Here is a 115343-nt window from a genome sequence, read left to right as displayed (position 1 = left end):
ACTGCGCCTCTCTGGCGGCCTGCGCCAGGCTGTCCACCTGTCTGAACACCGGACGCTGATGTGGAGGTAATGACTCACTCCATTTCAGCGTACGAATCACATGGCCGGTCGGCGTTTGATAGAGCATCGCATCGTCCACATACAGCAGACCGTGAATATGATGTTCATCCAGCATCTCGATCACACGTACCGCAACGTCGGTATCGAGCGGATCGGCAGCCAGGACTTTTTTCGCCGGATAATCGTACAGGTAGGTCCCGTTACAGCAGATGGCGGGCGTATCCAGATTGAGCGTCTGGTAGAAAGGATGAATGGCACAGTGATGGCGTCCGGTCACGATAATCACCTTGATGCCCGCTTTGCGCGCCTGGGTAATCGCTTCTGTGGATTGGGGCAGAATGGTTTTCGTCGGGGTCAACAGCGTGCCGTCAAGGTCGAGGGCGATTACACGATAGCTCATTAATCCTCTCATCTGGATAGGTTAGCGAAACAGCAAGTCTACACCTGACTGTGGCCCGGAAACAAAAATCAGGGCACAAATCATTCCAGCGAGACAGAAAAAAACGCGCTACAGTGACCTGCAGAACAACATGAGTCAGCGAAAAAGGAGAATACATGAAGCAGGTTGTCTACACCGCCAGTCCCGAGAGTCAACAAATCCATGTCTGGCAGTTGAACGATGAGGCCACCTTGACGCTACTGCAGGTAACGGATATCGCCGGTCAGGTTCAGCCTATGGTGGTCAGTCCGAAAAAAGATTTCTTGTATGTGGGCGTGCGTCCGGATTTCCGCGTGCTGGCCTTTCGTATTGCGCAGGATGGCACCTTAACGGAAGCGGGGCAGGCGCCGTTGCCGGGCAGCCCCACCCACATCTCCACCGATCACGCTGGCCGTTTCCTGTTTTGTGGCTCCTACAATGATGCCTGCGTCAGCATCAGCCCCATCGGCGCTGACGGTGTGCCCCAGGCTCCGAGCCAGGTGATCGACGGTCTGGCAGGTTGTCACTCGGCGAACATCGATAATGCCGACAGCACGTTATATGTGCCCGCGCTCAAACAGGATCGCATCTGCCTGTTTAACCTCGGGGCGGACGGTCAGTTAACGCCGCATTCCCAGCAACAGGTCACTACGGCAGAGGGCGCGGGCCCGCGTCATATGGCGTTTCATGCCAACGGCCAGTACGCCTACAGCGTTAATGAACTTAACAGCACGGTCGAAGTCTGGTCACTGAAGAATGCACACGGCAAAATGGAATCGGTGCAAACGCTCGATATGATGCCGCCTGATTTTACCGGCACGCGCTGGGCCGCCGATATTCACCTGACGCCGGACGGACGTTTCCTGTACGCCTGCGATCGCACCAGCAGCACCATTACGGTGTTCAGCGTGAGTGAAGATGGCGCGCTACTGACGGTGGAGGGCTTCCAGCCGACCGAAACGCAGCCGCGGGGCTTCAATATCGACCACACGGGCCAGTATCTGGTGGCGGCAGGACAGAAGTCGCATCACATTGAGGTATACCGCATTACTCAGCCGCAAGGGCAACTTGAACCTGTCGGCCGTTATGCCGTTGGACAGGGTCCAATGTGGGTTGTGGTACATCAGCTGGCTTAACGTTCAGCGTTGCCGCTCCCGGGCGGGAGCGGCAGAAGAGCACGCGCAATCAGACGTAATGAACGGTCAATGACGCGCTGGCTAACACGTGAAAATGCACGTTGAAGCCCACCATCGCGCCGCTGGCACCTGCATCGACCTCAATGCTCTCCACATCCAGCGCATGGACGCTAAAAATGTAGCGGTGCGTTTCACCCGCCGGTGGCGCGGCCCCGCCGTACCCGGCCTGGCCGAAATCTGTGCGGGTTTGCACGGCACCTGCAGGTAAGGCGGCTTTACCGGAACCCGCACCCTGCGGCAGCGATGTGGTATCGGCCGGAAGATTGGCGACCACCCAGTGCCACCAGCCTGAGCCGGTCGGGGCATCAGGATCGAAACAGGTCACGACAAAACTTTTTGTGCCTTCCGGCGCGTCTTCCCAGGCAAGATGCGGTGACACATTTTCGCCCTGATAGCCCATCCCGTTGAAAACATGCTTTTCCGGCATTTTGTCGCCGTCGTGTAAATCCTGACTATAAACTCGCATCACATCTCCTTGGGTTTATGGTGACTGCGTCTTCATCTTAACCAAAACCGCCTGGACGTCCAGCCTTCAGGGCTCAACGCAGAAAATGGCCGGGGTTCGCCAGGGCTGAGGCCATGGCCTGGATCAGCGTATCCAGTGCTTCAGGCGCGATGATATAGGGCGGCATCAGGTAGATCAGACGACCAAAGGGCCGAATCCAGACGCCCTGACTGACGAAAAACTGCTGCAGGGCGGCCATATTCACTGGACGGTGAGTTTCTACCACGCCAATCGCGCCCAGCACACGAACATCGGCTACCGCTGGCGACTGGCGCAGTGGCGTCAGTCCCGCCTGAAGCTGACGCTCGATAGCGCTGACCTGCCCGCGCCAGTGGCCTTCCTGGACCATTTTCAGGCTCTCCGCCGCCACGGCGCACGCCAGCGGATTGCCCATAAAGGTTGGGCCATGCATAAAGCAGCCCGCCGGACTGCGGCTGATGGTATCGGCGACATCACGTGTGGTCAGCGTGGCGGCCAGGCTCATCGTGCCGCCGGTCAGGGCTTTGCCGACGCACAGGATGTCCGGTGTGATCGCCGCATGTTCGCAGGCAAACAGCGTGCCGGTGCGGCCAAAGCCCGTGGCGATTTCATCAGCGATCAGCAGGATGCCGTAACGATCGCACCACTCGCGCACCTTCTGCAGGTAGCGCGGATGGTAAAAACGCATGCCGCCCGCGCCCTGTACGATGGGCTCCAGAATCACCGCGGCCAACTGATGCTGATGCTGTTCGATCAGCCGGGCGAAATCCTGAAAATCTTCTTCATTCCAGGCCGCGTCAAAACCACATTGCGGCGCCTCGGCAAAGTGGTGCTCGGGCAGGTAGCCGCGCCACAGGCTATGCATGGAATTATCCGGATCGCACACCGACATCGCCGCAAATGTATCACCGTGATAGCCACGCTTGAGGGTTAAGAACTGCTGACGCGTTTCTCCCCGACCCAGCCAGTACTGCAACGCCATCTTCATTGCCACTTCGACGGCAACGGAGCCGGAGTCTGCAAGGAATACGCACGCCAGCGCGTCAGGTGTCATCGCCACTAACTGACGACACAACGCCACCGCGGCGGGATGCGTAATCCCGCCGAACATCACGTGGGACATCTGGGCCATCTGCTGCTGCAGGGCCTGGTTCAGGCGTGGATGGTTGTAACCATGAATCGCCGCCCACCAGGAGGACATCCCGTCTACCAGTGTGCGCCCATCCGCTAGCTGCAGCGTGTAACCCTGTGCCGCCACGACCGGGTAACAGGGCAACGGTTGCTGCATGGAGGTGTAAGGATGCCAGATATGCTGGCGATCGAATTCGGCGTCCTGAAGCGTAAACATCGTAGTTGTAAACCAAAATAAAAAGATTTAGTTTACAAGTATAACCACGTTAACTGTCGGGATGACACCTTTTTTGGAGTACGTAATGTCACAACGTTGGACGCTAGCCCAGGCACAGGCCCTGTTTGAACGCCCGTTTCTTGAACTGATGTTTGAAGCACAGCAGGTACATCGCCAGCATTTCGATCCGCGCCAGGTTCAGGTCAGCACGCTGCTGTCGATTAAAACGGGTGCCTGCCCGGAAGACTGCAAATACTGTCCGCAAAGTGCCCGCTACAAGACCGGGCTGGAATCAGAGCGCCTGATGGAGGTGGATGAGGTCCTGCGTTCGGCGCAAAAAGCGAAAGCGGCCGGATCCAGCCGCTTCTGCATGGGCGCGGCGTGGAAAAACCCCAGCGATCGCGATATGCCTTATCTGGAAAAAATGGTCGAAGGCGTGAAAGCAATGGGCATGGAAACCTGCATGACGCTGGGAACGCTGAGCGACAGCCAGGCCCAGCGTTTAGGTCGCGCCGGGCTGGACTTTTATAACCACAATCTGGATACCTCGCCCGAGTTTTACGGCAACATCATTACCACGCGCAGCTATCAGGAACGACTGGATACGCTGGGCAAGGTGCGCGAGGCTGGTATCAAGGTCTGCTCGGGCGGGATTGTTGGCCTGGGCGAAACGGTTAATGATCGCGCCGGGTTGCTGGTGCAGCTGGCCAACTTACCGACGCCGCCGGAAAGCGTGCCGATCAACATGCTGGTCAAGGTGAAAGGCACCCCGCTGGCAGACAATGACGATGTCGAACCTTTCGATTTTATCCGCACGATCGCCGTCGCCCGCATCATGATGCCTGCCTCGCACGTACGTCTGTCGGCGGGCCGCGAACAGATGAATGAACAAACCCAGGCGATGTGCTTTATGGCCGGGGCTAACTCGATTTTTTACGGTTGCAAGCTGCTGACCACGCCAAACCCGGAAGAAGACAAAGATATGCTGCTGTTCCGCAAGCTCGGACTGAATCCGGAACATACCCAGACCGCCCATGGCGATAATGCGCAACAGCAGCAGCTCAGTGAGCAACTGCTCAATGCCGACACAGAAAAATTCTATAACGCGGCGCTGTAATGGGCTGGCCGCAACGCATACAGCAGGCGCTCGCGCAGCGCCGTGCTGAAGAGGGCTGGCGCGAACGGCGCGTAGTTGACGCCAGTCAGACGCGCCTGATCCGCTATGCAGGCCGGGATTATCGTCACTTTTCCAGTAATGATTATCTTGGGTTAAGCCAGCATCCGGCGGTGATTGCCGGATGGCAACAGGGCGCGGCACTGGCCGGGGCGGGGGCAGGCGCATCCAGCCATGTCACCGGTTTCCAGGCTCTTCATGCCACCCTGGAAGCGCAACTGGCCGGGTGGCTGGGTTATCCCCGGGCATTACTGTTTATTTCCGGCTTTGCCGCCAACCAGGCGGTCATTCACCTGCTCGCCGGGAAAAACGATCGCATTCTTGCTGACAAGCTGAGCCATGCCTCGTTGCTGGATGCTGCAAGTCACAGCCCTGCGCAACTGCGTCGTTTCGCCCATAACGATCCGGACAGTCTGGCTGTGCGGCTGAGTGCGCCCTGTGAAGGGCAAACGCTGGTGGTCACGGAAGGGATCTTCAGCATGGATGGTGACAGCGCGCCGTTACAGACGCTGGCGGCGCAGTCGCGTGAGGCCGGGGCCTGGTTACTGGTTGACGATGCGCACGGCATTGGCGTCACAGGTGAGCAGGGGCGCGGCAGCTGTTGGCAACAGGGCATTAAGCCCGAACTGCTGGTGGTCACCTTCGGTAAAGCCTTTGGCGTCAGCGGCGCGGCATTGCTGTGTGATGACGCGACGGCCGACTATTTTGTGCAGTTTTCGCGTCACCTCATCTACTCAACCGCCATGCCGCCAGCACAGGCCAGCGCGTTACTGGCCGCCCTGAAACAGGTGCAGGCAGGCGATGGACTGCGCCAGCGCCTGAGCCGCAACATTGCTCATTTCCGCCGGGGCGCCTCCTCCTTGCCCTGGTCGCTTATGCCGTCATCCAGCGCCATCCAACCGTTACTTGTTGGCGATAACGCCCAGGCGATGGCCTTGTCGGCCCGTTTAGCCGAAGCCGGTTGCTGGGTCAGCGCGATTCGTCCGCCTACCGTACCGCCGGGCACGGCACGTTTGCGCATCACGCTGACCGCCGCACATCAGCCAGACGATATTGATGTCCTGCTGGAGGCACTTCATGACGCTGCACATTGATAAACGTGCCGTAGCCAGAGCCTTTGGGCGCGCGGCGTCGTGTTACGACAGGCATGCCGAACTGCAACGGATCAGCGGGGATGCGCTGCTGGCATGGGTGCCTGCTCAAACCGGTCCACAGGTGCTGGATGCGGGCTGTGGCACCGGCTGGTACAGCCGGCTATGGCGCGACCGGGGGAAACAGGTCATGGCGCTGGATCTGTCGCCGCAGATGTTGCATCAGGCCCGGCAAAACGCGGTGGCGCATCATTATCTGGCGGGCGACATCGACGCACTGCCGTTAGCCGATCAGAGCATTGACCTGTTATGGAGCAATCTGGTGGTGCAATGGAGCGACGATTTGCCGGCCGCGCTCAGACAGTTTACGCGGGTACTAAAACCCGGCGGCTGTATGCTGTTTTCAACGCTGAGCGCGGGATCGCTGCATGAGGTTCACGAGGCCTGGTCGCATCTTGACGCGCATGTGCACGCTAACCGCTTTCTGCCGGCGCAGGCGATCGCCGCGGCCTGTGCTACACAACGGCTGCGCTGTCACGCGCAAACCGTCACCCTGCATTTTCCCGATGCGCTCAGCGCCATGCGCTCTCTGAAGGGCATTGGCGCAACGCATCTGCATGTCGGACGGGCCGATTATGTGCTGACGCGTCGCCGTCTGGCACAGCTTGAAGCTCACTGGCCACGGGACGAACAGGGTTTCCGCCTCAGTTATCATTTGATGTATGGAGTAAGTGAATCATGACACGCTGGTTTATCACCGGTACCGATACTGAAGTCGGTAAAACCGTTGCCAGTAGCGCCCTGCTGCAGGCGGCGAGCGCAGCAGGCTACCGCTGTGCGGGCTACAAACCGGTGGCCTCGGGCTGTACGTTAACCGCAGAAGGCATCCGTAACAGCGATGCGCTGGCGCTGCAACGTTACAGCAGTGTGCCGCTCTGCTATGAGCAGGTGAATCCGCTGGCCTTTATGGAGCCGACATCGCCGCATATCGTCAGCGCAGAGGAAGGCAGGCCAATTACCTTTTCAACGCTATCGGCAGGGCTTCGCGAGCTGGAGCCGCTGGCTGACTGGATTCTGATTGAAGGCGCGGGCGGCTGGTATACGCCGCTGTCTGAGACGCAAACCTATGCCGACTGGGTTGAGGCTGAACGGCTACCGGTGATTTTGGTGGTGGGTGTAAAACTGGGCTGTATTAATCATGCCATGCTGACCGCCGAGGCGGTAAGGGCGCGTGGACTGCGACTGGCTGGCTGGATTGCCAACACGGTTCAGCCGCCCGGCCAGCGCTATCAGGCATACCTCACGGCCCTGAAGGAGCGCCTGCCCGCGCCTTGTCTGGGTGTCATTCCCTGGTTAGCGGATGACAGCCAGCAGGCGGACTGTGGTCACTATCTGACGCTACCGGATTAATCACGCCATCGTCAGCCATTTATCGAGCGTACCGTCATCCAGCAGGGTGACGTTACCCTGCGCCACATTACGCCCGCGATGCAACAGCAAAAAGCTGTCAGCGACGCGCCGAATCAGGGAAACCCGCTGCTCCAGCAGCAGAATCGTCAGGCCGTAATCCCGGTTAAGACGCCGAATCAGGTTACCCATCTCTTCTTCCAGCCAGGGCGCCATGCCATCGGCGGGCTCATCCAGAATCAGCAGGCGTGGCTGTAATACCAGCGCGCGGGCAAGGGCCAGTTGCTGCTGCTGGTAAACCGGCAAATCCCCGCTGCGCTGTTGACGCAGTGAATAGAGAGCCGGCAGAAGATCAAAAATCATTTCCGGGATAGGCCGGTGATTTTCGCGCGATTCAGCGCCTGCCAGCAGGGCAATCAGTAAGTTATCTTCTACGCTCATCTGCGTGAAAATATGTCGTCCCTGTGGCACGTAACCAATGCCCTGACGTGCACGTTGATCGGCAGGCTGCGACAGCAGGTCCTCTGGCGGCGAGCCATCCTGCTGCCAGCTAATCGTGCCGCTGTTGATGGGAAGCTTACCCATGATGCAGTTCACCAGCGTGGTTTTTCCCATGCCGGGACGTCCCAGTATGCCGGTACAGGTGCCGGGGGGCAGGTCAAGGTCCACATTCCAGAGAATATGATTTTTTCCGTAAAACTGATTCACCGACCGTAAACTTAGCATCTGACGCGCTCCTTCCAGATAATTAACCTGAATGTTTTGCTGCTCATAACGGGTAAATCGCACTAACAGAATAGCAGGGCTATGACTGCTGCTGTGGCGCATGACATCCTGATCACAGAGCATGCAATTACCGGGCCAGAGTCGGAGTGAACGAAGTTTGCGCGCTTAACATGCGGAATTTTGACGGTTTAAATATAAGTAAAAGTGAACAATTGACGGGCGGGACGACTGCGTAGCGCGATGAGGGTGCAGGAAAAATGAGCGTCAGGTGCAGTTGCCCATAAATGGCGCAGGCAGTCTGCTGTAAAAAACAGCAACCTGAAAAGCCAGACGATCAACGTTGAATGCGCGCCATGCATCGCGCTAAAACAACGCTATTGGCGTTAAAAATTTCGCTAAAAAAAATTTTTTTTCATCAAAACGCGGCGGCAGAAAAAATTATGCACAGCCGATATTCCAAGGCCTCTCATCAGTTATCCACTATTCCTGTGGATAACCTTGTGCATTAGATAATGAAAACAGGTTAGAAGCGAGGAAATACGCGGCCTGGTCACGTAATGATGACAATCTGGGCTTTTTTTGCTTCCTATTAAAAATCAGTGTGTTAGTAAAAAACAAGCCTGCCGGATTGGACGCGATTCATCAAACTGCAATTTTATGACACAGGCTTGACAAATGTTAAATCAATACGTGGCTTGGGGATAACCTTGCGCAACAAAAACGGGTGTTTGCCTGGGCAAAAGTGCCAGAGTCAAGTAAAACCTGACGACAATACTGTGCATCATCACTGGTATTATATCCAGTATTTTTTTCTGGCAAAATTGCCATAGCAGAGTAAAATAATGGGCTGCCCGCCGTCTTTCTTCTGCAGGAACCGCATTCATGAGTAAAGATTTTAAACTGAACTCCGCTTTCAAGCCTTCTGGCGATCAGCCGGAAGCGATCCGCCGTCTGGAAGCCGGACTGGAAGACGGCCTGGCGCATCAGACGCTGTTAGGCGTAACCGGATCGGGTAAAACCTTTACCGTTGCTAACGTTATTGCCGACCTGAATCGTCCTACCATGGTGCTGGCTCCTAATAAGACGCTGGCGGCGCAACTGTATGGCGAGATGAAGGAGTTCTTTCCCGAAAACGCCGTAGAGTTTTTTGTCTCGTACTATGACTACTACCAGCCCGAAGCTTACGTGCCCAGTTCGGATACCTTTATCGAAAAGGATGCGTCGGTGAACGAACATATCGAGCAAATGCGCCTCTCCGCGACGAAAGCGTTGCTGGAACGGCGCGACGTGATTGTCGTGGCCTCCGTGTCTGCCATCTACGGCCTGGGCGATCCCGATCTGTATCTGAAAATGATGCTGCACTTAACGCGCGGCATGATTATCGATCAGCGCAGCATCCTGCGTCGCCTGTCGGAGTTGCAGTACACGCGTAACGATCAGGCGTTTCAGCGCGGGACGTTCCGGGTCCGGGGCGAAGTCATTGATATCTTCCCGGCCGAATCTGACGATATGGCCCTGCGGGTTGAATTATTCGATGAAGAGGTGGAGCGGCTGTCCCTGTTTGACCCGCTTACCGGTCAGGTCGAATCGGTGGTGCCGCGCTTTACCATTTACCCTAAAACGCACTACGTCACGCCGCGTGAGCGTATCCTGCAGGCCATGGAAGACATCAAGGTTGAACTGGCCGAACGGCGCAAGATCCTGCTGGAAAACAACAAACTGCTGGAAGAGCAGCGTATTACCCAACGGACGCAGTTTGACCTCGAAATGATGGGGGAGCTGGGATACTGCTCTGGTATCGAAAACTACTCCCGCTATCTGTCTGGCCGCGGACCGGGGGAAGCGCCGCCGACCTTATTTGACTATCTGCCGGCGGATGGCCTGCTGGTCGTCGATGAGTCGCACGTAACCATTCCGCAGATTGGCGGCATGTACCGCGGGGACAGGGCGCGTAAAGAGACGTTAGTCGAATATGGCTTCCGCCTGCCTTCGGCGCTGGACAACCGCCCCATGAAGTTTGAAGAGTTCGAGGCGCTGGCCCCTCAGACCATTTATGTCTCCGCCACGCCAGGCAAATACGAGCTGGAAAAATCGGGCGATGAGGTGATCGATCAGGTGGTGCGTCCGACGGGGCTGCTGGATCCGATCCTTGAGGTGCGGCCCGTGGCGACTCAGGTGGACGATTTGCTGTCAGAGATCCGCCAGCGCGTTAACGTCAATGAACGCGTACTGGTCACGGTGCTCACCAAACGTATGGCCGAAGACCTGACGGAGTACCTGGAAGAACACGGTGAAAAGGTGCGCTATCTGCACTCTGACATCGATACCGTCGAGCGCATGGAAATTATTCGCGACCTGCGCCTGGGCAAATTTGATGTGCTGGTGGGCATCAACCTGCTGCGAGAAGGGCTGGATATGCCGGAAGTCTCGCTGGTGGCCATTCTGGATGCCGATAAAGAGGGCTTCCTGCGTTCCGAGCGCTCCCTGATCCAGACCATCGGGCGCGCTGCACGTAACATCAATGGTAAAGCGATCCTCTACGGCGATAAGATCACGCCTTCCATGGCGCGCGCCATTGAAGAAACCGAGCGCCGTCGTGAGAAGCAGCAGCGCTACAACGAAGAGAATGGCATCGTACCGCAGGGCCTGAATAAGAAAATCACCGATATTCTGGAACTGGGCAATAACGTGGTGAAAACGCGGGGTAAAGCCAAACCCGGCAAGCGCAACGCCGCCGAGACAGAGACGGATTACCTGGCGTTGTCACCGCAGGCGTTGCAGAAAAAGATTCACGAACTGGAAGGGCAGATGCAGCAGCATGCGCAAAACCTGGAGTTCGAACAGGCTGCTGGCCTGCGCGATCAGCTCCAGGAACTGCGCACCTTGTTTATCGCGGTGTCCTGAGTCAGTTAAACCGCTGGATGGCGTGCTCCAGCGCGCCGCGCAGCAGCTGGCGGTCGTGACGATATTTAATATCTGCGGCCTCCAGCGGCTCCTGGATGATCAGGCGGTTGTCGATCAGACTGACGTCCGTGGCCGGTCCGACAACCACGGCGTCGATGACCCGTTTACCAATCGCCTCTTCCATTATTCGCAGCTTATCCGCCACGGTCAGCGCCGCCGCCGCCGGACTGAGTTCACGGCCCAGGTTGCCGATAAACACCATGTTCGCGGGCGTGCGGCGCAGCGCCTGCGCCATCTCTTTCATTAACAGAATGGGCATCAGGCTGGTGTAGAAACTGCCTGGCCCAATCAGAATCAAATCGGCTTCTGCAACGGCATCGAGCGCTTCGCGCGTCGGTTGCACCACAGGATGCAGCATTAACGCCTGTGGTGGTGCGCGCATCTCATCAATGGCGGTTTCACCATAAACGGCATTGCCTTCGTCATCCGTTGCCATCAAATCCACCGGATGTTCGGACATCGGGATTAAAAACGCGTCAACTTTTAGCAGATTTCGGATGATATTGACCACTTCCAGCGGACGCACGCTCAGATGATCCAGCGCTTTCAGTATTAAATTGCCCAGATTGTGCCCGGCCAGTTCGCCATTGCCGGTAAAGCGGTATTCGAACATCGCGGACGCGACGCTGGGCTCGGTAATCAACTGGTTAATGCAGTTGCGCAAATCGCCCCAGGCGATACCGCCTTCAGCCCGACGGATGCGGCCGGTGGAGCCACCGTTATCAGTGGTGGTAACGATGCCGGTCAGGCGCGAACCCAGTGGTGACAAGGCCGACATCACGCGACCTAATCCATGTCCGCCGCCCAGTGCCACGACGCGATCCAGGTCCGCCAGTGTTCGATTCATATTTCTCCTTTTTCGCGTCTGCAGAGGCGTGAAACGCGCAGGGTGCAGACGAGGATGATGTGTGTCAGTTTATGACCGGCAGTTTACCGTATCCCGGGCGCGAAATACGGTGAAAGTTAACGTTACTGCGCACACAGAGTAAAAGCCGTGGATGGCGCATTTACCCTAATCGCGCTACCATCTGTATACCGCGTTAATCAGCCGGTTAACGTACACTCAAGCCTGAATGCCTACGTCTGCGGATAGGGGATTCAGGCCGTAGCCTCCGCGCTGCCAGGGTGCAGGAAGAAATGACTGCATCTCCCGAACTGGAAAGGTGTTCTCTGGTGTCACAATTTACTGATGCATTTGCGCGTAAGTTTTATTACTTGCGCCTCTCGGTCACGGATGTCTGTAATTTCCGTTGTACCTATTGCCTGCCGGAGGGTTATCAGCCAAACGGTATCCGCAATAAAAGCTTTCTCTCACTGGATGAAATTCGCCGTGTCACGCGCGCCTTTGCGGCGGCGGGCACTGAAAAAGTGCGTCTGACCGGCGGTGAGCCCTCTTTACGTCGTGATTTCACCGACATTATCGCCGCGGTTAACGAAAATGCTGCGATTCGCCAGATTGCGGTCACCACCAACGGCTACCGACTGGCGCGCGATGTTAAGCAGTGGCGCGACGCGGGACTGACCGCGTTGAACGTCAGCGTGGACAGCCTTGATGCACGTCAGTTTCATGCGATTACCGGTCAGGACAAGTTCCACCAGGTGATGGCCGGGATTGACGCGGCTTTTGAGGCGGGTTTTAGCCAGGTCAAAGTCAACAGCGTGCTGATGCGCGATGTCAACAGCCACCATCTGGCGACCTTTCTTGACTGGATCCGTACGCGTCCCATCCAGCTGCGTTTTATCGAACTGATGGAAACCGGCGAGGGCGGTGCGCTGTTTCGCCAGCAGCATGTCTCGGGCGAAGTTATCCGCGATCAGCTGATTGCTCAGGGCTGGCAGCGTCGTATCAGCGGCCGCAGTGATGGCCCGGCCCAGGTGTTTTATCATCCGGATTACGTGGGTGAAATCGGGCTGATCATGCCTTATTCCAAAGATTTCTGCGCCAGCTGCAACCGTCTGCGGGTTTCCGCACAGGGAAATTTGCATCTCTGCCTGTTTGGCGATGGCGGGATTCCTTTACGCGATCTGCTGGCCTCTGATGACCAGCAAGATGAACTTCAGGCACGCATTGCCAGCAGCCTGGGCCAGAAGAAGCAGACGCATTTCCTGTTACAGGGAAATACCGGTATTACACAAAATCTTTCTTATATTGGCGGTTAACTGCAGGAGCAGACATGGGCAAATCAGCCAGCACGTTTCAACCGTTACAGCTCGCTATGCTGACGGTCTCTGACAGCCGTGATGCCAGCAGCGATACCTCCGGCGATTATCTGCGTGAAGCGGCAGCCGAGGCGGGCCACAGCGTGATCGATCACGCCATTGTTCCCGACAATGTTTACCGTATTCGCGCGATTGTGTCGCGCTGGATCGCCAGTGAAGATGTCCAGGTGGTCATTATTAATGGCGGCACCGGCTTCAATGCGAAAAACAGCACGCCTGAGGCGCTGCTGCCGTTGTTCGATCGGGAGATTGACGGCTTTGGCGAGCTGTTCCGCATGGTGTCTTACGAAGACATTGGCGGCTCGACATTGCAGTCCCGTGCGGTGGCCGGTCTGGCTAACCAGACGTTGATCTTTGCGGTCCCGGGCTCAACGTCAGCCTGTACCACCGCGTGGGAACGCATCATCGCTGACCAACTGGATGCGCGTACGCGTCCCTGCAATTTTGTCACTCATTTAAAGAAGCTTTAAGCATGTCACAACTTACCCACATCAACGCCGCGGGCGAAGCCCACATGGTGGATGTTTCCACCAAAGACGATACGGTACGCGAAGCGCAGGCCGACGTGCTGGTACTGATGAAGCCAGAAACGTTACAGATGATCATGGAAGGCCGTCACCACAAGGGTGATGTGTTCGCCACAGCGCGCATTGCCGGTATTCAGGCGGCAAAACGCACCTGGGAACTGATCCCACTCTGTCATCCGCTTATGCTGAGCAAAGTGGAGATCAACCTGGTCGCGGAACCCGAATTGAACCGGGTTCGCATCACCTCGCTGTGTCGGCTGACGGGGAAAACCGGGGTAGAAATGGAAGCCCTGACGGCGGCTTCCGTGGCGGCGCTGACCATCTATGACATGTGCAAAGCCGTCCAGAAAGATATCGTGATTGATCGGCTGCGCCTGCTGCATAAAAGCGGCGGCAAAAGCGGCGATTTTCAGGCGGCAGCCCATGATTAAGGTACTGTTTTTTGCGCAGGTGCGGGAGCTGGTGGGCACGGACTCGCTGACGCTGGCCGCCGACTATCCCGACGTCGCGGCGCTGCGGACAGCGTTGTCTCAGCAGGGCGAACGCTGGGCGCTGGCGCTCGACAGCGAACGATTACTGGCGGCGGTTAACCAGACGCTACGCCCCATGACGCACCCTTTACAGGACGGCGATGAAGTCGCCTTTTTCCCACCCGTTACCGGAGGATAAATGGACACGCAAATTCGGGTCGGTCCCGCGCCCTTTGCGATGGCGCAGGAATACCAGTGGCTGGCAGGGTGCGACGCAGACGGCGCGGTTGTCACGTTCACGGGCAAAGTGCGCAATCACAACCTGGGCGATGATGTTGCGGCCCTGACGCTGGAACATTATCCCGGTATGACCGAGAAGGCACTGCAGGAAATTACTGACGAGGCGCGCCAGCGCTGGCCGCTTCAGCGCGTCTCTGTCATCCACCGCATTGGTGAACTGTTTCCCGGCGATGAGATTGTCTTTGTCGGCGTCACCAGTGCGCACCGCAGCAGCGCCTTTGCCGCTGCGGAATTCATCATGGATTACCTGAAAACCCGCGCCCCGTTCTGGAAACGGGAAACCACCGGGCAGGGCGATCGCTGGGTCGATGCACGCAGCAGCGATCACGAGGCTGCGCAGCGCTGGGATTAAGGCGTACCACGCTGTTCGGCGGGAGCAAACTGCGTGTTGCCGTGCGCGTGTTCACCGCCGCCTTGTCCTCGCCGAAGCTGAATAACGTCACCGTCCTGCCAGGCATTGGCGCCGGGCACCACGGGATGTGCGACGATATCCGCCCGTTCAGCACGAATTTTTTGACTGTCGATGTCAAAACGGCGGTCGCGATCGGCCAGCAAGCGCGCATCCATTTGCCCGTCGGCGGTAAAGCCCATCATCAGCGCCGGAATGCCAATGGGCAGTTGCTTGTCGCGGTCGGTGTGCCAGGTATGCCAGGTTTTCCCGTACGTGTTGACGATGCGCGTCATCAGCGCTTTTTCTGCGACGGCCGGCAGGCCGGGCGCGACCAGTGAACCGGATTTCACCTCGTACTGATGACTGTGCCACAGTTTTTTCTCTTCGGCGGGCAGGGTGCGGTACAGGCGCTCACTGATAATATATTCCACGCCCATCAGGCGCGCATCGCGCGTATTACCGTCATAAATCACCGCCTGCATCACATCATCATTCAGGACCGTCACATAGTGATGGGCTTCCATCTGGCCGTTCTTGTCGCCGTTATAGAAATGAAAACCATCCAGATAGGCATTGATCGCATCAATGGGCGGGCGGGACTGCAGCACGGCCGCGCCGCTGTCCAGCGCTTTTAGCGTCGGTGAAGTGGGGGCGCCCGGCGAACTGACCTGAGCCGGTGTGTTATTGCCGCCGCAGCCGGCCAGCAGCAGGCTCAGTGCGATAAGTGTCCAGCGTTTTGACATAAAACATCCCTTTTTCGTGAAAAGAGATAACCTTAGTTCATATCATCGCATCTGCCCTGCGAAGCGGCGCAGTGTTAAGCTACTCTTTTTGCCTCAGAGGACAGGTATGTCATTCATTTCATTCCCCAAACGCCTGACGTTGCTCGCTATCCTGATACTGGCGGGCTGTAGCAGCAAAAAAACACCAGAAGCGCCCGCCAGGCAACCTGAGGATGTCAAAGCGCAGATTCAGCGCCTGCTGCCCGCCGGTGTCAGCGATAAATCAGGCTGGGCTGACGATATCTATACGTCGTTCCGTACCCAGGGGCTGGCCGCCAGCGACAGTAATTTGTGCGCGGTTATTGCGGTGGCGGGTCAGGAGTCAGGATTTGACGCCAACGGCACCGTACCCGGTATGGCAAAAATCGCCTGGGAGGAGATCGACCGCCGGGCGGCGAAGGTGCATGTTCCGGCGTTTTTAGTGCGCACCGCGCTGTTAATCAAGTCCAGTAATGGCGAAAGCTACGCTGCGCGGCTGGATAAGGCGAAAAGTGAAAAAGATCTGAGCGCCATTTTCGACGACTTTATTGAGATGGTGCCCATGGGGCAGAAGCTGTTTGGCAACCTCAACCCTGTTCATACCGGCGGACCGATGCAGGTGAGTATTGCGTTTGCAGAAGCCCATGCCAAAGGCTATCCATGGCCGGTTGACGGTTCCATTCGCCGTGAAGTTTTCACGCGTCATGGCGGCGTCTATTTCGGCACAATGCACCTGCTGGGCTATCCGGCTGACTACAGCAAGCCGCTTTACCGGTTCGCGGACTACAATGCGGGCTGGTACGCCAGCCGCAATGCGGCGTTCCAGGCGGCGGTAGCCCGCGCGACAGGGATGAAGCTGGCGCTGGATGGCGATCTGATTCAGTATGGTTCGGACACGCCAGGATCGACGGAGCTGGCGGTGCGGACGCTGGCGAAACGCATTGATATGAGCAACCGCGAAATCCGCCACGATCTGGAGCGGGGCGAAAAGGCGGACTTCAGCGACAGCGATCTGTGGAAGCAGGTTTTTACGCTGGCAGACAAGATGGCCGGAAAGCCTTTGCCACGGGAAATGTTGCCGGGCATCAGACTTGAAAGTCCTAAAATTACCCGCAATTTAACCACGGCGTGGTTTGCTCAACGCGTCGACAGTCGTTATCAGCAGTGCCTGTCACGTCGATAAGTACGGCGTTGTGGCACAGTTGAACAGAGCTGTGCCACACTTACTCAGACAGCCCGTTTTGGGGCACAACACATTTGTTTAACAAGAGGTGCATCATGGACCGATATCCACAGAATGATTCAATAGTTCAGCCTGCATCTCGTGGGTTGCAGGCTTATATGGCACAGGTTTATGGCTGGATGACCTGTGGTTTGTTACTCACTGCCTTCGTCTCCTGGTTTGCCGCGCGCACACCGGCGGTGATGGAGCTGGTGTTTGCAAATCGCATCACCTTCTTCGGCCTGATCATTGTGCAACTGGCGCTGGTGTTCTTCCTCTCAGGTATGGTGCATCGCCTGAGCGGGGCCGTGGCGACGGGGTTATTCATGCTCTATTCGGCCCTGACCGGGCTGACCATGGCCAGTATCTTTCTGGTGTACACTTATTCGTCCATTGCCAGCACGTTCTTCGTCACGGCCGGGATGTTTGGTGCCATGACGTTCTACGGCTACACCACAAAACGTGATTTAAGCCGCCTGGGCAGTCTGCTGTTTATGGCGCTGATTGGTATTCTGCTGGCCTCGCTGGTGAACTTCTGGCTGAAAAGCCCGGCATTGATGTGGGCCATTACCTACATCGGTGTGGTGGTGTTTGTCGGTCTGACCGCGTATGACACGCAGAAACTGAAAAATATCGGTGAGCAGATTGATGCGCGTGACACGGAAAACCTGCGCCGCTACTCAATTATGGGCGCGCTGACGCTCTATCTTGATTTCATCAACCTGTTCCTGATGCTGCTGCGTATTTTTGGCAACCGCCGTTAAAAAACAGGCTGCTCTGGTGAACCAGAGCAGCCGTTTACTACGATTTTTGTAGCTTCTGCTCATTCTTATGGCGCATATGTTTCGCGCGGCTCTCCAGCCCCAGATACAGCACCAGTGCCAGGAGCAACGGCAAAATGAAGTACAGCACGCGGTAAGCCAGCAGCGCGGCGATGATGGTCCCGTGTGAAAGGTTCTCGCCGCTCAGCAGCGCCACGAATACCGCTTCTAGCACCCCAATCCCCGCCGGAATATGAATAATTACGCCTGCGATACTACTGATTAACAGTACGCCCAGCACCATGGGATAACCGGCATCCCGGCCCAGCAACAGCCAGATAATCGTGCCCATAACCAGCCAGTTGGCGCAGGAGACGGCAAACTGAAACAGCGCCATGCGCAGGGAAGGCAACTGCAGGGTTTGCCCTTTCACTTTCCAGCGACGACGTTTAGAAAACGCGCAGGCCCAGAGATAAAACACAACGAGCACCAGCAGCGCGGCACCAATAAGCCGTAGTGTGGTTTCGCCGATAAACCAGCCGCCGGGAATCGGAACCAGGCCTGCACTGAAGATCACGCCCGCCAGCAGGATGTAGCCCAGCCAGTTAGTGGCGATGCTGAGGGAGAAAATGCGCGTAATCGTCGCACTGTCCAGGCCGAGCCGCGAATAGAGCCGGTAGCGCATAGCGACACCGCCAACCCAGGTACTCAGCGTCAGATTAAAGGCGTAGCAGATAAATGACACCAGCATCACCTGACGTTTGGCCAGCTTATGACCACAGTAGGCCCGACCAATCAGGTCGTAGCAGCCGTAAACCAGATAACTGACGATAACCAGTGCCGCCGCGGTCAGCACCACAAAGCGGTTGTAGTTAACAATGACCTTATAGACGTCATCCCAGTTCACTTTGCGTGCATAGATCACCAGCAGCACAATGACGGCGACGAAGAAGAGCCCGGTCAGGATTTTTTTTGCCAGTTTCCAGCGTGGGTGCGTGTTTGCCATCAGGAATTGGCTCCTTCATTGTTGGCTTCGACGCGATCTTGCGTCTCCATTTCGGGCTGAACCGGCGGATCCACCTGAGCCAGCTTTGGCGTATGCGCCGGTAACCAGCCGGCGATAGCCGGGAAGTGACGCAGAAAGTGGAACACGACAACGCCTTTCGTCAGCTGCCACCAGGTGCGTGGTGGCAATTTATCCTCTTCCACGCGCTGACAGTCTTCAGCCAGTAAATGCTCAAGATTATCGCGTAATGTCTGGTTAAAGTTGCGATCGTGAATGATCAGGTTGGCTTCAAGATTGAGGGACAAACTCAAGGGGTCGAGATTGCTTGAGCCAACGGTAGCCCACTGCTGATCTTTCACCGCCACTTTGCCATGCAGCGGTCGGCGGCAATATTCATAGACTTCCACGCCCGCATCCACCAGATAGTTATAAAGCAGCTCAGCGCCCACTTTCACAATCGGCATATCCGGCTCACCCTGCACAATCAGTCGCACACGTACGCCGCGCTGTGCCGCATTGCGCATCTCCTTAAGCAAACGGTAGCCAGGGAAAAAGTAGGCATTGGCGATAATGACGTCCTGTTTGGCGTTGCGCAGCATGTCCAGATAATGCTGCTCAATATCATCCCGGTGCTGATCGTTGTCGCGATAGACAAACAGGACCTGCGCATCGCCGGGCAGAGTGTTTTTGGCCGGACGATGTGAACGCTGTCCCCACCAGCGGCGAGTGGTGGCCTGACTGCCAATCGCCTCTTGCAGGTAGCGGGTAATGTCGGCGACCACCGGACCTTTGACCTCCACGGTATAATCCTGTTTGGCTTCCGGGCCAAAATCCGTGTAGTGCTCGGCGGAAAAGTTGATGCCGCCGACAAAGGCAATAACGCCGTCCACGACCACAGTTTTACGGTGCAGACGGCGAAAGACGTTAGTTCGCATGCCCATGATCAGCGGACGCGGATCGTAATAGATAAAGCGCACGCCCGCCTGCGTCAGACTATTGACATAACTCTGGGACAGCTCGGAGGAGCCGTAGCCATCGACCATCATTTCGACCTTGACGCCGCGCTGCGCCGCCGCCAGCAACACCTTGTGCAGGGCGTTGCCCACATCGTCTTCGAACAGGATAAAGGTTTCCAGCAGTACGCTGTGTTCGGCACGTGCAATCGCGCCAAATACCCGGGGGAAAAATGCGTCCCCGTTTTCCAGCAGGCGCAGTTTGTTGCCGTCTTGCCACTCAAAATTCATAGATGGATCTCCACCGCCAGCGGCGCGTGATCGGAAAGGTGTGACCAGGGTTTACGCGGCAATGCCCAGGGTTGACTGATCGTCGCATTGCGCACGTAAATACGATCCAGTCGCAGAAGGGGAAAGCGTGCCGGAAACGTCCGCGCAGGTCGTCCGCTTTTCAGGCTAAAGACCTCTTTTAGTCCCGCCCCTTTTTGCAGTATGTTGTTGGCTCGCCCCTGCCAGTCGTTAAAGTCACCGGCGACGACGACAGGTGCGTCAGCGGGTAACGCCATCACCATGTCGTTTAACATCGCCAACTGGGCACGACGGTGCGCCTCTTTCAGCCCCAGGTGCACACAGATGACATGCAGCGTGCCCCGGCCATCGGGCAGGGTAAGCTGGCAATGCAACATGCCGCGATTTTCGCTCCCGGCAATTGAAACATCGCGATTGTCGTACTCAGCAATGGGAAAACGCGACAGCACGGCATTGCCATGATGTCCCTCCGGGTAAACCGCATTGCGCCCATAGGCAAAATCGTTCCACATCGTGTCGGCCAGAAACTCGTAGTGGGAGGTATCAGGCCAGTTTTCATGTTGCAGAGGGTGAATGTCATGGGTTCCCATCACCTCCTGCAAAAAGACGATATCTGCTGACGTTGCGCGCACCGCTTCACGCAATTCGGGCAAGATGAAGCGTCGGTTAAACGGGGCAAAACCTTTATGGGTATTAATCGTCAGGACTTTAAATGAAAATCCTTGCTTGATTTGTGGCATACTCGCGACGCGCTCCTTTTCATCTTCATCAACAACAAAGTGTAGTCTTTGTCACAAATGGAGGGTGAAGAAGAGGAATAATTAGGGCGTTATCTGAAATTTGCTTTACATTGAGAAACCGTCCCTGGCCGGTTACGGTTGCATTTGTGCAACGTGCCAGGTCTGCAGGAGAGAGAAATGAAATTGTCGAATCGCTTTCAAATTATTACCGGTCAAACCTGGGCCCACATCGCGATGCACCTGCTGGTGATTGCCGCACTGGTCTGGGGCTGGAAACATAAAGCACTGGTCGAAGTGTGCAGTACCCTGGTGGTGGCCTATGCAGCGGTGTTTATCGCCATGCTGATCACGCAGCGTAGTGCCCGTTTACGTACCCTGGGTGATTACCTGGAAGAAGCGACCACCACGTACTATTTCGGTGCCGCGATGATGACGCTGTTCCTGGTGTCGCGCATTTTCCACAACAACTTACTGTTAGCCAGCCTTGGCGTGGTGATGTTGTTGGGGCCCGCGCTGGTGTCGTTGCTGGCGAAAGAGCCGGCAGGACGCATTGAGAAAAAACGCAGCTGAATCAGGCTGTCGCGCTAAAAAAGCCACCGCAAGGTGGCTTTTGTCGTTGGGAGATATGTAATCAATTGTGAGCTATCTCGCACAGGGGCGGTAAAGCTGTTACACTCCGCCGCTTATGCATCGTAGTTTGCACCCTTTTCACGCGTCAGCCTCAGCTGGCGTCACTATCCCTCTGAAAACTACACCGCCAAACGCGGTCAGAGTGGACCGGAGTAATACTCGTCATGTCTTTTGACTCTCTCGGCCTGAGTGCCGATATTCTGCGTGCGGTAGCTGAGCAGGGCTACAGCGAACCGACGCCTGTTCAGCGCCAGGCGATTCCTGTTGTGCTGTCCGGCCGCGATCTGCTGGCAAGCGCCCAGACCGGCACCGGCAAAACCGCCGGGTTTACCTTACCTTTATTACAGAAACTGTCCGAGAATACCGGAACAGTGCGCGGCCGTCGTCCGGTGCGCGCGCTAATTCTGACACCGACCCGTGAACTGGCCGCTCAGGTCGGTGAAAACGTCAGCGACTACAGCAAATATCTTCCGCTGCGTTCGCTGGTGGTGTTTGGCGGCGTCAGCATCAACCCGCAGATGATGAAGCTGCGCGGCGGCGTCGATATTCTGGTGGCCACGCCGGGCCGTTTACTGGATCTGGCTCATCAAAACGCCGTTGACCTGTCTCAGGTTGAAGTGCTGGTACTGGATGAAGCGGATCGCATGCTTGATATGGGCTTTATCCACGATATCCGCCGCGTACTGGCCAAACTGCCAGCTAAACGTCAGAACCTGCTGTTCTCGGCGACGTTCTCAGATGAGATCAAAACCCTGGCAGAAAAACTGCTGCACAACCCGGAGCAGGTTGAAGTCGCGCGCCGCAATACCGCGTCTGAGCAGGTTTCTCAGCAGGTGCATTTTGTTGACAAAAAGCGCAAGCGGGAACTGCTGTCTCAGCTGATTGGCGAAGGTAACTGGCAGCAGGTGCTGGTCTTTACCCGCACCAAGCACGGTGCCAATCACCTTGCCGAACAGCTGGGTAAAGACGGCATTACGGCCGCCGCCATCCACGGTAACAAGAGTCAGGGCGCACGTACCCGTGCACTGGCCGACTTCAAATCCGGCGCGATTCGTGTGCTGGTTGCGACGGATATCGCGGCCCGCGGTCTGGATATTGAAGAACTGCCGCACGTCGTGAACTATGAATTGCCAAACGTGCCTGAAGACTACGTACACCGCATTGGGCGTACCGGTCGTGCCGCCGCAACGGGTGCAGCGCTGTCGCTGGTTTGCGTCGACGAACACAAACTGTTGCGTGATATTGAGCGCTTGCTGAAGCGTGAAATTCCACGACTGGCTGTGCCGGGCTATGAGCCGGATCCCAGCATCAAAGCGGAACCGATTGTGAACGGCCGCCAGTCACCGTCTTCACGCGGCCGTGGTCGGGGGCAGGGCGGACAAGGTGCCGGCGCGGCGCGTCCTCAAGGGGACAAGCGTGCGCAGCCGCGTCGTCAGGGACCCGCAGCGGGCCAGTCTGACAAGCCTGCGTCTCGTCCACGTCGGCCCGCGCCGAAACGCAGCGGAAACGTCTGATCATGCGGGTTTTACTGGCACCCATGGAGGGCGTACTGGATTCTCTGGTGCGCCAGCTGTTGACGGACGTCAACGACTACGATTTGTGCATCACGGAATTTTTGCGCGTCGTCGACCAACTGCTGCCGGTAAAATCCTTCTATCGCCTTTGTCCCGAACTGCATCATGCCAGCCGGACGCCGTCGGGTACGCTGGTTCGTCTGCAACTGCTGGGGCAGCATCCCGAGTGGCTGGCGGAAAACGCGGCCCGCGCGGTTGAGCTGGGCTCGTGGGGCGTGGATCTGAACTGCGGTTGCCCGTCGAAGCTGGTCAACGGCAGCGGCGGCGGGGCGACGCTGTTAAAAGATCCCGACTTAATCTACCGCGCGGCCAAAGCCATGCGGGCAGCTGTACCTGACTCCTTGCCCGTTACGGTTAAGGTGCGCCTGGGCTGGGATTCCAGCGCCCGCAGCATGGAAATTGCGGATGCGGTAGCGCAGGCAGGTGCCAGCGAACTGGTCGTCCACGGCCGTACCAAAGAAGACGGCTACCGTGCTGAGGCTATTAACTGGCAGGCGATTGGCGAGATTCGTCGGCGACTGTCTATTCCGGTTATCGCGAATGGCGAAATCTGGGACTGGCAAAGCGCCCAGGATTGTCTGCGAATCACAGGCTGTGATGCGGTGATGATTGGGCGTGGTGCGCTTAACGTGCCTAACCTGAGCCGGGTCGTCAAATACAATGATGCGCCCATGGCCTGGCCGGAGGTGGTGGTGCTCCTGCAACAATATACCCGGCTTGAAAAACAGGGTGATACGGGCATGTACCATGTCGCACGTATCAAACAGTGGCTGGGCTATTTGCGTAAAGCCTACGTCGAAGCGGGTGAGCTGTTCGCTGAGATTCGCGCCTTAAAAACCTCAGCCGATATTGCTACGGCGATTGACCGCTATGCGGCATTACAGCGGCAGACCTGTCAGTTCTCTTCAGCCTCACCGGAAGTGAGAGCGGGACAGCGCGGCGCTTAGCCGCGCACGCGATCAATACTTTTCTGGCACGATCATATTTTCCGGCACCTCGTTGCGGTGGTAGTCCTGTGAGCGTTCACGCGGCGGCAGAATGATTTCGTCGTGTGGGGCGGCTTCATAAGGCACCTGCTGCAAAAGGTGGCTGATGCAGTTAAGGCGCGCCCGTTTCTTGTCTACGCCCTGAACAACCCACCAGGGGGCTTCCTGAATATGGGTGCGGCTCAGCATCTCTTCTTTTGCTTCCGTGTAATCTTCCCAACGGCGGCGGCTTTCCAGATCCATTGGGCTGAGCTTCCACTGCTTGAGGGGATCGTGGATACGGCTCATGAAGCGCAGCTCCTGCTCCTCGTCCGTGATCGAAAACCAGTACTTAATGATTTGAATCCCGCTGCGGGTCAGCATTTTTTCAAACTCGGGCACGCTGCGATAAAACTCCGCCACGTCGGCATCACTGCAAAATCCCATGACGCGCTCCACGCCTGCCCGGTTGTACCAGCTGCGGTCGAACAGCACCATCTCGCCCGCGGCGGGCAGATGCGCGATATAACGCTGAAAGTACCACTGGGTTTTTTCACGATCGTTGGGCGCGGGCAGCGCAGCCACCCGGCAGGTGCGCGGATTAAGGCGTTGCGTAATGCGCTTAATCACGCCTCCTTTACCGGCCGCATCGCGGCCCTCAAACAGAATGACCAGCCGATGGCCGGTGCGCATTACCCAGTCCTGTAGCTTCACCAGCTCGCCCTGCAACTGCAGCAGCTCGCGAAAATAACGACGGCGCCAGGCTTTTTCATCGCTGCCCGTGGGCGCGGCCTCGCTAAAGCGCAGATCGTCGAGCTCCAGCTCCAGCTCTTCGTCGTAGCTGTCATAGAACTCCTGCATTAAACGCTGATTAAAAGCGTCGCGATTGAAACTGTTGTCGTGTGTTGCCATGACAATTCACCTGGTCAGATATGAATGAACAGCCCGTAGAGCAGGGCAGAAAGTAAAATCGAGACCGGCAGCGTCAATATCCAGGCGACGGCAAGATTGCGCAGGGTGGACATCTGCAGGCCAGAGCGGTTCGCCGCCATGGTGCCCGCCACGCCTGATGAGAGCACATGCGTCGTGGAGACCGGCAGACCAAAGGCATCGGCCGCGCCGATGGTCGCCATCGCCACCAGTTCGGCGCTGGCCCCTTGCGCATAGGTCAGATGGGTTTTGCCGATGCGCTCACCCACGGTGACCACAATACGTCGCCAGCCCACCATGGTGCCCAGCCCCAACGCGATTGCCACCACCACCTTCACCCACATCGGAATAAAGCGTGTGGCGCTGTCCAGCTCTGTTTTCACCGCCTTCAGGTTACGTGCCGTCTCATCGGGGAGCGAGACATGGGCGGTTTGCAGGTGCTTGATCGATTCTGCGGCCAGGTACATTTGATTGCGGGTATTGGTCACGGACTGGGCCGGAATATTGTCCATCGAGCCGTAGCGGCGAATCTGGTCGCTGATATCCCGTAACGTCATGCCAAGCGCGGGCAAGACGTTCGGATTGACCGTGTCAGTGCTGACAAAGGCCGTCAACACATTGCGTGAATCCGGGGCGGGCGTGGCGGCCGGTTGAATATGCAGTAACTGGCGCGCCGTCACGTCACTCAGTGCGGCAACGCGCGGGATTTGCTCGGGCGGAAGTGAACGGTTCAGTGCATAGGCGATGGGCATGGTGCCGACCAGGATCAGCATGATGAGTCCCATCCCTTTCTGCCCGTCATTCGACCCGTGAGCAAAGGAGACGCCGGTGCAGGTCAGAATCAGCAGGCCACGAATCCAGACCGGCGGCGGCTCGTTGCTGTGCGGGGCTTCGTACAACTGGCGGTTACGAATCAACAGCTTCATGGCCCACAGCAGCAGGGCGGCGCAGACGAAGCCCACGACGGGCGAGAGCAGTAAGGCATAGCCGACCTTCAGCGCCTGATCCCAGTCAACGCCACTCAGGCCACTGCGACCATGCAACATCGCATTCGCCACACCCACGCCAATAATCGAGCCAATTAAAGTATGTGACGACGACGAGGGCAGGCCAAAGTACCAGGTGCCCAGATTCCAGATAATCGCCGAGAACAGCAGGGCGTAAATCATGGCAAAGCCGTTGCCGCTGCTGGCCTGCAGGATGAGTTCGACGGGCAGAAGCGAAATAATGCCAAACGCGACCACGCCGCTGGAAAGCATCACGCCAAGAAAGTTGCACAGCCCTGACCAGACGACGGCCGCACCGGGCGTCAGCGAATGCGTGTAGATCACCGTAGCGACCGCGTTGGCGGTATCGTGAAACCCGTTAACGAATTCAAAGCCCAGCGCAATCAGCAGCGCCAGGCCGAGCAGAAAGAAAGGCACATAACTGGTGACGGGCGTGTTAGTTTTTTCCACATCGTGAAACAGATTAAATCCGGCAAAGGCCAGACCGGCTATTAACAGTACATAAAAAGCCGTTTTGGTTGCGCGGCTGCCTTTGCCGTTGAAATCGGGACGTCCCTGCGTCGTGCCTGAAGAGGATAAACTGTTTTCGCTCATGCCGTACCTCTTAGCGGATGCAGATGCGGAGTTACATCTGGTTAACGCTGTGTGATACCCGCTTTTTATGACAAAAAAATGATCCAGGCGGCACAGGTCATTTTGCTGTAACAAAACTTCAGCAGGCTGTGGATCTTAATTGATGATGCTGACAGGATTGCCATGGCGACAGACGTTGTTCTCACCCCACAAAAACGTGATTTTGATGATGATGTGGCCGGACTCATCCATGGTTATCGCTTTTCTCCTGATGCCCTCCCTCAACGCCTGAATGCCCGTGAAGCGGTAAAACTCGGTGAACACCCTCCTGAAGAAGGCTTTCTCTGGTTACATATCAATCTGAATCACGCGCGGGCACAGCACTGGGTGCAGGGCCACTTTCAGGTTGATGATGATTTTTTTGACGAGATTCATTCCGCCTCGCCGCGCACCCGGTTAGCGGAACAAAGCAATGCCCTGCTGGCGGTACTGAACGACGTCACGCTGAGCCAGGAAAATCGCAGTACGCAAAATGCGACCCTGTGGATCTGGTGCCGTCATAATCTGGTCGTGAGCGCACGTTATCGCTCGTCAGTGATGATCGAAAAGATGCAGCAGGGGCTGGCGAAGCATAATTTTCCCAGTGCGGAGGCCCTGTTACTTTACCTGCTCGGTGAACAGGAGTTGCAGCTGGAAATGGTGGTGCGTCGCATCAGCCAGGTAGTCGATAACATTGAAGAGCGTTTATTAAGTCCGGCAATCAAGGCCAATCGCAGTGAGCTGGGGCATTACCGGCGCATGCTGCTGCGCATTCAGCGCCTGCTGGCACCCGAACCGGCGGCGCTGTTCCGGTTGCTTAACCGCCCACCCGCCTGGCTCAACCGCGACACGCTCCGCGAGCTGCGGGCGTTCACGGAAGAATTTAGCGTGGTGCTGAACGACCTGGCCAGCCTGATGGAGCGCATCCGTCTGCTGCAGGAGGAAATTGCAGCACGGTTGATGGAGCAGAGTAACCGGACACTTTATCTGCTGACCGTGATTACGGTGCTTGCACTGCCGATTAACATTGTGGCGGGATTTTTTGGTATGAACGTGGGCGGCATTCCGCTGGCGTCGAACCCGCACGGGTTTTTACTGCTGGTTCTGATCGTCCTGGCCTTCACGCTGCTGGCCGGCTGGCTGAGTTTTCGCCGTCCGTCCAGATAGTGGTGTTGACAGTGGAGCCCGTGACCAATAAAAAAGCCAGCGTGGCTATCGCCAACGCTGGCTTTTCACTGACCTGACGACCGGGCCTGAATGGCTGGCCCGTAACAGGCGAATGTTACTGCGCCGGCTGTGGCTGGGCAGGTTGCGACTGCTGTGGTTGCTCTGGCTGCGGCTGCGAAGGCTGCACAGGTTGAGCCTGTTGCGGCGCGGGCTCTGACTGGACCGCGACCGGGTTAGCAGGCTGCGACATCACTGGCGTCATGGGCTCTTCTTTCGGCTCAGCATCTTCACCTTCGTTGAAGGGAACAGGCGCAGGGGCCACGCTGTTTTCTGGCGCATTAACCTGTACAGGCATACCAGAGCGGTTCTGGATGGCCTTATCAACCTGAGACTGATTCACGCTACCGTCTACCAGTACTTTGCCAACCGCCTGAGTCAGCGTAATCGGCACCAGTTCACGAGAGTTAAACTGCTCTTCCGTGGTCGACAGCGGATTATGCACTTCCATCCAGCGTGAACCGTCTGGCTCAACAGACGCTTTCACCGGCTGGTTGATAAACTGCACGCGCGTGCCAACTGGCACGTGATCGAACAGCCATTTGATATCATCGGCACGCAGGCGGACACAGCCGTGGCTGACGCGCAGGCCGATACCAAAGTTGGCGTTGGTGCCGTGAATGGCGTACAGACGCCCGATGTAGAGTGCATACAGCCCCATTGGGTTATCCGGGCCTGCCGGGAACACGGCCGGCAGATTTTCGCCACGTGAGGCATATTCAGCGTGCATCGCTTTGGTAGGCGTCCAGGTCGGGCCATCTTTTTTACGTTGAACGGTTGTGGTCCAGTTCAGCGGCGTATCTTTACCCAGCTCACCAATACCGATAGGCAGAACGACCACGGTTTTCGAGCCTTTCGGGTAGTAATAAAGACGCATTTCAGCACTGTTAATCACGATGCCTTCACGCGGGGCGTCAGGCAGGAGTAACTGCTGAGGAATAATCAGTTTGCTGCCAGGCTTAGGCAGATAAACGTCAACACCCGGATTGGCTTCCAGCATATTGCTGAGGCCCATCTGGAACTGTGCTGCAAAAGCTTCCAGAGGCAGTTTACTGTCCTGAGGAATCGTAATCTCAATGTTTTGCCCGGTCAGACGGCTGTTCGCCGGCGGTAAGGGATAAACAACCGCAAGGGCTGACTGACTGAATGCCGCCAAAGCCAATGCAAGTGAAGCGAACGCGCGAATGCTTTTTTTCATATTTTACAAGTCTTTATCGCCATGTTTCAGGCTTGTCAATGTATCGAACCCATGCTGGTCACTATGACCTGCTGCGCATTATATGTTCATTAAACTGATGTTGTGAATCAGGATTTTTACCGCATCGAAATACTTTACCTGACTTACCTGCGTTATCCGCCTTTGTTCATTAACATTTTGGGCGAAAAACGCCCTTTACGGCTGCCATAACGTGACATCTCCGTTTAGCTTGCGGTTCAGGAAAAAGGCGGCGCTAATCAGGGCGAGATGCGTCAGCGCCTGCGGCATATTGCCTAGTGCCTGGCCGTGGCTGTCGAACTCTTCGGCATATAACCCCAATGGATTAGCGTAGCTCAGTAATTTCTCGAACTCAAAATGGGCTTCGCGTACGCGTCCGGCACGTGCCAGACATTCGACGTACCAGAACGAGCAGGCACCAAATGAACCTTCTCCGCCGGTGAGCCCGTCCGCCGGGGTTTCATGGATGTTATAGCGGCGCACCATCCCATCGCTGACCAGATTCGCCTTGATGGCATCCAGCGTGGCAATCCAGTCAGGATCAGTTGCGCCGACAAAACGCACCAGCGGCATCAGCAGCATGGAGGCATCCAGGTAATCGCCATGGCGGGTCGAAACAAAATGGCCGCGTTCGCTGTTCCAGAAGTTTTTCCAGATATCGTCGCGAATCTCGCGCCGGGTACGGTCCCACCGCTCATAAGGCATCGGCAGGGAACGTTTCATGCCAAGACGCAGCCCGCGATCCATGGCCACCCAGCACATCAAACGGGAATGCAGGAAGTGCTCCGGTTCACCGCGCATTTCCCAGATGCCCGCATCCGGCTGATGCCAGTTATCACAGAGCCAGTCCAGCATCTCTGAGACATGGTTCCAGCCCCGTTGAGAGATGGCTTCACCATATTTATTGGCAAGGTAAATGGCGTCCATCAGTTCGCCATAGATATCCAGTTGTTTCTGTTGCCAGGCATCGTTGCCTATCCTGACCGGGCAGGAATCGGCATAGCCGGACAGGTTGAGCAGCGACATTTCCTGCAGTTCCGTGCTGCTGTCCAGGCGATACATCACCTGTAAACGCATCTCGTCATGATGGCTGTTTTCCACACAGCGACCAACCCATTCGGTGAAGTGCTTGGCCTCATCCACGTAGCCCAGGCGCATCAGCGCGTACATGCTGAAGGACGCATCGCGTATCCAGGAGGCACGGTAATCCCAGTTACGTTCGCCCCCCAGCTCCTCCGGCAGGCCAAAGGTTGCGGCGGCGGCAATGGAGCCGTGCTGCCAGGAAGTCAGCAGCTTCAGCACCAACGCTGAGCGCTGGACCATTTCCTGCCAGCGGCCACGATAGGTGCTGTGGCAACTCCACTCACGCCAGTAGCTCAGCGTCTCTTCGAAACAGTTCGCGGTCGCCAGTTTTTCAACGTGTGCGTCATTTACGCTGCCGAATTCAAATTCGGCGTGTTCGCCCGCTTTTAACTCGAAACTGGCGGTGGCGCTATTACCTTCCAGGGTCATCACGACCGTGGCGGCCAGCCGAAGCGAGGGCTGATCCGTCGCATGAAAATCGATACAACCGCGCTGAATCTCGGCGCGGGTTTCCGCGCGGGCGTAATCATGGCGAGGCGAACAGACCATGTTAAACCGGGCCTGACCCCGCACCATTTTCACCCGGCGGATAATGCGTGGCAGTTTGTCCTGACGATCGCAGATGGGCATGTAGTCAGTAATTTCGGCCACGCCTTCTTCGGCCAGCCAGCGCGTTTGCAGAATATTGGTATCCGGCAGGTAAATTTGTTGCCGACGGGCGTTTTGCCAGTCGGGTGCGATTGAAAACAGGCCCGCTTCGTCACTGTCCAGTAAGGCCGAAAACACCGACGGGCTGTCCAGCTCCGGCCAGCAGAGATAGTCGATCGTGCCATCGTTTGCGACCAGTGCACAGGTGCGGAGATCACCTATGACACCATGATCGTCAATCTTGCGTTTAACCTTACTCATCGCGTTCTCCCTGTCAGTGTCTGACTTAACTATAGCCAGGTACCTGCATACCGCTTCGTTCGGGCACAGATCGTTAACCTGGCGAGCCCGTTGTCCGCGTCCGGCACAATTTTCAGCCCGGTATATACTTTTCATACACTTCCAGAGGAGACCGTTATGACAGCACCCCAACGAAAAGTGGCCATTGTGACCGCATCGGATTCGGGCATCGGCAGCCGTTGTGCTGAGATGTTAGCCGAACAGGGCTTTGATATTGGCATCACCTGGCGTTCTGACGAGGAAGGCGCACAGCGGACCGCCCGTCGGGTAGAAGAGACCGGACAACGGGCAGAGACGATTCAGCTTGATCTGGCCGATCCGCCAGAAGGCGGCAAGGTGTTGCAGCAGTTGATCGACAAACTGGGCCGTATCGATGTGCTGGTCAACAATGCCGGGGCAAATTTTAAAGCCGACTTTATGGACGTGACCTGGGAAGACTGGCGTAAAACCTTCAGCGTGGATGTCGATGGCGTCTTTATCTGTGGGCAGGTGGCGGCACGTAACATGATCAAACAAGGGCAGGGCGGACGCATCATCAACATCACCTCTGTGCACGAGCATACGCCCCTGCCGGGCTCAGTGGCCTATACCGCGGCAAAACATGCGGCAGGCGGCCTGACCAAATCGATGGCGCTGAGTCTGCTGCCCCACAATATTCTGGTCAATGCGGTCGCCCCGGGGGCGATTGCGACGCCGATGAACAAGATGTCCGACGCGGATGCGCACAACGTAAAGATGCCGGAAATTCCTGCCGGCCGCCCTGGCGATACGCACGAAATTGCCAGTATGGTAGCCTGGCTGAGTTCCGAGTGGGCGACCTATACCACCGGTCAGTCGTTTATTATCGATGGCGGCTTTATGCTGGCCAACCCACAGTTTAAAGGCTACTGATCGGCCCGGTGATGATTCCAGCGGCGAATCGCCCAGCGCAGCACAAACGCAAAGACCACCGCCGCGCCCAGCCATAGCAGGTGTTTAAAGTGTTGGTCGAGTTTGTGCAGCCAGGGGGCGATAATGCCGCCTGCAAAATAGCCGAGCGTAACAAACAGCAGTGCCCAGACAGCCGCCCCGGTGACGTTGAGGAGAAAAAACTTCAGCGGCTTCAGGCGGCTTGCGCCAATAATGATCGGCCCAATAATACGAAAGCCATACATAAAACGTGCGCCAATCACGAACAGGCTGGGACGACGCTTAATCAGGCGGTTCGCCTTCACCACTTTATCCTGATGTTTTTTAAAGCGTCGCAAAATGCGGGTACCAAAACGCCGGCCAATCCAGTAGAGCATCTGATCGCCCACCACGCCGCCCGCCATCGCCGCCAGTACGACGCCACTGTAGTGCAGTAGCCCTTCGTGAGCGGCAACCCCGCCCAGCAGCAAAAACGTTTCGCCCTCGGCAATACAGCCAATAAACAGCGCAAGATAGCCGTACTGCGTAATTAACCCATTGATATCCAAATGCAAGGCTGAACTCCCTGTGTGAAGATTTTTCTTTCAGTCTATACCCGATTTGCCAGGACAGCGGATTAAGACCCCGTAAGCGATCTTTTTCGCCGTTTTTTTGCGCAGAGGCCCCAGAAATTATCCTGCCGATTATACTCAAATGACTGCTGCCCCCTTGTGGAAATGTTAACAGATCGGGTGGCCCAATCGGTCAGAGGAGTAAGCGTATGAACCATGTCTGGGGTTTGTTAGCGCATCCGAACCAGGAAATGCGCACTATCAAGCAAGAGAACGAAACGGTTTCGCACCATTACACTCACCACGTGCTGCTGATGGCCGCTGTGCCGGTGATCTGCGCCATGATTGGCACCACTCAGTCAGGCTGGAACCTGGGAGAAGGGCAATATGTGCAGCTTAATTTGCTGACGGCGTTGGGCCTGGGGATTCTGTTCTATCTGGTGATCCTGGGCGGCGTCGCCGTTATGGGGCGGGTGATTCACTGGATGGCGCGTGACTATCCCCATCGTCCCAGCATGGGGCGCTGCACCGTATTTGCGGGCTATGTCGCTACGCCCCTGTTTTTGAGCGGCCTTGTCGCGCTTTATCCGCTGGTCTGGCTATGTGTGCTGGCGGCAGCGCTGGCGCTCCTGTATACCGGGTATCTGCTGTATGTCGGCATTCCGCTGTTTCTGAATATCGACCGTGACGAAAGTCTGCGTTTTTCCAGTTCAACACTGGCTATTGGTGTGCTGGTCTTCGAAGTGCTACTGGCTCTGACCGTGGTGTTATGGGGCTATGGCCCGCGTCTGTTTTAACCTGCCGTTGCCGCCTACAGGGCGGCAACCTTTTTTTAACGCTCAGAAACAATCTCACCAGGAAAATTCCCTGACTTCAGCGTATGATGCTGCGGCCAGCCCGCGCTCTGCCTGTTCAGGCGTTGGCGGCCTGTGTTTACACAGCGCACAATCTTAACCGGGTCTTTTTTCCACGATGCCTGCAAAAATTCGCTTTTCACTGTTGTCGCTGGCGCTGCTCGTTTCCGGGCAGGTTTTTACCCTTCCAGCACAGGCGACCACCACGTTGTCGCAGATGGCCCCGATTGCTCAGCCGCAAATCGCCTCAGGGAGCGCCCTGATTGTCGATCTGACCAATGGTAAAGTCCTGTTCTCCAGTCACCCGGATCGGGTGCGCCCCATCGCGTCCATCACGAAGTTAATGACGGCCATGGTGGTACTGGATGCGCACCAGCCGATGAACGAGATGGTGAAGGTCGATATCAGCCAGACCCCCGAGATGCGTGGTGTGTTTTCGCGCGTCAAACTGAACAGCGAAATTAGTCGCCGCAGTATGCTGATGCTGGCGCTGATGTCCTCGGAAAACCGCGCGGCAGCCAGTCTGGCTCACGCTTATCCGGGCGGGTACGATGCTTTTATCCGGGCAATGAATGCCAAGGCGCGCGCGCTCGGCATGATGCACACGCATTACGTTGAACCCACGGGCCTCTCTATCAAAAACGTGTCCAGCGCCCAGGATCTGGTGAAGCTGCTGAAAGCGACGCGTGAATATCCGCTTCTGGGTGAGCTCAGCACGACCAAAGAAGAAACCGCCGTGTTTGCCCATCCGAGTTATGCGCTGCCGTTCCGCAATACCAATCACCTGGTGTATAAAAATGGCTGGCATATCCAGTTAACGAAAACGGGTTACACCGATCAGGCGGGGCACTGTCTGGTCATGCGGACGATGATTAAGAACCGCCCGGTCGCGCTGGTGGTACTCGATGCGTTTGGCAAATATACCCATTTCGCCGATGCGAATCGTCTGCGCGACTGGCTGGAAACCGGCAAGGCTGCGCCGGTTCCGGCGGCTGCGCTGGCCTATAAAAAACAAAAAGCGGATGAGGTTGCCAGCAACGCAGCCAGTGGGGCCGCTGTAGAGTAATCCTCTGCCGGGGCGCTACGTTTCCCCGGCTGAGATTGACCTGTATTCCTATAGTTTCATGGCAGACGAAAATCTAAACTACCCGCAAATGGCGAGGGTGATTCGCCTGATTACTGTGCCGGAATCTCATTGATATGCTCAAGTTACGTTCATTTAGTGTTCTGATTTTTTTCGCGTTGATGACGCTCGCACCCGCGCTGAGTTTTGCCGACGATGCGACGCAAGCCACGCAGCAAACCGACGACAAACCCAAGGTGGATGCCTCTGTCGAGCTGCCGAAAATGCAGAAGATCCTCGATAAAATTAAAAGCCAGGTCTCCGTTGAAAGCGACGAAAATAAGCTCAGTCGTCTGAATGAGATGGCGCTGGAGCTATCAGGCAATACGGATACGCTTGCGCAGGCGTTACAGCCCGATCGTCAACAACTGGAAGCGCAGCTGGCCGTGCTCGGTCCGGCACCTAAACCGGAAAGCGGCGTCAAAGAGACACCAGACGTGACGCGCAAACGCAGCGCGCTGGAAAGTCAGAAGAGCAAGCTTGACGATCAAATCAAGCAGGCGGAAGGCATTAAAAACAGTGCACTGATGCTCTCCTCACAAATCGTCAATCTGCGCCGCGACCAGCTAAAAAATAAACTCGCCCTGAATTCAGGCAGTATTCTGGGGCCGCGCTTCTGGGCGCCCGTGTTAAGTAGTCAGGATCTGGATGCGGAAAAAATTGGCGATTTTCTCAATGAGCTGAAAGACACGGCCGCACTCTCCTGGGAGCCGGGCTGGCGCATTGGCACGGTTGGCTGGTTGCTGGCCGCGGTGCTGGTGATGACGCTCGGCCGTCGCTATGGTGAAGAGTTCCTGGCCTGGGTCAGTATCAATAAATTGCCTGAAGGGCGTTTGCGCCGTAGTTTTCTGGCGACTGCCGTGGCGCTGACCAGCCTGGCGGCCGTTGTCCTGACCTTCGTCTTTATTTCGCAGGCCTTTACGCGCCGCGATGAAGTCTCCAGCGATGTGCAGGACTTTATTTACCGTCTGGTCGAACTCAGCGTCTACTGTGGCCTGATTGCCGGGCTGGGCCGTGCCTTTTTATCTACGCGTCGCCCCAGCTGGCGTCTGCCGACGATTTCGAACGAAGTCGCCATCGCGCTTAAACCGTTCCCGCCGATTACGGCCCTGCTGGTGTTTATCTTTCAGATGGTCGAGTCCTTTAACTACACCGTCGGCACCAGCCTGAATACCAGTATTTTTGCCAACGGCCTGACGGCATTACTTATCGGCACTACGGCACTGGCGATCAGCATGCGCACCAAGCGCGTTCGTCGTCGCCTGGCGCAGTCGGGTACGCCGCCGGAAGCGCGTTCTACCCTGGTTGGATTGATTCAGATGGCGCTGACGATCACCGCGCTGACCATCCTGGCCTCGCTGGTGATCGGCTACGTCACGCTGGCGCGTTTTCTCAGCTATGAGCTGGTGTGGTGCGGCATTTTGTTTGGCTCATTTTATATTCTCAGTCATCTGGTCAACGACGGCTGTGAGAGTCTGTTCTCAATCAGTAACACGACAGGTAAACGCATCCAGAGTTCACTGAACATTGATGAACGTCATCTGCAGCAGGTGGCGACCATTCTGGCGGCGATAGGTAAAACGTTCCTGGTGCTGTTTGTGGCGCTGGCGCTGCTCAACGGCACCTTTGCCTCGTCCACGCCGATTGAGTTGTTGCAGAAGGCCATCGAATTCTGGGGCGGTAAAGGCCTGGAGTCGCTGAATATCGTTCCGGCGCACCTGGTAAATGCATTGCTGTGCCTGATTGTCGGGATTTACGTCTTGCGTTCAGTGCGGCGCTGGCTGGACAACGACTTCCTGCCCAAAACCACCATGGACAGCGGGATGCGGGTGTCCCTGGTGACGCTGTTCAGTAACGTGGGCTATGTGCTGATTATCCTGCTGACCCTGTCGATTATGGGGCTGCAATGGAACAAGCTGGCCTGGATCGTCAGTGCATTATCTGTCGGTATCGGTTTCGGCTTACAGGAGATCGTTAAGAACTTTATTTCGGGTCTGATTCTGCTGACTGAGCGCCCGGTGAAAGTGGGCGATCTGGTAACGATCAGCGGCGTGGAAGGGGATATTCGTCGCATCAACGTGCGTGCGACGGAAATTCAGCTGGGCGATAAATCTACGGTGATCGTGCCTAACTCGCAGTTTATTTCTCAGAACGTCCGTAACGCGACCATGGGTAACGCGCAGGGCGTGGTGACGATTACCCTGACGTTCCCGCTCAATATTGACCCCGTGCAGGTACGTGAAATTCTGCTTAAGGTGTATGAAGAGAATGAGCGCATTCTGGAGACGCCGGAACCGTCAGTGTCGTTTAAAGATCTTACCGCGCAGGGCATTGTACTCAGCGTAACCGGTAACGTGGCCAGCCAGCGCCAGATTGCAGGCGCAAAAAGCGATCTGCTGTTTGATATTCTGACGCGATTACGTAAAGAAGGGATCGTCCTGTCGACGCCGCAGACCATGATTATCGAACGTCGCCAGCTGCTGGCCTCGGATGTCAGCGATGACGTAACGGTCACAGAGCAACCGCGTTAATGAAACAGGCAGCCCTATGGCTGCCTGTTTTTTCATGGCCTTTTGAGGCGTCAGGGCTGCCTGACCGCCCAGCCTTTCAGCTTACTGGTTTTGCCAATACCGGGGTTAAAGCTGTTGGTCGGATCGAGCTGACGATAGAACGCGGCCAGCTGCGGCTGGGCCTGATAGAGATGGCCGACGTTATGCTCTGCCGGATACTCCGCGCCGCGCGTCTTCAGAATCGCCAGCATTTGCGCTTTCAGGGCATGGACATCCACCCCTTTTTTAACGATGTAGTCCTGATGGAAGACATGGCAGAAAAAATGGCCGTAATACAGCTGATGACTGAGTGACTGCGTTATCCCGGCAGGCAGGGTTTCGAACCAGTCTCTGTCATTGCGGCGCAGCGCAATATCCAGCGCCAGAATATCTTCCACCTCTGTGGCGTGAACGGCGTGATAACGCACTGCCGCACCGGCAGCGGCAAAGCGGTGCAGGAAAGCGTGCGCGCCTTCTTTGCCTTCGCACTCAAAAAACTCTCCGCCACCTTCACGGAAAAACTCCCGCAGGTAGTTGCGCGCCTCTTCGACGCCGTCACCCGACATTTTCAGCATTAAATGATGCTGGTATTTATCGCGATACTGCTTCATGCGTTTCGGCAGATGCGCCGGAAACAGGCGACTCAGCCGTTGCAGCAGCCGGTCAGTCAGATGCGGTTTTATGAAAGACAGTTTATTAAGCCAGCCGTCAACCCGACCTTTAAGCGTAAAAAACAGGGGCATCTTGTCGGTGCCCAGCTTGTCAATCATCAGGAATGTATCTTTGCCGTACACTTCGGCGATATCGTAGATATCCCGGTGCATATATTCCGCGGCAACGGGCAGGTTTTTAAAATGGGCCAGCATATGGCAGCGCAGGTCGCTGAGCACGGCGGCATCGTTAGTGCCGATATAGAACACCTGCTGCTGCGGTTCCTGCTCAAATGTGTCCAGGCGTACCGCGAAAACCGCCAGCTTGCCTGCGCAGCCGGACGCTTCAAACAGACGACGGGCATCCGCGTTAAAACGGGCGGGCGTATCGGCATTCACATCGCGCACGCGGTCAGCATAATCATGATCGGACGCGTGACGGCCATCATGCAGGACATCGTCCGGCTGCCAGCGATCGTCATCCAGGCGTCCCAGAATCTCTTCCGGCGAGGTGCCCAGGTCAATGCCCAGATGATTGACCAGCTTCAGTCGCCCCTGGGCATCAATCTGAGCAAACAGCGCCATTTCACTGTAGGCCGGGCCGCGTTTGATCAGCGAGCCGCCAGAGTTATTACAGATGCCACCCAGCACCGACGCACCAATACAGGAAGATCCAATCACCGAGTGCGGCTCACGGCCCAGCGGCTTCAGGATCTTTTCCAGTTGATACAGGGTACTGCCCGGAAAGGACAGGACCTGTCGGCCCTTATCGATGAGCTGTAGCTTATCCAGCTTCAGTGTGCTGATAATCACCAACGGACGATCGTAGTCGTCGCCCTGCGGCGTCGAGCCTTCGGTCAGGCCGGTATTGGCCGCCTGCATCAAAATGATTGCATCCGCAGCGACCAGCGTTTGCAGTACGCGCCACAGCTCCAGCAGCGTAGCCGGAAACACCACGGCCAGCGCCTCGCCTTCACCAGAACGAAAGCCTTTACGATAGCGAGCCGTGTGCGCGGCCTCAGTCAGAACGTTACTTGTGCCAACCAGACGGCGCAGATCGGCAATCAGGACAGACGATGTCATCATGGGCAATTCCCTTGTCGTATGCATGCGTCCTTACTGTAGCACGTCAGTTGCGTCGGGCGCAGTGTGATAGCCGCAGGCGACATGCTATGCTCTGATGATGCCATCCTGCATTTAGTCGATATTGCGCAGTTACTTAAGAGAACCCAACCCGATGAAATGGATTTGCGCTGTTAGCCTCGCTGTTTCCCTTGCGCTGCAACCTGCACTGGCCGGGGAGCCCACCGTTCAGCATCCGATGACCGAAAAGGCGCGTGATGCCTACGTCAATAATCTGCTTAAAAAAATGACGCTGGATGAGAAAATTGGCCAGTTGCGTTTAATTAGCGTGGGACCGGATACGCCAAAAGAAGCCGTGCGTGAGATGATCCACAAGGGGCAGGTGGGCGCGATTTTTAATACGGTTACGCGCCCGGATATCCGGGCGATGCAGGATCAGGTGATGCAGCTCAGCCGGCTGAAAATTCCGCTGTTTTTCGCCTATGACGTCGTGCACGGTCAGCGGACGATTTTCCCGATTCCGCTGGCGTTAGCCTCCAGCTGGGATCTGGATGCCGTTAAAGAGGTTGGGCGCATTTCAGCTTATGAAGCGGCAGACGATGGGTTAAATATGACCTGGGCGCCGATGGTTGACGTCAGCCGGGAGCCGCGCTGGGGACGCGTGTCCGAAGGCTTCGGCGAGGACACCTATTTAACGTCCGAAATGGGACGCACCATGGTGAAGGCGATGCAGGGCAAAAGCCCGGCAGACCGCTACAACATTATGACCAGCGTAAAGCACTTTGCGCTGTACGGCGCGGTTGAAGGCGGACGGGATTACAACACCGTGGACATGAGTCCGCAACGCATGTTCCAGGACTATCTGCCGCCGTATAAAGCCTCTCTGGATGCCGGCAGCGGCGGCGTCATGGTGGCACTCAACTCCATTAATGGTGTGCCCGCCACGGCCGACAGCTGGCTGCTGAAAGATCTGCTGCGTCGTGACTGGAAATTTAAAGGGATCACCATCAGCGACCACGGTGCGATCAAAGAGTTGATTAAACATGGCGTGGCGAGCGATCCTCAGGATGCGGTGCGTATTGCCCTCAAATCCGGTGTCGATATGAGTATGAGCGATGAATATTACAGCAAATACTTACCGGACCTGGTGAAACGCGGCATCGTCAGTCGGGCGGAAATCGACGATGCGGCGCGCCACGTGCTTAACGTGAAATACGACATGGGGCTGTTTAACGATCCCTATAGTCATCTGGGGCCGAAAGAGAGCGATCCCCAGGACACCAATGCGGAAAGCCGCCTGCATCGTCCCGAAGCCCGGGATGTGGCACGCAAAAGTATGGTGCTGCTGAAAAACCGCCTGAATACGTTACCGCTGAAAAAATCCGGCACCATTGCCTTGATCGGGCCGCTGGCAGACAGCCAGCGCGATATCATGGGCAGCTGGTCAGCGGCAGGTGTCGCGAAACAGTCTGTTTCGCTGTTGCAGGGGATGCAAAATGCGACGCAGGGTAAAGCGACGCTGCTGTATGCCAAAGGATCCAACGTGTCAGACAACAAAGGTATTCAGGACTTCCTGAATATGTATGAACCTGCCATCGTCGTCGATCCGCGCTCCGCACAGGCCATGATCGATGAGGCGGTAGAGAAGGCAAAACAGGCAGATGTCGTCGTGGCCGCCGTGGGGGAAGCGCAGGGCATGGCGCACGAAGCGTCCAGCCGTAGCGATCTGATGATTCCACCTGCGCAGCAAAAATTACTGGCTGCGCTGAAGGCAACAGGCAAGCCGCTGGTCATCGTACTGATGAACGGTCGTCCATTGGCGCTGGTCAACGAAGATCGTATGGCCGATGCCATGCTGGAAACCTGGTTCAGCGGGACAGAAGGGGGCAATGCCATTGCGGATGTGCTGTTTGGCGATTACAACCCGTCCGGCAAGCTGCCGATGTCCTTCCCGCGTTCCGTGGGACAAATTCCCATCTATTACAACCATCTGCCGACCGGCCGGCCTTATAACTTTGCCAAGCCAAACAAGTACACGTCCCATTATTACGATGCGGAAAATGGCCCGCTCTATCCGTTTGGTTACGGCCTGAGCTATACCACGTTTACCGTGTCGCCGGTGACGCTGTCCGCTGAAACCATGCCGCACAACGGCAGTGTTGAAGCCAGCGTGACCGTAACAAACAGCGGTAAAGTTGACGGGGCCACGGTCGTCCAGCTGTACCTGAACGATCCGGTAGCCAGCATGAGCCGGCCGGTAAAAGAGCTGCACGGGTTCAAACGGATCATGCTTAAAGCCGGGGAGTCGCAGAAAGTGACCTTCAGGATTGACGTTGATGCACTGAAATTCTGGAATCAGCAGATGAAACACGTTGCTGAACCGGGCAAATTTAACGTCATGATTGGTCTGGACTCAGTACGCACCCAGAACGCCCAGTTTACCTATCAGTAAGCCCCGGCACGAACCGCGCGTCCGGTTCGTGCTGATTAACGCTTCCCCGTTCCGGGGAAGCGCATCCCGTTTCTGCTTCCGCCATCCTGCCCGGACCTCCCCATTTTGAGAGTTTTACCCTTGTCTGACATGGCGACAGGCATGATCCTGCTCTATCCTCGGGGAAAATGGATTCCTCAAGCACGAATGAGGCGCTATGACGTACCAAACACTGATTGCCGAAGCCCACAATCAGCAGCGCACCCTGACGGCCATTGTCGAACAGGATGCGCGTACTGCTTATTTCTATATCTGGCCCACTGACCTGTTTCGTAGCCAGTTTGCGGTGCGGGGCTGCTGGTTACGTAACCTCCTGCCCGCGCCGGTTGAGGACGATCACCAGGCGATGGCGCAGGGCATTGCCCCCCTGTTAAGTGCCGAATACTGTCGTAACCTGGAAGCGGAGCCGCCGCTGGATCCGGCCGGGCTGCAAATACTCTGGGAACCGGGCGACGCGGGCGCAGCACTCTGGTACTACGGTCAGCTTCTTGCCGTGATCCCGGGCTGGAGTCTTTATCAGGATAAGCAGGTCAGTTTTTCTGCAGGCTGTATTAAAAAGAACCGGCTGACCGCACCCCTGGGTTCGGCGTCCACTAACCATTATTACGCCCTGGCCGAACAGCAACGGCAGTTCTGGCGTGAATGGCATGACGGCAGCGAATGGGACAAGGTACAGCAGGATCTGATGACCTGTTATCAGGCACAGTTTGGCGAGTCGGTAAAATACTACGCGATCGATCAAGGCAACTGGCCGCCAATGGCGCTGTCGCAGCATTATCACAACGGCATCTGGTATTTTCTGACGCTGGGGATGAGTATTCGTCCCATGCCGCAGGTGGATTTTCTGTTTGATGAACTGGCACCGCACTATCGCCGGGCAGAGCTGGGGATGGCTGTTGATGGCGAGGTGATGACGGAGAGCAATGCGGTGCAAATGGCCAGTGCGCTGGCAGAATTTGTGCATTTACCATGGGCGCGCCTCACCTGGCTCGGCGAAGGCCATACGCTGGCTTCGGAAGTGGCTCCTGTGGGATTTGAAAGCTATCTGTTAGCCAACGAGCTGGCACCGGAAAGCGCGCAGTTTGTCCTGCCGAGGCGCGATGGCGACAGGCCAACGTTACTGTGGGCCACGCCGGTAACCGAAGCGGAGCGTCAGTTTGCTCAGGCTGAACCCCAGGGCGGGCAACAACTGCGTGAACGCCTTTCCGCTGGCGGAAATACCCATATTTTCCGGCCACGCGAGCAGGTCGTCGAGGCGGGATAAGCCGCGCAATCGGGTGCGCCTGCCGCCAGGGGTAAGAAAGTTACGCACCTGGCGCAATTAAATATCTTTGTTGTTAAATGACTTGTTAAATTTGTGATCTAGTCTACTCAAGTTCCCCTTTGCTGTGCCGTTAACCCGGATCAGGCAATGGCGCCGCAAAAGGTCAGGGGAACAATGATGTTAAAGACCACGCAATCCCGCTTCACCGCAACACTTATCGGCTTCTTTGTTGCGTTAATGTTGGTCACTATCTGGGTAATTAATCAGTTTGTTGCGCCTCAACTGGTGGAAAATGAAAGCCGCCTGATTCGTTATCAGGTGGATTCACTGGCTACCGGCATTGTTGAGCAAATGAACCGTGTGCAGGCGCAGCAACGCGCCATCACCGAGGCTGCGGCCGTCATCGACAGCGCGGCGATCGACACCTTATTACCGGCGCTGGTCAACCAGTATCAGGACAGCAACGTCTTTGGCGGCGGTATCTGGCCCTTACCTAATCGTCGCGAAGCCGGAAAAGAGAAAGACAGCAGCTTTTTCGCGCGCGATGCCAGCAATAAGCTGCAGGTGAATACCTACTGGAACTCTGAGGCGGCTGACAAATACTGGGAGCAGCCCTGGTACAAAGACGGGATGGCTGCACCAAAAGGGCAGTGCGCCTGGGCTAAGGCTTATCAGGATGCCGCCAGCCCACAGCCGCGTACCAACTGTGCGATGGCCATCTACCGCGACGGTTCCGTCTGGGGCGTCTCAACCATCGACGTTACGTTGGGTTTTTTCAACCAACTGGCTAAAAAAATGGGCGAGGCGATTCATGGAGACGTACTGATCGTTGAGTCTGACGGCAAAGTGGTCGGCAACGCAGCGCTGGCGAACGGTACGCCAAAACTTGAGAACCTGAGTGACCTGCAGAATCCAATGGCTGGACCATTGAAAACCCTGCTGGCTCACGCAGGCACCCAGCCGACAGAAACCACTTACAATAGTCATGACGGTGAACAGACGCTGTTTTTACAGGCTATTCCGGGCAGCCCGTGGTATCTGGCCAGTAGCGTTCCGAGCAGCCTCCTGAAAGCACAGTCCCACAACATGCTGATGCGTCTGGGCCTGGTACAGATCCCGCTGGCAGTTATTCTGTTACTGGTGCTGTTAGGCTTTGTCCGCGCGATGATGAAGCGCCTGAGAATGCTGAATCAAAATATTGAAGCCTTGTCGACAGGCGGTGCGGATTTGACCCAGCGCCTGCCGGCCAGCAACAGCCCGGAATTCAACGCGGTGGCACAGAGCTTCAATAATTTTATCAGCTACCTGCAAGGGTTAATGCAGCAGGTTGGCAGCAGCGCACTGGCCATTTCAGCCGCATCACGTGAAATTGCCAGCGGTAATACGAATCTGTCGTCACGGACGGAAGATCAGGCCAGCTCGATTGTTGAGACCGCGGCCTCAATGGAACAGCTGACCGGCACCGTGCGTCAGAACGCCGATAACGCCACACATGCGAACCAGCTGGCCGGTGAGGCGTCACAGGTGGCGGCACGTGGCACAGAGGTGGTTCGGCAGGTCGTCAGCACCATGGGTGAAATCCATCACTCTTCACGTAAAGTCGTGGATATCATTAGCGTGATCGACAGCATTGCCTTCCAGACCAATATCCTGGCGCTGAACGCCGCCGTTGAAGCGGCGCGTGCCGGAGAACAGGGCCGGGGCTTTGCCGTGGTGGCATCAGAAGTCCGTAACCTGGCGCAACGTTCCGCTAACTCCGCCCGTGAGATCAAAAAACTCATCGAAGAGTCCGTAGCCAATATCGATGCGGGTAGCCAGTTGGTCGAGCAGGCCGGGCAGACGATGGACGAACTGGTGCAGGGCGTCAGCAGCGTGACCACGCTGATGAGCGAGATTATGGCGGCCAGCCGTGAGCAGAGCATGGGCATTGAGCAGGTCAACGTGGCCATCAACCAGCTAGACAGCACCACGCAGCAAAACGCCGTGCTGGTTGAAGAAGTCTCCTCAGCCGCCCAGGCGATGGAAGCGCAAAGTCTGCAACTGGAACAGGTTGTGAAAAGCTTTAAACTGTAACGCCCATCGGGCCAGCCTCCGCTGGCCCGACATTTTTGCCGATCGGCTTCACCGTCTGACAGATTTGTGCATAAACAGCACAATTTTATCCCCTCAACCTCGCCGATCTTGTGCCAGAATGATGAGGAACACATTCAAGGAATCCTCATGTCTGCTATTGAAGTCATCCTCGTCGACCATCTTGATCGCCCCACTGGCAAAATGGAAAAGCTGGAAGTACATGAAAAAGGATTACTGCACCGTGCCGTGACGGTGTATGTTTTTAACGCCCGTCAGGAATTGCTGCTTCAGCGTCGCGCCAGCGATAAATACCATTGCGGCGGCCTCTGGAGTAATACCTGCTGCGGCCATCCTTATCCTCATGAGTCGACTAAAGACGCGGCTGAACGTCGGTTACGTGAAGAAATGGGCATGACCTTGTCGCTGACGCCGATCTTCGAACTGAGCTACAACCTGCCCCTGAGTAATGGTCTGACAGAGCATGAATACGGCCATGTGTTTTTTGCGCTCAGCGATGAGCTGCCCCAGCTTAATCCGCAGGAGGCCGACGCTTTCGACTACCGTTCGATGCAGGATATCGCCCGGCAAATGCAGCAGCAGCCGCAGCAGTTTACGCCCTGGTTTCTTCATACGTTCCCGCGTATTCCTGCCTACCTTGAGCATTTCACTTTCCCGGCATAACGATCTCGCCCTGGCTGATGTGGTCAGGGCCGGTTTCGTCACAAAACCCATCGCGCAACGCTGTTGCCAGGCTACGCTTTTATTGCAATGAATAAAAACGGTGGGGTGCCCGTGCGCGTTTCGCAGTGCTGACAACCAACGGCGACTCCAGGTGAATAACGTGATAAGGAAAGCAACATGGCAACTATTCGCGGTTGGGCGGGCATCGGTGCAGTAGTGTTTAGTCTCGGGATGGCGCATGCGGCCGAACCGGTTCGTGTCGGTTCCAAGATTGATACCGAAGGCTCACTGTTGGGAAATGTGATTCTGCTGGTGCTGGAAAAGCATGGTGTCAAAACCGTGAATAAAATTCAGTTGGGCGCCACCCAGGTGGTACGCGGTGCCATTACGGCGGGGGAACTGGATATCTACCCGGAATACACCGGTAATGGCGCGTTCTTTTTTAACGACGAAAAAGACAGTGCCTGGAAGAATGCCCGTCAGGGTTATGAGAAGGTCAAAAAGCTGGATGCAGAGAAAAATCACCTGATCTGGCTGACGCCCGCGCCCGCCAATAACACCTGGACCATTGCGGTGCGCAATGATGTGGCCGAAAAAAATCAGCTTAATTCACTACAGGACCTGAGCGCTTATCTCAAAAAAGGCGGTACGTTTAAGCTGGCTGCCTCGGCGGAATTTATTGAACGCAGCGATGCATTGCCGGCCTTTGAAAAAGCCTATGACTTTACGCTTAAGCAGGATCAACTGTTATCGCTGGCAGGCGGCGATACGGCGGTGACTATCGGTGCGGCCGCCCAGCAAACCTCCGGGGTAAATGCGGCCATGGCCTACGGCACGGATGGCCCGGTTGCCGCGCTGGGCCTGAAAACCCTGAGCGATCCCAAAGGCGTGCAGCCCATCTATGCGCCCACACCCGTTGTACGTGAAGCGGTGCTCAAAGCCTATCCGCAAATGGATGCCTGGCTAAAACCGGCGTTCAGTGCACTTGACGAAAAGACATTGCAACAGCTCAACGCCAAAATTGCTGTGGAAGGGCAGGATGCCAGCAGTGTGGCAAAAGCGTGGCTGCAACAGCAAAAGCTGCTGTAACGGTGTCGCTTACGCGGTCGGTCATCAGCTGGCCCTGGCGACAGCCTGTGGCTCTGGTCCTTGTTTTGCTCCTGAGTCTGGTGCTGGGCGGGCTGCCGTTTGTCATTGTGGCGGCCAACCGGCTGGTCAGCGGCCAGTCCCTGATGCTCTGGCAAACCGCACACGGCAGCCTGGTGCTCCCGCTGTGGCTGATGCTGGTGGCACTGTTATGGATACGATCGTCTTCCCTGCGCAGCGCCCTGCAATTCCTCACCGCCGCCCTGCTGTTGGCGGCGCTGACTGGCGTGTGCGGCGATCAGGCAACATGGGTGGCGGAGCAGGGTAGCCGGCTCGCGCGTACCCGGTTTGCCAGCGGCATGTGGTGTGCAAGTGCCATTACGCTACTGCTCATCACGGATACGGTGCGTCAGTTAACCAAACATAAGCGCTGGCAGCTCGTGCTGAATCTGTCGGTCTGGATCATCCCTCTGTTTCTGCTGTTCAGCGGTCAACTTTCACAGCTGTCTCTGCTTAAAGAATATGCCAGTCGTGAGGCGGTGTTCGATGCCGCTTTACTGCGCCATCTGACGTTATTAGTCGGCACCGTTCTGCCTGCCTTACTCATCGCGTTGCCGCTTGGCATAGCGCTCTACCGACGGCCTGGCTGGCAAAGCAGTGTGTTTGGCGTACTGAATGTCGTTCAGACAGTGCCCTCAGTGGCGTTGTTTGGTTTACTGATTGCCCCGCTGGCGGCGCTGGCAAAACGTGTTCCCCTGGCAGGTGAATGGGGCATCAGCGGCATTGGGATGGCGCCCGCGATCATCGCCCTGGTGCTCTATGCGCTGTTGCCGCTTGTGCGCAATGTGGTGACCGGTCTGCAACAGGTGCCTCCGGACGTGCGCGAAACTGCGCGCGGCATGGGACTGAATCGCCGCCAGCAGTTCCTTACCGTTGACGTCCCCCTGGCGTTGCCAGTGTGGCTGGCAGGATTACGTGTGGTGGTGGTGCAGACGCTGGGCATGGCGGTGATCGCGGCGCTGATTGGCGCAGGCGGATTCGGCGCCATTATTTTCCAGGGATTGCTGAGCAATGCGCTGGATCTGGTGCTGTTAGGCGTGATCCCGGTCATTGCGCTGGCGGTCGTGCTGGATGCGTTATTTCGGGTAGTGATAGCCCTGCTGGAGCGAAGCGATGATTGAGTTTGAGCGCGTCACAAAATACTTTGCGGGCCAGGCGGCGGTGAAAAATATTTCTCTGACGCTTGCCGAGGGAAGCTTTAGCGTTCTGTTGGGTACGTCGGGTTCCGGCAAGTCGACCACGCTGAAAATGATTAACCGCCTGGTGGAGTACGATCAGGGCGATATTCGCTTTCGGGGGACGTCGATTCGTCAGCTGGATGCGCAGGCCCTGCGCCGACAAATGGGCTATGCGATTCAGTCGACGGGGTTATTTCCCCACTGGACGATCGAAAAGAATATTGCCACCGTGCCCGCCTTGCTTGGCTGGCCGAATGCACGCCGCCAGGCACGAATTGCGGAACTCATGACGCTACTGAATCTGGATCCGGCCTTATTGCGTCGCTATCCGCATCAGCTTTCCGGCGGGCAGCAGCAGCGCGTCGGGGTTGCCCGGGCGCTGGCAGCCGATCCCCAGGTGTTACTGATGGATGAACCGTTTGGTGCACTGGATCCGGTAACGCGCAGCGCGCTACAACAGGAAATGTTACGTATCCATCAGGTCTCCGGCTGCACGATTGTGTTGGTGACGCATGATATTGATGAAGCCCTGACGCTGGCCGACAACATCGTGCTGCTCCATGACGGTGAGATCGTTCAGCAGGGGAAACCGCTGACGTTGCTGACCCGGCCAGGCAACGATTTTGTCCGGGATTTTTTTGGCCGCAGTGAAAGAGGACTGCGGCTACTGGCGCTCGGACAGGTCGGCAGCGTGGTGCGTCATGGCGAATGGCTGGAAGCAGAACCGCTCAGGGCAGATCTGACGTTACGTGAGGCGCTGTCGCAGTTTATCAGTCGCGGCACCGATAAATTGCCGGTAGTCGATGGCGATCACCGCCCGCTTGGTGTGCTTCACTTCGCTGACCTGCTGCATCATGCGGAGACGGGCCGATGCGACGGTTAGCCGATCCGCTACTGTGGCTGGTGCTGCTCTATCTGGGACTGCTCTGGGCGATGCCCTACAGTGGGCCGCTGTTTGCCGCCTGGTTCCCTGAACTTGCGCGCCCACTCTACCAGCAGGACAGTTTCTGGCAACTCACCCTGGCGCACCTGTTTTTAGTGGTCGTAGCCAGTCTGCTGGCAACCGTTATCGGCGTCGGCTGTGGCGTGCTGGCGACGCGTCGCAGTGGTCGCGCTTTCCGCCCTCTGCTGGAAACCATTGCGGCAGCCGGTCAGACCATCCCGCCTGTGGCCGTGCTGGCCATTGCGATCCCGGTGATGGGATTTGGCGCCTGGCCCGCGATCGTGGCATTACTGCTCTATGGTTTGCTGCCCATCCTTCAGGGCACCTTAGCGGGGCTGGACAACGTACCTGCCAGCAGCCGGGAGATTGCCGTAGGGGTGGGAATGAGCCGTTGGCAGCGCTTATGGCAGGTGGAGCTCGCCCTGGCCGCGCCGGTGATTATTGCGGGAATGCGCACGTCGGTGATTATCAATATCGGTACGGCAGCCATCGCCTCTACCGTAGGGGCAAAAAGCCTGGGATCGCCCATCATTATTGGATTAAGCGGCTTTAATACCGCCTATGTGCTGCAGGGCGCTTTACTGGTCGCACTGTTGGCGATTGTCTGCGATCGCCTGTTTGAACGGCTACAGCGCAGATTTAGCGTGAATGGACGATGAGCGAATAGCCAACCAGCATCAGCCCACTGGTTCCGCCAAGCGCCAGAATAGCAAACAGCGTGGCGAAAAAGGTTTTTTTCCAGTTCATAAATAACCTGAAGGTGTTGATGGGAAGGCGGGGATGATAGCGCGCGCAAGGCAGCCGTCATAGTGCCGAGCGTGCGTTTTTGTGTCAGTGAGCCTCATGCAAAAGAACAGAGAATCCCTGCTCCTGCCAGTGCGACAGTTGTTCCTGCTGACGACGCGTCAGTTTTTTCCCCGTAAAAACAAACATATTCAGCCCGGGAAACAGCTCCGGTCGCGGAACATCCAGCGGTTCTGACAGCACATCAATCCGCCAGCCATGCTGGGATAACCGCCAGCCTTCCAGCCAGATGCGGGTTCGATCCTCAATGCCCCAGCCAATGATCAGCGCTTCCTTGCCTGCCTTTTTGCGATTACTGGCAAGACAGAACGCCACATAGTCGATCAGAATGCCGTCCAGCAGGCTGCACATCGTGCGGGCCGTATTCTGATCAAGGCTGAGTTTTTGCCTTACGGGCATAAAAACATGATCGATCAACGAATCGACTGCATATTCGCGGCCAATTAAGGCGATTTTATTGCGTAGCTTTGCCGGTCTTACATGGCGCAGTATGCTGATAAGCTCGTCCTGCATAGCCGTCCAGCCATCATGCGTATCAACATCGCCGCCTTCCAGTAGGGCTTTTACCTTGCCTACCGGGACTCCACTCTCAATCCAGCGCATAATTTCCTGGATGCGCTGAACATCTTCTTCATCGAACTGTCGATGACCGCCTTCAGTACGTTGTGGTTTCAATAATCCATAACGTCGTTGCCAGGCGCGTAAGGTAACCGGATTTATGCCACAGCGCTCGGCGACGTCGCCGATACTGTATAAGGTCATATTTACCTCTTTCACTGACCTGAATGAAACCACCATAGCGAAGCCTGTTAAGTTGTACAACCAATTTTTAAATGTACAACTTGACGGCTGCGCTTAAATGGTGTCCTATCTCAATTGTGAGAATTAAATTTCATAATAGAGATAAAAATGGCTGCTGATAATACTGAACAACGCCTCGCGGCTCGCCTGGCAGAACTGCGCATAAAACAGGGCTGGTCACTGGATGAGTTATCCACCGCAACAGGCATTAGCCGGGCAACATTATCGCGTATTGAGCGCGCTGAAACCAGTCCAACGGCTGCTCTCCTGAACCGCTTATGCGTCGCTTACAGTTTAACAATGTCACGCCTGTTGAGCGAAGTTGAAGAAGGTAACGATCTGCTGATTCCGCGCGATCGCCAACCGGTCTGGCAGGACGAAGCCAGCGGTTTTATTCGCCGTAACGTATCGCCGCCTGCGGCCACCTTCCGATGTGAGCTTATTGAGGGAACGCTGCGACCGGGTGCCCGTATTGATTACAATGCGCCGCCCGTGCAGGGCATGGAGCAGCATATCTGGCTGCGACAAGGGCAACTGACGGTAACGATGGGCGCGCAGAGCTGGACACTCGGTCCGGGCGACAGCCTGCGTTTCCATCTTACGGGCGCATCCGGCTTTCAGGCGCATCTGACTGAAGGTGCGCGTTACCTGCTGGTGGTATGTAAACCATGACACTCTATGAATCACTCAGTGCCGGTGCGGCGCACCAGGCGTTAAGCGAGCTGGTCGAGGTTTTACAGGCCTGTGTCGCCGACGGGGCCAGCGTCGGGTTTATCGAGCCCGATGACCGGGCGGCCATTCATCAGTTCTGGCAACGTCAGCTTGCCGGACTGGAACAGGGCCAAAGTGAGCTGCTGGTCGCCCGTCAGCATGGCGCGGTTGTCGCGACGGTTATGCTGAACGCGAGCGCAATGCCGAATGGCCGACACCGGGCCGAGATCAGTAAATTATTAGTGCATCCCCGCGCGCGGCGGCAGGGCATTGCACGCCAGTTAATGCAGCAGGCAGAGCAGCGGGCACGCCAGCAGGGGAAACGCTTACTGGTGCTGGACACGCGGCGTGGCGATGTCGCCAGCGAGCTTTACCTGGCGCTGAACTGGCAGGTGGCCGGATTTATTCCTCTCTATGCGGAATCCATTCACGGTGAGATGGACGCGACCACGGTGATGTTTAAGCTGCTGACGTAGCGGATGTGCTGCGAGAGTGCGCCGGGTCAACGGGATCGGCAATCAAACATGCACTGCGCCGCGCGGTTTGTCCGGTGCTCAGCCCGCTCGCCTCGCCGCCCGTTTCTGAAGCGGGCACGAAAAAACAGACCTGAAAGCTGACGACACCGCAATACTGTGTAAAAATACAGGCCAATGAGTAACACGGTAATCTGAACATGGCCCTGACAGCAGCAATAAAAAGCCAGATAGCACAGTGGTACAAAGCGCTGCAGCAACAGGTGCCCGATTTTATTCCTCGCCCGGCCCAGCGTCAGATGATTGCTGAGGTGGCAAAATGCCTGTCGGGTGATGACGGTCGTCACCTGGCCGTGGAAGCGCCTACGGGCGTGGGCAAAACCCTTTCTTATCTGATCCCCGGTATCGCCGTCAGCCGTGCCGAAGAGAAACGGCTGGTGATCAGCACGGCCAACGTGGCCTTGCAGGATCAAATCTTCAGCAAAGACTTGCCGTTGCTGAAAAAAATCATTCCGGATTTAACCTTTACAGCGGCCTTTGGGCGGGGACGTTACGTCTGCCCGCGTAACCTGGCTGCGCTGGTGGCGGATGATCATCAGCAGGCTGATTTGCTGTTCTACCTGGATGATGACGCGGTCAGCAGCACCAAAGACGAGCAGATCCTGTGCGGACGGCTGCAAAAGTCACTCGATCGCCATCAGTGGGATGGCCTGCGCGATCACAGCGATGAAAACGTCAGCGACAGCCTGTGGCAGCGCCTGTCGACGGATAAAGCCAGTTGTCTGGGCGTGCATTGTCGCTGGTATCGGGAGTGTCCGTTTTTTATCGCGCGACGTGAAATCGAGCAGGTCGATGTGGTGGTCGCCAACCACGCGCTGGTGATGGCGGCAATGGAAAATGAATCGGTATTGCCGCCCGCCAAAAACCTGATGCTGGTGGTGGATGAAGGCCACCATCTGCCTGACGTGGCGCGGGATGCGCTGGAGATGAGCGCGGATATTACGCCGGGCTGGACCAGCCTGCAGCTCGATCTGTTTGTCAAACTGGTCGAGGCGATAATGAGTCAGATGCGGCCCAAGTCGCCGCCTCCGCTGGCCAGTTCTGAACGCCTGAAAGCGCACTGTGATGAACTGCGCGAGTTACTGACCGTGATAAGCGATGCATTAAGTCCGCTGTTACCCGCGCATAATCAGCCCGGCGAGTTTCGCTTTGTACTGGGCGCGTTGCCGGAGGATGTGCTGGCGCTGTGCGCGCGTCTGTTTAAGCTGAGCGATGCGCTGCGCGGGCTGGCAGAGGGACTGATCAACGCGCTGAGTGAACAAACCGGCAGCGTTGATCTGGTCCGTCTGCATCGCAATTTATTGCAGCTTAACCGCCACTTTGGCTGGTTTGAATCGGTCAGCAAACTGTGGCGGCTGGCCGCGATGGAGAAAGCCTCTGGCGCACCCGTCTCCAAATGGATTACCCGCGAGCTGCGTGAGGGGCAGGCACATCTCTTGTTTCACTGCGCAGGCATTCGCGTCTGCGATCAACTGGAAAAAATGTTGTGGCGAAAGATCCCGCATGTGGTGGTGACCTCTGCGACGCTGCGCTCATTAAACAGTTTTACCCGCCTGCAGGAGATGTCCGGGCTGAATGAAAAGGCCGGGGACCGCTTCGTGGCGCTGGACTCGCCGTTCAGCCACGTCGACCAGGGTAAGCTCGTTATCCCGCAGATGCGCTACGAGCCGCTGATGGCGAATGAAGCAGCCCATATCGCCGAGATGGCGGCCTTTTTTCGTCAGCAAATGCAGACCGATAAACACAAAGGCATTCTGGTCCTCTTTGCCAGCGGTCGGGCCATGCAGCAATTTGTCGAGGCGTTGCCCGAGTTGCGCCTGATGATGCTGGTGCAGGGCGATCAACCGCGTAGCCGGCTGATCGCCCTGCACCGTAAGCGGATAGAACAGGGCGAAACCAGCATTCTGATTGGTTTGCAGTCCTTTGCCGAGGGGCTGGATTTAAAAGGCGAGCTGCTCAGCCAGGTGCACATTCATAAAATCGCTTTCCCGCCCATAGACAGTCCGGTAATTTTAACCGAGGGAGAGTGGCTAAAAAGTCTCAAACGCTATCCGTTTGAAGTGCAAAGCCTGCCCAGCGCCTCCTTTACGTTAATTCAGCAGGTCGGGCGCTTAATTCGCAGCCATCAGTGCTATGGCGAAATCGTGATTTACGATCGCCGTCTGCTGAGCAAAGCTTACGGTGCCCGGCTGTTAGCCGCGTTGCCCGTGTTCGCCATTGAACAACCGGTGACGCCTGAGCCTGAAGCCCTGAAGGCCCGATCCAAACCTGGCGCGCGCAAACCGCGTGCGACGCGGCGTTAAGTCGGTACCACTGAACGGAAACGAGTGATGGAACTGAATAAAATTATCAAAGAAGTCGGGCGTGGTAAGAACCATGCACGTGATATTGATTTCGACAGTGCCGTTGCACTTTACGGCGCTATGCTGGACGGCAGCGTACCGGATCTTGAAATGGGCAGTATTTTAATTGCCCTGCGTATCAAGGGCGAGGGCGAGGCGGAGATGCGCGGATTTTATCAGGCTATGCAGGCGCGTATGCTGCGCCTGCAGGCACCCGCAGGCCGTCCGATGCCCGTGGTCATTCCCAGCTATAACGGTGCGCGTCGTCAGGGCAATCTGACGCCACTGCTGGCGCTGGTGCTGAACCGGCTGGGTTTGCCGGTGCTGGTTCACGGCGTCAGCGACGATGCGACGCGCATAACCAGCGAAGCGGTGTTTGCGGCGCTGGGCATCATGCCGGTCACCACTGCAGAGCAGGCGCAGACGTTGCTCGACAAGGGCGAACTGGTGTTTATCACCATCGATCACCTCTGTCCGCCAATGGCAAAACAGCTGTCGCTGCGCTGGCGCATGGGCGTCCGCAACAGCGCCCATACGCTGGCAAAACTGGCCACCCCGTTTGGCGAACGCGAGGCGCTACGCCTGTCGAGCGTCTCGCATCCCGAATATGTGCCGCGGGTGGCAACGTTTTTTAATGATATCGATGCCCCGGCTATTTTGCTGAATGGTACAGAGGGCGAGGTTTACGCCAATCCGCAGCGCTGCCCGTCCATCAGCTACGTGGGCGGTGCTGGACAGCAGGCCGAGGTCTGGGTGGAGAGGCAGCCGGAAATCAGTGTAGCGCTGCCCGCGGACAAATCGGCAGAGGAGACCGCGCGCTGGACGCAGGAGGTGCTGAATCAGCAACGTCCACTGCCCGCCTCGCTGCGTCTGCAGATTGCATGCTGCCTGCGTGCCAGCGGTGAGGCGGCGACGCTGCAGGCCGGTCTGGACAGGCTCGCGGCAGCGGGTTTTTAAGCGCGCGTCTGTGGCAGAGCCTGTTCCACCAGGTTCTGCCAGAACTGGATTCCGGTCGGAATCAGCGCATCATTGAAGTCATAATGGGCATTGTGCAGCGGTGCGGAGGGCGTTGCGCCATCGGCACCCAGCCAGAAGTAGGCGCCAGGGCAGGCTTCCAGCATACAGGCAAAGTCTTCCGAGGCCATGGACGGATTCACCTGCCAGCGCACCTGGCCTTCGCCGAAGGTACTAACGGCAACGTCATGCACCTGCTGAGCCGGGCCAGCATGATTCGCCGTTACCGGATAGCCGGGCAGCCAGTGAATGGCCCCACATACGCCAAAAGGTTTCGGCAGCGTCGTCACAAAATCATCAACAAGGGCATGAACCCGTTTGCGCACGTCGTCCTGCAGACAGCGCACCGTTCCGCGCAGAACAATCTGTTCCGGAATCACGTTAATCGCCTCACCGCCCTGAATCTGGGTGACGCTGACAACCGCAGATGACAGCGGCGACAGGCGACGTGAGGGAATAGTTTGCAGCGCCAGGATCAGTTCGGCGGCGACCACCATCGGATCGGCACCGCTCTCCGGCATGGCCGCATGGCAACTCTTACCGCTCAGGGTGATTTCAAAGGCGTCCAGCGAGGCCATCATTGCGCCGGGATTGACGGCCAGCGATCCCAGCGGTAAGCCCGGCCAGTTATGCATCGCGTAAACGGCATCCATCGGGAAGCGCGTAAATAAGCCCTCTTCGACCATTTTGCGTGCACCGCCCAGATTCTCTTCCGCCGGCTGAAAAATGAAATGCACAGTGCCGCTGAAGCGACGCGTAGCCGCCAGATGTTTTGCTGCCGCCAGCAAAATTGCCGTGTGACCATCATGGCCGCAGGCATGCATCACGCCGGGCCTGGCAGAGCGCCAGGCCGCATCACCTTTCTCGTTGATCGGCAGCGCATCCATATCCGCGCGCAGGCCGATAACCGGTCCGGCGCCATTTTCCAGCGTGCCCACCACGCCGGTGCCAGCCAGACCGCGAAACACATGCAGGCCTGCAAGTTCCAGCTCCTGAGCGACCTTATCGCTGGTCTGATGTTCCTGATAACCCAGTTCAGGTTCGCGATGAAACTGATGGCGCCAGCGCAGCGCTTCGTCAAGCAGGGCAGGGGAAAGAGTCATGCAGTATCGCGCTCCATATCATTCAGGAAGCTTCACTTTAGAGATCTGACAGCGGTACGTCTATTACCGAAAAGGCGAAATGGGATGACAGGCTAAATCAAAATGGAATAAGTAATAAGCAAGTGTACAAAAATGCAGTCGTTTATGCCGGTTCTCGTTTCACGCACAGAAAGCCAATACCGATAAGGCTGTCTTAGCAGGACGGATCGGCCAGCAGGGGCACGGCACAGGCTCCCGGTAAGATCCATCGTACTCTGGCATTCGATGACGCCGTGGGTTCAACACGGTTTATGGGCGTATCATCCGGATTGTCGTAGGTTCATTACCGTCTGACGTGGCTCGATGTGACAGCAGGCTGGGGCTGTGCGGTTCCGGCATGGTGCTCGCCGGAACCGCGCGTTTTGATACCGTTATTGCATCGGTAAGTTCAGTCCGTGCTTTTGGGCACAGGTCTGCGCCAGTTCATAGCCGGCATCGGCATGGCGCATCACGCCAGTGGCGGGATCGTTCCACAGCACGCGGCCCAGACGCGCATCTGCCGCTTCACTGCCGTCACACACAATCACCACGCCGGCGTGCTGAGAGAAGCCCATGCCCACACCGCCGCCGTGGTGCAGACTGACCCAGGTCGCACCGCCCGCCGTGTTAAGCAGGGCGTTCAGTAATGGCCAGTCAGAGACCGCGTCCGAACCGTCTTTCATCGCTTCGGTTTCACGGTTGGGCGAAGCGACGGAACCGCAGTCGAGATGATCGCGGCCAATGACTATCGGCGCTTTCAACTCGCCGGTGCGCACCATGTCATTAAAGGCCAGCGCCGCAAGATGGCGTTCGCCCAGCCCCAGCCAGCAGATACGTGCCGGTAACCCCTGGAAAGCGATGCGTTCCTGCGCCATATCCAGCCAGCGATGCAGCGTTTTATGTTCAGGGAAGAGCGCTTTGAGTTTAGCGTCCGTTTTATAGATATCCTCCGGATCGCCAGACAGTGCCACCCAGCGAAACGGTCCTTTGCCCTCGCAAAACAGGGGACGGATATAGGCGGGCACAAAACCGGGGAAATCAAACGCGTTGCTGACACCTTCATCCAGCGCGACCTGGCGGATATTGTTGCCATAATCCACAGTAGGGATGCCCATGTGACAAAAGTCGAGCATCGCCTGCACATGCACCGCCATGGAGGCGCGGGCGGCTTTTTCTACGGCTTTAGGATTCGCCTTACGTTCCTGCTCCCAGCGCGACACATCCCAGTCAATCGGCAGATAGCCGTTGACGGGATCGTGCGCCGAGGTTTGATCGGTCACGATGTCCGGCTTCGGCCCACCGGCTTTGGCGCGTTTCACCAGCTCCGGCAGGATTTCTGCCGCGTTGCCTAACAGACCCACGGAGATTGCCTTTTTCGCCTGCGTGGCCGCGTGGATTAACGTCAGGGCTTCATCCAGCGAGGTGGCTTTGTGATCGACATAGCGGGTGCGTAAACGGAAATCGATACGCGATTCCTGACATTCAATGGCCAGCACGCAGGCCCCGGCCAGCACGCCGGCCAGCGGTTGGGCACCGCCCATGCCGCCTAATCCGGCCGTCAGGATCCAGCGTCCACTTAAATCATTGTTGTAATGCTGACGTCCGGCCTCGACAAATGTCTCGTAGGTGCCCTGTACAATCCCCTGCGCACCGATGTAAATCCAGGAACCGGCGGTCATCTGGCCGTACATCATCAGCCCGGCCTTATCGAGTTCATGGAAGTGATCCCAGTTGGCCCAGTGCGGCACCAGATTGGAATTAGCCAGCAGTACGCGTGGCGCATCCGCATGGGTGCGAAACACGCCAACCGGCTTGCCCGACTGGATCAGCAGGGTTTCGTCGGGTTGCAGCACCTGTAGCGAACGTAAAATTTGCTCAAAGCATGCCCAGTTACGCGCGGCTTTACCAATCCCGCCATAGACCACCAGATCCTCCGGGCGCTCTGCCACATCAGGATCGAGGTTGTTCTGAATCATGCGGTAGGCCGCTTCAATCAACCAGTTTGCGCAGTGCAGTGTATTTCCACGCGGCGCACGAATCTCGCGTGCTACCACTTTTGCCAGGGTTTCGCTCATGACGGATTCCTTATTCAACTGAATGGGTGCCCATGCTGGGTAACAATGCGGTGAGTGCCTGCGGCCAGTCGCAGCGGCTTGCCCACTGGCGCATCGCTTCGATGTCCGGTGCCAGCAGGCGGTCTTCCTCAAGGAAGGCGACGCGTTCGCGGATCGTGCCAATGGCCTGTTCTATCAGTGCAGAACTTTGCAGGGGACGATGAAACTCAATGCCCTGGGCCGCTGCCATGGCTTCAATGCCGACTACCGCCGCGCTGTTAAAGCACATGTCGCCCAGTCGGCGGGCGGCATAGGTGGCCATCGACACGTGATCTTCCTGGTTAGCCGAGGTAGGCAAACTGTCGACGCTGCCGGGATGCGCCAGCGATTTATTTTCGGAGGCGAGCGCCGCCGCGGTGACCTGAGCAATCATAAAACCGGAGTTCACGCCGCCGTCGCGGACCAGGAAAGGGGGCAGACCGGACAAACCGGTATCCAGCAGCAGGGCCAGTCGACGTTCAGAGATGGCGCCCACTTCGGCGACGGCCAGGGCAATAATGTCTGCGGCAAAAGCCACGGGTTCAGCATGGAAGTTGCCACCGGAGATCACATCACCGGTTTCGGTGAACACCAGCGGGTTATCGGACGCGGCGTTGGCTTCAATCTGCAGGATGCGGGCGGCATGGCTGAGGTTATCCAGGCACGCTCCCATGACCTGGGGGACGCAGCGGACAGAGTAGGGATCCTGCACGCGCCCACAATGGGTATGAGAACCCAGGATCTCGCTGCCTTCAATCAGGGCGGTGACGGCGGCCGCCACGGCAATCTGGCCATGCTGGCCACGCGCCTGATGAATACGCGCGTCGAACGGTTTTAATGAGCCTTTAATCGCTTCCAGCGACAGCGCGCCCGCCATTAAGCCTGCGGCAAACAGATTTTCCGCTTCGAACAGGCCGCGCAGTGCCAGCGCAGTCGATACCTGGGTACCGTTGAGTAAGGCCAGCCCTTCTTTGGGACCCAGCACAAACGGCGTCAGGCCCACTTTTGCCAGACCTTCCGTCGCCGGAATGCGTTCACCGTTGACCCGTACTTCACCTTCACCCAGCAGCATCAGCGACATGTGCGCCAGTGGGGCCAGATCGCCGGAGGCTCCCACCGATCCTTTGGCGGGAATGCACGGCATTACGCCCGCATTGAACAGGGCCAGCAACGCCTCCACCAGTTCAATCCGCACGCCAGAATGACCACGGGAAAGGCTGATGATTTTGCTGGCGACCACCAGGCGCGTCACGTTATCGGGCAGAAGTTCCCCCAGGCCGACGCTGTGAGACAGCACCAGGTTTCGCTGCAGATCGGCAAGACGGCTGGCGGGGATTTGAGTCTGCGCCAGTTTACCGAAACCGGTATTGATGCCGTACACCACGCTACCGGAGGCCACAATCGCTTCAACGGTTTGTTGCGCTTCAGTGATGGCGCGGCGAGCGCCGTCATCAAGGCTGAGTGTGACGTTACCTTGATATATTGCGCGCAACATCGCGAGATCGACCTTGCCTGGCACCAGACGTAATCCCTGAGACGAACCTGACATACTTTGCTCCTGTCTATACAAGGGTTGGCTTATTCGCTGGCCGTTCTGTTGACCCGAATAGCGGAATAACGCGAGTGAAACATAACTGTCTATTCTTGTCTATACAAGTTGCAATCGGCATGCCAGACCGATCACAAAATTGATCAGGCATTAACAGAGGGCTAACGTGGGCAGCAGGCGGGTTTCCTGCACCGCTGTAAGGCAACAGGTGCACGGTTTACGTGCCGATCTCGGGCTGGAATGTATATACATCCAGCCCGTCAGGCAGTAAACTTTGGGCATTATCAGCTTAAGGAATACGATATGGCCGAGCACACGGCAATTGCACAACTGGCAGCGGCCATGAGTGACGAACCCGCACCCATCTATCAACGGGTTAAACAGGCAATCATCAGCCAGATTCGTGAAGGCCACTGGAAAGCTAACCAACGGGTGCCTTCAGAAAGCGAGCTGGTGAATGAGCTTGGCGTAAGTCGTATGACGATTAACCGGGCATTGCGGGAATTAACCAGCGAAGGATTTCTGGTACGTATGCAAGGCGTTGGTACGTTTGTCGCGGAGATGAAAGGCTACACAGCCATGCTTGAGGTGCACAACATCGCGGATGAAATTGCGCAGCGGGGTCATCAGCACAGCTGCAAAATTCTCACGATTGGTCAGAATAAAGCCGATCCGGAGCAGGCTTCCGTTCTGGGCCTGACAACCGGACAAACGCTGTTTCATTCTCTGATTGTGCATTATGAAAATGACATGCCGGTGCAGCTGGAAGATCGGCTAGTGAATCCACAACTGGCCCCGGATTACCTGGCCCAGGATTACCACACGCTCACGCCTTATACGTACCTGATGCGCGCGGCACCGTTGACGGCGGGTGAACATATCGTTGAGGCGGTGATGCCGGATGCGCGACAGCGTAAATATCTGGCGATTGATGAGCACGAGCCTTGCCTGCTTATCCGTCGCCAGACCTGGAGCGATAACAAGATTGTGACCTATGCGCGTTTACTCTATCCCGGCTCGCGTTACAAGCTGCTGGGGCGCTTTAAAGGGCACGGGTAAGACGAATAAACAGTAACCTCGCATCCTGGCTGTCCGGCTGCAGTCGGGTGGGATGATCGACCCACCAGACGCCCTGCTGCTCCGCTAATGGCGCATCGTGAACGATGCGCCATTCTCCTGCCAGCACCCATGCCACACCGTGCTCGCTGCTGACGGCGTCGGTGACGACGTCAGCCTGTGCCCGCCATTCGCCTCGTCGTGTCATGATGTTAAAATCCTGACTGGGCGCTTTACCCTGCAACTGAGCCTCAAGTGCCTGCTCCCCCGCAAAAGCCCAGGGCTTTTCCGGCAACAGGCGATGCGCGACGTTCTCGCCACGCAGCAGAACAGGGCTGCCGTTTAGCAGAGTGATAATGCGATCGACACCGGTAAACGCCGAGAAGGGGCCGTCGCTGGCGATGGTGGCAATACTGGCGCGCCAGGCGAAGTCGTTTGCCCCGGGCGGATAGCCGATAATTACACGTGTTTCGCCACCGCCGTTGCGCCAGCGACTGACGGGTAAGCTGTCTAAAGAAAAAACGCTTCTCATCGCAACGCTGCCATTGCCTGCGCGAAACGGGCTGCACAGGCTTCTTCTTCTGCATGATGGCCATCGCTGATCACCCGGTTACCCGCCACATACACGTCGCGAATCTGCTCGCGCTGGCCAGCAAACAGCCAGCGATTGAGCAGGGCAGACTCATCCACACTGCCCAGCCAGGCGTCATCGCGTAATACCAGCCAGTCGGCGCGTTGCCCGACGGCCAGCGCCCCACTCTTTATTCCGCAGGCCTGGGCACCGCCCGCCGCGGCCTGTTGCCACAGCAGATCGCCGACTGAGGGCTGGTCGGGCAGCGTGATGCGATTGCGACGACGGTCGCGCAGGCGTTGGGCATATTCAAGCCAGCGCAACTCCTCCTGAACACTGAGCGAGACATGACTGTCAGAGCCAATGCCCCAGCGTCCGCCCTGGGCGATATAGTCCACGGCGGGAAAAATACCGTCACCGAGGTTGGCTTCCGTGGTCGGGCAGAGCCCGGCAACCGCACCGCTGGCGGCAAGGCGCGTCACTTCGCTGTCATCAAGATGCGTTGCATGAATCAGGCACCAGCGTGCATCGACATCGAAACGCGTCATCAGCCAGCTCACCGGACGCTCGCCGCTCCAGGCCAGACTGTCATTGACTTCCTTCTCCTGCTCGGCGATGTGAATATGGATGGGTAACGTGGTCTCGCTGGCGCTGAGCACGGCATGCATTTGCGCTTCACTGACGGCGCGCAGTGAGTGAAAGCAGAGGCCTGCGTTGTGCAGGGGTTTATCTTTTATCCATGTCTGAAGACGTACCTGCTGTTGCAGATAGCTGTCGGTCTGCTGAATAAAGCGCTTTTGTCCCGGCACCGGCGGCTGAGCGCCAAAACCGCTGTAGCTGTAAAGCACCGGTAGCAACGTCTGACCTATGCCTGCCGTCTCTGCCGCCGCAATAAGCTGGCGCAGCATGGCATCGTCCGCATAAGGTTTACCGTCAATATCGTGATGCAGATAATGAAATTCTGCGACCTGGCAATAGCCGCCTTTTAGCATATCGATATACAGCAGGGCGGCGATATCACCTACCTGCCCGGGCGTCAGACGCTGCACCATGCGATACATCCGATCGCGCCAGGTCCAGAAGCTGTCCTGCGGATCGCCCGCCACTTCAGCCAGACCGGCCATGGCACGTTGAAAAGCATGTGAATGCAAATTCGCAATAGCGGGAATCACGTTACCGGCTAAACGTGTCGCTTGCCTGTCATCACCGTCGGGCGTAATCGCATCAATCATGCCCGCCGCGTTGACGCTGATACGCACCTGTTTATGCCAGCCTCCGGCCAGCCATGCGCGTGGCGCAAAAAAAGTTGCCATGGTTGATCCTCAAAGGATGTAGTTGTATATACATATACATACTTTAAAGTTTGCTGTAAACGGCAAGCGCATTGTGAGGCGGGAATGGCAGAAAAACTCCAGGTAGACAGCGTGTGGAGCGGGGCAGATGTGGTAACCATGCAAAGCGGCCACTATCATCTTATCGAACAGGGTGCGCTGGCAGTAAAGGCGGGCAGGCTGGTATGGGTTGGGCCCGCCGCCGCGATGCCGGCTTTTGAGGCGCGTGAACATCATCGTCTGCCGGGCGGGATCATCACGCCGGGTTTAGTGGACTGCCACACGCATCTGGTTTTTGGTGGCGATCGCAGTCAGGAGTTTGAGCAGCGCCTCAACGGCGTGAGCTATGCCGATATTGCGGCCCAGGGCGGCGGCATCCTTTCTACCGTTCGGGCCACCCGTGATGCCAGTGAACAAACGTTAGTAGAGACAGCCCGCTGGCGGTTGAATCGCTTGCTGGCCGAGGGCGTGACCACCGTCGAGATTAAATCCGGCTACGGTCTGGATGAAGAAAGTGAATTACGTATGCTGCGTGCCATTCGACAGCTCAGTCAGGAGGTGGCTGCGGATGTGCAGGCCACCTGCCTGGCCGCTCATGCGGTTCCGCCCGAATTTAAACAGGATCCCGATGGCTGGATCACGATCATCTGTGACCGCCTGTTACCTCAGATCAGCGCCGAAGGCCTGGCGGATGCGGTGGATGCATTCTGCGAACATCTGGCGTTTACCCCGCAGCAGGTCGCCCGGGTATTTGACCGGGCAACGGCGCTGGGCATGCCGGTGAAACTGCATGCCGAGCAGCTTTCCTCTTTGGGCGGAGCGGCGCTGGCCGCCCGTTATGGCGCGCTGTCCGCCGATCATCTGGAATATGCAACGGAAACGGATGTTCAGGCAATGGCAGAACAGGGTACGGTAGCCGTGTTATTGCCCGGCGCGTTTTATCTGCTGCGGGAAACGCAGCGCCCGCCGGTAGCGTTGTTCCGACGCTATGGTGTGCCCATGGCACTGGCGAGTGATGCCAACCCCGGCACATCGCCCGCGCTGTCGCTGCGCCTGATGCTGAATATGGGCTGCACCCTGTTCGGCATGACACCGGAAGAAGCGCTGGCAGGCGTGACCCTGTGGGGGGCAAAGGCGCTGGGGCTGGAGGCAAGTCACGGTTCGCTGGAGGCGGGAAAAGTGGCCAGTTTTGTTCACTGGCCGCTGGCCCGCCCGGCGGAACTGGTTTACTGGCTGGGCGGTGAACTGCCCTGTACCGTTATCTACCGCGGAGAAGTACAATGACACCTTTTCATTTTACCCAAGGGACTATCCCGCTGCTGGTCAGTATTCCCCATGCCGGCACGATGTTAACACCGGAAGTTGAAGCCGGGCTCAGCGATGCCGCCCGTGACTTACCGGATACGGACTGGCACATTCCACACCTTTATGATTTTGTGCGTGATATGGGAGCCAGTCTGGTTATTGGCCGCTACTCACGCTTTGTTGTCGATCTCAATCGTCCCTCAGACAATCAACCGCTTTATACGACCGCCACCACCGGCCTGTTTCCGGAAACCCTGTTTGACGGCACGCCGACATTTGTTGCGGGCAAAGCCCCCACGGATGCACAGCGACAGGGATATATTCAGACAATCTGGCAGCCTTATCATCAGCAGATCCAGCAGACGCTGGCGCAGATGAAAGCGGAATTTGGCTATGCGCTGCTGTTTGACGCCCATTCGATTGCCAGTGAAATTCCACGACTGTTTGACGGTCGCCTGCCGGATCTCAATATTGGTACCAATGACGGGGCCAGTTGCAGCAATCGCGTCATCGACGGGCTGACATCGGTATGCAGCGCGCAGGATCGCTATAGCTGGGTTGTCAATGGCCGTTTCAAAGGCGGCTACATTACGCGCGCTTACGGTCAACCCGATCGGCAGATCCAGGCGGTGCAACTGGAGCTGTCGCAAATCAATTATATGGACGAGACACCGCCCTTTACCTGGCATGAAGCCCGCGCGGCAGAACTGAAAAAAGTCCTGAAGCCGCTTTTACACAGCTTTGTGGCGCAGGGCAAGGGCTGACGGCGACGTTCGTGATGCGTAGCGCCCGCCTGTCAGACGCAGGAATGCCACAGTAAAGCGCACTGGTCCGCGACGCGCCTGGCGGCAACGGCGCGAAGTCGTTACCCGCTGGCAGGACGATCGCTGGCTGGCACCTGAGATCGCCCGTGCGGTCAAAACGTTACGAACGCATTCGGCAGAACTGCTCTGACTTAGCTGCGGCGCGCATCGGGCCGCACCAGGTCAAAGCGCTGTGCTTCACTAATGCCGTAATACGCGCTGGGTCCACCGGCGCGTAAAATCGGTTCCGCTTTCGCCGTCTGATAAATACCGTTTTCCAGCAGGCTTTCGTCAATATGGATGGCAACGGCTTCGCCCAGCACCAGCCAGCTGTCGATGGCGCGCCCGCCGGCATCCTGTAACTGAATCAGTTGTGTCAGCCTGCATTCAAAATTCACCGGACTTTCCTGTACCAGACAGGCCTTGACCTGCGAGGCGGCCAGAGGGGTTAAGCCTGCCAGGGCAAACTCGTCCTGATCGGCTGGGGCAGAAATTGAGCTTTCATTCATGGCCTCCGCCAGCGGTCGGGTCGCCAGATTCCAGACAAATTCTTTTGTTTCAGCGATGTTTTGCGCACTGTCTTTCCAGCCGCTGCTGGCGAAGCCAATAATGGGCGGCTGGTAATTGAAACAGTTAAAAAAACTGTAGGGCGCAAGGTTGCGCACGCCTTTGGCGCTGGTGCTGCTGATCCAGCCTATTGGACGTGGGCCAATGATGGCATTCAGTGGATCGTGAGGCAAACCGTGTCCGGCGCGGGGCTGATAGGAATAGCGTTTATGCATCGTCATCTCCTGGATAAAAACAGAGTCTAGCCTGGCCTGTCCGCCATGCGTTAAAACGTCAGAGCCGCACCGCTTTTTTGCGCATTGTTAACCAGATTAGTCTGCTTCAGCGACAGGAGGGAATGTTCTGTACTACAGCGTTAATAACTTTAAATATCAATATCTTAATTATTTATTTGATGAGCAATCCGCGAAAAGATGTGTTTAAAAAGTAAACGAAAGTTAAACGGAATCATTTTATACATTTTGTGCTAATGAAAGTTTCGTATTTGTTTAACGAAACTGAGGCATTATGCAATCTCATCAATTGTTCTCGTGGTCGAATATGAAAAAAATTCTTGTTACAGGATCTTCTGGATTCGTTGGTGGTGCAGTCGTGGCAGAATTGCTGATGCGCCAGGATGTTGAGTTATTGCTGCTCGTCAGAGCCAGCGATGCTAACCAGGGACTGGAGAGGGTTAAAGATAATTTAACCAAGTTTTCATGTTCGGCGCAGGCGATTGCGCGCCTGACAGCAGATCAGATTCTGGTCGGCGATTTGCTGGCCCCGGAGCTTTTCCTGGATGATGCGCGCATCGATCAGATCAGCCACGTTATCAACTGCGCAGCGATTGCGTCATTTGGTGAGAATAACGATATCTGGCGCGTCAACGTGGAAGGGACGTTTAAACTGGCCGCCAGAATGGCAGCCTTGCCTGAGTTTGTTAAATTCGTCCACGTCGGCACGGCGATGTCGTCTGCCCCGGATCACGGTGAGATTGTAAAAGAAGATCTGGTGCTGTCTTCACGCGAAGATCACATTGTCGATTACACCTATTCCAAGTCGTATATCGAAAATAAGATCAAACAGGAATTGCCGCATCTGCCACTGGTCATCGCGCGTCCGTCCATTGTGGTGGGCCACTCTCAGGAAGGGTGCACGCCGTCAGGCAGCATCTTCTGGGTGTTTAAAATGGTCATGAAGCTGGAGAAATTCCTCTGCTCACTCGATGACCGTGTTGATGTCATCCCGGTAGACTACTGTGCCAAATCGCTGGTGTTCCTGATGGATCATGGCTGCACCGAGGAGATGGTTTATCACATCTCTGCCGGCGAGCGCAGCAGTAATACCTTCTCTGAAATTGATTCGGCTTTTGCCAGTGCAGAAAAAAGTGCCCCGTTGGCACCGAATTATCTGCAGGTTGATTTCAGCGAAATCGTTAAAGAGCGTAAGAACTTTAAAAAGATCTACGGACCCTGCAACGAACGTCTGATGTTGCGCGCAATGCGTCTTTACGGCGAGTTCGCCCGTCTGAATGTAGTGTTCTCTAACGACAAATTACTGCGTCTGGGCATGAGCTCACCGCCAGGATTCACCAGCTATATTGACCGCTGTGTTGAAACCACCCGGGGCATGCCGATTCAGGATTTAATGCGCGTCGATTTTAAATAATCCCGCAGACTTAACGCCCGGCCAGCATTGTTGCTGGCGGGGCGCATTTTGCTTTTTTGCTCACCTCGCTTTCCTGCAACGACGCCGTACCCTCGCGATTTCGCACGTCCGCAACGTCGGCCTGCTGGCCGCTCTGTCCGAGAATGCGGTTTATTTTCTGCCCGCCACAGCGTATTGTACGCGCGCCTGAAAATATGAGAGAACGTATGAAAAAGTCTGCCAGCCCGTCCCCTTTCCATGCCCGTAACCGCCACCAGGGTGAATATGATTTTGCCGCGCTGACGGCAGCGCACCCGCCGCTGGCAGAAAAAGTCCGGCCCAACGGCTATGGCGTCATGTCGGTGGACTTTGCCGATCCTGAAGCGGTCATGCTGTTGAATCAGGCGCTGCTTAAACGGTTCTACGGCCTTGACTGGCAACTGGCGCCTGGTTCGTTGTGCCCGCCCGTGCCGGGGCGCGCTGACTATCTTCACTACCTGGCCGATTTACTGGCACTGGACAACCAGGGCAGGATCCCGCCGGCGGACATCCTGGATATTGGCTGCGGGGCGAACTGTATTTATCCCCTGATCGGCGCGGCGGAATATGGCTGGCGTTTTACCGGCACGGATATTGATGACGCGGCACTAAAAACGGCGACAAAAATTGTCGCGGCGAACCCGGGCATGCAACGCCTGATCCGCCTGCGTCGGCAAAAAAATCCCGCCGTGGTGCTGAATGGCATGGTGAATAAGAATGAAAACTTCCATGCGGTCATCTGCAATCCGCCTTTTCACGCTTCTGCGGCAGAGGCGGCGGCCGGTTCACAGCGCAAAACGCGCAACCTGGGACTGGCACCGGCTGCACCGCTGAACTTTGGCGGCCAGCACAATGAATTGTGGTGCGAAGGGGGAGAAAAGGGCTTTGTCGGGAAAATGATCGCTGAAAGCGCCAGTCTGGCTCAGCAGGTCGTCTGGTTTACATCGCTGGTATCGCGCAAAGAGCATTTACCCGCGCTGGAGAAACAGCTGAAGGCGCTGGATACCCAGGTGGTACGTGTGGTCAATATGGCGCAGGGGCAGAAGCAGAGCCGGTTCCTGGCATGGAGCTTTATGTCCGCCGCCCAACGCGCGCAGCGATTGTCCCGCTAACGCAGGCGCTTACGTCAGTTCGCCGCATCATCGTGTGGCGTCGCCAAAGAAAAACGGGCCGCCTGACGGCCCGTTCGCACTCAGGAAACGTGCTGTAAAAATTCGCGCAGACGCTCGCTGGGCGGATCACTGATCAGACGGTCCGGATCGCCGTCTTCGGCAATACGGCCTTTATCAATAAAGATCAGGCGCGACGCCACTTTCCGGGCAAAACCCACTTCGTGTGTGACGATAACCATTGTCATACCTTCTTCAGCCAGATCCTGCATGACTTTCAGCACTTCGTGACGCAGTTCTGGGTCCAGCGCGGAGGTGGGCTCATCAAACAGCATCATTTTGGGTTTCACCGCCAGTGCCCGGGCAATCGCCACGCGCTGTTGCTGCCCACCCGAAAGCTCAGAAGGGAAATGGTTGGCGCGCTCGGCCAGGCCCACTTTCGCCAGCAGGCTATGGGCCAGTTTTCGTGCGTCTTCTTTGCTGGCACCGCGAACGCGAATCGGGCCAAAAGCCACGTTATCCAGCGCACTCATCTGCGGGAAAAGGTGGAACTGCTGAAACACCATGCCGGCTTCCTGACGAATAAGGCGATCGTCTACTTTGGGATCGTTAACGTTCAGGCCATCGACGATCAGTTCGCCGCTGGTGATCTCTTCCAGCTTGTTGATGCAACGCAGCAGCGTCGATTTACCCGAACCGGAGGGGCCGATAATCACGACGACTTCACCCTGATTAATCTTCAGGTCGATATTGTGCAGCACCTGGGTTTGGCCAAAATGCTTTGAGACGTTTTTAAATTCAATCACAGGATTTTCACCCTTTTCTCAATACGGCGCAGCACAAAGCTCAACACCAACGTAATCACAAGATAAATAACGGCCACTGCGCTCCAGATTTCCAGCGCGCGGAAGTTACCGGCAATAATTTCCTGTCCCTGGCGGGTCAGTTCGGCCACACCGATCACAATAAACAGCGAGGTGTCCTTAATGCTGACAATCCACTGATTGCCCAGCGGGGGCAGCATACGACGCAGCGCCAGCGGCATGATGACGTAGCGCAGGGTTTCGCGGCCTGACAGGCCCAAAGCCAGCCCGGCCTCGCGAAAGCCTTTGTTAATGGACAGGACCGCACCGCGGGTAATTTCCGCAATATAGGCACCCGAGTTAATCATAATGGTTACCACCGCGGCGGTGAACGGATCGATGCGTAAATCCGGGAACGCCATAGGCAGGGCAAAATAGATGAACATAACCTGCACGACGATGGGCGTACCGCGAATGATTTCAATAAAAACCAGGGCGATATTATTGCTCAGCCAGCCACCGTATGCGCGGGCAAAACCCGCGACCAGGCCGATGATCAATCCACCGACCAGGCCAATAATGGAAATAATTAAGGTCAGTTTTGCGCCTTCGAGTAGCGCGGGCATGGCTGGCCAGATGACGCTCCAGTCAAAATCCATGGTGAAACTCCGCTGTTGTTGCGATGGAAAAAAGCAGGGACAGGGTCCCTGCTGAAAAATAAAAAACGGGCTCAGTGATTATTTCGGTTCAGTTCCGAACCACTTTTTATAGAGTTGATTGTAGGTACCGTTCTCTTTAAGCGTTTTCAGCGCGCCGTTCACTTTTTCACGCAGTTCATCACTGCCTTTCGGGAACGCAATGCCGTACTGCTGGGCTTCAATAGAATCACCTACAGCTTTGAAACGGCCTTTACCTGCGGTGTTGATGAAATAGAGGATATTGGGCGTATCGTGCAGCACTGCGTCAGCGCGGTTGGTGCCCAGTTCCATGTAAGCGTTATCGATATTCGGGAACTGACGCAAATCTTTCGTTTTAATGTGCGCCTTCGCATAATCTACGGAACCTGTGCCGCTCTTCACCGCCACCACTTTGCCGTTCAGATCGTCAATGCCTTTGATGTCTTTCTCGTTGTTACGCACCATGACCAGCAGACCGCTTTTGTAGTAGCCATCAGAGAACTCAATGGCTTTCTTGCGCTCGTCAGTAATGGTAATGCCGGCCAGTGCCACATCAACGTTGTGCGTCTGAAGGGCAGGGATGATGCCGCTGAAGTCCATCGGCTTCAGGGTGTAATCCAGTTTCAGTTCCTTCGCAATGGCATCCCATAAATCCACGTCAAAGCCGACATATTTGTCACCTTGTTTGAATTCAAACGGGACAAAAGCCGTATCGGTGGCGACGATCAGTTTCTTTTCTGCTGCGGGAGTGGAGAGAGAGAAGGCCAGCGCCAACGCGGCCACAGAGATGTTAAATAGCGATTTCATCATTTTTCCTTATTGCGACCAGGCGCAGGGCCCGGGTTTGCGAGCTATCATTTGCGGGCTATCATATGAAAAAAGTATGCCAACTTTTCAAAATGTAAAAAATATAATGATCAGGAGAGCATCGCTGACACGATTCTGCAACCTGTCGCGCCGATGCACCATTATGGTGGTCCATCATGGTGCGAAGCGCTAAAGTGGTGCAGGAGTAGTGTGCATCAGAAGGCGAAAACGGGAAGGGCGCAGCGTCAGAAATGTTAACAAAGTCATAAATTATAGTAATACAGACGTAAAAAAGGCGGGTTTCCCCGCCTGGTAATAGCCTGTAAGACCGTTATTCGATATTGGACTCAATGAACCACAGGAATTTATCCAGGTCACGAGAAGCCGCAGTAAAGATATCGGCGGTATCTTCATCTTTCACTTCAGAAATCGCTTTGCGCGTATCGTTAGCCACCACAGCATAACGGTCGGCCAGCGCTTTCAGATGATCCTGTACGCTGTGGATGTTCAGCGGATAGCTTTTCAGTGGCGTTTTATCGTTGACGACCTGAGTGGTACCCAGTGCTACACCACCCAGTTGCACCACGCGTTCCGCGATGGTGTCCTGATGATCGGTGATGGTGGTACGGAAACCGTCCAGCATTTCGTGCACACCGATGAAGTTCGCGCCGCGCATGTTCCAGTGCGCTTGCTTAGTGATCAGGGACAGATCGATGAACTCAACGACCAGGCGATTGAGCACCTCAATGGTGGCGCGCTTTTCGTCATCTGCCACGTCATTACGGGTATAAAGTAGATCAGAAGATTTTGTTTTAACCAGTTTAGCGGTACTCATTGTTTCAGTCCTCTCTTTCAATGGTTGTCCTAATCAAGTACGAAACTAAGTATAGCAGCGTTTTGCCGCCTTGCAGGATTGGCTTAATCAATGGATGAAATAGCATTCACCTTAACGTGCGTGGGTGCGCGGGTGAAATAGTTAATAAATTGTTAAACTTGAAATTTCATAAAGCACTTTAAATACATAAGGTTAAATTAAAATTCAATCGAATGATTTTTACCTGTATTAAATATTAACTTTCTATTACACATTAACTGAAATAATTATCAGCATGAGAGTTATTGTTATTTAGCCTGCCTTTCAGCAGGCGGAAACCTGTTATTTCTTTTTATTATCAGATAATTCTATTGCATTTAACTGGCGCTTTCTGGGACGCATGGTCAGGGTAGCGCCGGACGAGGCCAGGATAATCGCCAGCAGCGCCAGACACTGCACGCCAGAAAGGCTCTCATTCAGATAAAGCATGCCAGACAGCGCCGCCACCGCAGGCTCAAGACTCATCAGCGTACCAAAAATGCGCGCAGGTAAACGGGTCAGTGCCATCATTTCCAGTGAATAGGGAAGCGCCGTTGAAAGAAAGGCCACTAAAATGGCAACCGGCACGACGCTCCATTGCCAGATGCCGCTTGCGGCAAACGTCAGCCCTACGGGAACAAAAATCAGCGAAGCGATCAGGGAGCCGATGGCGACCGTTGCCGCGCCGTGCTCTGCGCCCGCGCGCTGCCCTGACAGAATATACACTGCCCAACAGACACCAGCACCGAGCGCAAATAGTGCACCTATCGGATCGACGGAGGTAATACCGGTACTGAACGGCAGTAAAAACCACAGCCCAATGACCGCCAGTATGACCCAAAGAAAATCGAGTGGCCGACGTGAGCCGAGCAGCGCAAGCGTAAGCGGGCCAACAAACTCCAGCCCGACCGCGATGCCAAGCGGTACCGTCCGAATAGACAGGTAAAATAAAAAGTTCATCGTACCCAATGCTAAGCCGTAAATAATCAGCGGCATGCGCTGTTCAGGACGAAAACGCAGTCGCCAGGGCTTGAAGATGAGGCAAAGGATGACGGTGCCAAAGCCCAGGCGCAATGCGGTGATGCCGGTGGCACCCACGGTGGGAAAAAGTGTTTTTGCCAGTGAGGCGCCGCCCTGAAGCGACAACATGGAGATAAGTAACACGACGACAGGGAGTAAAGCTGGCGTGAGCGATTTGAGTGGCGAAACTGACATCCTGTTGATACTTCCCAATCAATGAGCTAACAAGATGACCAGTGTAAAGGAAATGTTGGTCAAAAAGGGGACGTAAACTGATTTTAATTTTGTCTGTTTGCCTGCTTTTTAAGCAGTTTTTCCGGCTGGAAAGTAAATTAATGTCAGGTTTTTTTAGGAATTTACTTAAAGAATGAAAATTTGTTTGGGGTCATTATTGCAAGGATATGACGGTTTTTATAAGAAAAATGAATGACATAGGAAACTCCATTAACTTTCTGTTACACCAAACACTGTGTTAGACAACAAAATGCGGGCAGAGTTTCTCGCTATTTTTTGTTATATTTTTAGCGTTGTCAGGAGAGAAGTACTTTCACATTTGAGGTGGTTATGAAAAAAATTGCATGTCTTTCAGCATTAGCCTGTGTGTTAGCAGTCGCAACAGGTTCCGCCATGGCACAGAGCACCGTAACCGGTGGCTACGCACAGAGCGACTACCAGGGCGTTGCTAACAAAGCAAACGGCTTCAACCTGAAATATCGCTATGAAGACGGTTCTAACCCACTGGGTTGGATCGGCTCATTCACTTACACCGAGAAAGATCGTACCGAAGACGGCATTTACAATAAAGGCCAGTACTACGGTATCACCGGTGGTCCAGCATTCCGTCTGAATGACTGGGCAAGCATCTATGGTGTGGTTGGTGTTGGCTACGGCAAATACCAGGCTAACGACACCACTTCACGCGACAAAGCTGACACCAGCGACTACGGTTTCTCTTACGGCGCAGGTATGCAGTTCAACCCAATGGAAAACGTTGCACTGGACGTTGGCTATGAGCAGAGCCGCATCCGTAGCGTTGACGTTGGCACCTGGATTGCTGGCGTAGGCTACAGCTTCTAAGCGAGCTTAGTCGAGATTAAAAAAACGGCCCTCTTCAGGGCCGTTTTTATTGGTAACAAAAACCCGCGCTAATAACCTGTCTTTGTCTTTGTCTTTGTCTTTGTCTTTGTCTTTGTCTTTGTCTTTGTCTTTGTCTTTGTCTTTGCCACCGCGACTGTCCCTGTATCTGTCTTCTCCGCGCCGCATTACGTTCTGACATTAACCCGCGCCCCGGACTTCCCTGGCAGGAAGCCTTTTTTCAGGCCCGGACAGAACAAAAGAAGTGCGCCTTACACAGCGGCTGTATTTTGACGCTTACCTTTACAGGAACAGCGCTAAGCGCAGGGCACAGGTGACCGGATCAGAAGCGTGGATCAATGCAGGCGCGCGGCGAGGAAAGGAAAACAGGCCGCGCGTGGGTAATGAATCTGAATGTGAAAACGGATTCAGCCGCGCCAGATCAGTTTTTGGCAGTAGCGCGTTTCCGGCTGCTGGCCCAGCAGACGCTCAATAAGCATGAGGCGCAGCGTAAAAGGGGAGCGCGTCAGCAGGCACCACCAGGATTTTCCTGATGTTGTTTTTTCGGCCTGGAAGCATTTGCTGCAGTCGATACAGCTTTTCAGAGTGCTCATAGCATCACCTCCCATAAAATTTAACGCAACGGTAAGCAGAGATCGTGCTTTAATGCATCACTCTGTTTACATTATCGACAAATATAGCACTGGCTATACCGTTTAGCCAAGGCTAACGACGAAAAATTTGAGCTTATTTGCGCCTGGTTTACAATGAGCGCAGCTAAATCCACACGGAAGGGCTGGTGTGGAAAAAATAAAGAGGAAGCTGAATGAGTCGTCGTGCCAAAAGCGTGGTTTCTGCCCCGCAAGGACCACTAAAAGATATTGAAGAGCATGTCGAAGGTTTTCGGCAGGTGCGCGAAGCGCATCGTCGTGAACTGATTGATGACTATGTTGAGCTAATCTCTGATTTGATTGGTGAGTTTGGCGAGGCGCGCCAGGTCGACATGGCCGCGCGTTTGGGGGTTTCGCAACCGACCGTCGCCAAAATGTTAAAGCGGTTAGGAACTGCCGGCCTGGTCGAGCAGGTGCCTTATCGCGGCGTCTTTTTGACGCGTGAAGGGGAAAAGCTGGCTGAAGAGAGCCGCGCCCGCCATCACATCGTTGAAACCTTCCTGTTAGCGCTTGGCATTAGTCCGGAAACGGCACGCCGCGATTCTGAAGGCATCGAACATCACGTCAGTGATGAAACCCTGGCCGTATTCCAGAAATTTTACCAAAACAATTAATCCTTAGTTAAGGCGCCGGACATCATGCCCATTGTGCTTCGCTCATTTCTGCATGACCATATATTGCACTTGTTAGTCGTTGTTGGGGTTGTTCTGCTGTTTCTTGCTCATTACCACTGGGCGGATCTGCCTGCCGCAGTGGACTGGCACACCATCATCACCCTGAGTGGGCTGCTTATCCTCACCAAGGGGTTAGAAACCAGTGGGTATTTTGATGTTCTGGGCGGTCGGTTAATTGCGGGGTTTAAGCATGAGCGCACGCTGGCCCTGTTTATGGTGCTGGCGGCGGCGGTGCTCTCGACCTTCTTAACCAACGATGTGGCCCTGTTTATTCTGGTGCCGCTGACGCTGACATTGCGCAAGTTTTCCCATTTACCGATTTCCCGCTTAATCATCTTCGAAGCGCTGGCCGTAAATGCCGGTTCGTTGCTGACGCCGGTGGGCAATCCGCAGAATATTTTGCTGTGGAGCCACGGCTCGCTGAGTGTAGTCGGTTTTATCTGGCAAATGACGCCGCTGGCCGTCTGGCTGCTGTTAAGCCTGCTGGTCGTCACCTGGTTTAGTTTTGCCAAACGCGCGATTGAAAAACATGAGAACGCAGAACAGCACAGCTGGCAGAAGCCACTGTTTGCCGTCAGTCTGGCGCTTTACGTCTTGTTTATCGCCGCGCTGGAGTGGCACCTGACCGGCTGGGCGCTACTGCTGATTCTTGTCTGCTTTTTTATTATGGCGCGCCAGGTATTGCTGAATATCGACTGGAGCCTGCTGGTGGTCTTCATCGTCATGTTCCTGGACGTGTTCTTGCTGACACGCTTGCCTGTTGTGCAGGCCCATTTTGATGCGATTGCCCATCTTGCCAAAGGGGAGCTTTATCTGTTGGCGATTGGCTTGTCACAGGTAATCAGTAATGTGCCTGCCACGATCCTGCTTTTGCAGAAAGTGCCGCCTTCAGACGTCCTTGCCTGGGCGGTCAATATCGGTGGGTTTGGCCTGCTACCGGGTTCGCTTGCCAACCTGATTGCGCTGCGCATGGCGAAAGATCGTGCCATCTGGTGGCGCTTCCATCTGTTCTCCGTTCCCTTACTCGCATGGTCGATGCTGACCGGCTGGCTGTTGCTCAAACTGGTTGCCTGACGCGAACCTGTCCTGCCCTCGTGGCAGGACGTGCGAACTTTCTCAAGTTAAGTAAAGTTGTACTGGATTTTGTCAGTTTTCGATCTAATGTTTAGTTGACTTTCTACGCCCAGGACTGAGGGCCTTAGCCAGCGACGGACACTATGAGCGAGAACAACAACAACCGCGACCCACACCAGAAAGACACAGAAAACGCGCCCGATAAAAACAGCCCAGCACACGATAGCCAAAGCGATAACGACGAGAAACCGCGTAAGCGTCCCGGCAAAAAGCCGTTAATTATTTTGGCGGTCGTCGTCGTGGTGATGTTGATCGTGGCGTTCTTCTTCTGGTTTACCACCCGTAATGAAGAAACGACTGACGATGCGTTTACCGAAGGCAACGCAGTGACTATCGCAGCGAAAGCCTCGGGTTACGTCGTAAAATTGCTGGTGAAAGACAACCAGCGCGTGAAGAAGGGCGATCTGCTGGTGGAAATCGATCCCAGCGATAACGAAGCCCAGCGCGCGCAGGCAAAAGCACAGCTTGGCCTGGCCATGGCACAGTTGCACCAGGCTCAGGCGCAACTGGCACTGTCGCGCGTTCAGTACCCGGCGCAACGCGACCAGGCGCTGGCCGATCAGGCCAAAGCCGAGGCCAACTACCTGAATGCGCAGGCGGATTACCGTCGTCAGCGCGGCGTCGATCCCCGCGCCACCAGTCAACGCAACATTGATTCAGCCTCGGCGCAGTTACGCTCCGCGCAGGCACAACTGCAAAGCGCCAAAGCTCAGGTGGAAGTCGCCTCGCAGGTGGCCCTGCAAATCCGTCAGCAGGAAACCAATGTTGAAGCGCGTCAGGAACAGGTCGAGCAGGCAAAAGCCCAACTGAATGTGGCCGAGCTGAATCTGTCTTACACTCAGGTTCGTGCTCCTTACGACGGGTTTGTGACTAAGCGAAATGTCCAGTTGGGAACGTTGGTTCAGGCGGGCAGCGCCTTGTTCTCACTGGTTTCCCCGGATATCTGGATCACCGCCAACTTTAAAGAGTCACAGCTGGAGCGAATGAATCCCGGCGACAAGGTAACCATCAGCGTGGATGCCTGGCCTGACATGAAACTTGAAGGCCACGTCGACAGCATCCAGATGGGCACCGGTTCGCGCTTTTCGACCTTCCCGGCGGAGAATGCCACGGGCAACTACGTGAAAATCGTTCAGCGCGTGCCGGTCAAGATTGTGATTGATAAAGGACTGGATCCTAACCTTCCACTGCCACTGGGCTTATCGGTTGAACCGAAGGTAACCGTGGAATGAGTGAATCGCAGAGCTGGAAACCCGCCAGTAATCCGTGGCTCGTGGCCATTACGGTAACGCTGGCGGTATTTATGGAAATCCTGGATACCACCATCGTGAACGTGGCCCTGCCACATATCGCCGGTTCGCTCTCATCCAGTTACGATGAATCCACCTGGGTGCTAACCTCGTACCTCGTGGCGAACGGCATTGTGCTGCCCATCTCTGCCTTCTTCAGTCGTTTATTTGGCCGTAAACAGTTTTTCTTAATCTGTATCGTCATGTTCACGATCTGCTCATTCCTGTGTGGTATTGCCACCGAACTCTGGCAGATCATTCTGTTCCGCGTCCTGCAAGGGTTTTTCGGCGGCGGCCTGCAGCCTGTGCAGCAGTCGGTGCTGCTCGACTACTTTAAACCTGAGGATCGGGGCAAAGCGTTTGGCCTTTCCTCGATTGCGATTATCGTGGCGCCTGTTATCGGCCCGACGCTGGGCGGCTGGATTACGGATAACTACAGCTGGCGCTGGGTGTTCTTTATTAATATCCCGGTCGGTATCCTGACGATCATGGCCATTTTGCCGCTGCTGGAAGATCCGCCATGGGAGCGCAAGTGGGCCAAGGGCAAACTGAAAATTGACTACATCGGTATCGGTTTAATCACGCTGGGCCTGGGCTGCCTGCAGGTGATGCTGGATCGGGGTGAAGATGAGGACTGGTTTGCGTCGCACTTTATTGTGTTATTCGCGGTACTGGCGCTGGTCGGCATTGTCGGAGCCGTCTACTGGCTAATGTATGCCCGCAAACCGGTAGTCGACATTCTGGTAATGAAAGACCGTAACTTCTGGGTTGCGGGCCTGCTCATGGCCGGGATGGCGATGATTCTGTATGGTAGTTCCGTCGTGCTGCCTCAACTGGCCCAGCAGGATCTGGGTTATACGGCGACCTGGTCAGGGCTGGTGCTTTCACCCGGAGCCGTGCTGATTGTGCTGACGATTCCGCTGGTGCTTAAGCTGATGCCGGTCGTGCAAACCCGCTATATCATCGCATTTGGTTTTAGCTGCCTGGCCCTGGCGTTTTTCTACTCGTCCACGTTAACGCCCAATGTCGATTTCTCCACGCTGGTCATGATGCGCAGTGCGCAGTCTATTGGCCTGGGCTTCCTGTTTGTGCCGCTGACCACCATTGCCTTCATTACCATCCCACAACGCCTGAACGCGGATGCATCAGCATTATTTACGATGTTCCGTAACGTTGCGGGTTCGATTGGCATCTCGTTATCCACGGCGGCAATTACGGAGCGGGAGCAGGCGCGTTCGGCCCACATGGTGCACAACATGACGCCGTTAAATGAACAATTTAACATTACCGTTCAGCACTGGGCGCAGGCGATTCGCGACTTTACGTCGGCGGTGGGCGATCCCGTGACGCTGGCAACCGGCCAGCTCTATAAAGAGATGATTGTCCAGTCACGCATCCTGGCTTATATCGACGTCTTTTCAGGCTTAAGTATTGTCGCCCTGATTTTGATTCCATTTTGTTGGCTGCTGTCGCCCGTCAAAAGCGAAGGCAGTGCAGGAGCACACTGACATGAAGGTTATGACTACGTATCGCCTGAATCCCTTTACCTTGTTGCTGACGTTATCGCTGGCAGGTTGCAGCGTGGGCCCGGACTACCAGGCGCCAAAACCTCAGCTGCCGGGCAGCTACCACGCGCTGGATTCTCAGGAGCGCTCGAAACCGCAGACGTCAGCAGTGGATACGCGCTGGTGGCGTAACTTCAACGATCCCCAACTGGACAGCCTGATTGCCCGCGCAATCGCGGGTAATCTGTCGTTGCAGCAGACCGTCCTGCGCATTGCGGGCGCGCGCGAGCAGTTATCTCAGGCGCAGGGCGGCTTGTTTCCCAGCCTGAACGGTTCGGCAAAAGTCACGCGTCAGCAACTGGGGCTGGAAGGTTTGCTGAAAGCGAATGGGGTCAATGACCAGGTGGACAGCACTGTCGCCAGCCAGTTGAACGGGCTGACGCAGCCCGTCACCTTATATCAGGGCAGCTTCGATGCCAGTTGGGAACTGGATCTGTGGGGCAAGGTACGACGTCAGATCGAATCAGCCAATGCACAGCAACAGGCGGCCATTGAGCAACGTAACGATGCGCTGGTGTCGCTGGAAGCGGAAGTTGTCCGTGCCTGGTTACAACTGCGTGGGGCGCAGGCAACCGTCAACACGCTGCAACAGCAAATCGCGGTGGCGGATCAGACCTGGCAACTGACACAAAGCCAGCAGCGCAATGGCCTGGCGCCGTTAACCGATGTGGAAAATGCCCGGGCGCAGTTGAGCAGTTTACAGGCGCAGCTACCGCAGTATCAGGCGCAAACGCGTCAGGCGATGAACGGTCTGGCTGTGCTTATCGGTAAAACCCCCGGCGCGCTGGATGCAGAACTGCAGACGCCGAAAGCGCTGCCAGCCTTGCCGAATGCGGTCGCGGTCGGCATTCCCTCAACCTTAGCGCGTCGACGCCCGGATATTCGCCAGGCAGAGGCGAAACTCCATGCGCAAACCGCCGGGATCGGCGTTTCTGTCGCACAGCTGTTCCCCAGCCTCTCTCTTACCGGACAGTTGGGCGTGCGCAATACCGATGCCAGTTATCTGGACGACTGGAGCAGCCACTTCTATAGCGTGGGGCCTTCGCTGTCGATTCCCCTTTTTCAGGGGGGCCGGCTGGTTTCCAGCGTGAAGCTTGCACGTGCTCAGCAGGCCAGCGCGGCGCTGGATTATCGCCAGACGGTGCTGACGGCTTTGCAGGATGTCGAAAACGCCCTTGTGAGTTACCGGGCCGATCAGCAGCGCGTCACGGCGCTGGACGAAACGACCGGTGCACTGCAACGGACCTTTGATTTGGCGAGCGACAGCTATCGTCAGGGATTATCGACCTTCCTTGAGGTGCTTGATGCGCAGCGCCAGCTCGCCCAGGCCGAGGAGCAGGCAACACAGGCGCGCATGCAAAGCGGGCTGGATCTGGTGGCGCTCTACAAAGCGCTGGGCGGCGGCTGGGAAACCTATCAAAACGTTCAGCTCCCTCAGTATGACGTGTTTGGACCTGCGACCCAGGTAAATTAATCCTTCAGGCCGTGGCCTTTCGGCAGACCACGGCCTGTTATCAGACAGTGTAATACCTGCGCTTTATTATTTATCTGTTATATCGTTCAGTAAACTCATTTAATCACCCTTAAAGCTGGTGGTTTAAAAGGGTTGCTGGCTATTTAGCCGGCGCACTTACTGTGAAGCATAAATTGTCTGTAAATGTATTCAACCTTATAACGGCTGTGAAACGCCGTCGCCTTGCCTGTGCCGATGCAGCATTTTTGTCGGGGAGTGAAGGGGGACAAAGGCAATATCCCCACATTTTATTCGCCATAAAGCCGATATTATTGTGGCGAAGCGCGATAAACCTCGTACCCGACGTCAGCTATTTTGTTCACAGACCGCGTGTTCCGGGCGGAGAACGTCTGACTCAGGACAGGCAAATTAATCCAAATTCTTCACCGGTGTTAAAAAATATTCAGCGTTAAAATTTAAAAGCGCATAGCGAATTCATACAGTAAGTGTAATCAATGAAATCGTTTACATTGTGCAAGGATAGCAGGCATTTAGTGTTAATTTGAGGTTAATTATCTCTCCACATAAGCATTCTGAATACTTCACTGACATTTAAAAAACCTATCGGAATTATCTGTAGTAATAAATTAATTTATTTTTTTATTTGAATTAGGTAATCTTGACGCTACAGTTTAATTAAACCCCTTAATCAAGGATATTGTGATGAGTGACGCATTTAAAGTTCTAAACAACATTCGCACATTACGTGCCCAGGCTCGTGAACTGCCACTGAGCGATCTGGAAGAAATTCTTGAGAAATTGACCGTTGTAGTAACGGAACGTCGTGAAGAAGCGCACGCTGAAGAACAACAGAATCGTGAAAAAGAAGAGAAGTTATCGAAATATCGCGAAATGCTGTTGGCTGATGGCATCGATCCTAATGAATTATTAGGTGCGCTGGAGCAGGGTAAAAAACGCACTAAGCGTGCGCCACGTCCGGCTAAATATTCTTACACCGACGAAAATGGCGAGAAAAAATCATGGACCGGCCAGGGCCGCACGCCAGCAGCAATTAAAAAAGCGCTGGACGAAGGTAAAAGCCTGGACAGCTTCCTGATCGATTAATCGACACAATCCTTGTAAGTGGTAGCCGGCGACATTTATGTCGCCGGCTTTTTTTATTTAAAAAACCCTGCTCTTTGCTTTATTACTCTCGCTGTCATGCACCCGGTGTGGCGTGCGCAGGTAGGGCTTCCCCTCTGCGCAGCGTCCGGTACGTTTAGCCAGCGGCTGGGTTAAGCGGCAAACGTACGGGCAGTGAAAATAAAAAGTCATGCGTTTTCAACAGACACTCATGCAAGGGTAGCCGGAGACTGGCGTGCGCTACGTCACATCTGGCATAATAGCCGCCGTTTTCCATCCACTCTCTTCACTAAGGTCAATGCCGTGTTAGTTAGCAGCAATATCACCATGCAGTTTGGCAGCAAGCCACTGTTCGAAAATATCTCCGTTAAATTTGGCGGCGGTAATCGGTACGGTTTAATCGGTGCGAACGGCAGCGGAAAATCCACCTTCATGAAGATTTTGGGTGGCGATTTGGTGCCGTCGGGCGGCAATGTTTCCTACGATCCCAATGAACGTATTGGTAAATTACGCCAGGACCAGTTCGCCTTTGAACAATATAGTGTGATTGATACGGTAATCATGGGGCACCATGAATTATGGGAAGTGAAACAGGAACGTGACCGTATTTATTCCCTGCCCGAAATGAGCGAAGAGGAAGGCTACAAAGTCGCAGACCTGGAAGTACAGTATGGCGAAATGGATGGTTACAGCGCGGAATCGCGCGCCGGTGAATTATTACTTGGCGTGGGTATCCCGGTTGAACAGCATTACGGGCCGATGAGCGAAATTGCGCCAGGCTTTAAATTACGCGTTCTTTTAGCCCAGGCCTTGTTTTCTAATCCGGATATTTTGCTGCTGGACGAACCGACCAACAACCTGGATATCGATACCATCCGTTGGCTGGAGCAGGTGTTAAACGAACGCGACAGCACCATGATTATCATTTCGCACGACCGTCACTTCCTCAATATGGTCTGCACGCACATGGCCGATCTGGACTATGGCGAGCTGCGCGTTTATTCCGGTAATTATGATGAATATATGACCGCGGCCACCCAGGCGCGTGAACGTCTGTTAGCGGATAACGCCAAGAAAAAAGCGCAAATTGCCGATCTGCAGTCGTTTGTCAGCCGCTTTAGTGCCAACGCTTCTAAATCGCGTCAGGCCACCTCGCGCGCTAAACAAATGGATAAAATAAAGCTGGAAGAAGTGAAAGCCTCCAGCCGTCAGAATCCATATATCCGTTTTGAACAGGATAAGAAACTGTTCCGTAATGCGCTGGAAGTGGAAGGCCTGACGAAAGGCTTTGATAACGGTCCTCTGTTCAAAAATCTTAATCTGCTGCTGGAAGTCGGTGAAAAACTGGCAATATTAGGGGCTAACGGTATTGGTAAATCCACGCTGTTAAAAACCCTGGTTGGCGAACTGACGCCAGAAAGCGGCAGCGTTAAATGGTCCGAGAATGCCAAAATTGGCTATTACGCGCAGGACCACGCAGACGATTTTGCTGACGATCTGACGGTTTTTGACTGGATGAGTCAGTGGAAGCAGCCGGGCGATGATGAGCAGGCCGTACGCGGTATTCTTGGCCGCCTGTTGTTCTCTCAGGACGACATTAAAAAGCCCGCCAAGGTGCTGTCGGGTGGTGAGAAAGGGCGCATGCTGTTCGGCAAGCTGATGATGCAGAAGCCTAACATTCTGATTATGGATGAACCCACCAACCACCTGGATATGGAATCCATCGAGTCATTAAACATGGCGCTGGAAATGTATGAAGGCACGCTGATTTTCGTTTCCCATGACCGTGAATTCGTCAGCTCACTGGCGACGCGTGTAATGGAAATCAAGGCGGATCGCATCGTCGATTTCACCGGGAATTACGAAGACTACCTGCGCAGTCAGGGCATCGTTTAAGGCCTGCGGGGTAGCGCTGGCTACCCCATTTTCTTTCGTGCATTGCCCCGCCTTTTGTAATCGCTCACGCTCAGCGTTCAATCAGACCGGCTTTTAGTCTCTGCACTCAGAATAGCCACAGACTTCACAATTCGGATCCTGTGCGACATGCATCGTGCGAAACTCTGCGCGCATGGCATCATACATGAGCAAACGTGAGCGCGCGGGCGTGCCAAACCGGGTCAGCAGTTTTATCGCTTCCATCGCCTGCATGGCACCGACAACGCCCACCAGCGGCGCCATTACACCGGCTTCCACGCAGCTGAGCACCTGAGCGCCAAACAAACGGCTGATACAGCGGTAGCAGGGCGCACCAGGCTGCCAGTCAAACACACTCAACTGACCTTCCATGCGAATCGCCGCGCCCGAAACCAGGGGCACCTTCAGTTCATAACAAAGCCGGTTAAGCTGTTCACGCACGCTGACATTATCCGTGCAGTCGACCACGACCTGCTGCCTGGCGATGAGCGCCCGCAGCGCGTCATCGTCCAACTGGCCGTGGACCGGATATAACTGACAGTGGGGATTGATCTCCGCCAGGCGTGCCCGGGCGGATTCGACCTTGGCCCGACCAATATCCGCATCATGATGCAGAATCTGTCGCTGCAGGTTTGAGAGCGAAACCGTATCAAAATCCAACAGAGACAGGTGACCGACGCCCGCTGCCGCCAGATAAGGTGCGGCTGCACAGCCTAAACCGCCCAGGCCCACGACCAACACATGGCTGGCCTTCAGGGCTTCCTGTCCGTCAAAGTCAAACCCCCGCAGGACAATTTGCCGGTTATAGCGCAGCATTTCCTCGTGGCTGAGTTCGGGCAGCATTTATCCCTCCAGTAGGGCGTTGAAGGGCTCAACATTCACCCATTCTCCCGCCTCGACATAGCCGCGCTCACGCTCCAGTACGATAAAGCAGTTAGCCTGTGAAAACGAGCTGTACACATGCGAACCCTGGGCACCCGTGCTGACGACTTCTGTTTCACCCTCAGCATTTCGCCGCAGCACACCGCGCTGAAAATCCAGACGGCCCGGCGATTTTTTCAGTGCGCTTGCTGTACGCACGCGCTGACGTGGCGGTAAAGCCGAAGCTGACTGTCCGGTCAGACGAGCCAGCAGGGGCTGCACCAGTTGATAAAAGGTCACGACGGCCGAGACCGGATTACCGGGCAGGCCGCAGAACCAGCTGTTTGCCAGGCGGCCAAAGGCGAAAGGTTTGCCCGGTTTAATGGCCAGCTTCCAGAAGCGAATGCTGCCCAGTTCCTCCAGCATCGCCTTAGTAAAGTCGGCTTCACCGACAGAGACACCGCCGGTGCTGATGACCACATCGGCCTGGCGATCGGAGTCCATAAAGGCAGCCCGCAGGGCGACCGGATCGTCGCGAACAATGCCAAGATCGATTACCTCGCAGCCCAGCTTATTCAGCATGAGGGAGATGGCAAACCGGTTGGTGTCATAGATTTGTCCGTCAGACAGCGGCTGGCCCACGGGTTGCAGCTCATCCCCGGTGGAGAAAATTGCCACGCGCAGTTTGCGCAGCACCTTCACCGTGGCGATGCCTAATGAGGCCAGCAACGGCAGTTCCGCAGCGCCCAGGCGCACGCCAGGCGCAAGGACCTGATGGCCTGCCCGGATATCATCGCCGAACAGGCGGATGTTTTGTCCGGCTTTTACGGGCGCATCAATAACAATCTGTTCGCCCTGCAGATGGGTTTGCTCCTGCATGACGACGGCATCACAGCCGTCCGGTACCGGCGCGCCCGTCATGATTCTGATGACACTGCCCGCAGGCCAGTCACCCGAAAACGGCGCACCGGCAAAGGCTTTACCGGCAACCGTTAAGGGCTGACCCTCTTGCATATCAGCAAGCCTGACGGCATAACCGTCCATGGCTGAGTTGTTAAAAGGCGGTACATCAATGGGGGAGGTCACGCTGCAGGCGGTGATGCGCCCGGCCGCGTCGGTCAGGGGCACATCCAGGGATTCGGTGATGGGCGTCAGTTGCGCCAGCATCTTCTGTTGCGCGTCTTCAAGGGAAATCAGTCCGGCAGTAAAGCTTTCCATTATTGTCTCAGTCTGTCTGTTGCAATTGCTGACTATTATGGTGGCTTTTATCCTCAGAGTCACATCGGTATAAGCCACAACGAAAGGTTATTAGCGCGGGACCAGTTTCCGCTTTACAAGCTATGGCGGGCTTTCTATATTCAAAAATACGCTAACAAGACGTAAAACCATTCAAAATCAGTGTTTTTCCTTCTGATGCAACCACAGGGTAACGCAGTATGGCTAAAGCAGTGATCGCCATTCATGGCGGCGCAGGCGCAATTACGCGTGCTGCCATGAGCGCAGAGAAAGAACAGGCTTATCGTCAGGCGCTTCACGATATTGTGACACATGGCCAAACCCTGCTGGCGCAGGGCGCATCCGCGCTGGATGTGGTGACTGAAGCGGTGCGCAGCCTGGAAGAGTGCCCGCTGTTTAATGCGGGTAAAGGGGCTGTGTTTACCCATCAGGGCACGCATGAGCTGGATGCCAGCATCATGGATGGCAGAACGCTGCAGGCTGGGGCAGTGGCGGGCGTCTCCCGGCTGCGCAACCCGGTACTGGCAGCGCGTGCGCTGTTAGACCACAGCCCGCATGTCCTGTTGATTGGGGAAGGGGCCGAAGCCTTTGCGTTTGCGCAGGGGCTTGAGCAGGTTGAACCGGATTTCTTTTCCACGCCTGAACGCCTGGAGCAACTGCAACGGGCGCTGCGCAGCGATGCCGCTGTGCTTGACCACGATGGCGCCGCCCAGGGCGGCGATCCTCTTGACCCGGATCGTAAGTTTGGCACGGTCGGTGCCGTGGCGCTGGATTTGGCGGGAAACCTGGCGGCGGCGACGTCGACCGGCGGCATGACCAATAAACAGCAGGGGCGCGTAGGCGACTCACCGTTGCCTGGCGCAGGCTGCTATGCCAGTAACGACAGCGCGGCGGTGTCCTGCACCGGCACTGGCGAAGTGTTTATCCGCACCCTGGCGGCCTACGATGTGGCGGCACAAATGCGTTACGCCGGGCGGACATTACAACAGGCCAGCGTCAATGTGATTCATGACAGCGTGCTGGAGCTGGGCGGCAGCGGTGGGCTGATTGCGGTTGATCGGGAGGGCAATGTGGCACTGCCGTTCAACAGCGAAGGCATGTACCGGGCTGTTGCCCGGGTGGATGACGTCGCAGAGGTCGCAATTTACCGTGAAAGCTAACAGCCAGCCTGACAGGCTCCCTCTGTCCCCCGAACAGGTGTTGGCGGTGCGCGACCTGAACGTACGTTTTCACCATGACGGCCAGGTGACCGAAGCCGTGCGTCATCTTTCACTTGATGTGTTTCGCGGCGAAACGCTGGCTTTAGTGGGCGAGTCCGGCTCGGGCAAATCCGTCACCTCACTGGCGATCATGCGCCTGTTGGCGCAGGACAGCGCAGAGGTCAGTGGCGAGATACGGCTGCGTCGACGCAGTGGTGAGGCACTGGATCTGATGCGGATGCCGCGCGGTCAGATGCGCAGGGTGCGCGGCGCGGATATGGCCATGATTTTCCAGGAACCGATGACCTCGCTGAATCCGGTGTTTACGGTAGGCGATCAGATCGCAGAATCCATTCGACTGCATCAGGGTAAAAGCCAGTCCGAAGCCCTGACGGAAGCGCGTCGTATGCTGGATCGGGTACGCATTCCTGACGCACAAAGTATGCTGCGCCGTTATCCTCACCAGCTTTCCGGCGGTATGCGGCAGCGCGTGATGATTGCGATGGCCCTGTCGTGTAAGCCTGCGCTGCTGATTGCCGACGAGCCGACCACTGCCCTGGACGTGACGATTCAGGCCCAGATCCTGCAACTGATCCGCGAGCTGCAGAAAGAGATGCAGATGGGCGTGATTTTTATCACTCACGATATGGGCGTGGTGGCGGAAATGGCGGACCGCGTCCAGGTGATGTATCGCGGTGAGGCGCTGGAAAACGCCCCTACCGCCGAGCTGTTCAGCGCACCGCAGCAGCCTTACACCCGGGCGTTGCTGGCCGCTGTCCCGACCCTGGGTGCGATGCAGGACCAGCCGCTGCCCGCGAAATTTCCTCTCCTGCTCAACGATGCGGCACCCGACGTACCGCAAAACACCGTACGTCACGATCGCCCGCCCATCCTGCAGGTGCGCAATCTGGTCACGCGCTTCGATATTCGCTCAGGATTACTGAATCGCGTAACAAGCCGGGTGCATGCGGTCGAGAACATCAGCTTTGATCTGTATGCAGGTGAAACGCTGGCGCTGGTGGGGGAGTCCGGGTGCGGTAAATCGACCACCGGACGTTCACTGCTAAAACTGGTCGCCAGTCAGGGAGGCAGCATTACCTTTGACGGGCAGCGTATTAACGATCTTTCGGGAGCGGCGCTGGCGCATCTGCGGCGCGATATTCAGTTTATCTTCCAGGACCCTTATGCATCGCTCGATCCGCGCCTGACGGTGGGATTTTCGATTATGGAGCCGCTGCTGGTTCACAAGGTGATGCCACGACGCGAAGCGGAACAGCGCGTGGCCTGGTTACTGGAAAAGGTTGGCTTACTGCCGGAACACGCAAAGCGTTATCCGCATGAGTTTTCGGGTGGCCAGCGTCAGCGTATCTGCATCGCGCGGGCACTGGCGCTGAACCCCAAAGTGGTGATTGCCGATGAGTCGGTGTCCGCGCTTGATGTCTCCATTCAGGCACAAATCATCAACCTGATGCTCGACCTTCAGCGTGAATTTGGTATCGCCTTTTTGTTTATTTCCCATGATATGGCGGTGGTTGAGCGCATCAGCCACCGCGTAGCGGTGATGTATCTTGGACAGATTGTGGAAATCGGCCCACGTCAGTCGGTATTCGGGCAGCCACATCATCCGTATACCCAAAAATTAATGGCCGCCGTGCCGGTTGCCGACCCGACACGTCGGCAACGCGAGCGCAGTCTGCTGGTCGATGAGATCCCCAGCCCGATTCGTGCACTGGGCGATGAACCCGAACGGGTTTCGCTGATGGAAGTGGCCCCCGGTCATTTTGTGGCTCGCTCTGCCACCAGCGCGATCTGAAATAATACGCTATCGCCACGGCGATAAATCAGACAGGGATTACAGGAGAAAACAATGCAGATAACGATGCGTAGAAGCTTACTGGCAGCAGGGATATTAAGTAGCGTCATGACGCTGCCCGCCTGGGCCGCGGGTGATGCGGTGATCGCCGTCGCCTCCAATTTCACCACGCTTGATCCCTATGACGCTAACGACACCTTGTCCCAGGCGGTCGCGAAATCATTTTATCAGGGGCTGTTTGGCTTTGATAAAGATATGAAACTGACCAATGTGCTGGCGGACAGTTACACGGTGAGCGGCGATGGCCTGACCTATACCATCAAGCTGCACTCAGGCGTGAAGTTTCAGGATGGCACCGACTTTAATGCCGAGGCGGTCAAGGTCAACCTGGATCGGGCCAGTAATCCCGACAACCATCTCAAACGTTATAACCTGTTTAAATACATCGCCAGCACGGAAGCGGTCGATCCCACGACGGTGAAAATTACGCTGAAGCAGCCGTTCTCGGCCTTTATTAATATTCTGGCGCACCCTGCGGCGGTGATGATTTCCCCTGCCGCCCTGAAAAAATACGGTAAGGACATCGGTTTTCATCCGGTGGGCACCGGGCCGTTCGAATTTGTGACCTGGAATCAGACCGATTTTGTGAAGGTGAAGAAATGGGACGGCTACTGGAAAAAAGGCTATCCCAAACTCGACAGCATTACGTGGCGCCCGGTCGTGGATAACAATACGCGTGCGGCCATGCTGCAGACCGGTGAAGCGAACTTTGCCTTCCCGGTGCCTTATGAGCAGGCCAAATTGCTGGAGAAGGACAGCAAGCTGGACGTGGTGGTATCGCCCTCCATCATGCAGCGCTACATCAGCCTGAATGTGACACAAAAACCGTTTGATAATCCGAAAGTGCGTGAGGCGCTGGAGTACGCGATCAATCGCCAGGCACTGGTTAAAGTTGCGTTCGCCGGTTATGCCACACCTGCTACCGGCGTAGTGCCTCCCTCTATTGCCTATGCGCAAACGTATCCGCCCATTCCTTACGATCCCGCTAAAGCAAAAGCGTTGCTGAAAGAAGCGGGTTATCCGAACGGTTTCGACACCACGCTCTGGTCGTCGCATAACCACAGCACGGCACAGAAAGTGTTGCAGTTTGTTCAGCAGCAACTGGCACAGGTCGGCGTGAAGGTGAAAGTGACCGCGATGGATGCGGGACAGCGCGCAGCGGAAGTGGAAGGCAAGGACCAGAAAGAGAGCGGCGTGCGCATGTTCTACACTGGCTGGTCAGCCTCAACGGGGGAAGCCGACTGGGCGCTGACGCCGTTGTTCGCAACCGCAGCCTGGCCACCGGCGATCTTCAACACGGCGTTTTACAGCAATCCGAAGGTGGATAAAGACCTGGCCGACGCGCTGAAAACGACCGATCAGGCGGAAAAAGCCAAACTGTATAAAGATGCGCAGGACACCATCTGGAACGATCATCCGTGGATCCCGCTGGTGGTGGAGCAACTGGTGTCCGCACACAGCAAAAACCTGAGCGGTTTTTACATGATGCCGGACACGTCATTCAGTTTTGATGACGCCGAGATGAAGTAAGTCGCCGGACCTGTTCTGTCCTGAACAGGATGTGTGATGCCCGGTGCCTCGTCAGCAATGAGGCACCGGGCAGGTCAGCTGCGCTGCTGACTGTTGTGTGGGATGTCACATGGTTAACTATTTTCTTAAACGCCTGCTGGGCCTGATTCCCACGCTGTTTATCGTGGCAGTGCTGGTGTTTCTGTTTGTCCATCTGCTGCCGGGCGATCCGGCGCGGCTGATTGCCGGACAGGAAGCCGATGCGTCTGTGGTGGCATTGGTCCGTCAGGAGCTGGGCCTGGATAAACCGCTGCCGGTGCAGTTCGTGCACTTTATCGTCAATGCGCTGCAGGGGGATTTTGGTCAGTCGCTGGTTTCCCGGCGTCCGGTTTCGGCGGAAATCGCTACGCGTTTTATGCCAACCCTGTGGCTGACGCTCACCAGCATGGTGTGGGCGGTGATCCTGGGCATGGCGATCGGCATTGTTTCGGCCGTATGGCGCAATCGCTGGCCGGATCGCCTCGGCATGACGCTCGCGGTTTCGGGTATCTCTTTTCCGGCTTTTGCCCTGGGCATGTTACTGATGGACGTGTTTTCCGTCCAGTTGGGCTGGTTGCCTACGGTGGGCGCAGACAGCTGGCAGCACTATATTTTGCCTTCCCTCACGCTGGGCGCGGCGGTAGCGGCTGTGATGGCCCGTTTCACCCGGGCATCCTTTGTGGAGGTGATGCAGGAAGATTACATGCGCACCGCGCGTGCCAAAGGCGTCAGTGAGTACCGCGTGGTGATTAAGCACGGTCTGCGGAATGCCATGATACCGGTGGTCACCATGATGGGCCTGCAGTTTGGTTTCCTGCTGGGTGGCTCGATTGTGGTTGAGGTCGTGTTCAACTGGCCGGGGCTGGGACGCCTGCTGGTGGATTCGGTACAGATGCGTGACTATCCGGTGATTCAGGCAGAGGTATTGCTGTTTTCGCTGGAGTTTATTTTGATCAATCTGATTGTCGATATGCTGTATGCCGTCATTAACCCGGCGATTCGCTTTAAGGACACCTGATGAAAAACTGGCGACGGGAAGCGGCACTCAAACACATGCCACTGCTGGACAGCAACCGGGTAAGAACGCCCTGGCGGGAATTCTGGCGACGCTTTCGTCGTCAGCCGGTCGCTCTGCTGGCGGGCCTGTTTGTCCTGGTGCTGATCGTACTGGCGTTTACGGCACCGTATGTTGCGCCATTCGATGCAGAAAATTACTTTGATTACGACCGACTCAACGACGGCCCCTCACTGGTGCACTGGTTTGGCGTGGATTCACTGGGACGCGATATCTTTAGCCGCGTGCTGGTGGGAACCCGAATTTCGCTTCTCGCCGGCTTCGTTTCCGTCGCGATAGGGGCGATAGTGGGGACGCTGGCAGGACTGCTGGCGGGCTACTATGAAGGCTGGTGGGACAGGATCACCATGCGCATCTGCGACGTGCTGTTTGCGTTTCCCGGCATTTTGCTGGCCATTGCCGTCGTGGCCATCATGGGCAGTGGCATCAGTAACGTCATTATCGCCGTGGCGATATTCAGTATTCCCGCCTTTGCCCGCCTGGTGCGCGGCAATACGCTGGTACTGAAACGGCAAACCTACATCGAGTCAGCCCGCAGTATCGGAGCGTCAGACTGGACGATCATGATACGTCACCTGCTGCCCGGCACGGTATCCTCTATTGTGGTGTACTTCACCATGCGCATCGGGACCTCGATTATCACCGCCGCAAGCCTGTCATTTCTGGGGCTGGGCGCGCAGCCACCGACGCCAGAGTGGGGCGCGATGCTCAACGAAGCGCGCGCGGATATGGTTATCGCGCCGCACGTGGCGATTTTTCCGGCACTGGCTATTTTTTTCACGGTTTTAGCCTTTAATTTGCTTGGCGACGGGCTACGTGACGCACTTGATCCTAAACTGAAGACATGAAACCTTTTGACTATGAACAAGACTTCAGCACCATCGACTTCCGCAAACATCCTGAACGTTATCAGGTCGGGCGCGGTGAGCAGGGCGTGCTGATGGTCCAGCCCTATAAAGGCGAAATCCTGCCGCACTGGCGTTTTCGTACCGTTGAGGTTGCGAAAGCCTCGGCAGAAGAAATCATGCGGCTGTTCGAAGCCTATCGTCAGCAGGATGACTTTGTGGGCATGGACATGGCGCGCAAATTTATTCAAATGGGCTACACCCGTGCGCGCCGCTACAGCAACCATAAGGGCGGACGGAAATACGATGCGGAGGGCAAGGAGTTGCCCCGGGGCAGGGACGAAGAAAAGGCCGCTGCGGCGGCCATTTTCAAAGCGTACTGGGATAAGCTACGGGCAGATGACGACTATCTGGCGCGCAAAAAAGCGCACCAGCAGAAGTATGGTTAGACGCGGCTCGCCCACAAATCGTATTCGTCAGCATGTTCCACTTTGACTCGCAGAACATCGCCCGGCTTAACGTTGCTCTCGCCATTCAGGTAGACGGCACCATCGATCTCTGGCGCGTCAGCCATGCTGCGACCAATCGCGCCTTCTTCATCGACTTCATCAATGATGACCATAATTTCACGGCCGATTTTTTCCTGCAGGCGCTCGGCAGAGATCTGCTGCTGCAACTGCATAAAGCGGTCATAACGTTCCTGTTTCACTGCGTCATCGACCGGATCGGGTAACTGGTTTGCCGTTGCGCCTTCAACCGGGCTGTACTGGAAGCAACCCACACGATCCAGACGCGCTTCTTTAATAAAGTCGAGCAGCATCTGGAAGTCTTCTTCGGTTTCGCCGGGGAAGCCTACAATAAACGTTGAGCGCAGCGTCAGCGTCGGGCAGATCTCACGCCAGCGCTTAATGCGCTCCAGCGTGCGTTCCACGGCACCCGGACGCTTCATCAGCTTCAGAATGCGTGGGCTGGCGTGCTGAAGCGGAATATCCAGATACGGCAGAATCTTGCCTTCTGCCATCAGTGGAATCACGTCGTCCACGTGAGGATAAGGATAAACATAATGCAGGCGAACCCACACGCCGAGTTTCGCTAACTGCTCGCACAGGCTCACCATGCTGGTTTTCACCGGCGCGCCGTTCCAGAACCCTGTGCGGTGTTTCACGTCCACGCCGTAAGCCGAGGTATCCTGCGAAATGACCAGCAACTCTTTCACGCCCGCTTCAACCAGCCGTTTTGCTTCGTCCAGCACTTCGCCAATGGCACGACTGTCGAGATCGCCGCGCATAGACGGGATGATACAGAAGGTGCAGCGATGGTTGCAGCCTTCAGAAATTTTCAGGTAAGCGTAATGACGCGGCGTCAGCTTCACGCCCTGTTGCGGCACCAGGCTCAGGAACGGATTATGTTGGGGCTTCGGCACGTAGCGGTGCACGTGCGACAGCACTTGTTCATAGCTGTGCGGACCGGTGATTTCCAGTACCTTCGGGTGCACTTCGCGAATCTGGTCGACTTTCGCTCCCAGGCAGCCGGTCACAATCACCTTGCCGTTTTCGTTCAGGGCTTCACCGATCGCTTCCAGCGATTCCTGGACGGCGCTGTCGATGAATCCGCAGGTGTTGACGATAACGATTTCCGCATCGTCATAGCGTGGGACCACCTCATAGCCCTCGGTGCGCAGTTCCGTCAGAATGCGCTCAGAGTCGACAAGGTTTTTGGGGCAGCCAAGCGAGACAAATCCCACGCGCGGCGGCAGTGTAGTAGTAGTGGACATAAGGTGGTTTCCGGTTCAGCACAGCAATGGCGCGCGATTTTACCTGTGTTGCGATGAAAATTGTAGCGTTATCTGACCTCAGGCATAACAGTGTAAAGTCACGCAAAAAACCGTAAAGGGTTCCCGAGAGTGACAGGCGTTTAAGCCGATGATCGGAAAGGAAGAAAACCGCAGTAACCCGCCGTTTTGCAAAAGGATTTCTAATAAATAGCTAAAAATTAATTCGTTAATTTTCTTATCAACGCAGGTGATAACGCCATTTGAAGGTCATATTGTTGGTTGATATTTGCTTGTTTTCATTAATAATGATTCGCTTAACAAGTGCTGAGAGCCTGGCCTTTCAGACAATGACGTGGATAATGTGAGAGCAAAATAATGAAAGAGATCATTAACGGGTTTCTGAGTTTTCAGCAGACTGTCTTTCCTGAAAGAGAGGCGCTGTTCAAAAGTCTGGCCTCAAATCAGAACCCGAAAGCCCTGTTTATCTCTTGCTCAGACAGCCGTCTGGTGCCGGAGCTGGTCACGCAGCAGGAACCCGGGCAGCTATTCGTTATCCGTAATGCGGGCAACATTGTGCCGTCTTTTGGGCCGGAGCCGGGTGGCGTGTCAGCCACCATTGAGTATGCGGTGATGGTGCTGGGCGTTTCTGACATCATCATCTGTGGCCACTCTAACTGCGGTGCGATGAACGCGATTTCGTCCTGTGCCTGCATGGACAGCATGCCAGCCGTCGAGCACTGGCTGCGCTTTGCCGATGCGGCCAAAGCGGTGGTGGAGCAGCGTGACTATGAATCACCCGAGAAAAAGCTCAACGCTATGGTGCAGGAGAACGTGATTGCGCAGCTAAACAACATGAAAACCCATCCTTCGGTGTCGGTAGGGTTACGTCAGGGCAAGCTGCGTCTGCATGGCTGGGTTTACGACATTGAGTCGGGCACCATTCTGGCGCTCACGCCCGGCGGTAAAGAGTTCATCTCGCTGGCGGATAATCCCGAGACCTTTTTCGAGTAAGTTCCGTTTGCCCGCGCCGTTCAGGTCGCGGGCCCCTTACCGCCTGTTTTTTCATCCCGTCTTTATCACGCCCACGCTGTTTAATCTTTTGTAAATCCTCAACATCATGCCGGACAGGCTGACTACGCTTAAACACACTGCCTCTGTCTGGAGAATGCTATGACCCGTGTTTCCACCCTACTGTTACTGAATGGCGCGTTACTCGTTTCCAGCCCGTTATGGGCGGATGATCTGACGGTGAAGGTGCTTCAGGATAAGCTGGACCATCCCTGGTCGGTGGCCTTTTTACCGGATAGCCAGACGTTACTCATCACTGAACGCGCCGGCCAGTTGCGTAGCTGGCGACCTGATACCGGTTTATCTGAGCCGATTAAGGGCGTGCCCGCGGTGTGGGCGCAGCGACAGAGCGGCCTGCTGGATGTGGTGCTGGCCCCGGATTTTGCCCAGAGCCGTCGGGTGTGGCTCAGCTATACCAAAGCGGACAGCGACGGCAAGGCGGGGGCCGTCGTGGGTTATGGCACACTCAGCGACGATCATCGCCAGCTGACCGATTTTCATGAAGTCATCAGCCAAACGCCCCGGCTCTCAAGCGGCAACAATATTGGAACCCGGCTGGCCTTTGACCGTCAGGGGTTTGTGTGGATTGCCTTCGGGGATAATTTTGTCAGCAGCGCCGCCCAGGATCTCGACAAGCTGCAGGGAAAACTGCTGCGCCTGAACGGCGACGGTAGCGTTCCCAGGGATAATCCTTTCGTGGGCAGGCAGGGTGCCCGGCCTGAAATCTGGGCCTACGGTTTACGTAACCCACAAGGCCTGGCGCTTAATCCCTGGACACAGGTCATGTGGGAAAGCGAGCACGGCCCACGCGGTGGCGATGAGGTCAACGTGATCGAAAAAGGGAAAAATTATGGTTGGCCGCTGGCGACCTACGGCATTGATTACAACGGCAGCAAGGTTCCTGAATCGAAAGGCACGCACGTGGCGGGCACGGAACAGCCGGTATTTTACTGGAAAGTTTCACCAGCGCTAAGCGGCATGGCCTTTTATAACAGTGCCCGTTTCCCCCAATGGAAAAATTCACTCTTTATCGGGGCGCTGAAAGAGAAGCAACTGATTCGACTGCGTGTCAACGGTGAAAAAGTCGTTGAGGCGCAACGCCTGCTGGGTGAGCGAAACGAACGTATTCGCGATGTTCGCCAGGGGCCGGATGGGTATCTGTATGTGTTGACGGATGAAGCTAACGGCAAGCTCCTGAAGGTAGGGCTGGCGCAGGACGCCAGCGCCTCCCGCGGTTAACTTAACGCGCCCAGTGGTAAACCGGCCAGCCGCGTTTTTCGGCTTCCTGGCGTAACGGTTCCGCAGGGTTAATCACGTGAGCATAATCGGCCTGCACCAGCATCGGCAGGTCGTTCAGAGAATCACTGTAAGCCCAGGTATGTGAGTAGTGTTCATCCGGCCGCTGGGCTTTCCATTCTTCCACCCGCGTCACTTTGCCCTGCTGAAAGGTCATCGTTCCGTAGGTGTTGCCGCTGTAGCGCTCATCCACCACTTCCACACCGATGGCGAGGGCACCGCAGGCCCCTAACTGGCGGGCAATCGGCGTCACCAGATGTTCACCGCTGGCGGAGATAACAATGATTCTGTCGCCACGTGACTGATGCCATTTGAGACGTTCCCGGGCTTCAGGATAGACGCGCGGCATAATGTCGCGATGAATAAAGCGGCGGATCCAGCCCTCAACCGTCAGGGTCGCCATGCCGCTTAACGGGGACAGCGTTTTATGCATATAGTCTTCAATGGACAGCGTCCCGGCGTAATACTGACGCATAAGCGCCTGCTCTTCCTCAATCAGCTCACTGGACGCAAAGCCTTGTGAAACCAGCCAGCGCAGCCACAGGCCGGTGCTGTCTTCACTAATCAGCGTTTCATCCAGATCAAACAGTGCCAGGTCCATACGGGTTCTCCTCGAGTGAATAGCGTCAGGTTAACCCAGTTTTGTGACGGCCTTAACTTTCTGATGAAAATTTCGGAATTTAACGCATTTTTATGGACGACACTGTTGCCGGAAAATGGCACGCGCGCGGCGGTCATGCCAGGGTTAATCTACTAAAATCTATAAAACTTTACGATTAAGCGGTTTTTTTCAGTCACGCCAGCGGGTAGCGTTCTGACAGAGGGTTTCACGCCTTTGACTTTCCGTTTTAACAAGGACAATCCGGTCAAGCTCATGACAAAAACTAGCTTCTCATCTCACCTGCGGCGCGTCGCTGCCACCTCTTTGCTACTGATTGCACCGATGACTGTATTGGCAGTACAGGCACCGGATGCTCCTCAAATTGATGCCAAAGCCTGGATCTTAATCGACTATGCCAGCGGCAAGGTCCTGACCGAGTCCAATGCGGACCAGCGGCTTGATCCAGCCAGCCTGACCAAAATGATGACCAGCTATGTGGTTGGGCAGGCAATTAAAGCCGGCAAAATTAAGCCAGATGACATGGTGACCGTAGGACAGGATGCCTGGGCGACCGGCAACCCCAAACTGCGCGGATCGTCGCTGATGTTTCTTAAACCGGGCGATCGTATTCCGGTGCATGAGCTGAATAAAGGCATTGTGATCCAGTCAGGCAATGATGCCTGTATCGCGCTGGCCGACTATGTGGCAGGCAGTCAGGACGCGTTTATCGGGCTGATGAATAACTACGTTAAAGCGCTGGGGCTGACCAATACACATTTCATGACGGTACACGGTCTGGATGCGGAAGGGCAGTACAGTACCGCACGGGATATGGCGCTGCTTGGTCAGGCGTTGATCCGCGACGTGCCGGAAGAGTACGCACTGAATAAAGAGAAAGAGTTCACCTTCAATCATATTCGCCAGATGAACCGCAACCGTCTGCTCTGGAGCACCAACCTTCACGTTGACGGCATCAAGACGGGCCATACGTCAGGCGCAGGTAATAATCTGGTCGCCTCGGCAACCGAGGGCGATATGCGACTGATTTCGGTGGTGCTGGGCACCGCCAGCGATGCCATTCGCTTCCGTGAAAGCGAAAAGCTACTGACCTGGGGTTTCCGCTTCTTTGAAACGGTTACGCCAGTAAAAGCGGATGCCCCGTTCGCCCAGCAGCGCGTCTGGTTTGGTGATCAGAGTCAGGTCAGTCTGGGCGTGGCGAAAGATGCCGCGCTGACCATTCCAAAAGGTCAGATGAAAAACCTGAAAGCCAGCTATACGCTGTCATCGCCCCAGTTAGAAGCGCCGCTGAAAAAGAATCAGGTCGTCGGCACCATTAATTTCCAGCTGGATGGCAAAACCATTGAACAGCGGCCACTGGTCGTGCTGCAGGATGTGCAGGAGGGCGGCTTCTTCAGCCGGATGATCGATTTTGTGATGATGAAGTTCAACGGCTGGTTCGGGAAGTGGTTCAGCTAACAATCAGGGACGCGATGGCGTCCCTTTTTTACGGCAGGCGGCCCGTTCGGCCCTGAAATCCACGTACGTTTGCGCCGACATCAGCAAAAGATTAACTCTGCGTCCAGCCTTTACGAATCGGTAGCGCAAACAGCAGTCGGTAAGCGGGGTTAAGAACATTCAACAGGCGTTCACCATAAAGCTGCCAGGCAAGATGCGACGCCAGACAACCCAGCATACCTACCAGCAAGCCGCCCAGCATATCCATTGGCCAGTGCACGCCCAAATAAATACGTGACCAGGCGATTGCGGTACCTACGACCATCAGGATGACGCCTGACCAGAGGCGGTGCCAGAAGAGAAAGGCCAGCGCAAAAGTAAAAATGGTGGTGCCATGATCGCTCGGATACGAGTCGTCAGGTGCGTGATGAAGAAACTGATAACCGAAACCAATGGCGAAAGGCCGCGGATGCGGTAACAGTTGACCAACGCACCAGGATATCGCCAGTGCGTAAAGCAGCGCGATGCCGGTTTTCAGCACCAGCACACGCTGTGACGCAACCTGATCGCGCGGGCCCCATAACCACAACGCCACAATCAAAAGTGGCACGATGGCAATGACGTCTCTGGCAATAAACGTGGCAAGCTGCAGTAACCAGTGAGGTGAGTCGGGCGTCGCGTTAATCGCCGTGAACAGGGTACGGTTTAATTCTTCCATTACGTGAACGGTTCCTCGTTTTACTGATGTTCAGATTTTCTCGATCCAAAAAAAGCCTGACAAGCAGGTCAAACCGGATGGAGTCTGTCGCATCTGCCAGCACACATTGCTAACAAATTAAGTCAGCTATCCTGAATCCAGATGCCCGGCGAGTCCATCACAAGGTTCTTAATCTGCACAGAGGTTGCAACGCGGTTTAACTTTTATGACTTTTTTGTGTTAAATAGGACGGGAGAAAAGCAGGCATAAAAAAACCCGCCGGGAAAAAGACCAGCGGGCTCCACAATTTGGGGATTTCAAAGAAAAGCAGTGGCACTTATTCAGACTGTGATCAAAATAAAAAGTTCTGGACGTCAGTAAAAAATTTTATAAGGGCAATAACGGCCAGATAATGACGATTAGCGTGCCGGCCAGCGTCAGCAGGACGTTGGCAATAGCATAGGTGCCGGCATAGCCTAAAGCCGGAATATTGCTGCGCGCGGTATCACTGATAATTTCCATGGCTGGCGCGCAGGTGCGGGCACCCATAATCGCCCCAAACAGCAGTGCCCGGTTCATGCGCAGTATATAGGCACCAAACAGGTAGCAAATCACCACCGGCAGCAGGCTGACCAGCAGGCCGCACAACAGCATCAGCGCCCCGTTACTGGAAATACCGTGATCGATTCCACTGCCTGCACTCAGGCCAACCCCTGCCATAAACACCATCAGACCAAACTCTTTGACCATCGTCAGCGCACCCTGCGGAATATAGCCAAAGGTAGGATGGTTAGCCCGCAGGAAGCCCAGCATGATACCGGCAAATAACAGCCCGGCCGCGTTACCGATGCCAAAACTGAAGTTGCTGAACTGGAACGTGATCAGTCCTGTCATCAGGCCGATGATAAAAAAGGCGCAGAAAGCCAGTAAGTCGGTCATCTGGCTGTGAATAGCAATAAAGCCGATGCGATCGGCGACGCTTTTCACCCGGCGGGCTTCCCCGCTGACCTGCAACACATCGCCTTTGTTCAGCATAATATTGTCGTCGATAGGCATTTCTATCTGACTGCGAATGACGCGGTTTAAAAAGCAGCCGTGATCGGTCAGGTTAAGTTTGCTCAGCCGCTTGTTCACGGCATTGTGATTTTTAACCACAATCTCCTCGGTCACGATTCGCATGTCGAGCAAATCGCGATCAAAGACTTCTTTCCCGTTGCGGAAACTGGGATCCAGGCGCGCGTGCGCATCCGGGTAGCCCACCAGCGAAATGTCATCGCCCAGCTGGAGCACAGCATCGCCATCGGGGCTGGCGAGAATACCGTTGCGTCGGATACGTTCGATATAGCAGCCCGTCTGGCGATAGATGCCCAGCTCGCGCAGATTTTTACCGCCGCTCCATTCCACCAGCTCCGGGCCCACGCGATAGGCGCGGATAACGGGCAGAAAAACCTTACGCTGACTGTCGGCATCAAGACCGCGCTCACGCGCAATCTGTTGAGCACAGGTGGACAGATCCTGATGCTGCAGACGCGGCAGGTAACGTGCACCGAAAATCAGGCTGACCAGCCCCACCAGATAGGTAACCGCATAGCCCAGACTGAGTTGATCCTGCATGATGCCTAACTGCCTGGGGTCGCTAATGCTCTGACGCAGCGTATCGCCCGCGCCCACCAGGACTGGCGTCGACGTCATCGAACCCGCCAGAACACCGGCGGTGAGACCGATGTCCCAGCCGAAAAGCTTGCCAAAGCCCAGCGCCAGCAGCAGAGCACTGGCGACCATGACAATGGCCAGCATGAAATAATTTTTCCCGTCCCGAAAGAAAATAGAGAAAAAGTTAGGGCCGGCTTCAATGCCGACACAAAAAATAAACAGCATAAAGCCCAGGCTCAGGGCATCGGTATTCATCGAGAAGTGTTGCTGGCCTAATAATAACGAAACGACTAATACGCCAATGGAATTTCCGAGCTGGACGGAGCCAAAACGTAATTTTCCTAAGCAAAGTCCCAACGCCAGTACGAAAAATAATAACAAAATGTCATTACTTCTTAACAATTCTGCGATGTTAACATTCAACATTTTAACTTCTTGTTTACGTGTAACGTATTGAAGAGTGGTCTGTTTTTCGCTATCTTGTCCAGACCGTAAGCGTGCCGTTACGTCATCCATAATGACTGCGCGGATAACGCGGGTAATATTCTAATCAGAAAATACTTTCTCAGCCATTGGCGACTTTCATTCGTACACAAAACGACTGTTTATTTTTATTTCCACCAGGCTCATCAAGGTCAAAAGCGATGTTTTGGCGTGTTTTAAATGAGTGGGGAGTTATGCCGCAGCGTTATTATTTTTGGGCGACCTGTCTGTCAGGAGGTCTGCTTTATTGTCTGGTGTTTATTTTTGCCCAGGATTTTTGTGCCCTGGATAAACATGCGTTGCACAGTCAGCCTGCATTGTTGCTTTTTTTACTGCCGGGTGGATTGATGGCGTTTATGCAGCACTCGGCACCGCTGAAAAGTACGTTGATCATGGCCTCTGTTGGCACCTTGCTGGCGGCGCTGTTGCTGCACGGTATTTTCGCTGTGCCGGCACGCTGGGACTATATTATGGTCTGGAGCCTGAGCGGGATGTTCTGGGCAGGATGCGGCGCATTAATCGTCAGACTGATGAAGCTGATTGTGGCAATCAGACAGTAAGGCCGGAACGGCCTGCATCAGAGACCCGGCACTCTGCGAACGGTATCTGATACAGGCAACGAAGAACTCACCCGTGAGGTCAGCGCGCTGACCGGGTGAGCGAAATCAGGCCACGAAGCCCAGATTCTCTTTAGTCCATGCGGCAAACTCGGTATAACCACCAATATGCTGCTCATCCAGGAAAATTTGCGGCACGGTGCTGACCGGTTTCCCGGCACTGGCCTCTAAATCCGCTTTAGTAATGCCTTCCGCCTGAATATCTACGTATTGATAGTTGAAATCATCACGCTCAGCTTGCAGTTTATCAGCCAGTTCTTTTGCGCGAACGCAGTACGGGCAGCCGGGACGACCAAAAATAACAGCAATCATCGAAAACTCCTTGCAAGGGACGTCGTGTGAGTGACACGGAATCACGTCAGAAAAGCCGCTTATGATGCCCGCTCGTTGCGCTTAAAGAAAGCAGGAATTACCTGTTAGTCTAATGCCCGTCCCCGATGAATCCGTCGCACGTCGGCAGAGCGGAACAATCCCGACACCTCTGATGTGCAAATTTGCGGATGTTAACCATAATTGGGGGGCGATTGGCCTTGAGGCAGGAGAAACGCATGCAAAACGTCGCTAAATTGCCGAAAGCACTGCTGGTGATGGAAGCGCTGGGTGGGTTACTGATTGCCAGTGCATTGCTGGTTGTGAATCACTGGTTCCCTGGCCTGCCGGGCCGCCTGGCTACACCCGGGCTGGCTACCGCGCTGTTTATCATCGGCATTCTGCTAATGTTGCCTGCCGCCTGGCTCCTGATGTGGCGCAGTGCGAAAGCGCTTGCGCCGCAGTTGTTCAACCTTTCCGACAAAAAAAGATAAATCAGCTGGAGACTTTATGACACCGACAATCGATTTACTGTGCAGCCACCGTTCAATTCGCGCGTTCACTGACCAGCCGGTAAGCGCTGAACAGCGCGAAGCGATTATTGCTGCGGCGCAATCGGCGTCCACGTCCAGCTTTTTGCAGTGCTCATCTATCATCCGTATCACCGATCCGGCCATGCGTGAGCAGCTGGTGACATTAACAGGCGGACAGACATGGGTAGGGGAAGCCGCTGAGTTTTGGGTATTTTGTGCTGACTTTAATCGTCATCTGCAAATTTGTCCTGATGCGCAGCTGGGCCGCGCAGAACAACTGCTGCTGGGCTGTGTCGATACGGCGCTGATGGCGCAAAATGCCATGGTTGCAGCAGAGTCGCTGGGGCTGGGCGGCGTATTTATTGGTGGCATCCGTAACAATATCGCTCAGGTAACAGAACTGCTGGGGCTGCCAAAATTTGTCCTGCCGCTGTTTGGTTTTTGTCTGGGCTATCCCGAATCGGTGCCGGATGTGAAGCCGCGTATTCCCCAGGCCATGTTAGTGCATGAAAATCGCTATCAACCAGTGGATCCGGCCGTGCTGGCTGATTACGATAACCGGACGGCGATCTATTACGAACAACGCGACAGCAACCAGCGCAGCGAAACCTGGAGTCAGTTGATTCAGCGCCTGATTATTAAAGAAACGCGCCCGTTTATGCTGGACTACCTGCATCAGCAGGGCTGGGCAACACGCTAATACAACCCAAGGATTTTAATTGATGAAAATGGCTATTCTGTCGCGCGATGGATCGCTCTATTCCTGCCGCCGTTTACGTGAAGTCGCCGAACAGCGTGGTCATTTTGTACAAATCATTGATCCTCTTTCCTGCTACATGAACATCAATTCTGCCTCGCCCGGTATCCATTACCGTGGCGAGTTGCTGGGTTACTTCGATGCCGTGATTCCCCGTATCGGTACCGGAATCACCTTCTATGGCACGGCGGTGCTGCGCCAGTTTGAGATGTGCGGCAGCTATCCACTCAATGAGTCCGCTGCGGTCACGCGTGCCCGGGACAAACTGCGTTCCCTGCAACTGCTCGCCCGTGATGGCATCGACATGCCGGTGACCGGGTTCGCCTCGTCGCCCGATGATACACAGGACCTGATCGCCATGGTGGGCGGTGCGCCGCTGGTGGTAAAGCTCGTCGAGGGCACGCAGGGCATCGGCGTGGTTCTGGCGGAAACCCGCCAGGCGGCTGAAAGTGTCATCGATGCGTTTCGTGGACTGAATGCGCATATTTTGGTGCAGGAGTTTATTCAGGAAGCGCGCGGATGCGATGTACGCTGTCTGGTGATTGGCGACCGGGTCGTGGCGGCCATTGAGCGTCAGGCAAAAGAGGGCGATTTTCGTTCGAATTTGCACCGGGGCGGCAAAGCCCGCATCGTTGACATCAGTGAGCAGGAACGTCTGATGGCCGTTAAAGCGGCGGCGGTGTTGGGGCTGGATGTCGCGGGTGTAGATATTCTGCGTTCAAATCGCGGTCCACTGGTGATGGAAGTGAATGCCTCGCCCGGTCTGGAAGGTATTGAAACTACAAGTGGTCTTAACATTGCAGGTATGATGATCGATCATATTGAGCGGTACGCTACCCCCGGGCACCGTCCTAAAACCGCAGGTTGACCCGCGCTTTTCAGTGGTTTTCGTGGAAACTCACCACATTTTTCCGTAAGCTAAGTCGCTTATTTATCACCCCATGGGATTTTACAATGGATTCTCTTGTCGTTCCGGATATCGACCTGCTGCGTCGTTGGCTGGATCAGCAAAATATCACTTGGTTTGAATGTGATGCTTGTCAGGCGCTGCATTTGCCGCATATGCAAAACTTCGACGGGGTGTTTGACGCTAAAATCGACCTGGTAGACAACGTCATTCTGTTTTCAGCACTGGCGGAAGTGAAGCCGACGGCGTTAATTCCGCTGGTGGGTGACCTGTCGCAAATTAACGCCAGTTCGTTAACGGTGAAAGCGTTTATCGATATTCAGGATGACAATCTGCCGAAGCTGATTGTGTGCCAGTCGATGATGATCACAGCCGGATTAACCTTCGGCCAGTTTTCGCATTTCATGAAGCAGAGCGAAGAAGAAATTTCCATGGTCATCATGGAAGCCTTCGCCAACAACCTGCTGATGATGGGTGAAGATGAAGAGCATGTTGCCACCAGCAGCATGCATTCCGTTCTTCACTGATCCGCACCGCCGTGATTAAGCCGTCTGCCAGGACGGCTTTTTTATGCCTGTCACGCTGCCTGTCCCTGGCACAGGCTTTCCTGCTGCACGCGTCATAAGCGTTTTTTCCCTTCAGCGTCAAATATTCTCAATGTTATCAATTGTGAAGGAGGTAGATTATTTTGTAACCGTAATGTTTTATTCTGCATTAAGCCCTTAATTGCCAGATTTATGACGTTCTTTATGCCGTAAAAGCCGAACCTCATAGCTTAAACATGCATAAAATATTACGTTCAGGCGTTTTTTACGCTGAGGTATGGTTAACCCCGAACGGGGCGGCTATGCTTGCGGTGCGGCACTAACCGCAGGAATACCGTGCTGGTATAGGTTTTTACTATTAAACGTCCACTGAATAATGATTCATTGTGTCACTGATTTTTAAATCATAAAAACGCAATGTCGGATCACTGATGTGCAGCGTTGTTATAACCCGCTCAGGAGGATTAAAAACATGTTCAACCAACGTAAAAAATGGTTGTCAGGTGTGGTTGCTGGGGTGCTGATGGCTGCTTCAGCCAGTACCATGGCGGAAGATAAAACGCTGCACGTTTATAACTGGTCGGATTATATTTCGCCCGATACCGTGCCGAACTTTGAAAAGCAGACCGGCATTAAAGTGGTTTATGACGTGTTTGATTCCAACGAAGTGCTTGAAGGCAAACTGATGGCCGGCAGCACCGGCTACGATGTGGTGGTGCCTTCGTCCAGCTTCCTGGCGCGTCAGCTGCAGTCTGGCGTGTTCCAGCCGCTGGATAAAAGCAAACTGCCCAACTATAAAAATCTTGATCCGGCGTTGATGGAGAAGGTTGCCCAGCACGATCCGGGTAATAAATATGCCATTCCGTATTTGTGGGGCACCACCGGCATTGGCTACAACGTTGAAAAAGTCAAAGCCGCACTGGGTGCAGATGCGCCGGTCAACAGCTGGGATCTGGTGCTGAAACCTGAGAACCTGGAAAAACTGAAAAGCTGTGGCGTCTCGTTCCTGGATGCACCTGAAGAAATTTTCGCGACCGTGCTGAACTACCTCGGCAAAGATCCGAACAGCAGCGATCCTAAGGATTATTCCGGTGCCGCGACCGATCTGCTGCTGAAGCTGCGTCCAAATATTCGTTACTTCCACTCGTCGCAATACATTAACGATCTGGCCAACGGCAACACCTGTGTGGCGATCGGCTGGTCCGGCGATATTCTTCAGGCAAAAAATCGCGCGGAAAAAGCGAAGAACGGCGTCAATATCGGCTACAGCGTACCGAAAGAGGGCGCGCTTGCGTTCTTCGATATGATGGCGATTCCTAAAGATGCCAAAGATGTGGATGCGGCTTACACCTGGCTGAACTACATCATGGACCCGAAAGTCATCGCTGATATCTCCAACAAAATGAATTATGCCAACGGCAATAAAGCGTCTCTGCCGCTGATTAATGCCGATATCCGCAACAATCCGGGCATTTACCCTACGCCGGATGCCATGGCCAAATTGTTTGTACTGAAGGTACAGGATCCGAAACTGGATCGTGTGCGCACGCGTGCATGGACTAAGGTTAAAAGCGGTAAGTAACGAAACGGCATGTCCTGCTACAGCAACAGAGGCGCAGTCCCGGCCTCTGTTGTGCCATTTTTAGCGGCACTGTTTGCCGCGTTGTTCCGCCTGGCTCCGGAGAGATATGAGTGAACGATGCCATCCCACGCCCGCAGACTAAAACGGCAAAAGCGTTAACGCCGTTACTGGAAATTCGTAATCTGACAAAATCCTTTGACGGCCAGCATGCCGTGGACGATGTCAGCCTGACTATTTATAAAGGCGAAATTTTTGCCCTGCTCGGCGCATCCGGCTGTGGTAAATCGACCTTACTCCGCATGCTGGCAGGCTTTGAACAGCCCACCAGCGGGCAGATTGTGCTGGATGGACACGATCTGTCGCATGTCGCGCCCTATCAGCGTCCTATTAATATGATGTTTCAGAGTTACGCGCTGTTTCCCCACATGACGGTGGAGCAGAACATTGCGTTCGGGCTGAAACAGGACAAGCTGGCTAAAGGCGAAATTACCAGCCGTGTCGAAGAAATGTTATCGCTGGTACATATGCAGGAGTTTGCTAAGCGCAAACCCCATCAACTTTCGGGCGGTCAGCGTCAGCGCGTGGCGCTGGCGCGCAGCTTGGCAAAACGGCCAAAACTGCTGCTGCTGGATGAGCCAATGGGCGCGCTCGATAAAAAGCTGCGCGATCGGATGCAGCTGGAAGTGGTGGATATCCTGGAACGGGTGGGGGCAACCTGCGTGATGGTGACGCATGATCAGGAAGAAGCCATGACGATGGCGGGGCGCATCGCTATCATGAACCGGGGCAAATTTGTGCAGATCGGCGAGCCGGAGGAAATTTATGAGCATCCGACCAGCCGCTACAGCGCGGAATTTATCGGTTCGGTCAATGTGTTTGAAGGTCTGCTGCGTGAGCGTCAGGCAGATGGCCTGGTGATTGACAGCCCGGGCCTGAAACATCCGCTTAAAGTCGATTCGGACGTGTCGGTGGTCGATAACGTGCCGGTACATGTTGCGCTGCGCCCGGAAAAAGTGATGCTGTGCGAAACGGTGCCGGCGGATGGCTGTAACTTTGCCGTCGGTGAAGTGGTCCATATTGCCTACCTGGGCGATCTGTCCATTTATCACGTGCGCCTGCACAGCGGTCAGATGCTGAGCGCCCAGTTGCAAAATGAACATCGCTACCGCAAAGGGCTACCGACATGGGGCGATGAAGTCCGCCTGTGCTGGGACAGCGACAGCTGCGTGGTGTTGACGGTTTAAGGAGGCGGGATGAGCCAGATTTTTCAACGCACTAAAGCCCCTGCCAAACTGCTGGGCACGCCGCTGCAGCGCTGGGCAACGCGCGTCAAAATGCAGCACGGGCGCAAGCTGGTCATTGCCTTACCTTACATATGGCTGACGCTGTTCTTTCTGCTGCCTTTCCTGATCGTACTTAAGATCAGTTTTGCCGACATTGCGCGCGCCATTCCGCCCTATACCGAACTGGTTAACTGGGCTGACGATCAGCTGAGCCTGGTGCTCAATCTGGGCAACTACGTCACGCTCAGCGACGATCCGCTCTACATTGACGCCTATCTGCAGTCATTAAAAGTGGCCGCTATCTCGACGGTGATTTGCCTGCTGATAGGTTATCCGCTGGCGTGGGCGGTCGCGCACAGTAAGCCTTCAATGCGATCCATCCTGCTGCTGCTGGTGATTCTGCCCTCATGGACATCGTTTCTGGTGCGGGTTTATGCGTGGATGGGGCTGCTGAACAATAACGGTATTCTTAATCGTTTCCTGCTGTGGCTGGGGGTGATCGATCATCCGCTGATCATCCTGTATACCAACACGGCGGTGTACATTGGCATCGTCTACTGCTATCTGCCGTTTATGGTGCTGCCGATCTATACCGCGCTGACGCGCATTGATTATTCGCTGGTGGAAGCCTCGCTGGACCTGGGCGCGCGTCCGCTGAAAACCTTCTTTAGCGTGATTGTGCCGCTGACCAAAGGCGGCATCATTGCCGGATCCATGCTGGTGTTTATTCCGGCGGTCGGCGAGTACGTGATCCCTGAGCTGCTGGGCGGCCCGGACAGTATCATGATTGGCCGCATTCTGTGGCAGGAGTTCTTTAACAACCGTGACTGGCCGGTGGCGTCGGCACTGGCGGTGATCATCTTACTGATTTTGATTTTGCCGATTATCTGGTTCCACAAACACCAAAACCGCGAAATGGGAGAGAAGGGATGAACAATCTGCCAACGATCCGCTCTCCCTGGCGCACAGTCATCCTGGCCTGCTGCTTTTTATTTCTCTACGCGCCGATGCTGCTGCTGGTGGTTTACTCCTTCAACAGCTCGCAGCTGGTGACGGTGTGGGAAGGTTTCTCCTTCCACTGGTATCAGGTGTTGTTCCAGGACGATGCCATGATCGATGCGGTGGTGCTGAGCCTGACCATCGCCGCGCTTTCTGCCACTATGGCGGTGGTGCTGGGCACGATGGCGGCGGTAATTATCGTGCGCTTTGGGCGTTTTCGTGGGCATAACGGCTTTGCCTTTATGCTGACCGCACCGCTGGTGATGCCGGATGTGATTACCGGTCTGTCGCTGTTACTGCTCTTTGTGGGGCTCGGTAATGCGCTGGGCTGGCCAAGCGAACGCGGCACGCTGACCATCTGGCTGGCGCACGTGACCTTCTGTACAGCCTACGTGGCGGTGGTGATTAACTCGCGCCTGCGTGAGCTGGACCGTTCCATTGAAGAGGCGGCGATGGATCTGGGCGCGACGCCGTTGAAGGTGTTTTTCGTGATTACGGTGCCGATGATTGCACCCGCTATCGTCACCGGCTGGCTGCTGGCCTTTACCTTATCGCTGGACGATCTGGTGATTGCCAGCTTTGTCACCGGGCCGGGCGCGACAACGTTGCCGATGGCGATTTTTGCCACGGTGCGTCGTGGGGTCAATCCGGAGATTAACGCCCTGGCGTCACTCATCCTGTTTGTCGTGGGCATTGTCGGTTTTATCGCCTGGCGCGTGATGGCGCATGAAGAAAAACAGCGTTTAAGCGATATTCAGAAAGCTAAACGTGGCTGAAATGCCTGACGTTTGCCAATATAGATAAAGGCTGGTTTATCCAGCCTTTTTATCGCGTGGCGGAGTCGAGGACATGTCGGAAACCCTGAAGCACAGTTCTGTTTTACCGGATGCGCCGGTGCCCGTTACGGTGGCCGGCATCGCCATTATTGCCACGCGCTGCCTCAGCGTGCTGATGCTGGTGAACGCGCTGGGCTATACCGAAATCATCAACTTTCTCCATCGCAGTGCGCAGTCCTGGGATTCCACGTTGATTTTCATTGCCAGTCAGATCATTTTTTTATTTGAGCTGCGCTGTGCCTTTACCCTGATGCGCGGGAGCAATCGCGGGCGCTGGGGATTTGTCGTGGTGCAGATTGTGGTGTTGTGCTACATGCTGATGGCCTCCACGGGCGGGATCTATCCGGAAATTTTCAGTATTGACGGCGAAAGTAATCTGCAGATCATTCACCACACCTTGCAGCAAAAACTGCCCGACCTGGCGGTATTCCTGCTGTTGTTTCTGCCCGCCAGTAGCCGCGCATTTTTTCGTAAGCGGTGATACAATCGCGCTCCGCTCACCCTCCCGACAGGCAATACAGGCTTTACCATGCAATGCGCGCTCTATGACGTTAACCGCTGCCGCTCATGCCAGTGGCTCGAAAAACCCTATTCACAGCAGCTTGATGAAAAACAGTCTCTGCTGGCCCAACTGCTGGCTGATGTTCCGGTTGCAACCTGGCTGCCGCCGGTCGCCTCGGCCCAGGAAGGGTTTCGTAATAAAGCGAAGATGGTGGTCAGTGGAAGTGTAGAGCGGCCTGTTTTTGGCATCGTGCAGCGCAACGGCGAGGCCGTCGATCTGTCGGACTGTCCGCTTTACCCTGACCGTTTTTCACCAGTGCTGGCAACCTTAAAACCGTTTATCGCGCGCGCGGGGTTAACGCCATACAACATTGAACGCCAGCGCGGTGAGCTGAAGTATCTGCTGCTGACGGAAAGCACGCAGGGCGGCATGATGCTGCGCTTTGTTCTGCGCTCGCACACGAAGCTGGCACAACTGCGAGCTGCGCTGCCCTGGCTTCAGCAACAGCTGCCGCAACTGACGGTGATCTCCGCCAATATCCAGCCGGTTCATATGGCCATTCTGGAAGGGGAGGAGGAGATTCCGTTAACGCCGACCCAGTCGCTGGCAGAAACGTTCAATGGGGTGCCCTTGTGGATCCGCCCTCAGAGTTTTTTCCAGACCAATCCTCAGGTCGCCAGTACGCTGTATGCCACGGCGCGCGACTGGGTCCGTGCGCTCCCGGTAACCAGCATGTGGGATCTGTTCTGCGGGGTGGGCGGATTTGGCCTGCATTGCGCGTCGCCGTCCCTGCAGCTTACCGGGATTGAAATCAGCGCCGAAGCGATTCGCTGTGCAGAACGCTCTGCCGATATGCTGGGCCTGGATAATGTCGGTTTTGCCGCGCTGGATTCCACCGCGTTTGCATTGGGACGCGAAGCGGTGCCGCAGCTGGTGCTGGTCAATCCACCGCGTCGGGGGATTGGCCGTGAGTTGTGTGAGTATCTCCGTGCGATGGCACCGGATTATGTACTTTATTCAAGCTGTAATGCACAGACCATGGCGCAGGATATCGCCCGGCTCAGTGACTACAGGGTAACGCAGGTCCAGCTGTTTGATATGTTCCCGCACACCGCGCATTATGAGGTGCTGACGCTGTTGACGCATCAACGTCAGGGCGGGCCAGCCAGGTAAGCTGCTGAACTGAGGACAGTGCAGAACCGGTCAGCAGAGCACGCGGCTGGCCCATAAACCTTATTCAGGAAACCATTGCTGGTTGATTTTCTGCCAGGTGCCGCTGGCTTTAAGTGCCGCCAGTGCCTGGTTAAGTTTCTCACGCAGGCCGTCGTTACCTTTGCGTACCGCAATGCCTAAGCCGGTCCCAAAATAATCGGCGTCCGTCACATGCTCACCCACACTGGCCAGATCGCTGTTGGTTTTTAACCACTGATTGACCACCGCGCTGTCGCCAAACACGCCGTCAAGACGGCCACTTTTCATATCCAGAATGGCATTCTGATAGCTGTCATAAGCCACCACCTTGATGTCCGGATGTTTGTCCTGCAGGTATTTCTGATGTGTGGTGCCGTTTTCGACGCCTACACGTTTACCGTTCAGATCACTTATCGCGCTGAATGTGCCTTTCGGGGCAATCACAATCGCCGAGTTGGCATAATAAGGCTGGGTGAAATCGACCTGTTTGCTGCGCTCGGCCGTGATGTCCATGCCGGCAATGACGGCATCATATCGGCGAAACTTCAGCGAGGGGATCAGGCTGTCAAATGCCGTATTGGTAAACGAGCATTCCGCTTTCATCTGCTGGCAAAGGGCCTTTGCCAGATCAATATCAAAGCCGACAATCTGGTTGTCGCTGTTCAGCGATTCAAAAGGGGGATAGGTAGCAGAGGTGGCGAAACGAATTTTCTCAGCGGCCTGCGCGCTTACCGCCAGGCTTACCAGTACTGCAGCAATCATCCATTTTTTCATTACAGGCTCCCTGGCCATCAGTGACATAACATACAGGGGAGTAAGATGCCAGATAATGAATTTTTATGCAATAAATGTGACTGAAAATTACTCAGGCAGGTTTCCCTGCCTGAAGATCAGTCGCGACGCTCGAAGGCCAGAGCGCGTTTTTCGATCAGGCGCATCAGAAGGGTAAGCAGGCCGTTAACGCACAGGTAAATCAGTCCCGCAGCCGCATAAACCGTGACATCGTAGGTCCGGCCATACAGTAACTGACCGTGTCCCATGACTTCCATCAGCGTAATCGTAAACGCCAGCGAGGTGCCCTTAAAGACCAACACGACTTCATTGGAGTAAGAGGAGAGTGCACGCTTAAATGCATAAGGCAGCAAAATGCGCAGGCTTTGTCTGGGCGTCATGCCCAGCGCCTCGCAGGACTGCCACTGACCGGCAGGTATTGCCCGCACCGCACCGTAAAACAGCTGCGTGGTATAGGCAGCACTGTTCAGCGACAACGCCAGCATGGCACACAACCAGGGTTGTGACAGCAGATGCCACAGCCACGGCAGTTTTTGCAGGCTGGGAAACTGACCGGGCCCGTAGTAGATCAGGAAAATCTGCACCAGCAGCGGGGTGCCGGTAAACAGGGTGATAAATCCTTTAATCAGGGGCGAAAACAGCGGTGTTTTCAGGGTCAGTGCGATGGTAAACATCAGCGACAGACACAGCGCGACCACCAGCGACGCCGCAGTCAGTGTCAGGCTGGTATGAAGCCCTTTCAACAGTTCGGGTAAATATTGCAGCATCAGCTGTTCCCCCGTTCAAAACGGGTCGTACGGTGTTCAATACGACGCAGCACTGCCTGGCTAAACAGCGTAATCACCAGGTAAATGGCCGCCGCAATCAGGAACCAGGTAAAGGGTTCCTGCGTACGCGTAGCGATGCTTTTGGTTTGCAACATCAGGTCGTTAACGCTGATAAGCGACACCAGCGCAGTGTCCTTCAGCAAGACCAGCCACTGGTTACCCAGACCGGGCAGCGCATGACGCCACATCTGCGGCATGATGAGGCGGAAAAAGATCGCCGACCTCCTCATGCCCAGCGCCTGGCCCGATTCCCATTGACCGACCGGCACGGCTTTTAACGCACCGCGCAGCGTTTGTGACGCATAGGCGGCGTAAAGCATAGCCAGTGCAATCACGCCGCACAGGAACGGGCTGACATCAAAATTTTCGATCTGCATCTTAACCGGTACGCTGAACAGACCGAAATGTAGCGTAAAACCGTCAGACAGCGTCAAAAGCAGTTGCGAGGCACCAAAGTAGATAAACAGCACCACCAGAATCTCTGGCAGGCCGCGAATCAGGGTGACCAGTGCGGTGCCTGCCCAGGCGAGCGGACGCAGCCGCATTGACTCCCAGCCAGCAAAAATCATCGCCAGCACAAGGCCAGCGATGAGGGCACAAACAGCAAGGCCGACGGTCATGCCGGCGGCGCTTGCAAGCGGAATTATTTCATTCATCAGAGATTACTGCTGAAACCATTTGTTGTAGATGGTTTTGTAAGTACCATTGGCCTTGATTTTATCAAGCGCGGTGTTGAACTTGCTTTGCAGCTCGGTATTGCCCTGACGAACGGCGATGCCCAGGCCGGTGCCAAAGTAGGCTTTATCCGTGACTTTCTCACCCACCGGGGCCAGATTCGCGTTTTGTTTCAGCCACTCGTTTACCACGGCGCTGTCGCCAAAGACCGCATCGATACGGCCATTTTTCAGGTCAAGCACGGCATTCTGATAGCTGTCATAAGGGACAACGGTGATGTCGCTGTGTTTGTCGGCCAGGTATTTCTGATGTGTAGTGCCGTTTTGCACGCCTACACGTTTACCTTTCAGCGCGTCAACACTGGCCACTTTGCCTTTCTGCGCCACGAAAATTGCAGAGTTATCGTAGTAAGGCTTGCTGAACAGCACCTGCTTTTCGCGCTCAGGCGTAATGTCCATACCGGCCATAACGGCATCGAAACGGCGGAATTTCAGGCTTGGGATCAGGCTGTCAAAAGACTGGTTGGTAAAGGTACAGGTTGCATCCATCTCTTTACACAGCGCATTCGCCAGATCGACGTCGAAGCCCTGAATTTTGTTGTTGGCATCGACAAATTCAAACGGAGGATAGGAGGCCTCGGTGGCAATACGAATAGTTTCAGCGGCGGAGGCGCTTAAACTCAATCCGGCAAGCAGTGCAGCAAGTACGACTTTTTTCATTTTTAGCATCCTGACTTAGTGCGAAAGATAATGTGCAAACGCCTCGGTTTGCGGCTGTGTAAAGCGGCTGGCATCACCCTGTTCCACGATATGCCCGTTTTCCATATAAACCACACGGCTGGCCGTTTTACGGGCCACGTCCACTTCGTGCGTCACGATAACCTGTGTAATCTGCGTCTGAGCCAGTTCGCGGATAATACTGACGATCTGGGCGGTGATTTCAGGGTCGAGCGCGGCAGTGGGTTCATCAAATAACAGCACCTGCGGCTCCATCATCAGCGCACGGGCAATGGCTACGCGTTGCTGTTGCCCGCCAGAAAGGTGCAGGGGGAAACGGTCGCTATAGCTGGTCAGGCGCAGACGATCGAGGAGCTTGTCGGCTCTGGCGCGTGCGTCGGCCTTGCTCAGGCCCAGTACACGGCAGGGGGCTTCCATCAGGTTTTGCAGCACCGTCAGGTGCGGCCAGAGATTATATTGCTGGAAGACCATTCCGACATTTTGACGAAGCTCGCGTATCGCGGCCTCTGAAGGGGTTTTGCTGAAGTCGAAATCATTACCTGCAATGTGCAACTGGCCTGAGCGTGGGCGCTCAAGCAGATTCAGCACGCGCAACAGCGAACTTTTTCCTGCGCCGCTTGGGCCAAGCAGCACCAGCGTTTCGCCCTGCGGACATTCCAGGTTAATGTCAAACAGCGCCTGGTGAGCACCGTAGAAACAATTAATCGCGTTTAGTTGAATACTCATGCGCCAATTTTGAATAGCTATTAGTTTTGCGGATTTTAACGTCACCAAAATAGTTATGCAATTAAGGTGGCTTAAAATTTACGAATAAGCGGTAAACACACAAAAGATTAGCACAAGATATCGCGAGACAAGGCGGTGAGAAGACGGGGAACCGGAGGTGGCACGGGATAAAAACGCACGGCCTGGCAGCCGGCGTTTTTATCTGCTGATGTCAAAAAGCGTTTATTTCTTTGTTTTTTCAAGCAGCTGGCTAAGCGATCCTCCGCCAGGATGCGGGACATCTGCCACATAGCGGACATCATCGACGACCCAGCAACTGCCCTGATGAATCATCAGCACTTCGTCCTGCCACTGTTTGTCACCGCGGCTCATTTTCACGCGCAGGGGAATGTTACGGGCATCCCGGTTAGGAATCGTGGAAGCATCGGCAACGTCAACCCCGGTTGGCCCCTGAGCCAGGCTGGAGAAGAGATCGCCGTTGCGCCACGTCGCCGCATCCGGACGTTGGCTGGCTTGCAGCAGCGCCTGATAAAGCCCATCGCTCAGGTAAGGGCGATACTGTGCCAGCGTCGCGGTATCAGGCAGGCCGGATGAAGGATGCTCAATACGCATGTCGTAAAAACGCTGGGCGACGGTGTCCGGGCCACCTTCCACGCAGGGGGCCATGCGCGGGCCATTATCCTTAATTACCGGCTCGACCGTCGTACAGGCACTCAGCAGCAGCGCAGCCGGGAGCAAAAGCGCAAAACCTTTGTTTCTCATCTCGATTTCCTTATTGTTCTCTGGCAAGGTGCTTTTTTAACATAGAGTATAGCCCTGCTTTTAGGTGAAAGAGCCTTTGACCCGTTTCGGTAACAGGAGAGTACGATGAAATTGTCAACAACCCCGACGCTGGAAGGACACAGCATCACGGAATACTGCGGCGTAGTCACCGGTGAAGCGATTCTGGGGGCCAATATATTCCGCGATTTTTTCGCCGGGATTCGCGATATTGTGGGCGGCCGCTCGGGCGCTTATGAGAAAGAACTGCGTAAAGCGCGCGAGATCGCGTTTAAAGAGCTGGAAGAGCAGGCCAGAGCGCTAGGGGCGAACGCGGTGGTGGGCATTGATATTGACTATGAAACCGTAGGGAAAGACAGCAGCATGCTGATGGTTAGCGTCAGCGGCACGGCGGTTGTTATTCGTTGAAACGCCTCC

The 115343-nt window shown here is 55.6% G+C and carries 109 protein-coding genes and 1 riboswitch (1 of these 110 only partly in view); of the genes, 67 read left to right on the top strand and 42 right to left on the bottom strand.

Annotated features, from left to right (window positions below):
- Positions 1-460 carry the 5' portion of a pyridoxal phosphatase gene (locus tag C7433_RS05595; protein WP_058701081.1) on the bottom strand. It extends 359 nt beyond the left edge of the window, so the window shows 460 of its 819 coding nt (coding positions 1-460); its start codon is at positions 458-460; its stop codon lies beyond the left edge, outside the window.
- 155 nt (positions 461-615) lie between these two features.
- Here C7433_RS05595 and pgl point away from each other — a divergent pair, with 155 nt between their 5' ends.
- Positions 616-1614: a 6-phosphogluconolactonase gene (gene pgl / locus C7433_RS05590; RefSeq protein WP_110267764.1), complete on the top strand. Its 999-nt coding sequence runs from the start codon at positions 616-618 to the stop codon at positions 1612-1614.
- Between the two features lie 49 nt (positions 1615-1663).
- On the opposite strand, the gene C7433_RS05585 is transcribed toward pgl, so the two are convergent.
- Positions 1664-2140, bottom strand: coding sequence for a kinase inhibitor (locus C7433_RS05585; protein WP_033737738.1), 477 nt, complete (start codon positions 2138-2140; stop codon positions 1664-1666).
- A 73-nt stretch (positions 2141-2213) separates the two neighbouring features.
- On the bottom strand, positions 2214-3506 hold the full coding sequence (gene bioA / locus C7433_RS05580; protein WP_110267763.1) for an adenosylmethionine--8-amino-7-oxononanoate transaminase: 1293 nt from the start codon (positions 3504-3506) through the stop codon (positions 2214-2216).
- A gap of 85 nt (positions 3507-3591) precedes the next feature.
- Between bioA and bioB the strand changes: the two genes are divergently transcribed.
- The 4 genes from bioB to bioD are packed head-to-tail and all read left to right on the top strand — an operon-like array spanning position 3592 to position 7181.
- The gene (bioB, locus tag C7433_RS05575) at positions 3592-4623 is read left to right on the top strand and encodes a biotin synthase BioB (protein ID WP_006118502.1); all 1032 of its coding nucleotides are present in this window, start codon (positions 3592-3594) and stop codon (positions 4621-4623) included.
- Positions 4623-5774 carry an 8-amino-7-oxononanoate synthase gene (gene bioF / locus C7433_RS05570; RefSeq protein ID WP_033737737.1) on the top strand — a complete coding sequence of 384 codons (1152 nt, stop codon included), beginning with the start codon at positions 4623-4625 and terminating at the stop codon, positions 5772-5774. The genes bioB and bioF overlap by 1 nt, the downstream gene beginning before the upstream one ends.
- Positions 5758-6513, top strand: a complete 756-nt coding sequence (bioC, locus tag C7433_RS05565; protein ID WP_058701078.1) for a malonyl-ACP O-methyltransferase BioC — start codon at positions 5758-5760, stop codon at positions 6511-6513. The genes bioF and bioC overlap by 17 nt, the downstream gene beginning before the upstream one ends.
- Positions 6510-7181, top strand: coding sequence for a dethiobiotin synthase (gene bioD, locus C7433_RS05560; protein WP_039341515.1), 672 nt, complete (start codon positions 6510-6512; stop codon positions 7179-7181). The genes bioC and bioD overlap by 4 nt, the downstream gene beginning before the upstream one ends.
- On the opposite strand, the gene C7433_RS05555 is transcribed toward bioD, so the two are convergent.
- On the bottom strand, positions 7182-7904 hold the full coding sequence (locus C7433_RS05555; protein ID WP_033737785.1) for an ABC transporter ATP-binding protein: 723 nt from the start codon (positions 7902-7904) through the stop codon (positions 7182-7184). It lies immediately after the preceding gene.
- A gap of 882 nt (positions 7905-8786) precedes the next feature.
- Between C7433_RS05555 and uvrB the strand changes: the two genes are divergently transcribed.
- The gene (gene uvrB / locus C7433_RS05550; RefSeq protein WP_033737734.1) at positions 8787-10808 is read left to right on the top strand and encodes an excinuclease ABC subunit UvrB; all 2022 of its coding nucleotides are present in this window, start codon (positions 8787-8789) and stop codon (positions 10806-10808) included.
- Position 10809: 1 nt separating this feature from the next.
- Here the strand turns inward: uvrB and yvcK are convergent, their stop codons facing one another.
- Positions 10810-11715 carry a uridine diphosphate-N-acetylglucosamine-binding protein YvcK gene (yvcK, locus tag C7433_RS05545; protein WP_006118508.1) on the bottom strand — a complete coding sequence of 302 codons (906 nt, stop codon included), beginning with the start codon at positions 11713-11715 and terminating at the stop codon, positions 10810-10812.
- 201 nt (positions 11716-11916) lie between these two features.
- Positions 11917-12050, top strand: a riboswitch (molybdenum cofactor riboswitch).
- On the opposite strand from yvcK, the gene moaA reads away from it, so the two are divergent.
- The 5 genes from moaA (at position 12039) to moaE (ending at position 14737) form a co-directional block, all read left to right on the top strand.
- Complete coding sequence (gene moaA, locus C7433_RS05540; RefSeq protein WP_172912616.1) at positions 12039-13028, top strand: GTP 3',8-cyclase MoaA; 990 nt, start codon at positions 12039-12041, stop codon at positions 13026-13028. Its footprint overlaps the riboswitch before it by 12 nt.
- 14 nt (positions 13029-13042) lie before the next feature.
- Complete coding sequence (moaB, locus tag C7433_RS05535) at positions 13043-13558, top strand: molybdenum cofactor biosynthesis protein B (protein ID WP_006118510.1); 516 nt, start codon at positions 13043-13045, stop codon at positions 13556-13558.
- 2 nt (positions 13559-13560) lie between these two features.
- Positions 13561-14046 (top strand): cyclic pyranopterin monophosphate synthase MoaC, encoded by a 486-nt coding sequence (gene moaC / locus C7433_RS05530; protein ID WP_033737733.1) that lies wholly within the window; start codon positions 13561-13563, stop codon positions 14044-14046.
- A complete protein-coding gene (gene moaD, locus C7433_RS05525) occupies positions 14039-14284 on the top strand; it encodes a molybdopterin synthase sulfur carrier subunit (protein WP_006118512.1) in 246 nt (81 codons plus the stop codon). The genes moaC and moaD overlap by 8 nt, the downstream gene beginning before the upstream one ends.
- Complete coding sequence (gene moaE / locus C7433_RS05520) at positions 14285-14737, top strand: molybdopterin synthase catalytic subunit MoaE (RefSeq protein ID WP_058701075.1); 453 nt, start codon at positions 14285-14287, stop codon at positions 14735-14737. It begins immediately after the preceding gene.
- Here the strand turns inward: moaE and C7433_RS05515 are convergent.
- Entirely contained in the window at positions 14734-15519 is a 786-nt protein-coding gene (locus C7433_RS05515; RefSeq protein ID WP_006118514.1) for an OBAP family protein, read from the bottom strand. The two genes, moaE and C7433_RS05515, sit on opposite strands and share 4 nt — an antisense overlap.
- A gap of 106 nt (positions 15520-15625) precedes the next feature.
- On the opposite strand from C7433_RS05515, the gene C7433_RS05510 reads away from it, so the two are divergent.
- Complete coding sequence (locus C7433_RS05510) at positions 15626-16720, top strand: DUF1615 domain-containing protein (RefSeq protein ID WP_110267762.1); 1095 nt, start codon at positions 15626-15628, stop codon at positions 16718-16720.
- A 95-nt stretch (positions 16721-16815) separates the two neighbouring features.
- Positions 16816-17523, top strand: coding sequence for a Bax inhibitor-1/YccA family protein (locus C7433_RS05505; protein WP_033737729.1), 708 nt, complete (start codon positions 16816-16818; stop codon positions 17521-17523).
- A 37-nt stretch (positions 17524-17560) separates the two neighbouring features.
- Here C7433_RS05505 and C7433_RS05500 read toward each other — a convergent pair whose 3' ends face one another.
- From C7433_RS05500 to C7433_RS05490, 3 genes are read right to left on the bottom strand one after another with little or no spacing between them, the layout of a single operon-like run.
- Positions 17561-18526, bottom strand: a complete 966-nt coding sequence (locus tag C7433_RS05500; RefSeq protein WP_110267761.1) for a lysylphosphatidylglycerol synthase domain-containing protein — start codon at positions 18524-18526, stop codon at positions 17561-17563.
- Positions 18526-19770, bottom strand: a complete 1245-nt coding sequence (gene clsB / locus C7433_RS05495; RefSeq protein WP_110267760.1) for a cardiolipin synthase ClsB — start codon at positions 19768-19770, stop codon at positions 18526-18528. The genes C7433_RS05500 and clsB overlap by 1 nt, the downstream gene beginning before the upstream one ends.
- Positions 19767-20528 (bottom strand): endonuclease/exonuclease/phosphatase family protein, encoded by a 762-nt coding sequence (locus tag C7433_RS05490; protein WP_006118519.1) that lies wholly within the window; start codon positions 20526-20528, stop codon positions 19767-19769. Before C7433_RS05490 ends, clsB begins: the two co-directional genes overlap by 4 nt.
- 177 nt (positions 20529-20705) lie before the next feature.
- Between C7433_RS05490 and C7433_RS05485 the strand changes: the two genes are divergently transcribed.
- The 3 genes from C7433_RS05485 to dusC all read left to right on the top strand — a co-directional run bounded on the left by C7433_RS05485 (position 20706) and on the right by dusC (position 23679).
- Positions 20706-21098 (top strand): YbhQ family protein, encoded by a 393-nt coding sequence (locus C7433_RS05485; protein ID WP_033737724.1) that lies wholly within the window; start codon positions 20706-20708, stop codon positions 21096-21098.
- 224 nt (positions 21099-21322) lie between these two features.
- Entirely contained in the window at positions 21323-22672 is a 1350-nt protein-coding gene (gene rhlE, locus C7433_RS05480) for an ATP-dependent RNA helicase RhlE (protein WP_033737723.1), read from the top strand.
- 2 nt (positions 22673-22674) lie between these two features.
- Complete coding sequence (gene dusC / locus C7433_RS05475) at positions 22675-23679, top strand: tRNA dihydrouridine(16) synthase DusC (RefSeq protein WP_052133227.1); 1005 nt, start codon at positions 22675-22677, stop codon at positions 23677-23679.
- Positions 23680-23691: 12 nt separating this feature from the next.
- Here the strand turns inward: dusC and ppk2 are convergent, their stop codons facing one another.
- Both ppk2 and C7433_RS05465 read right to left on the bottom strand, forming a co-directional pair.
- The gene (gene ppk2, locus C7433_RS05470; protein ID WP_039341492.1) at positions 23692-24609 is read right to left on the bottom strand and encodes a polyphosphate kinase 2; all 918 of its coding nucleotides are present in this window, start codon (positions 24607-24609) and stop codon (positions 23692-23694) included.
- A gap of 14 nt (positions 24610-24623) precedes the next feature.
- Positions 24624-26228, bottom strand: a complete 1605-nt coding sequence (locus C7433_RS05465; protein WP_006118524.1) for an inorganic phosphate transporter — start codon at positions 26226-26228, stop codon at positions 24624-24626.
- A gap of 162 nt (positions 26229-26390) precedes the next feature.
- On the opposite strand from C7433_RS05465, the gene C7433_RS05460 reads away from it, so the two are divergent.
- On the top strand, positions 26391-27413 hold the full coding sequence (locus C7433_RS05460; RefSeq protein ID WP_110267759.1) for a transporter: 1023 nt from the start codon (positions 26391-26393) through the stop codon (positions 27411-27413).
- A 115-nt stretch (positions 27414-27528) separates the two neighbouring features.
- Here C7433_RS05460 and C7433_RS05455 read toward each other — a convergent pair whose 3' ends face one another.
- Positions 27529-28668 (bottom strand): L,D-transpeptidase family protein, encoded by a 1140-nt coding sequence (locus C7433_RS05455; RefSeq protein WP_006118563.1) that lies wholly within the window; start codon positions 28666-28668, stop codon positions 27529-27531.
- 195 nt (positions 28669-28863) lie between these two features.
- A complete protein-coding gene (locus C7433_RS05450; RefSeq protein ID WP_110267758.1) occupies positions 28864-30678 on the bottom strand; it encodes a glycoside hydrolase family 15 protein in 1815 nt (604 codons plus the stop codon).
- Between the two features lie 156 nt (positions 30679-30834).
- Between C7433_RS05450 and C7433_RS05445 the strand changes: the two genes are divergently transcribed.
- A complete protein-coding gene (locus C7433_RS05445) occupies positions 30835-31608 on the top strand; it encodes an SDR family oxidoreductase (RefSeq protein WP_033737715.1) in 774 nt (257 codons plus the stop codon).
- Here C7433_RS05445 and C7433_RS05440 read toward each other — a convergent pair.
- A complete protein-coding gene (locus C7433_RS05440; protein ID WP_033737714.1) occupies positions 31602-32180 on the bottom strand; it encodes a DedA family protein in 579 nt (192 codons plus the stop codon). The genes C7433_RS05445 and C7433_RS05440 overlap by 7 nt on opposite strands.
- 206 nt (positions 32181-32386) lie before the next feature.
- Here C7433_RS05440 and C7433_RS05435 point away from each other — a divergent pair, with 206 nt between their 5' ends.
- From C7433_RS05435 to C7433_RS05425, 3 genes are all read left to right on the top strand, one after another.
- On the top strand, positions 32387-32974 hold the full coding sequence (locus C7433_RS05435; RefSeq protein ID WP_033737713.1) for a Yip1 family protein: 588 nt from the start codon (positions 32387-32389) through the stop codon (positions 32972-32974).
- Positions 32975-33149: 175 nt separating this feature from the next.
- Complete coding sequence (pbpG, locus tag C7433_RS05430) at positions 33150-34097, top strand: D-alanyl-D-alanine endopeptidase (RefSeq protein WP_033737712.1); 948 nt, start codon at positions 33150-33152, stop codon at positions 34095-34097.
- Between the two features lie 134 nt (positions 34098-34231).
- Positions 34232-36685, top strand: a complete 2454-nt coding sequence (locus C7433_RS05425; RefSeq protein WP_033737711.1) for a DUF3772 domain-containing protein — start codon at positions 34232-34234, stop codon at positions 36683-36685.
- Positions 36686-36735: 50 nt separating this feature from the next.
- On the opposite strand, the gene dld is transcribed toward C7433_RS05425, so the two are convergent.
- Positions 36736-38439 (bottom strand): D-lactate dehydrogenase, encoded by a 1704-nt coding sequence (gene dld / locus C7433_RS05420; RefSeq protein WP_110267757.1) that lies wholly within the window; start codon positions 38437-38439, stop codon positions 36736-36738.
- 151 nt (positions 38440-38590) lie between these two features.
- On the opposite strand from dld, the gene bglX reads away from it, so the two are divergent.
- From bglX to C7433_RS05380, 8 genes are all read left to right on the top strand, one after another.
- Positions 38591-40888, top strand: a complete 2298-nt coding sequence (gene bglX / locus C7433_RS05415; protein ID WP_033737709.1) for a beta-glucosidase BglX — start codon at positions 38591-38593, stop codon at positions 40886-40888.
- Positions 40889-41084: 196 nt separating this feature from the next.
- Positions 41085-42191, top strand: coding sequence for a suppressor of fused domain protein (locus tag C7433_RS05410; RefSeq protein WP_039341470.1), 1107 nt, complete (start codon positions 41085-41087; stop codon positions 42189-42191).
- Positions 42192-42368: 177 nt separating this feature from the next.
- Entirely contained in the window at positions 42369-44264 is a 1896-nt protein-coding gene (locus tag C7433_RS05405) for a methyl-accepting chemotaxis protein (protein ID WP_054634278.1), read from the top strand.
- Positions 44265-44411: 147 nt separating this feature from the next.
- Positions 44412-44945, top strand: coding sequence for an isopentenyl-diphosphate Delta-isomerase (gene idi, locus C7433_RS05400; protein ID WP_033737707.1), 534 nt, complete (start codon positions 44412-44414; stop codon positions 44943-44945).
- Positions 44946-45176: 231 nt separating this feature from the next.
- On the top strand, positions 45177-46034 hold the full coding sequence (locus C7433_RS05395; protein ID WP_050504735.1) for an ABC transporter substrate-binding protein: 858 nt from the start codon (positions 45177-45179) through the stop codon (positions 46032-46034).
- Positions 46035-46036: 2 nt separating this feature from the next.
- Positions 46037-47212: an ABC transporter permease gene (locus tag C7433_RS05390; RefSeq protein WP_110267756.1), complete on the top strand. Its 1176-nt coding sequence runs from the start codon at positions 46037-46039 to the stop codon at positions 47210-47212.
- Complete coding sequence (locus tag C7433_RS05385) at positions 47205-48152, top strand: ABC transporter ATP-binding protein (RefSeq protein ID WP_110267755.1); 948 nt, start codon at positions 47205-47207, stop codon at positions 48150-48152. Before C7433_RS05390 ends, C7433_RS05385 begins: the two co-directional genes overlap by 8 nt.
- On the top strand, positions 48140-48871 hold the full coding sequence (locus tag C7433_RS05380) for an ABC transporter permease (RefSeq protein WP_033737703.1): 732 nt from the start codon (positions 48140-48142) through the stop codon (positions 48869-48871). Before C7433_RS05385 ends, C7433_RS05380 begins: the two co-directional genes overlap by 13 nt.
- A 172-nt stretch (positions 48872-49043) precedes the next feature.
- Here the strand turns inward: C7433_RS05380 and C7433_RS05375 are convergent, their stop codons facing one another.
- Positions 49044-49778 carry a MerR family transcriptional regulator gene (locus tag C7433_RS05375; protein ID WP_006118575.1) on the bottom strand — a complete coding sequence of 245 codons (735 nt, stop codon included), beginning with the start codon at positions 49776-49778 and terminating at the stop codon, positions 49044-49046.
- Between the two features lie 147 nt (positions 49779-49925).
- On the opposite strand from C7433_RS05375, the gene C7433_RS05370 reads away from it, so the two are divergent.
- From C7433_RS05370 to ybiB, 4 genes are all read left to right on the top strand, one after another.
- A complete protein-coding gene (locus C7433_RS05370) occupies positions 49926-50489 on the top strand; it encodes a helix-turn-helix domain-containing protein (RefSeq protein WP_006118574.1) in 564 nt (187 codons plus the stop codon).
- Positions 50486-51004, top strand: coding sequence for a GNAT family N-acetyltransferase (locus tag C7433_RS05365; protein ID WP_110267754.1), 519 nt, complete (start codon positions 50486-50488; stop codon positions 51002-51004). Before C7433_RS05370 ends, C7433_RS05365 begins: the two co-directional genes overlap by 4 nt.
- Positions 51005-51201: 197 nt before the next feature.
- Positions 51202-53364 carry an ATP-dependent DNA helicase DinG gene (dinG, locus tag C7433_RS05360; protein WP_058707633.1) on the top strand — a complete coding sequence of 721 codons (2163 nt, stop codon included), beginning with the start codon at positions 51202-51204 and terminating at the stop codon, positions 53362-53364.
- Positions 53365-53391: 27 nt separating this feature from the next.
- Entirely contained in the window at positions 53392-54360 is a 969-nt protein-coding gene (gene ybiB / locus C7433_RS05355) for a DNA-binding protein YbiB (protein ID WP_058707632.1), read from the top strand.
- On the opposite strand, the gene C7433_RS05350 is transcribed toward ybiB, so the two are convergent.
- From C7433_RS05350 to hutH, 3 genes are all read right to left on the bottom strand, one after another.
- Positions 54357-55520, bottom strand: a complete 1164-nt coding sequence (locus C7433_RS05350) for a M20 aminoacylase family protein (protein ID WP_110267753.1) — start codon at positions 55518-55520, stop codon at positions 54357-54359. The two genes, ybiB and C7433_RS05350, sit on opposite strands and share 4 nt — an antisense overlap.
- A 410-nt stretch (positions 55521-55930) precedes the next feature.
- Positions 55931-57613, bottom strand: coding sequence for a urocanate hydratase (hutU, locus tag C7433_RS05345; RefSeq protein ID WP_006118568.1), 1683 nt, complete (start codon positions 57611-57613; stop codon positions 55931-55933).
- A 10-nt stretch (positions 57614-57623) separates the two neighbouring features.
- The gene (gene hutH / locus C7433_RS05340) at positions 57624-59180 is read right to left on the bottom strand and encodes a histidine ammonia-lyase (protein WP_110267752.1); all 1557 of its coding nucleotides are present in this window, start codon (positions 59178-59180) and stop codon (positions 57624-57626) included.
- Positions 59181-59483: 303 nt separating this feature from the next.
- Between hutH and hutC the strand changes: the two genes are divergently transcribed.
- The gene (gene hutC / locus C7433_RS05335; protein WP_039341448.1) at positions 59484-60239 is read left to right on the top strand and encodes a histidine utilization repressor; all 756 of its coding nucleotides are present in this window, start codon (positions 59484-59486) and stop codon (positions 60237-60239) included.
- Here hutC and C7433_RS05330 read toward each other — a convergent pair.
- Both C7433_RS05330 and C7433_RS05325 read right to left on the bottom strand, forming a co-directional pair.
- Positions 60223-60768: a HutD family protein gene (locus C7433_RS05330; RefSeq protein WP_110267751.1), complete on the bottom strand. Its 546-nt coding sequence runs from the start codon at positions 60766-60768 to the stop codon at positions 60223-60225. The two genes, hutC and C7433_RS05330, sit on opposite strands and share 17 nt — an antisense overlap.
- Positions 60765-62120: a formimidoylglutamate deiminase gene (locus tag C7433_RS05325; protein ID WP_110267750.1), complete on the bottom strand. Its 1356-nt coding sequence runs from the start codon at positions 62118-62120 to the stop codon at positions 60765-60767. Before C7433_RS05325 ends, C7433_RS05330 begins: the two co-directional genes overlap by 4 nt.
- Before the next feature lie 84 nt (positions 62121-62204).
- On the opposite strand from C7433_RS05325, the gene hutI reads away from it, so the two are divergent.
- Both hutI and hutG read left to right on the top strand, forming a co-directional pair.
- Positions 62205-63422, top strand: coding sequence for an imidazolonepropionase (hutI, locus tag C7433_RS05320; protein ID WP_110267749.1), 1218 nt, complete (start codon positions 62205-62207; stop codon positions 63420-63422).
- A complete protein-coding gene (hutG, locus tag C7433_RS05315; RefSeq protein ID WP_110267748.1) occupies positions 63419-64207 on the top strand; it encodes an N-formylglutamate deformylase in 789 nt (262 codons plus the stop codon). The genes hutI and hutG overlap by 4 nt, the downstream gene beginning before the upstream one ends.
- A 191-nt stretch (positions 64208-64398) precedes the next feature.
- Here the strand turns inward: hutG and C7433_RS05310 are convergent, their stop codons facing one another.
- Positions 64399-65028, bottom strand: coding sequence for a flavin reductase family protein (locus tag C7433_RS05310; protein WP_369974373.1), 630 nt, complete (start codon positions 65026-65028; stop codon positions 64399-64401).
- A gap of 325 nt (positions 65029-65353) precedes the next feature.
- Here C7433_RS05310 and C7433_RS05305 point away from each other — a divergent pair, with 325 nt between their 5' ends.
- Together C7433_RS05305 and rlmF are read left to right on the top strand one after the other, a co-directional pair.
- Positions 65354-66460 carry an SDR family oxidoreductase gene (locus C7433_RS05305; protein WP_033737689.1) on the top strand — a complete coding sequence of 369 codons (1107 nt, stop codon included), beginning with the start codon at positions 65354-65356 and terminating at the stop codon, positions 66458-66460.
- Between the two features lie 206 nt (positions 66461-66666).
- Entirely contained in the window at positions 66667-67590 is a 924-nt protein-coding gene (gene rlmF, locus C7433_RS05300) for a 23S rRNA (adenine(1618)-N(6))-methyltransferase RlmF (RefSeq protein WP_199227836.1), read from the top strand.
- Between the two features lie 80 nt (positions 67591-67670).
- Here the strand turns inward: rlmF and glnQ are convergent, their stop codons facing one another.
- The 5 genes from glnQ to rhtA form a co-directional block, all read right to left on the bottom strand.
- A complete protein-coding gene (gene glnQ / locus C7433_RS05295; protein ID WP_039341430.1) occupies positions 67671-68393 on the bottom strand; it encodes a glutamine ABC transporter ATP-binding protein GlnQ in 723 nt (240 codons plus the stop codon).
- The gene (glnP, locus tag C7433_RS05290; RefSeq protein WP_033737688.1) at positions 68390-69049 is read right to left on the bottom strand and encodes a glutamine ABC transporter permease GlnP; all 660 of its coding nucleotides are present in this window, start codon (positions 69047-69049) and stop codon (positions 68390-68392) included. The genes glnQ and glnP overlap by 4 nt, the downstream gene beginning before the upstream one ends.
- Before the next feature lie 78 nt (positions 69050-69127).
- Positions 69128-69874: a glutamine ABC transporter substrate-binding protein GlnH gene (gene glnH / locus C7433_RS05285; RefSeq protein WP_110267746.1), complete on the bottom strand. Its 747-nt coding sequence runs from the start codon at positions 69872-69874 to the stop codon at positions 69128-69130.
- Between the two features lie 331 nt (positions 69875-70205).
- Positions 70206-70709, bottom strand: coding sequence for a DNA starvation/stationary phase protection protein Dps (gene dps, locus C7433_RS05280; RefSeq protein ID WP_033737686.1), 504 nt, complete (start codon positions 70707-70709; stop codon positions 70206-70208).
- Positions 70710-71030: 321 nt separating this feature from the next.
- Positions 71031-71942, bottom strand: coding sequence for a threonine/homoserine exporter RhtA (gene rhtA / locus C7433_RS05275; RefSeq protein ID WP_033737685.1), 912 nt, complete (start codon positions 71940-71942; stop codon positions 71031-71033).
- 369 nt (positions 71943-72311) lie between these two features.
- Between rhtA and ompX the strand changes: the two genes are divergently transcribed.
- Positions 72312-72824, top strand: coding sequence for an outer membrane protein OmpX (gene ompX / locus C7433_RS05270; RefSeq protein ID WP_033737684.1), 513 nt, complete (start codon positions 72312-72314; stop codon positions 72822-72824).
- 6 nt (positions 72825-72830) lie between these two features.
- Here ompX and C7433_RS05265 read toward each other — a convergent pair whose 3' ends face one another.
- Positions 72831-73010, bottom strand: a complete 180-nt coding sequence (locus C7433_RS05265; RefSeq protein WP_110267745.1) for a hypothetical protein — start codon at positions 73008-73010, stop codon at positions 72831-72833.
- Positions 73011-73249: 239 nt separating this feature from the next.
- Positions 73250-73435 (bottom strand): hypothetical protein, encoded by a 186-nt coding sequence (locus C7433_RS05260; RefSeq protein ID WP_033737683.1) that lies wholly within the window; start codon positions 73433-73435, stop codon positions 73250-73252.
- Between the two features lie 212 nt (positions 73436-73647).
- Here C7433_RS05260 and mntR point away from each other — a divergent pair, with 212 nt between their 5' ends.
- The 7 genes from mntR to C7433_RS05225 all read left to right on the top strand — a co-directional run bounded on the left by mntR (position 73648) and on the right by C7433_RS05225 (position 82646).
- Positions 73648-74106: a manganese-binding transcriptional regulator MntR gene (gene mntR / locus C7433_RS05255; RefSeq protein ID WP_033737682.1), complete on the top strand. Its 459-nt coding sequence runs from the start codon at positions 73648-73650 to the stop codon at positions 74104-74106.
- Between the two features lie 24 nt (positions 74107-74130).
- Positions 74131-75240 carry an SLC13 family permease gene (locus C7433_RS05250; protein ID WP_054634256.1) on the top strand — a complete coding sequence of 370 codons (1110 nt, stop codon included), beginning with the start codon at positions 74131-74133 and terminating at the stop codon, positions 75238-75240.
- 143 nt (positions 75241-75383) lie between these two features.
- A complete protein-coding gene (locus C7433_RS05245) occupies positions 75384-76532 on the top strand; it encodes an HlyD family secretion protein (protein ID WP_110267744.1) in 1149 nt (382 codons plus the stop codon).
- On the top strand, positions 76529-78097 hold the full coding sequence (locus tag C7433_RS05240; RefSeq protein WP_033737679.1) for a DHA2 family efflux MFS transporter permease subunit: 1569 nt from the start codon (positions 76529-76531) through the stop codon (positions 78095-78097). Before C7433_RS05245 ends, C7433_RS05240 begins: the two co-directional genes overlap by 4 nt.
- 1 nt (position 78098) lies before the next feature.
- Positions 78099-79628, top strand: a complete 1530-nt coding sequence (locus tag C7433_RS05235; protein ID WP_058701048.1) for an efflux transporter outer membrane subunit — start codon at positions 78099-78101, stop codon at positions 79626-79628.
- A 702-nt stretch (positions 79629-80330) separates the two neighbouring features.
- On the top strand, positions 80331-80732 hold the full coding sequence (locus tag C7433_RS05230) for an H-NS family nucleoid-associated regulatory protein (RefSeq protein ID WP_014606234.1): 402 nt from the start codon (positions 80331-80333) through the stop codon (positions 80730-80732).
- A 321-nt stretch (positions 80733-81053) separates the two neighbouring features.
- A complete protein-coding gene (locus tag C7433_RS05225; RefSeq protein ID WP_039341417.1) occupies positions 81054-82646 on the top strand; it encodes an ABC-F family ATPase in 1593 nt (530 codons plus the stop codon).
- A gap of 93 nt (positions 82647-82739) precedes the next feature.
- On the opposite strand, the gene moeB is transcribed toward C7433_RS05225, so the two are convergent.
- Entirely contained in the window at positions 82740-83507 is a 768-nt protein-coding gene (gene moeB, locus C7433_RS05220; protein WP_110267743.1) for a molybdopterin-synthase adenylyltransferase MoeB, read from the bottom strand.
- Positions 83508-84743: a molybdopterin molybdotransferase MoeA gene (gene moeA / locus C7433_RS05215; protein ID WP_110267742.1), complete on the bottom strand. Its 1236-nt coding sequence runs from the start codon at positions 84741-84743 to the stop codon at positions 83508-83510. It lies immediately after the preceding gene.
- 218 nt (positions 84744-84961) lie between these two features.
- On the opposite strand from moeA, the gene C7433_RS05210 reads away from it, so the two are divergent.
- The 6 genes from C7433_RS05210 (at position 84962) to C7433_RS05185 (ending at position 91750) form a co-directional block, all read left to right on the top strand.
- Positions 84962-85921 carry an isoaspartyl peptidase/L-asparaginase family protein gene (locus C7433_RS05210; RefSeq protein ID WP_110267741.1) on the top strand — a complete coding sequence of 320 codons (960 nt, stop codon included), beginning with the start codon at positions 84962-84964 and terminating at the stop codon, positions 85919-85921.
- Positions 85884-87773, top strand: a complete 1890-nt coding sequence (locus C7433_RS05205; RefSeq protein ID WP_110267740.1) for a dipeptide ABC transporter ATP-binding protein — start codon at positions 85884-85886, stop codon at positions 87771-87773. Before C7433_RS05210 ends, C7433_RS05205 begins: the two co-directional genes overlap by 38 nt.
- A 54-nt stretch (positions 87774-87827) precedes the next feature.
- Positions 87828-89363 (top strand): glutathione ABC transporter substrate-binding protein GsiB, encoded by a 1536-nt coding sequence (gene gsiB, locus C7433_RS05200; RefSeq protein WP_110267739.1) that lies wholly within the window; start codon positions 87828-87830, stop codon positions 89361-89363.
- A 109-nt stretch (positions 89364-89472) separates the two neighbouring features.
- A complete protein-coding gene (gene gsiC, locus C7433_RS05195) occupies positions 89473-90399 on the top strand; it encodes a glutathione ABC transporter permease GsiC (RefSeq protein WP_058701044.1) in 927 nt (308 codons plus the stop codon).
- Complete coding sequence (gene gsiD / locus C7433_RS05190) at positions 90399-91304, top strand: glutathione ABC transporter permease GsiD (RefSeq protein ID WP_039341402.1); 906 nt, start codon at positions 90399-90401, stop codon at positions 91302-91304. Before gsiC ends, gsiD begins: the two co-directional genes overlap by 1 nt.
- Entirely contained in the window at positions 91301-91750 is a 450-nt protein-coding gene (locus tag C7433_RS05185) for a DUF4385 domain-containing protein (RefSeq protein ID WP_033737673.1), read from the top strand. Before gsiD ends, C7433_RS05185 begins: the two co-directional genes overlap by 4 nt.
- Here C7433_RS05185 and rimO read toward each other — a convergent pair.
- Entirely contained in the window at positions 91747-93075 is a 1329-nt protein-coding gene (gene rimO / locus C7433_RS05180) for a 30S ribosomal protein S12 methylthiotransferase RimO (RefSeq protein WP_039341398.1), read from the bottom strand. The genes C7433_RS05185 and rimO overlap by 4 nt on opposite strands.
- Positions 93076-93450: 375 nt before the next feature.
- Here rimO and C7433_RS05175 point away from each other — a divergent pair, with 375 nt between their 5' ends.
- Both C7433_RS05175 and C7433_RS05170 read left to right on the top strand, forming a co-directional pair.
- Complete coding sequence (locus tag C7433_RS05175) at positions 93451-94086, top strand: carbonic anhydrase (RefSeq protein ID WP_033737671.1); 636 nt, start codon at positions 93451-93453, stop codon at positions 94084-94086.
- Positions 94087-94245: 159 nt separating this feature from the next.
- Positions 94246-95382 (top strand): PQQ-dependent sugar dehydrogenase, encoded by a 1137-nt coding sequence (locus C7433_RS05170; protein ID WP_110267738.1) that lies wholly within the window; start codon positions 94246-94248, stop codon positions 95380-95382.
- 1 nt (position 95383) lies between these two features.
- Here the strand turns inward: C7433_RS05170 and C7433_RS05165 are convergent, their stop codons facing one another.
- Complete coding sequence (locus C7433_RS05165; RefSeq protein WP_039341391.1) at positions 95384-96040, bottom strand: HAD family phosphatase; 657 nt, start codon at positions 96038-96040, stop codon at positions 95384-95386.
- A gap of 273 nt (positions 96041-96313) precedes the next feature.
- On the opposite strand from C7433_RS05165, the gene C7433_RS05160 reads away from it, so the two are divergent.
- Positions 96314-97516: a serine hydrolase gene (locus tag C7433_RS05160; protein WP_110267737.1), complete on the top strand. Its 1203-nt coding sequence runs from the start codon at positions 96314-96316 to the stop codon at positions 97514-97516.
- A 91-nt stretch (positions 97517-97607) separates the two neighbouring features.
- On the opposite strand, the gene ybjG is transcribed toward C7433_RS05160, so the two are convergent.
- Both ybjG and C7433_RS05150 read right to left on the bottom strand, forming a co-directional pair.
- The gene (gene ybjG, locus C7433_RS05155; RefSeq protein WP_033737669.1) at positions 97608-98213 is read right to left on the bottom strand and encodes an undecaprenyl-diphosphate phosphatase; all 606 of its coding nucleotides are present in this window, start codon (positions 98211-98213) and stop codon (positions 97608-97610) included.
- Between the two features lie 366 nt (positions 98214-98579).
- A complete protein-coding gene (locus C7433_RS05150; protein WP_033737775.1) occupies positions 98580-100268 on the bottom strand; it encodes an aspartate:alanine antiporter in 1689 nt (562 codons plus the stop codon).
- Positions 100269-100522: 254 nt separating this feature from the next.
- On the opposite strand from C7433_RS05150, the gene ybjM reads away from it, so the two are divergent.
- On the top strand, positions 100523-100888 hold the full coding sequence (gene ybjM, locus C7433_RS05145; RefSeq protein WP_033737668.1) for an inner membrane protein YbjM: 366 nt from the start codon (positions 100523-100525) through the stop codon (positions 100886-100888).
- 105 nt (positions 100889-100993) lie between these two features.
- Here the strand turns inward: ybjM and C7433_RS05140 are convergent, their stop codons facing one another.
- Positions 100994-101257: a GrxA family glutaredoxin gene (locus C7433_RS05140; RefSeq protein ID WP_033737667.1), complete on the bottom strand. Its 264-nt coding sequence runs from the start codon at positions 101255-101257 to the stop codon at positions 100994-100996.
- A gap of 236 nt (positions 101258-101493) precedes the next feature.
- Between C7433_RS05140 and C7433_RS05135 the strand changes: the two genes are divergently transcribed.
- From C7433_RS05135 to rlmC, 10 genes are all read left to right on the top strand, one after another.
- On the top strand, positions 101494-101748 hold the full coding sequence (locus tag C7433_RS05135; protein ID WP_054687954.1) for a DUF1418 family protein: 255 nt from the start codon (positions 101494-101496) through the stop codon (positions 101746-101748).
- A gap of 16 nt (positions 101749-101764) precedes the next feature.
- Complete coding sequence (nfsA, locus tag C7433_RS05130; protein ID WP_033737665.1) at positions 101765-102487, top strand: oxygen-insensitive NADPH nitroreductase; 723 nt, start codon at positions 101765-101767, stop codon at positions 102485-102487.
- A gap of 22 nt (positions 102488-102509) precedes the next feature.
- Entirely contained in the window at positions 102510-103412 is a 903-nt protein-coding gene (gene rimK, locus C7433_RS05125; protein ID WP_110267736.1) for a 30S ribosomal protein S6--L-glutamate ligase, read from the top strand.
- An 86-nt stretch (positions 103413-103498) separates the two neighbouring features.
- Positions 103499-103978 carry a YbjN domain-containing protein gene (locus tag C7433_RS05120; RefSeq protein WP_033737663.1) on the top strand — a complete coding sequence of 160 codons (480 nt, stop codon included), beginning with the start codon at positions 103499-103501 and terminating at the stop codon, positions 103976-103978.
- Positions 103979-104468: 490 nt separating this feature from the next.
- A complete protein-coding gene (gene potF / locus C7433_RS05115; RefSeq protein WP_110267735.1) occupies positions 104469-105578 on the top strand; it encodes a spermidine/putrescine ABC transporter substrate-binding protein PotF in 1110 nt (369 codons plus the stop codon).
- A gap of 110 nt (positions 105579-105688) precedes the next feature.
- Positions 105689-106822, top strand: coding sequence for a putrescine ABC transporter ATP-binding subunit PotG (gene potG / locus C7433_RS05110; protein ID WP_033737661.1), 1134 nt, complete (start codon positions 105689-105691; stop codon positions 106820-106822).
- A 9-nt stretch (positions 106823-106831) separates the two neighbouring features.
- Positions 106832-107794 (top strand): putrescine ABC transporter permease PotH, encoded by a 963-nt coding sequence (gene potH, locus C7433_RS05105; protein ID WP_039341374.1) that lies wholly within the window; start codon positions 106832-106834, stop codon positions 107792-107794.
- Positions 107791-108636: a putrescine ABC transporter permease PotI gene (gene potI, locus C7433_RS05100; RefSeq protein WP_039341371.1), complete on the top strand. Its 846-nt coding sequence runs from the start codon at positions 107791-107793 to the stop codon at positions 108634-108636. The genes potH and potI overlap by 4 nt, the downstream gene beginning before the upstream one ends.
- Positions 108637-108709: 73 nt before the next feature.
- On the top strand, positions 108710-109177 hold the full coding sequence (locus C7433_RS05095) for a YbjO family protein (protein WP_033737659.1): 468 nt from the start codon (positions 108710-108712) through the stop codon (positions 109175-109177).
- A 48-nt stretch (positions 109178-109225) separates the two neighbouring features.
- A complete protein-coding gene (gene rlmC / locus C7433_RS05090) occupies positions 109226-110371 on the top strand; it encodes a 23S rRNA (uracil(747)-C(5))-methyltransferase RlmC (RefSeq protein ID WP_110267734.1) in 1146 nt (381 codons plus the stop codon).
- Positions 110372-110431: 60 nt separating this feature from the next.
- Here the strand turns inward: rlmC and C7433_RS05085 are convergent, their stop codons facing one another.
- The 6 genes from C7433_RS05085 to C7433_RS05060 all read right to left on the bottom strand — a co-directional run bounded on the left by C7433_RS05085 (position 110432) and on the right by C7433_RS05060 (position 114908).
- Positions 110432-111163 (bottom strand): arginine ABC transporter substrate-binding protein, encoded by a 732-nt coding sequence (locus C7433_RS05085; protein ID WP_110267733.1) that lies wholly within the window; start codon positions 111161-111163, stop codon positions 110432-110434.
- A gap of 116 nt (positions 111164-111279) precedes the next feature.
- Positions 111280-111948: an arginine ABC transporter permease ArtM gene (gene artM, locus C7433_RS05080; protein WP_058707612.1), complete on the bottom strand. Its 669-nt coding sequence runs from the start codon at positions 111946-111948 to the stop codon at positions 111280-111282.
- On the bottom strand, positions 111948-112664 hold the full coding sequence (artQ, locus tag C7433_RS05075) for an arginine ABC transporter permease ArtQ (RefSeq protein WP_033737656.1): 717 nt from the start codon (positions 112662-112664) through the stop codon (positions 111948-111950). Before artQ ends, artM begins: the two co-directional genes overlap by 1 nt.
- Positions 112665-112670: 6 nt before the next feature.
- Positions 112671-113402 (bottom strand): arginine ABC transporter substrate-binding protein, encoded by a 732-nt coding sequence (gene artJ, locus C7433_RS05070; protein ID WP_039341362.1) that lies wholly within the window; start codon positions 113400-113402, stop codon positions 112671-112673.
- A 15-nt stretch (positions 113403-113417) separates the two neighbouring features.
- On the bottom strand, positions 113418-114146 hold the full coding sequence (gene artP / locus C7433_RS05065) for an arginine ABC transporter ATP-binding protein ArtP (protein WP_110267732.1): 729 nt from the start codon (positions 114144-114146) through the stop codon (positions 113418-113420).
- A 222-nt stretch (positions 114147-114368) separates the two neighbouring features.
- Complete coding sequence (locus C7433_RS05060; RefSeq protein ID WP_058701036.1) at positions 114369-114908, bottom strand: lipoprotein; 540 nt, start codon at positions 114906-114908, stop codon at positions 114369-114371.
- Between the two features lie 105 nt (positions 114909-115013).
- Here C7433_RS05060 and C7433_RS05055 point away from each other — a divergent pair, with 105 nt between their 5' ends.
- The gene (locus C7433_RS05055; RefSeq protein ID WP_039341355.1) at positions 115014-115334 is read left to right on the top strand and encodes a heavy metal-binding domain-containing protein; all 321 of its coding nucleotides are present in this window, start codon (positions 115014-115016) and stop codon (positions 115332-115334) included.
- The last annotated feature ends 9 nt before the right edge of the window (positions 115335-115343 follow it).

Source organism: Pantoea sp. PNA 03-3, from assembly GCF_003201175.1.
Lineage (GTDB): Bacteria > Pseudomonadota > Gammaproteobacteria > Enterobacterales > Enterobacteriaceae > Pantoea > Pantoea stewartii.
This window is presented reverse-complemented; position numbering and strand designations above follow the sequence as displayed.

Excerpts from the sequence above, each read along its gene's own strand:
- pgl (WP_110267764.1), top strand. The coding sequence starts at position 616 with ATGAAGCAGGTTGTCTACACCGCCAGTCCCGAGAGTCAACAAATCCAT.
- C7433_RS05585 (WP_033737738.1), bottom strand. The coding sequence starts at position 2,140 with ATGCGAGTTTATAGTCAGGATTTACACGACGGCGACAAAATGCCGGAA.
- bioA (WP_110267763.1), bottom strand. The coding sequence starts at position 3,506 with ATGTTTACGCTTCAGGACGCCGAATTCGATCGCCAGCATATCTGGCAT.
- bioB (WP_006118502.1), top strand. The coding sequence starts at position 3,592 with ATGTCACAACGTTGGACGCTAGCCCAGGCACAGGCCCTGTTTGAACGC.
- bioF (WP_033737737.1), top strand. The coding sequence starts at position 4,623 with ATGGGCTGGCCGCAACGCATACAGCAGGCGCTCGCGCAGCGCCGTGCT.
- bioC (WP_058701078.1), top strand. The coding sequence starts at position 5,758 with ATGACGCTGCACATTGATAAACGTGCCGTAGCCAGAGCCTTTGGGCGC.
- bioD (WP_039341515.1), top strand. The coding sequence starts at position 6,510 with ATGACACGCTGGTTTATCACCGGTACCGATACTGAAGTCGGTAAAACC.
- C7433_RS05555 (WP_033737785.1), bottom strand. The coding sequence starts at position 7,904 with ATGCTAAGTTTACGGTCGGTGAATCAGTTTTACGGAAAAAATCATATT.
- uvrB (WP_033737734.1), top strand. The coding sequence starts at position 8,787 with ATGAGTAAAGATTTTAAACTGAACTCCGCTTTCAAGCCTTCTGGCGAT.
- yvcK (WP_006118508.1), bottom strand. The coding sequence starts at position 11,715 with ATGAATCGAACACTGGCGGACCTGGATCGCGTCGTGGCACTGGGCGGC.
- moaB (WP_006118510.1), top strand. The coding sequence starts at position 13,043 with ATGGGCAAATCAGCCAGCACGTTTCAACCGTTACAGCTCGCTATGCTG.
- moaC (WP_033737733.1), top strand. The coding sequence starts at position 13,561 with ATGTCACAACTTACCCACATCAACGCCGCGGGCGAAGCCCACATGGTG.
- moaD (WP_006118512.1), top strand. The coding sequence starts at position 14,039 with ATGATTAAGGTACTGTTTTTTGCGCAGGTGCGGGAGCTGGTGGGCACG.
- moaE (WP_058701075.1), top strand. The coding sequence starts at position 14,285 with ATGGACACGCAAATTCGGGTCGGTCCCGCGCCCTTTGCGATGGCGCAG.
- C7433_RS05515 (WP_006118514.1), bottom strand. The coding sequence starts at position 15,519 with ATGTCAAAACGCTGGACACTTATCGCACTGAGCCTGCTGCTGGCCGGC.
- C7433_RS05510 (WP_110267762.1), top strand. The coding sequence starts at position 15,626 with ATGTCATTCATTTCATTCCCCAAACGCCTGACGTTGCTCGCTATCCTG.
- C7433_RS05505 (WP_033737729.1), top strand. The coding sequence starts at position 16,816 with ATGGACCGATATCCACAGAATGATTCAATAGTTCAGCCTGCATCTCGT.
- C7433_RS05500 (WP_110267761.1), bottom strand. The coding sequence starts at position 18,526 with ATGGCAAACACGCACCCACGCTGGAAACTGGCAAAAAAAATCCTGACC.
- clsB (WP_110267760.1), bottom strand. The coding sequence starts at position 19,770 with ATGAATTTTGAGTGGCAAGACGGCAACAAACTGCGCCTGCTGGAAAAC.
- C7433_RS05490 (WP_006118519.1), bottom strand. The coding sequence starts at position 20,528 with ATGCCACAAATCAAGCAAGGATTTTCATTTAAAGTCCTGACGATTAAT.
- C7433_RS05485 (WP_033737724.1), top strand. The coding sequence starts at position 20,706 with ATGAAATTGTCGAATCGCTTTCAAATTATTACCGGTCAAACCTGGGCC.
- rhlE (WP_033737723.1), top strand. The coding sequence starts at position 21,323 with ATGTCTTTTGACTCTCTCGGCCTGAGTGCCGATATTCTGCGTGCGGTA.
- dusC (WP_052133227.1), top strand. The coding sequence starts at position 22,675 with ATGCGGGTTTTACTGGCACCCATGGAGGGCGTACTGGATTCTCTGGTG.
- ppk2 (WP_039341492.1), bottom strand. The coding sequence starts at position 24,609 with ATGGCAACACACGACAACAGTTTCAATCGCGACGCTTTTAATCAGCGT.
- C7433_RS05465 (WP_006118524.1), bottom strand. The coding sequence starts at position 26,228 with ATGAGCGAAAACAGTTTATCCTCTTCAGGCACGACGCAGGGACGTCCC.
- C7433_RS05460 (WP_110267759.1), top strand. The coding sequence starts at position 26,391 with ATGGCGACAGACGTTGTTCTCACCCCACAAAAACGTGATTTTGATGAT.
- C7433_RS05455 (WP_006118563.1), bottom strand. The coding sequence starts at position 28,668 with ATGAAAAAAAGCATTCGCGCGTTCGCTTCACTTGCATTGGCTTTGGCG.
- C7433_RS05450 (WP_110267758.1), bottom strand. The coding sequence starts at position 30,678 with ATGAGTAAGGTTAAACGCAAGATTGACGATCATGGTGTCATAGGTGAT.
- C7433_RS05445 (WP_033737715.1), top strand. The coding sequence starts at position 30,835 with ATGACAGCACCCCAACGAAAAGTGGCCATTGTGACCGCATCGGATTCG.
- C7433_RS05435 (WP_033737713.1), top strand. The coding sequence starts at position 32,387 with ATGAACCATGTCTGGGGTTTGTTAGCGCATCCGAACCAGGAAATGCGC.
- pbpG (WP_033737712.1), top strand. The coding sequence starts at position 33,150 with ATGCCTGCAAAAATTCGCTTTTCACTGTTGTCGCTGGCGCTGCTCGTT.
- C7433_RS05425 (WP_033737711.1), top strand. The coding sequence starts at position 34,232 with ATGCTCAAGTTACGTTCATTTAGTGTTCTGATTTTTTTCGCGTTGATG.
- dld (WP_110267757.1), bottom strand. The coding sequence starts at position 38,439 with ATGATGACATCGTCTGTCCTGATTGCCGATCTGCGCCGTCTGGTTGGC.
- bglX (WP_033737709.1), top strand. The coding sequence starts at position 38,591 with ATGAAATGGATTTGCGCTGTTAGCCTCGCTGTTTCCCTTGCGCTGCAA.
- C7433_RS05410 (WP_039341470.1), top strand. The coding sequence starts at position 41,085 with ATGACGTACCAAACACTGATTGCCGAAGCCCACAATCAGCAGCGCACC.
- C7433_RS05405 (WP_054634278.1), top strand. The coding sequence starts at position 42,369 with ATGTTAAAGACCACGCAATCCCGCTTCACCGCAACACTTATCGGCTTC.
- idi (WP_033737707.1), top strand. The coding sequence starts at position 44,412 with ATGTCTGCTATTGAAGTCATCCTCGTCGACCATCTTGATCGCCCCACT.
- C7433_RS05395 (WP_050504735.1), top strand. The coding sequence starts at position 45,177 with ATGGCGCATGCGGCCGAACCGGTTCGTGTCGGTTCCAAGATTGATACC.
- C7433_RS05385 (WP_110267755.1), top strand. The coding sequence starts at position 47,205 with ATGATTGAGTTTGAGCGCGTCACAAAATACTTTGCGGGCCAGGCGGCG.
- C7433_RS05380 (WP_033737703.1), top strand. The coding sequence starts at position 48,140 with ATGCGACGGTTAGCCGATCCGCTACTGTGGCTGGTGCTGCTCTATCTG.
- C7433_RS05375 (WP_006118575.1), bottom strand. The coding sequence starts at position 49,778 with ATGACCTTATACAGTATCGGCGACGTCGCCGAGCGCTGTGGCATAAAT.
- C7433_RS05370 (WP_006118574.1), top strand. The coding sequence starts at position 49,926 with ATGGCTGCTGATAATACTGAACAACGCCTCGCGGCTCGCCTGGCAGAA.
- C7433_RS05365 (WP_110267754.1), top strand. The coding sequence starts at position 50,486 with ATGACACTCTATGAATCACTCAGTGCCGGTGCGGCGCACCAGGCGTTA.
- dinG (WP_058707633.1), top strand. The coding sequence starts at position 51,202 with ATGGCCCTGACAGCAGCAATAAAAAGCCAGATAGCACAGTGGTACAAA.
- ybiB (WP_058707632.1), top strand. The coding sequence starts at position 53,392 with ATGGAACTGAATAAAATTATCAAAGAAGTCGGGCGTGGTAAGAACCAT.
- C7433_RS05350 (WP_110267753.1), bottom strand. The coding sequence starts at position 55,520 with ATGACTCTTTCCCCTGCCCTGCTTGACGAAGCGCTGCGCTGGCGCCAT.
- hutU (WP_006118568.1), bottom strand. The coding sequence starts at position 57,613 with ATGAGCGAAACCCTGGCAAAAGTGGTAGCACGCGAGATTCGTGCGCCG.
- hutH (WP_110267752.1), bottom strand. The coding sequence starts at position 59,180 with ATGTCAGGTTCGTCTCAGGGATTACGTCTGGTGCCAGGCAAGGTCGAT.
- hutC (WP_039341448.1), top strand. The coding sequence starts at position 59,484 with ATGGCCGAGCACACGGCAATTGCACAACTGGCAGCGGCCATGAGTGAC.
- C7433_RS05330 (WP_110267751.1), bottom strand. The coding sequence starts at position 60,768 with ATGAGAAGCGTTTTTTCTTTAGACAGCTTACCCGTCAGTCGCTGGCGC.
- C7433_RS05325 (WP_110267750.1), bottom strand. The coding sequence starts at position 62,120 with ATGGCAACTTTTTTTGCGCCACGCGCATGGCTGGCCGGAGGCTGGCAT.
- hutI (WP_110267749.1), top strand. The coding sequence starts at position 62,205 with ATGGCAGAAAAACTCCAGGTAGACAGCGTGTGGAGCGGGGCAGATGTG.
- hutG (WP_110267748.1), top strand. The coding sequence starts at position 63,419 with ATGACACCTTTTCATTTTACCCAAGGGACTATCCCGCTGCTGGTCAGT.
- C7433_RS05310 (WP_369974373.1), bottom strand. The coding sequence starts at position 65,028 with ATGCATAAACGCTATTCCTATCAGCCCCGCGCCGGACACGGTTTGCCT.
- C7433_RS05305 (WP_033737689.1), top strand. The coding sequence starts at position 65,354 with ATGAAAAAAATTCTTGTTACAGGATCTTCTGGATTCGTTGGTGGTGCA.
- rlmF (WP_199227836.1), top strand. The coding sequence starts at position 66,667 with ATGAAAAAGTCTGCCAGCCCGTCCCCTTTCCATGCCCGTAACCGCCAC.
- glnP (WP_033737688.1), bottom strand. The coding sequence starts at position 69,049 with ATGGATTTTGACTGGAGCGTCATCTGGCCAGCCATGCCCGCGCTACTC.
- glnH (WP_110267746.1), bottom strand. The coding sequence starts at position 69,874 with ATGAAATCGCTATTTAACATCTCTGTGGCCGCGTTGGCGCTGGCCTTC.
- dps (WP_033737686.1), bottom strand. The coding sequence starts at position 70,709 with ATGAGTACCGCTAAACTGGTTAAAACAAAATCTTCTGATCTACTTTAT.
- rhtA (WP_033737685.1), bottom strand. The coding sequence starts at position 71,942 with ATGTCAGTTTCGCCACTCAAATCGCTCACGCCAGCTTTACTCCCTGTC.
- ompX (WP_033737684.1), top strand. The coding sequence starts at position 72,312 with ATGAAAAAAATTGCATGTCTTTCAGCATTAGCCTGTGTGTTAGCAGTC.
- C7433_RS05265 (WP_110267745.1), bottom strand. The coding sequence starts at position 73,010 with ATGCGGCGCGGAGAAGACAGATACAGGGACAGTCGCGGTGGCAAAGAC.
- C7433_RS05260 (WP_033737683.1), bottom strand. The coding sequence starts at position 73,435 with ATGAGCACTCTGAAAAGCTGTATCGACTGCAGCAAATGCTTCCAGGCC.
- mntR (WP_033737682.1), top strand. The coding sequence starts at position 73,648 with ATGAGTCGTCGTGCCAAAAGCGTGGTTTCTGCCCCGCAAGGACCACTA.
- C7433_RS05250 (WP_054634256.1), top strand. The coding sequence starts at position 74,131 with ATGCCCATTGTGCTTCGCTCATTTCTGCATGACCATATATTGCACTTG.
- C7433_RS05245 (WP_110267744.1), top strand. The coding sequence starts at position 75,384 with ATGAGCGAGAACAACAACAACCGCGACCCACACCAGAAAGACACAGAA.
- C7433_RS05240 (WP_033737679.1), top strand. The coding sequence starts at position 76,529 with ATGAGTGAATCGCAGAGCTGGAAACCCGCCAGTAATCCGTGGCTCGTG.
- C7433_RS05235 (WP_058701048.1), top strand. The coding sequence starts at position 78,099 with ATGAAGGTTATGACTACGTATCGCCTGAATCCCTTTACCTTGTTGCTG.
- C7433_RS05230 (WP_014606234.1), top strand. The coding sequence starts at position 80,331 with ATGAGTGACGCATTTAAAGTTCTAAACAACATTCGCACATTACGTGCC.
- moeB (WP_110267743.1), bottom strand. The coding sequence starts at position 83,507 with ATGCTGCCCGAACTCAGCCACGAGGAAATGCTGCGCTATAACCGGCAA.
- moeA (WP_110267742.1), bottom strand. The coding sequence starts at position 84,743 with ATGGAAAGCTTTACTGCCGGACTGATTTCCCTTGAAGACGCGCAACAG.
- C7433_RS05210 (WP_110267741.1), top strand. The coding sequence starts at position 84,962 with ATGGCTAAAGCAGTGATCGCCATTCATGGCGGCGCAGGCGCAATTACG.
- C7433_RS05205 (WP_110267740.1), top strand. The coding sequence starts at position 85,884 with ATGACGTCGCAGAGGTCGCAATTTACCGTGAAAGCTAACAGCCAGCCT.
- gsiB (WP_110267739.1), top strand. The coding sequence starts at position 87,828 with ATGCAGATAACGATGCGTAGAAGCTTACTGGCAGCAGGGATATTAAGT.
- gsiC (WP_058701044.1), top strand. The coding sequence starts at position 89,473 with ATGGTTAACTATTTTCTTAAACGCCTGCTGGGCCTGATTCCCACGCTG.
- gsiD (WP_039341402.1), top strand. The coding sequence starts at position 90,399 with ATGAAAAACTGGCGACGGGAAGCGGCACTCAAACACATGCCACTGCTG.
- C7433_RS05185 (WP_033737673.1), top strand. The coding sequence starts at position 91,301 with ATGAAACCTTTTGACTATGAACAAGACTTCAGCACCATCGACTTCCGC.
- rimO (WP_039341398.1), bottom strand. The coding sequence starts at position 93,075 with ATGTCCACTACTACTACACTGCCGCCGCGCGTGGGATTTGTCTCGCTT.
- C7433_RS05175 (WP_033737671.1), top strand. The coding sequence starts at position 93,451 with ATGAAAGAGATCATTAACGGGTTTCTGAGTTTTCAGCAGACTGTCTTT.
- C7433_RS05170 (WP_110267738.1), top strand. The coding sequence starts at position 94,246 with ATGACCCGTGTTTCCACCCTACTGTTACTGAATGGCGCGTTACTCGTT.
- C7433_RS05165 (WP_039341391.1), bottom strand. The coding sequence starts at position 96,040 with ATGGACCTGGCACTGTTTGATCTGGATGAAACGCTGATTAGTGAAGAC.
- C7433_RS05160 (WP_110267737.1), top strand. The coding sequence starts at position 96,314 with ATGACAAAAACTAGCTTCTCATCTCACCTGCGGCGCGTCGCTGCCACC.
- ybjG (WP_033737669.1), bottom strand. The coding sequence starts at position 98,213 with ATGGAAGAATTAAACCGTACCCTGTTCACGGCGATTAACGCGACGCCC.
- ybjM (WP_033737668.1), top strand. The coding sequence starts at position 100,523 with ATGCCGCAGCGTTATTATTTTTGGGCGACCTGTCTGTCAGGAGGTCTG.
- C7433_RS05140 (WP_033737667.1), bottom strand. The coding sequence starts at position 101,257 with ATGATTGCTGTTATTTTTGGTCGTCCCGGCTGCCCGTACTGCGTTCGC.
- C7433_RS05135 (WP_054687954.1), top strand. The coding sequence starts at position 101,494 with ATGCAAAACGTCGCTAAATTGCCGAAAGCACTGCTGGTGATGGAAGCG.
- nfsA (WP_033737665.1), top strand. The coding sequence starts at position 101,765 with ATGACACCGACAATCGATTTACTGTGCAGCCACCGTTCAATTCGCGCG.
- rimK (WP_110267736.1), top strand. The coding sequence starts at position 102,510 with ATGAAAATGGCTATTCTGTCGCGCGATGGATCGCTCTATTCCTGCCGC.
- C7433_RS05120 (WP_033737663.1), top strand. The coding sequence starts at position 103,499 with ATGGATTCTCTTGTCGTTCCGGATATCGACCTGCTGCGTCGTTGGCTG.
- potF (WP_110267735.1), top strand. The coding sequence starts at position 104,469 with ATGTTCAACCAACGTAAAAAATGGTTGTCAGGTGTGGTTGCTGGGGTG.
- potH (WP_039341374.1), top strand. The coding sequence starts at position 106,832 with ATGAGCCAGATTTTTCAACGCACTAAAGCCCCTGCCAAACTGCTGGGC.
- potI (WP_039341371.1), top strand. The coding sequence starts at position 107,791 with ATGAACAATCTGCCAACGATCCGCTCTCCCTGGCGCACAGTCATCCTG.
- C7433_RS05095 (WP_033737659.1), top strand. The coding sequence starts at position 108,710 with ATGTCGGAAACCCTGAAGCACAGTTCTGTTTTACCGGATGCGCCGGTG.
- rlmC (WP_110267734.1), top strand. The coding sequence starts at position 109,226 with ATGCAATGCGCGCTCTATGACGTTAACCGCTGCCGCTCATGCCAGTGG.
- C7433_RS05085 (WP_110267733.1), bottom strand. The coding sequence starts at position 111,163 with ATGAAAAAATGGATGATTGCTGCAGTACTGGTAAGCCTGGCGGTAAGC.
- artM (WP_058707612.1), bottom strand. The coding sequence starts at position 111,948 with ATGCTGCAATATTTACCCGAACTGTTGAAAGGGCTTCATACCAGCCTG.
- artQ (WP_033737656.1), bottom strand. The coding sequence starts at position 112,664 with ATGAATGAAATAATTCCGCTTGCAAGCGCCGCCGGCATGACCGTCGGC.
- artJ (WP_039341362.1), bottom strand. The coding sequence starts at position 113,402 with ATGAAAAAAGTCGTACTTGCTGCACTGCTTGCCGGATTGAGTTTAAGC.
- artP (WP_110267732.1), bottom strand. The coding sequence starts at position 114,146 with ATGAGTATTCAACTAAACGCGATTAATTGTTTCTACGGTGCTCACCAG.
- C7433_RS05060 (WP_058701036.1), bottom strand. The coding sequence starts at position 114,908 with ATGAGAAACAAAGGTTTTGCGCTTTTGCTCCCGGCTGCGCTGCTGCTG.
- C7433_RS05055 (WP_039341355.1), top strand. The coding sequence starts at position 115,014 with ATGAAATTGTCAACAACCCCGACGCTGGAAGGACACAGCATCACGGAA.